This window comes from Faecalibacterium sp. I3-3-33, assembly GCF_023347295.1.
Taxonomy (GTDB): domain Bacteria; phylum Bacillota; class Clostridia; order Oscillospirales; family Ruminococcaceae; genus Faecalibacterium.
This window is the reverse complement of sequence record NZ_CP094469.1, coordinates 172,154-287,496: the sequence shown is the minus strand read 5'-3', so window position 1 is coordinate 287,496 and position 115,343 is coordinate 172,154. Positions and strand designations below refer to the sequence as shown.

The window sequence follows — 115,343 nt, the reverse complement described above, 5'->3', positions numbered from 1 at the left end:
AGCCGATGACCACCAGCTTGCCGCCCACGTCTGCGCTGCGGCTGCGCACTTCCCACTCGCCGGGCACATAGTCGAACTCCAGCCAGCCGTCTGCGCCGCCGTCCACGATGCCCTTGCTGCGCAGGATCATGCCGTAATTGCCGGTATCCAGCTCGGTGAGGGCGTGCTCCACCTCAGCCTTGGTGAACTTGCGGGCCGTCTCCACGCCCCAGCTGGTGAACACTTCATCGGCGTGGTGGTCGTGATGATGATGACCGCAGCAGCAATGACCGTCATGGTCGTGGTGATGCTCGTGCTCCTCGTGGTCATGGTCATGACCGCAGCCGCAGTGGTCGTCATGGTCGTGGTCATGCTCGTCATGGTCATGGTGATGATGCTCATGCTCGTGCTCGTCATCATCTTCATCATGATCGTGGTGGTGGCCGCAGCAGCAATGGTCATCGTGGTCATGCTCGTCGTGGTCGTGGTGATGATGCTCGTGCTCATCATCATCGTCGTCATCATCGTCATGGTCGTGATGATGGCCGCAGCTGCACACACCGTTCTCATCGTAGTGATGATGGTGATGCTCGTGCTCCTCGTCCTCGTCCTCGTGGGCGTGCTCTTCGTTTGCCTTGGCAGCCATGGCGATCAGCTCAGCCTTGAAGTCATCCTTGGTGGACATGGCCTTCAGGATCTGCTCACCGGTCAGGTGATCCCATGCGGTGGTCACGATGGTAGCGGTGGGGTTCTTTTCGCGCAGCATTGCCACGGCAGCGGCGATCTTTTCCTCGCTGGCGGTCTGGGTGCGGCTGAGCAGGATGCAGCTTGCGTGGCTGATCTGGTCATCGTAGAACTCGCCGAAGTTCTTCATATACATCTTGACCTTGTTCACATCGGCCACAGTGACAAAGCTGTTCAGCTGCACGTCCAGATGCTCGGCCACGCCCTCCACGGCGCGGGTCACATCGCTCAGCTTGCCCACGCCGGACGGCTCGATGACGATGCGGTCGGGGTGGTACTGCTCCACCACCTGCTGCAGAGCGGTGCGGAAATCGCCCACCAGAGAGCAGCAGATGCAGCCTGCGTTCAGCTCGTTGATCTGAATGCCGCTTTCCTTCAGAAAGCCGCCGTCAATGCCGATCTCGCCGAACTCGTTCTCGATCAGCACCACCTGCTGGCCCGCAAAGGCCTCGGTGATCAGCTTTTTGATCAGGGTCGTTTTACCGGCGCCAAGGAAGCCGGAGAAGATATCGATTTTAGTCATGTTCCAAATGCCTCTTTCTTTTTATCGCAATATTCGCAATTGTTAGCGCAAAGGGCCGCAGAGTGCTGACCCATAAAAATACTACATTTCTATTATAACAAGGCTGTCAATGGGAAACCGGCCTTTTTCAAGAAAAATTTGTAACTTTTTTTGCAAATTGACGGCGTTTTGGGGGGAGTTTTGCCCCCGCATTGCATTCTTCCCCGCAGAATGATACAATAGCAGCAGCAAACCATCGCCGCCGGACGTTTTTCCGGCAAACAACAGAAAGAGGGCTTTTGTTATGAGTATGAACACGGTTCCCAAGCGTCTGGCCGCGCTGCGTGCCGCTATGCAGGCAAACGGCGTGGACGTCTATCTGATCCCGGTGGGCGACCCGCATTCCAGCGAGTATCTGCCCGACCACTACACCTCCCTGACCTACTTCTCCGGCTTCCACGGTGAGAACTCCAACTTTGTGGTCACCATGACCGAGAGCGCCGTCTGGGCAGACGGCCGGTACTTTGTGCAGGCAGAGAAAGAGATCGCCGGTACCGAGATCCAGCTGATGCGCATGGGCGAGCCGGGCGTGCCCACCGCCGAGGAATACTGCGGCAAGGTGCTGCCCGAGGGCGGCACGCTGGGTCTGTGCGGCCTGACCGCCAACTGTGCACTGGTCAACAACCTGAAAAAGGCGCTGGAAGCAAAGCACGGCAGCATCAAGACCCTGTTCTTGGAGGACGAGCTGTGGGTGGAGGGCCGCCCTGCCCGCCCGGCTACCCCGGCATGGATCCTGCCCAAGGAGTACGCTGGCTTCTCCCCGGCAGAAAAGCTGGAGCAGCTGCGCGGCAAGCTGAAGGAGCTGGGCTGCACCGCCCAGCTGGTGGGCAAGCTGGATAATCTGGCTTGGCTTTTGAACCTGCGCGCCATGGATATCGAGTGCACCCCCTATGCCATGGCCTACTGCTACGTTACCCCGAGCCGCGCCGTGCTGTTCATCAATCAGGCACGGGTCACCCCGGAGGCCAAGGCAGAGCTGGAAGCCAACGGCGTGACGCTGGCCGACTACGACAGCATTCTGGACGTGATGGCTGCCGAGACCGAGCCCCAGACCGTGCTGGCGGAGAGCGCTACCGTGAACTACGCCGTGTATCAGGTGCTGGAAAACAACCCCGCCCTGACCGTGAAGGACGCCGCCGACCCGTTGCTGGCCATGAAGGGCGTAAAGAACGAGGTGGAGCTGGCACACCTGCGCGAGACCCATCTGCGGGACGCCGTTGCCATGGTGCGGTTCCAGATCGAACTGGAGAACCGTCTGGCTTCCGGCGAACAGCTGACCGAGCTGACCGTGGACGAGATCCTGCACAAGTACCGCAGCGCGGACGAGAAGTTCCTTGTGGAAAGCTTTGGCACCATTGCAGCCTACGGCGGCAACGCAGCCATGATGCACTACCACGCCACCCCGGAGGATCACGCCACCTTGCAGCGCAAGGGCTTTTTGCTGGTGGACAGCGGTGCTACCTACATGGACGGCACCACCGACATCACCCGCACCTACCCGCTGGGCGAGCTGACCGAGGACGAGCGGCTGTTCTACACCTGGACCTTGCAGTGCCACATCGACATTGCCAAGGCGGTCTGGCTGGATTACTGCGACTGCCACATGCTGGACACCATCGCCCGCGAGCCGCTGTGGCGTCACCTCATCAACTACCGCTGCGGCACCGGCCACAGCGTCAGCTTTGTGGGCAACGTCCATGAGGGCCCCCACGCTCTGAACGGCCGCAACACCACCCTGATGCGCCCGGGCATGATCGTCACCGACGAGCCCGGCGTGTACGAGGCCGGAGAGGTGGGCATCCGCATCGAGAACGAGATCGAGTGCTACCATAAGGCCGACAACCAGTACGGCACCTTCCTTGCCTTCCGTCCCATCACCTTTGTGCCCATTGCCACCTCTCCCATCGTGCCCGGCGTGCTGGACAAGGAGCAGGTCGCCTGGCTGAATGACTATCACCGCAAGGTGTTCGAGCAGCTGGCACCCCGCCTGACCGAGGACGAGCGCGCATGGCTGGCTGAGAAGTGCGCCGCCATCGGGTGCTGAAAAGTAGCTGCGCTTGTACGTTAAGGCGTAAACTATTATAAAAACCAAACGGTCTGGAGCCTGTATGGTACAGGGTTCAGGCCGTTTTTTGTAAAATATCTCTTTACGGCAGGACGCTCCTTGACATTATCGGTTTTATCCGATAAAATATAGATAGAAAGCTTCGATGTGAGGATGTAAAAATGCGGGAATACGATGTTGACTTCTTCATAAAGGAAAATGGCGATTGTCCGGTAAAAGAGTTTTTGCTCTCCCTTGACAAGAAGATGCGGGCAAAGCTTTTGGTAGAACTCGACCTGCTGGAAGAAAACGGTCCCCAGCTCAGAGAGCCCTATTCAAAGCATCTTGAGGACGGGATCTTTGAGCTCCGGGCGAAGCAGGGGTCGGACATCACACGCGTGCTGTACTTCTTTTTTGTAGGAAAGAAGATCGTCCTTACAAACGGATTCACAAAGAAAACCCAGAAAACACCCCGCGCTGAGATAGCGGCCGCGAAAAAATACCGCGCGGAATACATAGAGCGAAAGGAGAATCTCTCATGAGTGACTTTAGAAAATTCCTTGATGAACAGCTTGAGGACCCGGAGCTCAAGGCTGAATGGGATGCTTTGCAGCCGGAACGCGCACTGGTTCAGGCCATGATCGATGCACGCAAGCGCACCGGCCTGACGCAGCAGCAGCTGGCAGAAAAAACCGGCATCTCTCAATCCGACATCAGCAAATTCGAAACAGGCGGCGGCAATCCTTCCATCAAGACCTTGCAGCGTCTGGCGGCAGGCATGGGAATGATCCTTCAGGTTGAGTTCAAGCCTGCCACAGGCACCCACTGAGCTGCGGACACGTTCCGTTTTGACAGCATTTTTTGAAAATTGCGGTAGCTCGTCTACCCTGCAAAGGAAACCAAGCCATGATCTTTCACATTGCGATCTGCAGCCCGGACGGGGCGCTGCGCAGCAGGCTGGAACACCAGTGCATGGAGTTCTTCGCCCGGCGGGAGGACGCCTGCATCGTGGAGCAGCTGCAAAGCCCGGAGGCGCTTTTGCAGCAGGATGCCGCCGGGCTGCGGTATGAGTTGTACCTCATTGAACTCGCGGCGGTGGCCCGGCCCGAAGGCCTTGCGGCGGCGGCAGAGCTGCGCCGCCGGGGCCGCCGCGCGCCGCTGGCCTTTGTGGCGCGCACCCCGGCCCACGCATACAGCGCCTATCGGGTGGATGCCATGCAGTACCTGCTGCAGCCGGTGCACCAGACGGAAGTCTCTGCCCTGCTCAAGCGAGCGGTGGAGCCGGAATACGGCCCTACCCTTACCGTGACCACCGCCGACGGCGTGCGGGCGCTGGCCTATGCAGAGATCGAATATCTGGAATGCACCCATCATATCGTGCACTTCCACCTGACCACCGGGGAGGATGTGGCCTCCCTCTCGCTGCGGGTGCCTTTTTCCGCCGTGGCACAGCCGCTATTGGCGGACGGACGCTTTGTGCAGCCGCACCGCTCCTATGTGGTCAATCTGGAAGCAGTGCAGCTGCTGACACCCGGCGAGGTACGGATGCGCAGCGGGGCACGCATCCCCATCCCCCGCGGGCGGGAGACCGCCGTCCGGGAGGCTTTCTGCGCCCGATTGGGGTAAAAAGTAAAAAGCCGCTGCACATTCGTGCAGCGGCTTTTGTTTTACGGAAAATTATCACTTGGGCTGGTTTTTGCGTTTCAGCAGGGTCTGGACAGGGCCTGCGGGCGTGAAACGCTCCGACTGGGCAATGAGGGTGTGGTACAGCCGCAGCTGATTGCCACGGGCGATCCCCAGTTCGGTCAGCATCTGCTTGTAATGGGGGAACATCTGCAAGCGGCTGTTCACGATCTTGCCAAGATCCACATTGGTGTGCAGCAGGCTTTGGGGGTTCTGGATGTAGTAATAACCCGGGTCGGCAAGGGCGGTATAGGCCTTTGCCAGCCGGAAATACCGCACGTTGAACAGCTGATCCTCGTTGTAGATCTCGCGGGTGAACCAGAGCCCCGCGTTCATCAAAAGGCTGCGGCGGTACAGCTTGTTCCACAGCACGTTGAAATAGAAGGAGGAGGGCTTTTTCATGTATTCCTGCACAAACTCTTTCTGGCCATAGTTCCCGGCGGGCAGAAAGCTGTAAACGTTCACCTCCGGCTCGGCGGTGTCGGTCTGTACGCCCAGCTGCATCAGCAGCTTTTCGGTGCGCTGGCCGCTTTTGCTGGAATCCGGTGGGATCACCATCCAATAGGGTGCAATGACCAGATCGGCATAGTTCTTCTCGGCAGCTTCCACCATGCGGGCGGTAAAGGTGGGTTCAATATAATCATCGCTGTCCACGAACTGCAAATACTTGCCGTGGGCAGCGCGCATTCCGGCATTGCGGGTGAGGGGGATCCCCTCGTTCTCCTTGCTGATGACCACCACGCGGGGGTCTTTTGCCCGGAACTGCTCACAGATGGCAAGGCTGCCGTCCGGGGAGCCATCGTTCACCACGATGATCTCAAGGTTCTGGTAGCTCTGGCCGCAGATGCTTTCCAGACAGCGGGCAAGGGTCTTTTCCACGTTGTAAACGGGCACGATCACGCTGACGAGCGGGGTGTTCATGGGGTTCCTCCTTCACAGGCTTACTCCGTTCCGAGCTTCTGCTTTTTCTTGGCGGCAGCTTTTCGTCCGCTGCGCTCGGCGGCAAGCTCCGCTTCCTCGTCGCTGCCGGCAAAAAAGGCATACCAGTACTCTGCCGCGTCGCTCAATGCTTTCTGGATGCTGAGGGTGGGGCTTACGCTTTCCGCCAGCCCCAGCAGCGAGGCGTGCAGCTGGGTCTGCACCTCCTCGTAAAGGCCGAGTTTCGTGTAGAGATCCTTATAGTAATCTATCATTTGCAGACGGTTCTGCATGATGGTAGAAAGATTGATCTGGGTGTGGCAGATGCTCTGGGGGTTCTGGACATAGTAATAGCCCGGCTCTTCCAGCGAGACCACCCGCTCCACAAACTCCAGATACAGGATATTGAACTGCTGATCCTCGGCGTGGATCAGCTCGTTGGTAAACTCCAGCCCGTGGGCGTTCAATACGTCCCGGCGGTAGAGCTTGTTCCACACCACATTATAGAAAAAGGTCACGGGCTTTTCCATCAGGTGCAGCGCGTAGCTTTTCTGGTCGTAGACACCGGCGGGCAGAAAACCATACTCCCGGTACTCCACCTCCGGCTTTTTCCGGCGCAGCTTCTTTTTGGCGATGTCCTCCGGGTTGCTTGCCTTGGCCTTTTCCCGCTGCTGCTCCTTCTGGGTATCCCGGGGGATCTCCATCCAGTAGGGCGAGATGACCAATGTGGCATCATACTGCTCGGCGGCAGTCACCATACGCTGGGTGAAATCCGGGGCAAGGTGGTCATCGCTGTCCACGAACTGCAAATATTTGCCCTGTGCCAGCCGCATTCCCACATTGCGGGTGATGGAAAGGCCCTCGTTTTCCTTGTCCACCACCGTCACACGGGGGTCTTTTGCACAAAACTGATTGCAGATCGTAAGGCTGTCATCCGTAGAGCCATCGTTCAGCACGATGATCTCCAGCTCCTGATAGGTCTGGCCGCAAATACTTTCCAGACAGCGGGCAACACTATTCTGCGCATTATACACAGGCACGATAATGCTGACGAGCGGGTTTGTCATGACAGGGATCTCCTTTTGACGATAAGGTTTGGTTTTTTCGCTTCACCAAAGCACATCTTTGTAAAAAAGACGTAATTATTTATATTATCATACTCCTGTGGCACGCAAAATGCAAGAGGATGGGCGTTTTATCCATCCGGGCGCAGATAGTTTATACTTGCGCCCAGTCCAGCGCGTTCCAGTCCGGCAAGAACTGATCGCATACCCGGCGCAGGGCGGGAGCATCTGCGGCGCTGGTGGTGTCCTGAATGCCCACCAGATAGAAGCCGGCATCGTGGGCGGTCTGGGCGGCGTAAAGGGCATCCTCGCACACAGCGCACCCGGCGGGGTCTGTGCCGCCAAGGCGGTGCAGCGCCTCCATAAAGGGGGCGGGACTGCTTTTGCTCATGGTGCCCCGCGCCTCGATGTAAAAATCAAAGTATTCATCCACCCCAAGGCGGGTCAGCACGGTGCGGCACTGGCTGCTCCATGTGTTGGAGCACACGCACATCCGCGCGCCCTCGGCCCGCAGCCGGGCAAGGGTGTCCCGCACACCGGGCTTCAGCTCCACCTTCTCGTACAACTGGGCGATCACCTCGCGCATCACGTCCAGATAGCCGTTTCTGTCCAGCGGCAGCGCATATTCCCGGATGAGGTACTGTGCGCCGTCCTCCATGCCCATGGTCAGCAGGGTCTCGTGCAGGTCTGCCTTCGGGGTGCGGCCAAAGCGCGCCAGCAGTGCCTCCGGGGCACCCTCCCACACCACCACCATGCTGTCGGTCAGGGTGCCGTCCATATCAAAGATCCATTGTTTGCAGTGCATACTTTCCTCCTGTTGTGCGCCCCTCCGGGCTGCATCTATACTTATCTCCGGCTAGTATAGCACGAAACTTTCACAGGAAAAAGGCATGATCTCCGAAAATTCGGGAGAATTTTCCTTAAAAGTATGGTATAATTATAACAATCTTGGAAAATACCGGGAACGTGCACGGGAGGGCTTGATATGGAACGCAGAGAACCCACGCAAAAGGCGCTGGTGCTGGCAGGCGGCGGTGCGCGCGGCAGCTATCAGGTGGGCGTCTGGCGGGCTTTGATGGAGCTGGACTGGCACCCGCAGATCATTACCGGTACAAGCGTGGGCGGGCTGAACGGTGCCATGTTCGTGCTGGACCTGTACGAGACTGCCCGGGATATGTGGCTGACCATCCGCAGCCGGGATGTGATGGAGCTGCCGGAGGAAAACGCCGACTTTTCCGCACTGCATCAGTTTCTGCGCCGGGTGGTAAAGGAAGGCGGCATGGACGTGACCCCGCTGGAGGAGATCGTGGAGCGGGTGCTGGACGAGGACGCGCTGCGGGCAGCGCCCATCCGGTTCGGTATCGTGACGGTGGAGCAGCGCGGACTGCGTCCCCGGGAGCTGACGTTGGAGGATATCCCCGCCGGGCAGGTGCGGGACTACCTGATGGCTTCGGCGGCTTGCTTCCCCGCATTGCGGGCGCGGCAGATCGACGGGGTCAAGTTTCTGGACGGCGGGTACAGCGATAATATGCCCACCGGCCTTGCCAAGACCATGGGCGCAGAGGAGCTGGTCTGTGTAGATCTGGAGGGCGTGGGCATTACCCGCCCCAACCTGACCGGCCTGCCCACCACCATGATCCGTAGCTACTGGGAGTTGGGCGATATCCTCCACTTCGACCCCGACACCGCCAAGCGCAACATGGAGCTGGGCTATTACGACACCCTGCGCGCCTTTGGACGTATCCGGGGCTGTGCCTACGCGGTGGACAGCGGCACGGACAGCAGCGCCGATGCCGAAGCCTTCCGCGCAGCCTTTGACGCCGTGCAGAAGGAGGTACGGGAGAAGTACCCTGTCACCCTTACCGCCGATGCCGCTTTACTGCTGGCACGGATGAAGGACGCCCAGCTTGCCCCGCTGGAAGCCGCCGCCGAGGACGCCGGGGTAGACCCCACCCACTTTTATACCACCCGGACGCTGGCCGAGGCGTTTCTGGCGGCGTGCGACAAAGAGCGTATGGAAAGCTTTGCTCCGCTGTTTACGGGCAGCAGCACCGCCGGACAGGCGGCGCTGGCCGCTTTGCTGCCCAATACATTCTTACAGGCGCTGGTGTGGCGCACTTTGACCGCATCGGCTTTGCCGGAGGTGACAAAAGATGAAGGTTTATAAAGGCGTATCCGCTTCCCCCGGGCTGGTGCTGGGACAGGTGAGCCGACTGGAACATCATGTGGAGACCTTCAGCCACGGCCCTTTCAACCCGGAGCGGGAGCTGCGGCTGCTGGCAAACGCCGTGCACACGGCGCAGAACGAGCTGGACTCCATGGCGGAGCGCGCCGCCCCCACCGAGCAGGCCATCTTTTTGTTCCAGAGCATGATGCTGGACGACGAGGGCATGATGAACGAGGTGCGCTTTTGCATCAATGCGGGCATCAGCGCTTCGGCGGCGATGCATCAGGTGGGGCAGCGCTACGCCGACCAGCTGGCCAATATGAAGGACAACCCCTATATGCAGCTGCGCAGCGTGGATATTCTGGACGCCACCCGCCGGGTGATCAACATCCTGACCAACCGCCCCCGGGTGTGGCTGGCACTGGATCATCCGGTGATCCTTGCCGCCGACCGGCTGATGCCCACCGACCTGTTCAGCGTGCCCTCCGGCATGATCTTGGGCGTCATCACCGCCGAGGGCAGCGGCCAGAGCCATGCCGCCATCATTGCCCGGGCAATGAACATCCCGGGCATCGTGCAGGTGGGCAAGGATTTTCTGGACGACTGCGACGGACGCACCGTCATTCTGGACGCAACCAACGGCAACTGCATCCTTGACCCGGACGCCACAGCCCGCCAGCAGGCAGAAGCCAGCATCTGCCAGCTCCAGCGCGAGGACGCGGAGATGAAGCAGCTGCACAGCCTGCCGGACGAAACGCGGGACGGCGTACCCTTTGAACTGCTGGCCAACTGCTTCGGCCCGGAGGATATCGACACCGCCATGCAGTCCGGTGCAAAGGGCGTTGGGCTGCTGCGCAGCGGCTACATGATGCTGCCCGGGCGCATTCTGGACGAGCAGGAGCAGTATTTCTTCTATTGCTCCTGTCTGGCAGCCGCAAACGGCTGCCCGGTGACCGTGCGCACCTTCGACTTTGGCTCCGACCGCACCGTGGCCGATGCCAATCAGGGCCCGCAGTCCTCCAAGCTCGGCCTGCGCGGCATCCGCAACAGCCTGCGCCAGCCCCAGCAGTTCCAGACCCAGATCTGCGCCCTGCTGCGCGCAGCCGCCCGGGGGCCGCTGCGGGTGATGTTCCCCATGGTGACCGATGTAGAGGACTGGGACGCCGCCATGAACCTTGTGGAGCACTGCCGCCAGAGCCTGCGGGAGCGGGGCGTGCCCTTTAACGAAAATACCCCGTTCGGCGTGATGCTGAGCATCCCCGCCGCCTGCCTGACCGTGGAGGACTTTGTAGCCCACGGCTGCGATTTTCTGGTCATCGGCACCAACGACCTGACCCAGTACACCCACGCCGCCGACCGCGAGCTTGCCAGCGCGGAGCACTACTACCGCCCCGCCAGCCCGGCCATGAAAAAGCTGATCACCATGGTGATGGATGTCGCCAGCGCGCACCACGTCCCGGTGACCATCTGCGGCCTTGCCGTGGGCAACCCCGCCAACACGGCGCAGTACCTGCACCTTGGTCTGCGCAGCTTCTCGGTAAGCCCGCAGAATCTGCTCAAGGTAAAGCGAGCTCTGCTGGACACCGATGCCCACCCGGATGCAGGGAAAAATGCCTGAAAATGCTTTACAAAACGTAATATAACATAAAGTAATAAAAGGCTGCTGCACAACCCCCTGTGCAGCAGCCTTTCAATGTTTATTACTCCAGATTCCCCGTCAGGGTCATGACGGCGGAGAGCACCGCCAGCGGGGCGGTCTCGCACCGGAGGATGCGGGGGCCAAGACCTACCGTTTTCGCCCCGGCCTTGGCGGCCATTCCGGCCTCCTCGGCGGCAAAGCCGCCCTCGGCGCCGGTCACGATGGCAAGGCGCAGCTTCTGCCCGTCGGCGGGCTTTGCCTCCGCCAGCAGCTGACGCAGGGGTGCGCCGCCGCACTCGTAGCAGAACAGCACCAGATCGTACTGGTCAAAGCTGCGGCACACCGCCCCAAAGTTCGGCAGCGGCAGGGCTACGTCCGGCAGAACGCCCCGGCCGCACTGCTTGGCGGCTTCCAGCGCAATGCGGTTGTAGCGCTCGTTCTTCTGCTCCTCCTTTTTGGGTGCGGCCACGCAGTAGCGGCTGAAGAAGGGCACGATGTGGGCCGCGCCCAGCTCGACCCCGTGCTTGATGATCTGTTCCAGCTTGTCCTGCTTGGGGTAGCCCGCCAGCAGCGTCACCTCCACGGTGGGCTCGGCGGCGCTGGGATAGCCCGGTTCTACGGCAAAGTCTACCCTGTCCTCCCCAAAGCCGGTAATGGTGGCGGTGTACTCCACGGCGTTGCCGTCGCAGAGGATGACGGTATCTCCCGGCTTTGCCCGCATCACCCGGGCAAGGTGATGGGCGTCCGCACCCCGCAGGGTGGCGGTACCGTCGGCAATTTCAGTGGTAAAGTAGCGGTGCGGCATACTGTGCGCTCCTTCTTATAATATTTGAATCTCAGGCCTTTTTGCAGATGATGCACTCCCAGCCGCGCTTTTCCTTGACTTCCACGACGAACAGACCGGCTTTTTCCAGCCCAGCGATCACCTCGTCCTTGCGGCTGTCGATGATGCCGCTGGCAATAAAGGTTGCACCCTCGGCCATCAGGCCGGGTACGGCGGGGGCAAGGCTGAGGATAGCGTTTGCCACGATGTTGGCGGTGATGATATCATAGGTGCCGCTGGCCTTGTCGGACAGGTCGCCCACCAGCACGGTGAGCTTATCCTGCACGCCGTTCAGGGCGGCGTTCTCCCCGGCGGTACGCACCGCCACGGGGTCGATGTCCACACCCTCGGCGCTGGCAGTGCCCAGCTTGAGGGCGGCAATGGCAAGGATGCCGCTGCCGGTGCCGATATCCAACACCCGCTCGCCGCCGCGCACCTGCTCGTCCAGCGCTTCAAGGCAAAGGCTGGTGGTCTCGTGACCGCCGGTGCCGAAGGCAAGGCCGGGGTCAAGGATCAGCTTGACCCGGTCGGTGTCGTACTGCTGCCACGAGGGCACCACAGCCAGACGGCTGCCGATCTCCATGGGGTGGTAGTATTTGCGCCAGCCGTTCTGCCAGTCCTCCTGCTCCACACCCTCAGTCTCCACGGTGTAGGGGATGCCGGCGGCCTCCATGCGGGCGGCGATGAGCGCCAGCGTTTCCACCTGAGAAGCGCCCGGCTCCAGATACAGGTGGATGATCACGGTATCCCGGGGCTTGTCCAGCAGCTCCTGCTCGATCAGGTCCACATGAGCGATCTCAGCAACCTGCTGCTCGATGTCGCTGTAATCCTCGATGTAGATGCCGCCCTCGGCGATCAGGGTGGCAACGGCTTCGGCGTTTTCGGCATCAGCCTTGGCCACGGTCAGGCGGATATCGGTCCATTCCATAGTACAAGTCTCCTTTTTTATCCTGGGGTGCATCTGAAAAGTCGAAAATCTAGTCTATTTCTACAAGCACAGCCGGATTTTGCGTTAAACAGCCTTGAAATCCACAAAGGATTCCTGCGGCTATTTGCCTTAAATCCCGCTTGTGCTTGCGAAATATTCGTCGTTTTCTTTGTTTTCAGATACACCTTAGCCCTTCCGGCAGCGCCGGAGGGAAAAATTCTGTTACCTGTATAGTACCCGATTCTGCGCCAGGATGCAAGCCCCCCAGCAAAACCGGCGGCCGTTCTGCCGCCCGAAAGGGTGCACAGATTGACTTTCGGCAAAACATCCGTTATGCTATACTGGAAAAAACGTGATGCTGCGCAAAGCGGCATCGGAAAGGGTTCTTTATCGTATGTGTACCAAAACCTTCACATGGCGGCTGCTCACCGGCCCTGAGCTGACCAGAGTGTATCTGAACGAGATGCGCCGGGACTTTCCCGCCGGGGAGCTGAAGCCCCTGAGCATGATCCTGACCAGCGAAGCGGAGGGCACCGCCCACACATGGGGCGTGTTTGACGGCGACACGCTGGCGGCTTATCTTTTGATGGTGCGGCCGGAGGGCTGCCGGGTGAGCCAGCTGGATTATTTTGCTGTGGTGCCCGCCTACCGCGCCCACGGCATCGGGGCGCAGCTGCTGGCGCAGCTGCCCGCCCAAGAGGGCGACGCCGAAGCCATCCTCATCGAGGCCGAGATGCCGGAAAAGGCCGAGGACGCCGCCATGGCGGTGCGGCGGCTGGGCTTTTACGCCCGCTGTGGCGCGTGGGACACCCACTACACCGAGCATCTTTTTGACGCATGGTTCCGCATTCTGGTGCTGGACTGCCCGGGCTGCACCCCCCTTGCCCCGGAGGCCGTGGTGGAGGCGCTGGCCGACTGCTACCGCCGCACCATCAGCCCGACCCAGTGGCAAAAGCACGTTCAGTTCTTTGCCCCGGACGGCAGTGTGTGCGGGTAACAAAACCATCAAATGCGCAGGGCGCGGAGGAAGCTTCCATGAGTGAATTTTCACATCTGAAAAACAAGCTGCTGGCCGAGCAGGTGGAGGACCAGATCTACCATTATATTCTGGACGAAGCGCTGGAGCCGGGCGCAAAACTGCCCAACGAGTTTGCGCTGGGTGAAAAGTTCCGGGTGGGGCGCAGCACCATCCGCGAGGCGGTAAAGCTGCTGTCCAGCAAGGGCATCGTGGAGGTACGGCAAGGCTCCGGCACCTATGTGGTGACCACGGTCAAGGGCCTTTCCGACCCGCTGAATCTGCGCAGCGTGCAGGACAAGAACGCACTGGCCTTTGATCTGGTGAACGTCCGTCTGCTGCTGGAGCCGGGCATTGCGGAAATGGCGGCGCAGAACGCCACCCCGGAGGATATCGAGCGGCTGCGGCGGCTCTGCGAGCGGGTGGAGAGCAAGATCCATAGCGGCGAGCGTTACATTGAGGACGACATTGCCTTTCACACCTGCATTGCCGAGAGCAGTAAAAATCTGGTGGTGGGGCAGCTGATCCCGGTCATCGACACGGCGGTGATGATGTTCGTGAACGTCACCCACAAAAAGCTCATTGATGAGACCATCATGACCCACCGCATGATCACAGAAGCCATTGCCAACCACGACCCCCTCGGCGCAAAGGCTGCCATGGTGATGCACCTGAACTTCAACCGCAGCTACATCAAAAAGGTCTACGATGGCGAGGACCCGGATGACGGCACCATCGGCATGGCGGCGTATATCATGGATAAAAAAGAGGACTGAATCCTCTCCAGCTCCCCCGAAAGGGGGAGCTTTTTTCGTTATGATCAAAGGAAAGAATACTTTTGATGGGGAAAGCTAGCGGCAGTTCACCCCTTCCGTCTGCTCACTTCGTTCGCAGCCACCTTCCCCAAGGGGACGGCTTTTGGTGATGCCGGGAAAGTTTCTCGTTACCTTTGATACATTAGTGACAGGGCTAACGGCGTGCGCCCTCTCAGTCAAAGCCTACGGCTTTGCCAGCTCTCCCAAAGGGAGAGCCAAGAGCACGCCCAGAAGCTTCCTCGTTGTACCTAATACTTTAGTACCAAACTTTACGGCTTGGCTCTCCCTTCGGGAGAGCTGGCGCGGGAGCGCCTGAGAGGGCGTCCCCTTGGGGGAGCTGTCGCGCCGCAAGGCGCGACTGAGGGGGCTCTCCTCAAAGTCATCAGATGACTTTTTCTCTGCTTTTTTCTCAAAAGCCGCTTTTACGGCTGATTTTGGGCAAAATTCGCCCGGATTTGGGCAGTGTGCATGATGTATCCCAGAGTTTTTGCACAAATAGTAGGACATACCCGTGACAACTTGCAAAAAGACGTCTGCGGTTTTACAATTAAATCACAAAAGGTTCCGCAAAAAAAGGACGAAAGCAAGCAATATTTGGAGGCATGGATATGGAGTTGCGTTCACAGAACGTTCGCACGTTAGCACCCGAGAACGACCCGCTGAAGATGGGTATGGGCTGGAAGGTCGAGGATCTTTCCAAGCCCCAGATCATGGTGGAAAGCACCTTTGGCGACAGCCACCCCGGCAGCGCCCATCTGGATCAGTTCGTCAAGGAGGCCGTGCAGGCGGTCAACGATAACGGCGGCAAGGCTGCCCGCTATTTTGCCACCGATATGTGCGACGGCATCGCACAGGGCCATGACGGCATCAACTACTCTCTGCCCCACCGTGACGCCATCGTGAATCTGGTGGAAGCACAGGCCAACGCCAGCGTCTACGACGGCGGCGTGTTCATCGCCAGCTGCGACAAGTCCGTGCCCGCCATGCTGATGAGCATCGGCCGCTTGAAGGAGATGAGCGCCATCGTGGTCACCGGCGGCGTGATGGAAGCCCACACCCTGCCGAAAGAATATGTGGTCAGCGACCCTGCCTGCGCCATCAACGAGCTGCTAACGCTGGAGCAGATCGGCAAGTTTGACGCATGGGAAAAGACCGGCGTCATCCCCAACAGCCAGCTGGACTACTACAAGCACAACGCCTGCCCCAGCTGCGGTGCCTGCTCCTTTATGGGCACTGCCTCCACCATGCAGATCATGGCCGAAGCACTGGGCTTGATGCTGCCGGGCACCGCCCTGATGCCCGCCACCGCCCCGGAGCTGAAACAGGCCGCCTACGATGCCGGCAAGCAGCTGATGGAGCTGGTCAAGAAGGGCATCACCGCCAAGGATATCGTGACAAAGAAGAGCTTTGAGAACGCCATCATGGTGCACGCCGCCATCTCCGGCTCCACCAACGCCACCATGCACCTGCCCGCCATCGCCCACGAGTTCGGCATCGAGATCGACGCCGACACCTTTGACCGGATGCACCGGGGCGCACACTATTTGCTGAACATCCGCCCCTCCGGCGACTGGCCCGCACAGTACTTCTACTATGCAGGCGGCGTGCCCCGCGTGATGGAGGAGATCAAGTCCATGCTGCATCTGGACGTGCTGACCGTCACCGGCAAGACCCTGGGCGAGAATCTGGAGGAGCTGAAGAAGAACGGCTTCTACCAGCACTGCGATGCCATTCTGGCAGAAAAGACCGCCGGTTTTGCCCGCCCGGTCAGCCGCGAGGACATCATCCACAGCTTTGACAACGCCAAGGGTACCGACGGCAGCATCGCTATCCTGAAGGGCAATCTTGCCCCGGAGGGATGCGTCATCAAGCACACCGCCTGCCCCAAGAATATGTTCGAAGCCACCCTGCGCGCCAAGCCCTACGACAGCGAGGAGGAGTGCATCTCCGCTGTGCTGCACGGCGAGGTGAAGCCCGGTGACGCCATCTTTATCCGCTACGAGGGCCCGCGCGGCAGCGGTATGCCCGAGATGTTCTACACCGGCGAGGCCATCTGCGCCGACCCGAAGCTGGCTTCCAGCGTAGCGCTCATCACGGACGGACGCTTCTCCGGCGCAAGCCGCGGCCCGGTCATCGGCCATGTCAGCCCGGAGGCTGCGGTGGGCGGCCCCATCGCACTGGTGGAGCAGGATGACCTGATTCAGATCGACGTCCATAACCGCAAGCTGGCCATCGTGGGCGTGAAGGGCGAGCCCAAGACCCCCGAAGAAATGGACGCCATCCTCGCCGAGCGCCGCACCAACTGGAAGCCCAAGGCTCCCAAGTACACCAAGGGTCTGCTGAAGCTCTACTCTCAGCACGCCGTCAGCCCCATGAAGGGCGCATACATGGAGTAAACCACTCCACATAAATAACAAAAAGTAAACTGTCCGGTGCGTTTTTCCGGACGGCTTGGATAAGTGCAACCAAAAATCACGAAACGGAGGAATTTTCTATGACAGCAGTTGCAACGCCCGATGCGGCACGGCTGGTTTTTGCTGCCGTGGCAGGCCTGATCCTATTGCTCATTCTCATTATCAAGTTCAAGGTACACGCCATGATCTCCATCCTGATCGGTGCGGTTGGCATCGGCCTGATGGCCGGTATGCCCCTGTCCGACATCATCGGCTCGGTGAACGAGGGCATCGGCAACACCTTAAAGGGCATCGCCCTTCTGGTGGGTCTGGGCTCCATGTTCGGCGCCATTCTGGAGGAATCCGGCGGCGCGCAGACGCTGGCCGTGACCATGGTGCGGAAGTTCGGTGACGAAAAGGCCGCGTGGGCACTGGGCATCACGGGTCTGGTGGTGGCCATGCCGGTGTTCTTTGACGCAGGACTTATCATCCTCATCCCGCTGGCTTTCTCTCTGGCAAAGCGCACCAAGCGCTCTGTGCTGTACTACGTCATTCCCCTGCTGGCCGGTCTGGCGGTCGGCCACGCCTTCATCCCTCCCACGCCGGGTCCCGTGCTGGTGGCTACCATGCTGGGCGTTGACCTTGGCTGGGTCATCCTCATCGGCATCTTCTGCGGCATCTTTGCCATGATCGCCGCCGGTCCCATCTGGGGCGGCATCTGCGGCAAAAAGTACATGATCGAAGTCCCCGAGCACGTGGCACAGCAGGCAGACATTGACGAGAGCAAGCTGCCCAAGTTCGGCACCATCGTGGGCATCATCATGATCCCGCTGCTGCTCATCATCGCAAACTCCGTGGCAAAGGTGGTGCCCGCACTGGCCGGCATCCAGCCTGTTCTGGCCTTCCTCGGCGAGCCCTTCATGGCGCTGCTGCTGGCTACCATCGCTGCGATGTACCTGCTGGGCACCCGCCACGGCTATAACAACGCTCAGCTGGAAAAGATCATGACCAAGTCTCTGGAGCCCACCGGCATGATCCTGCTGGTCACTGCCTGCGGCGGCGTGCTGCGCTACATGCTGCAGAACTCCGGGCTGGGCGATGTCATCGGCAACGCCGTGGCAAACGCAAGCCTGCCGCTGGTGCTGGTAGCCTTCATCGTGGCTGCTCTGGTGCGTATCTCGGTGGGTTCCTCTACCGTGGCTATGACCATGGCAGCAGGCATCATCTCCGCCATGCCCGGCATCAGCGCGCTGAGCCCGCTGTACCTCGCCTGTGTCACCGCTGCCATTGCAGGCGGCTCCACCGTCTGCTCCCACTTCAACGACTCCGGCTTCTGGCTGGTGAAGAGCCTTGTGGGCATGGACGAAAAGACCACCCTCAAGACCTGGACCATCATGGAAACGCTGGTGGGCGGCGTGGGCTTCCTCGTGGCACTGGTTATTTCCTTCTTTGCCTGAGCGCCTGTCCGGGGCCTGCACCCCGGGATAAGCGTTGGGAGATCCTTATTCATTTACCTCATTACCTCCTTCAAAAACAGCCGCTCCGGGTGCGCCCGGAGCGGCTGTTTTTTGTGTCTGCGTGACCCGGTCACGGAAAAGCGGGCGGCGTATGGGGTATACTGATGGTGTCAGTAAAACACAACACCCATTCAGGAGGGAAAAAATATGGCAGTCATCAACATTACCAAGGAAAACTTTGCACAGGAAGTGCTCCACAGCGAAAAGCCCGTACTGCTGGACTTCTGGGCCAGCTGGTGCGGCCCCTGCCGGATGCTGAGCCCTGTGGTGGACGAGGTCGCCGAGGAGCGCACCGATGTGAAGGTGGGCAAGGTGAACGTGGACGAACAGCCGGACTTGGCGGCACAGTTTGGGGTGATGAGCATCCCCACCCTGCTGGTGTTCGAGCAGGGCAAGCTGGTGCGTCAGGCCGTGGGTGCCCGCCCCAAGGCCGGTGTGCTGGAACTGCTGGGCTAAATTATTGTTTTGAATGTGGTACAGCGGAACGCCTGCGGGCGTTCCGCTGTCTCTTTTTTACGGAAATGGTTGGCATCAATTCAAAAAAATCATCCACGCTTCTACAAATGGAATCACAAAACCAAAGCAAAAGAAAAACAGAAGATCCAGCACGACCTTCATCCATCTGGCAGAGCGTGTGCCGAAAGACATGGCATGGATGATGAAAAGATTGATCTCGCCACAGCGGCGATAATAGCCGGTCTGTTCAAAACTGTTCCAGATCTCCAACGATAAAAATTCAATGCCCGCACACAACGGGAAAATGACGAGAGAATGCATCCAGCCGTCTGCCCGAAAAGAACCATCGCCAAGACCATACCAGTGCACAGCAATAGTGCCGGGGCAAGCCAAAACGCCCCATAAGGCAAGCGCAATGCTCAGTCCAAGCAGGGCGGTGCGCACAGAATGCCAATCTACGGTGTGCTGTCGGCGCAGCATGGTAAAGAAATCTTCCAGCTGGATGGTCGGTACGGTATCGGCTTCTTCCGGGGCGCGGCAGTGCATAAGGTCGGCAAGGGTCAGCCCCAGAGCATCTGCCAGCGGTTCCAGTGTGTTGATATCCGGCAGACCGATGCCCCGTTCCCAGCGGCTGACAGCCTTGTCAGTAACGTGTAGCTGTTCCGCCAGTTCTGCCTGTGTCAGCCCCTGCGCTTTGCGCATCCGGCTCAGATAATTTCCAAAAGTTCTGGCGTCCATTTTATCAACTCCCTTGGAAAAAGCATAGCATAAGGCAGTGCAAAAGGCAATCGACGCTCTGTTTACCCGGACAAAAAGTGTTTGGATAGCTTGAATGCAAACAGCAAAGCGCCCGCCCTATGGTTCGAGCAGAACCACGGGGCGGGCGCTTATTTTATATGGAGTTCAGAAGAAAAATGCTTAGGTCAGCACTTACAGCTGGGGGCCTGCGGAGACCAGAGCCTTGCCGTGCTCGTTGCCCTCGTACTTAGCGAAGTTCTTCACGAAGCGGCCGGCCAGATCCTTTGCCTTCTCTTCCCACTGAGCGGCATCTGCGTAGGTGTCGCGGGGATCGAGGATGGCGGGGTCGACACCGGGCAGAGCGGTGGGGACCTCAAAGTCGAAGTAGGGGATCTTCTTGGTGGGAGCCTCGTTGATAGCACCGCTCAGGATAGCGTCGATGATGCCGCGGGTATCCTTGATGGAGATGCGCTTGCCGGTGCCGTTCCAGCCGGTGTTGACCAGATAAGCCTTTGCGCCGCTGGCCTTCATCTTCTTGACCAGCTCCTCAGCGTACTTGGTGGGGTGCAGCTCCAGGAAAGCCTGACCGAAGCAAGCGGAGAAGGTGGGGGTGGGCTCGGTGATGCCGCGCTCGGTGCCTGCCAGCTTTGCGGTAAAGCCGGACAGGAAGTAGTACTGGGTCTGCTCCGGGGTCAGGATGGAGACCGGGGGCAGAACGCCGAAGGCGTCAGCAGACAGGAAGATCACGTTCTTTGCTGCGGGAGCGGAAGAAACGGGACGCACGATGTTCTGGATGTGGTTGATGGGGTAGGACACACGGGTGTTCTCGGTGACAGACTTGTCAGCGAAGTCGATGTGACCCTCGGCATCCAGAGTGACGTTCTCCAGCAGAGCGTTGCGCTTGATGGCGTTGTAGATATCGGGCTCGGACTCCTTATCCAGGTTGATGACCTTAGCGTAGCAGCCGCCCTCGAAGTTGAACACGCCGTTGTCGTCCCAGCCGTGCTCGTCATCGCCGATCAGCAGACGCTTGGGATCGGTGGACAGGGTGGTCTTGCCGGTGCCGGACAGACCGAAGAAGATGGCGGTGTTCTCGCCGTTCTTGTCGGTGTTGGCAGAGCAGTGCATGGAAGCAATGCCCTTCAGCGGCAGGAAGTAGTTCATCATGGAGAACATACCCTTCTTCATCTCGCCGCCGTACCAGGTGTTGACGATGACCTGCTCCTTGCTGGTGATGTTGAACAGCACAGCAGTCTCGGAATTCAGGCCCAGCTCCTTGTAGTTCTCGACCTTAGCCTTGGAAGCGTTGTAAACAACGAAATCAGGCTCGAAGTTCTCCAGCTCCTCAGCGGTGGGACGGATGAACATATTGGTAACGAAGTGTGCCTGCCAGGCCACTTCCACGATGAAACGCACTGCCATGCGGGTATCCTTGTTGGCGCCGCAGAAAGCATCCACGACGTACAGGCGCTTGTTGGACAGCTCCTTCTGAGCGATCTCCTTGACAGCCTTCCAAGCCTCCTGAGAAGCGGGGTGGTTGTCGTTCTTGTACTCATCGCTGGTCCACCACACGGTGTCCTTGGAGTTCTCGTCCATCACGATGAACTTGTCCTTGGGAGAACGGCCGGTGTAGATACCGGTCATCACGTTCACAGCACCCAGCTCGCTGACATGACCCTTCTCGTAGCCTTCCAGCTCGGGCTTGGTCTCCTCGGCGAACAGCTGCTCGTAGGAGGGGTTGTGCACGACTTCAGTCGTGCCGGTGATGCCATACTTGGTAAGATCCAACTTTGCCATATTTGCGTACCTCTACTTTCGTTTGATCCTTACATAACTCTGTGTAGGAGATGCAGCGCCATTTATGGTACGGACACCGCATAAGGGGGAGACAGCACAGAACAATGCAGTGCAAATTCTCCTGTTTATCATTATACACAAAAGCTTTCCAAAAGCAATAAATGGAAGGTTCTGTTTGCAAAAAAGAAACAAATTTCATAAACAGGCTTTCCCACATTAAGTAATTTCACGAAGCCCGGCAGGGATGCAGACTGTGAAAAATAAGGCGGGACGGGGAAAAACCGACATTTTGATAAAAGTTTGACGAGCAGGGATACATGGAAAACAGGTCAGTTTTTGCCCCGATTTGCCGTCCACTTTGTTCCAATGTGCAATTTTTGCGTTGGTTCAAACGTTTTTCTGGCAAAAGGACTTTACTTGTGCTATACTTATTTTAAATAGAAACACTTTTCTGCCCGCTGCGGCGGCCTACATATAAAGGAACTGCCATGAAAACCATCTACATCCTGCTCACCCGCTCCGGCACGCTGCTGTCCAAACTGGTCTATGCCGCCACCGGTTCCAGCTATACCCACGCCTCCATGGCCTTTGATGCAGATCTGAGTTGCCTGTACAGCTCCACCCGCAAAAACGGCTACACCATGTTCCCGGCGGGCCCCAGCAAAGAATACCTGAACAAAGGCGTTTTCCGTCTGCGGGACGACGCCCCCTGTGCGCTGTACGCGCTGGAGGTGTCCGATGAGGCCTATTCCCACGCACTGTGCCGCGCCGAGGAGTTCATGCGTCACAGCGAGGAGTACAGCTTCAACACGCTGGGGCTGATCTTGTGCGGGCTGCATATCCGCTGGCAGCGCCGCCACCATTATTTCTGCTCCCAGTTCGTCAGCGAAGTGCTGGAACAAAGCGGTGCGCTGGCGCTGCCCAAGGACAGCACCCTGATGCACCCCAACGACTATACCCTGCTGCCCCAGCTGAAGTGCCTGTACAAGGGGCGCTTAGCCGACCTGCCCCAGCGCAAGGCGATGGATCTGGGCGAGACGCCCTCGATGGTCAGCATCTATACCGGACTGCTGGTGGAGCTGCTGCAGCGCCGGGCGCAAAGGTTTTTTGAGTGATTTTTCTGTATAAAACCGAAATTTCCGCTTTTTTGAGCGCTGCTCTTGCATTTTGCAGCCAATTGTGGTAATATTATTCGGCGGTATTGTTTTGCCGCAGAATATGCGCTCGTAGCTCAGCCGGTAGAGCATCTGACTTTTAATCAGAGGGCCAGGGATTCGAGTTCCCTCGAGCGCACCAAAATCCCACGAAGAATCGCAAGATTCCTCGTGGGATTTTCCATTTTCTGGGGCTCTGCACACTTTTGCACACTTTTTGCACACCGGCGGGAAAGCCGTGTTTTTCCTTGCATTGTCTGCATTCTGTGCATCGTGAGCCGAGCTTGTCGGGGCAAAGCCCCTCCATCTTGCTGGCGCAAGACCGTTCTGTCACTTAAAAGCTCCACCGGGGCTTTCATTGCTCCGCTCCACTGCGCAAACGCGAACTTTGCTCTGCAAATTGCTGTTTTAACGTTTCACTGCTTTCTTGCCTTGCGATCAAGAAAGCACTTCTGCTAAACACTCTACGTTGAAAATGCAATCATACACTGCTATAATAAAATTGTGGTATTATCACCAAAAATTCAAGATGCAAAGCGTTTGCGATTGGCAAACATTCAGGAGGAACGCATGGTAACAGGAGCCATTAAAAATAAGGTAGACAAAATCTGGACAGACATCTGGGCAGGCGGCATCACCAATCCGCTGACCGTCATTGAACAGCTGACCTATCTCATGTTCATCCGGTCGTTGGACGAGAAAGAGCTTGCCACCGAAGATTTTGAGAACATGGCGGGCGAAAAGATGGAGCACATCTTCCCGGCCAGCGAAGCAGGGCAGTCCATGCGGTGGAGCCGCTTCAAGGACAAGGACTCCCGCGAGATTTTCCTGACCATGCAGCAGCGGGTGTTCCCGGCCATCAAAAAGATGAAGTATGGCCGTCTGCCGGATTTCAACGAAAAAGGCGAACTGGTAGAGGTACTCAGCAAGCTGGAACAGGCACAGCAGGAGGCCGAAAAGCTGGGCAAGAGCTTGTCGGAAAAAGAAAAAGATGTTTTGCGGGCAGAGGATGAAAAGGAACAGAACACCGCCTTTGCGCGGTACATGGACGATGCCATGTTCCTGATCCCCACGCCGCAGGTGCTGCAAAAGATCATCACCGGGCTGGAGGATCTTTACACCCACGATATCGCCGACCTTGATATGCAGGGCGATCTGTACGAGTATATGCTGCTAAAACTGTCCTCGGCAGGGCAGAACGGCCAGTTCCGCACGCCCAAGCACATCCGCGACATGATGGTGGAGCTGGTGCAGCCCACGCCGGACGACTTTATCTGCGACCCCGCCTGCGGCACGGCGGGCTTTCTGGTGTCCAGCGAACAGTACCTCCGCGCACACTACGAGGACAGCATGACCCCGGAGCAGTGGCAGCATTTTGCCGGCCCGATGTTCACCGGCTTCGACATGGACCGCACCATGCTGCGCATTTCGGCCATGAACCTGATGCTCCACTCCATCACGAACCCGGAGATCGACTACAAGGACAGCGTGTCGAAGCAAAACTCCATTTGCAGTAAGTACACCATTTGCCTTGCGAACCCGCCGTTCAAGGGCACTGTGGATGCCGAGAGCATCAACGACGATCTGAAAGCCGTCACCAACACCAAAAAGACGGAGCTTCTGTTCCTTGCGCTCTTCCTGCGGATGCTCAAAACCGGCGGGCGCTGCGCCTGCATCGTGCCGGACGGCGTTTTGTTCGGTTCCAGCAAGGCGCACCAGAGCATCCGAAAAGAACTGATTGAAAACCATCAGCTGCGGGCGGTCATTTCCATGCCCTCCGGCGTGTTCAAGCCCTACGCAGGCGTGTCCACAGCGGTGCTGGTGTTTACCAAGACCGGCGCGGGCGGCACCGATAAGGTGTGGTTCTACGATATGAAAGCCGACGGCTTCTCGCTGGACGATAAGCGCACTGAGGTGAAGGATAACGACATCCCGGACATCATCGCCCGGTTCCACAACCTCGATGCGGAAGCCGACCGTAAGCGCACCGAGCAGAGCTTCTTTGTGTCCAAAGAAGAAATTGCCGCCAACGGGTACGATTTATCCATCAATAAGTACAAAGAGACCGAGTATGTGCCGGTGGAGTATCCTTCGACTACGGAAATTCTGGCCGACCTGCATGAGCTGGAAATGGAGATCACCAAGGGTTTGGCAGAGTTGGAGGAGATGGTGTGATGGCGAAGTTGGGAGATATTGCAACATACATAAATGGATATGCCTTCAAACCACAAGATTGGTCAGACGAAGGTATTCCAATTATTCGGATTCAGGACTTGACCGGAAATTCGTATCAGGCAAACCGTTATAATGGTGAATACGCATCCAAATATGAAGTAAACGATGGAGATGTTTTGATTTCATGGTCTGCCAGTCTTGGCGTATACATTTGGCATGGAGAAAAGGCAGTATTAAATCAGCATATTTTCAAGGTCGTTTTTGATAAAGAAAGAATCTCAAAAGATTTTTTCGTACATCAGGTAGGTTTGATTCTGGAAAACGCGGCATCCGATGCACATGGCGCAACAATGAAGCATTTGACCAAGCCCGTTTTTGACGCGTTGCCATTTTACTTGCCACCGTATGAAAAGCAGTGCGAAATTGCAGAAGTCCTTGATAAAGTAACGAGTTTGATTTCTCTCCGCAAGCAGCAGCTTGCTAAACTGGACGAGCTGGTAAAGGCACGGTTTGCAGAGATGTTTGGGGACCCTGTAAGCAATCCTCTTAATTGGCCAACTGCTGAGCTTGGAAAACGATGTGAAATAATAACTGGAAATACTCCATCTCGCGCAGAACCAGAAAATTATGGAACATTTATTGAATGGATAAAATCTGATAACATCAACACTCCTTCAACATTTCTTACCGAGGCTCAAGAGCGTTTATCAGAAATTGGCTTTCAAAAATGTCGCTTTGTTGAATCGGGAAGCTTGTTAATGACATGCATTGCAGGAAGTCTTAACTGCATTGGGAATGTTGCGGTAGCGAATCGAAGAGTTGCATTTAATCAACAAATCAATGCGATTACCCCAACTCATGATAATGTTCTATATCTTTATTGGCTTATGATTTTATCAAAACCTACTATTCATAGAACTATCAATATGGCGCTTAAGGGCATCTTGAGCAAAAGTCAGCTCTCTTCAATTAAATTTCCATTTCCGCCACTTTCCCTTCAAAATCAGTTTGCCGCCTTTGTGGAGCGTGTAGACCAGCAGAAGCAGACCGTACAGCAGAGCCTTGAAAAGCTGGAACTGATGAAAAAGGCGCTGATGCAGGAGTATTTTGGGTGATCAAATGAATGACTACGGAAAATTGGAAATCATTTACAAAGAAATCGATCGGCTAATTGAAATGAATGCAACTACAGCCACACAAGAATTTCAAGACTGGAAATTAAAAGCAGCGCGGTTCCTTTCACATTATTTTGGAATGCAAAGCATTGAAATGGAACAATTTAGAAAAACACAGTTTCATCCTATTTTTGATTATGATGATGAGAGCAAGTGTATAGAGTGCTGCAAAAAAGGGCTTGAAGCAACAAAGCGTGTATTTGAAACCTATTTAGATGATATTAGTACAGATATGTTAGACAAGGCAGAAAAATCAATGCAACAGAAGCTCAAAGAAATGCGGCAATGGCAGCATGAAGATATGCTATTAGCGAATATATCTCAAAGGACCTCAATGGCAAAAACGAAAGAATATAAAAAAGTGTTTATTGTTCACGGTCACGATAATGCACTAAAACAAGAAGTGGCCCGTATGGTTGAAAAACAAGGTCTTGAAGCGATCATTTTAAGTGAACAAGCTAACAGAGGCAAAACTATTATCGAGAAATTTGAAGAGCATTCAGATGTTGGTGCTGCTATTTGCTTGTTTACTGGTGATGACTATGGCAAGGCAAAAGATGCAACCAGTGAAAATTTACGAGCGCGACAGAATGTTGTGTTTGAAGCGGGATATTTTATGGGAAAGTTAGGACGCGGGAATGTTATTTTAATCGCAAGTCCTGATATTGAAATTCCGTCTGATTTGCAAGGTGTGGTATATACGAATAAGGATATGTGGCAAACGGATGTTTTGCGAGAATTAAAAGCAATCGGGTACAATGTAGATTTTAACAAACTTTTTGCTTGAAAAATGGGGGAGGAAATTTAATAAAATGAGTGTCGGTGAGATTGTTGATATTGTTTTAAGCATTCTCTCTTTTTTGTTGGCTGCAATTTCTGTTGTGACGGTTATCATAACATTGAAGCAGAATAAGAAAATGATTGAAAACAATTCGCTGCAATTAAAGGAGATGCAGGAAGAATACCGCTTGTCCATTCAACCGCTTCTTGAATTTCAGAATGCGGAATTCTGTTTGGATCGTCCGCGTTTTTTCTATTCACCTCCAGAGGATGAATACGATTTTTTGTCGAGATATCGTTTTAAAACGGAGCTGAAAAACATATCTCAGGTTCCGGCTATCTGTATTGATGTGACAGCAATATTATATGTTTTTAGAGACAATGACAGAAAAGCTTTAAAAACAATTACCCGCAGAATATCGGCGATTTCGGGAAATGATGAAAAAGCCGCAGTTGAAATTATATTTTCTGGGGATTCAATTCATCTTTTATATGAAGCACTCAGAGAAAATTCAACTAAATATCTTCCACAGATTACGGTGATGGCCACATATAAAAATGCGTGTGGCGGATGTTTTCTTTGCGAGAAAACATTTATACTTATGTTGTCAGAAGAGGACGAGGCGACGGCTCGTGCATGGCATACAGCAATGTCTAGTGAAAAGATTCGCGCAAAAGAAGTCATTCGGGAATTACAATTGACGCGCGAAACAGATGATACAAGGTGGGAATGTTTATTTGAAAGCGAAAAAAGTTCGTTTGATGAAGGACTTGGAAATCCAGAAGTGGCAGAATTAAACTTGAATTGCCGTGAAATCGCAGAAAAGTATAATTTCAAAGTGCTTTCAAAGGAAGAATATGAAAAATATAGCGAAGACCATCATTATGGTCATTTCATATACAAACAATCACATTGTCATGTGAAAAAGCAAATTGAAAATAAGGCCGCTATTTAATTTGAAAGGAGCCCTTCCCCATGTCAAACTTTGCCTTTTTAGCCACCCACCCCGAATATTCCCTCTTCGCCAATTCTGCCATCGAGGCCGAGAAAGTGTTCTCCACCTCCCCGGCGATGTGCGCGGTGGGATGCCGGAAGGCGTTGGAGCTGGCGGTGAAGTGGGTGTATGCGGCAGACAAGACCATCACGATGCCCTACAAGGACAACCTGCAATCCCTCCTGCATGAGCCGAGTTTCCGGTTCGCGGTGGACCGCAATGTGTGGAGCGTGCTGCCCAGCATCGTGAAGGCGGGCAATCTGGCAGTACATACGGGGCATAGTGTGTCGGCGGCGGATGCAGTGTTCAGCCTGCGGGGGCTGTTCGACTTCATCCAGTGGGTGGATTACTGCTACGGCACGGACTATGTGGAGCGCTCCTTTGAAGAAACAGCCATCCCCGGCGAAAAGGTAACGCTGGACGAAAAGAAGATCCGGGAACAGGAAAGTTTACTGTCCCAAAAGGATGCCGAACTGGAAGCCTTGCGCAAGCAGGTGGAGAGCCTTTCGACGGCGTACACAGCCAGCAAACAGCAGAACCAGCAGAGTCGCAGCTTCACCGCCGCCGACCTGACCGAGGCCGAGACGCGGCGGAAGATCATCGACATCGACCTCAAGGCCATGGGCTGGAAGTTTACCGGGGCGGACACCGATGTACGCACCGAGTACGAAGTGGACAACATGAACGGCGTGCTGGGGCAGAAGGGTTATGCAGACTATGTGCTGATGGGCAAGGACGGCTTGCCGCTGGCGGTCATTGAAGCCAAGCGCAGCACCAAAGACCCCAACATCGGGCGCAAGCAGGCTCAGCTTTATGCGGACTGTCTGGCGCAGAAGTTTGGCCGCCGTCCGATGCTGTTTACCACCAACGGCTACACCACCTATTTCTGGGATGAGCAGAGCGGCCCGCAGCGTGCCGTGAGCGGGGTGTTCTGCAAGGACGACTTGCAGAAGCTGATGAACCGCCGCACCGAGAAAAAGCCGCTGGACACCATTGAAATCGACGATAAGATCACCGACCGCTACTACCAGAAAAACGCCATCCGGGCGGTGTGCGCCCACATCGCGCAGGGCTTCCGGCGCAATCTGCTGGTCATGGCTACTGGCACGGGCAAGACCCGCACCGCATCCAGCCTGACCGATGTGCTGAGCCGGGGCGGTCATGTGACCAACATGCTCTTTCTGGCCGACCGCACCGCGCTGGTCAAGCAGGCAAAGGACGACTTCAAAAAGTATCTGCCCGACCAGTCGCTGTGCAACCTGTGCTCCTCCAAGGACGATAAGGCCGCGCGCATCGTGTTTTCCACCTATCCCACCATGCTCAACGCCATCGACAACGCCAAGACCAAGGACGGCGTGCCGCTGTTTTCGCCTGCGCATTTTGACCTTATCATCGTGGACGAGAGCCACCGCAGCATTTTCAAGAAATACCGCGCCATTTTTGATTATTTCGATGCGATTCTGGTGGGTCTGACCGCCACCCCGAAAACCGATGTAGACCGCAACACCTACGACTTTTTCGAGATGGAGCACGGCATCCCCACCTACGCCTACGATTACGATACGGCGGTCTACACCGACCATGTGCTGGTGCCTTACTACAACTACGAGGTCAAGACGAAATTCACAGAAGAGGGCATCCACTACGACCAGCTTTCACCGGAGGACAAGGCTCGCTACGAGGACGATTTTGCCGAGGACGACACCCTGCCAAGCTTCATCCCATCCGAAAAGCTGAATAAGTTCATCTTCAACGCCAACACCGTGGACACGGTGCTGCAAGACCTGATGGAACGGGGCATCCAGACGGCAGGCGGCGACCGCATCGGCAAGACCATCATCTTTGCCCAGAACAAGCGCCACGCGGAGTTTATCCGGGAGCGCTTTGGCAAGCTCTACCCGCAGCTGGAGACCCAGTACCCGGGATTCATCCAGCGGGTGGTCTGCGATGACGCCTATGCACAGTCCATCATTGACGACTTCAAACAGCCGGACAAGCCGCCTTTTATTGCGGTCTCGGTGGATATGATGGACACGGGCATTGATGTGCCGGAGTGTGTGAATCTGGTGTTCTTCAAAAAAGTGCGCAGCAAAACGAAGTTCTGGCAGATGATCGGCCGTGGTACACGGCTCTGCCCGTCCCTTGCCTGCGTGGATGCCATCGACGGCGAATATACGGGCAAACGGCGGTTTCTGATTTTCGACTACTGCGACAACTTTGAATTTTTCCGTCAGAAACCCAACGGCTACGAGAGTGCGGACACCAAAAGCCTGTCCGAAAGCATTTTCTGCAAGCAGGTGCGGATCGCCGCCGCGCTGCAGGATGGAGCCTATGCGGACGAAAAATACCAGAACTGGCGCAAGATCTTAACAGAGACCTGCCGTGCCGAAGTGGGAGCGTTGAACCCGGAGCTGGTATCCGTGCGGCTGCACCGACAGGCCGTGGAACACTATCAAAAGCCGGGAGCCTTTGTCAGCCTGACCGAAACGGACAAGGGTACTCTGATGAAAGAGGTGGCACCGCTCATCTCGCTGGACGACAAAGATGAAGCCGCCAAGCGGTTCGATAACTTTGTGTATGGCTTGCTGCTCTGTGAGCTGGAAGGTCTGCCGGGGCTGGGCCGCGCCCAGAAACAGCTGCGCAGCACAGCGGCATTGCTGGAAGGAAAGGCTACCATCCCGCAGGTGCAGGCAAAGCTGCCCCTCATCCGGGAGGTGCAGACAGACGAATTTTTGACCTCGCATGATCTGCTCCGCTTTGAGGAAATGCGGCAGGAGCTGCGGGAACTCATCAAGTTTCTGGTAGACGGTGTAGAAGGGCAAAAGCCTGTCTACACGGCCCTTGCCGACCCGGTACTGGAACAGACCGAGGGCAAAACGCTGGATTCCGGCTACGATTTCGGCGAGTACCGGGAACGTGTGAACCGCTACATCATGGAGCACCGCAGCGATACGCTGGCCATCCACAAGCTGACCCAGAACATTCCGCTTTCCCGGGGTGACTATACCGAGCTGGAACATATCTTTACCTGTGAGCTGGGCAGCAAAGAGGACTATGCACGGGAGTTTCGGGATACACCCTTTGGTCTACTGGTGCGTAAAGTGGCAAAGCTGGACCACGGTGCTGCCATGCAGGCATTTTCCAAGTTCATCAACGACGAATCGCTGAATGCAAAGCAGATCGCGTTCGTGCAGAAGGTCATTCATTACATCGAGCAGAACGGTTATGTGGAAAGCAAAGCGGTTCTGATGAAACCACCCTTTGACCAGCCCATTCTGTTTACCCACCTGTTTGATGGCAAAACAGGCAGTGAACTGATGGATACGATCAATTCGGTGAAAGAGAATGCCACCCATGTAACTGCATAAAGTGGTAGAATGTACTGATAAAAAACGGTATAATGGACAAGGAGCGGATAGACGGTTTCCGCAGCGCCTTTGCATCGGGGGAGACTTTGTTCTGGCAGGTCCCTGCTGCGGCAAGGGAGAGAATGGCGTTTTACAGTGAGAACCTTCCCCGCCTTTTTTTGAAAAAGTCACGGCGGTATTTGCGGTGTCCGACCACTATGCGCTGGAATTTATGCGATTTTTGCAGGGACAGGGCATCCGCGTCCCGGAGGATGTGCAGATCATTGGCTTTGATGATACACTGGCAAGCCGGTATTGCAGCCGTGGGACTGTGCAGTAACTTCACTCTTATTTTCTCCGTGATGTCCGGCGCAGTCGGCACGGTTGCCGGTATTCTGATCGCACAGTTTCTGGGCGCGGAGGAGCACACCGAGGCGTGGCGCAGTTTGGATGTAAGCCTTGTCTGCGGGGGTGTGTTGGCAGCACTGTTTCTGCTGACGGCAGGGGGCTTCCCGGCGCAGGTCTTGGGACTTTATACGGCAGATGACGCCATCCTCTGATCTTGATCGGCTTTGCGGTCTGCCTTCAAAAGGAAGCGGAACGCCCGCTCACCGTGGAGATTTGGACACGGTGGGCGGGCGTTTTATGTTTATTTTCCGAGTACAACGGAGAGCCTGATTTCCTTTTCCGTCTCGCTCAGGTCAAGAGCGCCGCCATCGGCGACGGTCACGTGCAGCTCATAGAGCGTACCGGCGGTAAGTTCCGTTACAGCCTTGCCGTCCTCGTCTGTGATCGACCACAGTGCAGGATCGACCTTTGCTAGCTTGCCGTCCACGCCATAGGCGTAGAGGGTCAGACCGGAGGTGCTGCCGGACAGGTTATTCATGCGGAAAGCTACCGTGGTGTTGGGATGTACGTTGCGGACGGTCACAGTGTTGCGCCAGCTTGCAACGGTGCCTTCGCCGCCGTCCTGCGCAAACTGTTCCTGCGAGAGGACATTTCTTGCTGCCTGATCAAGATCGACCTTGCGGTAGGGCATTTCGGGCAGATAAACGAAACGGTCCTGCAAACGAAGCAGTTCCAGATAGCCTGTCGGGCAGTAGAGCGCATTGCCGCTGTTGCCGGCATACATTCCAATGGCCATGTTGTTATAGCCGTACTTGTTGGAAACATCCATCGTGAAAACAGTCTCGCCAGTTTCAAAATCCAGAATGATGTACTGCCACATCCCGGTGGTCACATCCTGCACATAGCCGTAGATATAGCCCGTTGCGGTGGAAAGCTTCAGGATGGAGGTGTCGCTCAGGTCGTTCCGGCTCCAGATGCTCTTCATCTCGTAGCCGTTTGCGGTCTTTACGGTGTCCATGCGCTCGATGCCGGGGGCGATCATAACGTTGCCCTTCATGAGCCAGTTCTGGTCGTAAATATTGGCGTAGCTCTGGATGGAAGAGTCGTTGTTGGGGTCCGCCAGACCTGCATTGCCCGCGCCAAACCAGTTGCAGACGATGGTGCTGACGGTGCCATTGCCGTCGTCATAGACGATGGCAGAGTTCTCAACGGCTACCTGATAGCCCTCGGGCAGATCATCCAGCACCGGGGCGCTTGCCACGACCTCGCCGGTCTTCATATCGAGCGCAAGAAGGTTTACGATATCCTGATTGTCGGTGAACAGCACAAGGTTCGGTGTCAGCGTGGGCGAGCAGCCGCCGCCCCATGCAAGACCGCCGCCGGTGGTCTTATCGCCTTCGCCGCTCACCTTTGCACCCGCGCTCTCATAGGGCGTGCACCACACAACGTCTACGCCTTCTTCTGCACGCAGAAGATAGCAGTTCTGGTTGGTGAGGATCACCGCACCGTCCTTGGAGGCGGCGATGCCGTTCTCGGCACCCTCGCCGGGGGTCAGCTCGTAGACAAAGACAGCCTTTGAAAGGTCAGTCTGCTCGCCGTTCAGGATCGCATCAATGGCAGAACGGGCAATATAGCCGATGACGCCCTGCTGCTGGCGCTGCGGATAAATGCGGAAGCCACCCGTTGCAAACCAGAGGTTTCCGTCATAATCAAAGACCACGGACAAAAGATTCTGCGTCAGCTCTTTTCCAAGCGCGGCTTCGGCGGCAGCCTTGATATCAATGTCCAGCACCTTCTCAAATTCGGGCAGCACATTGCCGTTTTCATCTGTTGCACGGAGCATCAGCACATGGTTGTTGCTCGTGGGGCAGACGATGCGGTTGGACGCGTCCATGAAGGTATAGGAGCTCTGGATAACGTAACCGCCGCCGTCATGCTTCTTTGGCGAGAAATAGCCGAGCGTTTTTGTTTCTTCGGCGTTCAGGTCGCGGATGGCGATGCCGCCCAGCAGCGGCACAACGGCATGGCCGTAGCTGTCAAAATAGATAGCGGGAGAAGCATTTGCATTCGTTGTCTCATAGGAAACGTTGATCTCGGGATAGATCGCAAGCGGCAGGATCTCATCCGTTGAATCTGTGTTGTAGCCGTCGTGATGAATGTTTGCATCGCTCTTGGCCATGTAGGGGTTTTCCTCTACCTGCTTGGGGTTCAAGGCCTTCACAGGCAGTGCCGCAGAGGTCGTCTCCGCAGCAGAGGGCTGCACCACGGCGGACGGTGCAGAGGGCTGAGAAGCGGCGACACTGTCTGCGGGCGTCTGTGTACCGCCGCAGGCGGCCATGGAAAGGCACAATGCTGCGGTCAGCGACAAGCTCAACGCAGAGTGGATGATCTTTCTCTTTTTCATAAGTCGTTCTCCTTGTTGTGTTCGTTGCGGTCAGGTCGGCGCTGCTCTGCCGGATTTTTTTGATCCAGCCAGATGCAAAAACCCTGCCGCAAAGCGGCTTCGGTCACTGGCTCCAGCAGAAAGTAGTCTGCACGCAGCCGGAAGGCATGGAGCGAAAAATTCAGATCGCTGCACCAGATAACGCGTGTTTGGGGACAAAGCGCGCGCAGATGCTCTACTGCATTCAATCCATCCACCCCCGGCAGGGCGATCACGGCATTTGTCAGCGGCTCGCAGCGCGCGGCTTCAAAAAAGCTTTCCTGATCGTGGTAACAGTCCATTTGGGGAAATAAACAATGCTCGGCGCAGAACTGCAAGATCTGCTCTGCCCAAAAAGCTTCCTGCGCCCTGCTGTTTGTCAGCACGGCGATTCGATACACAGCGACCCTCCTTCCTTCTGCCGTTGTTGAGGTTCTCTGTCTCTAGTATACGGGCGGATACGGCTGTTTCAAGCTGTTTGGCACGAAAGCCCGGTTTCCGTCACGAAATCCCGGTTTCTGCTGCGACAGAACCGGGCAACTGTGCTATAATCAGGATGAAAGAGTTTATAAAGGAGGTTGGAAGCTATAACAATAGCTTCTTGGTACAGCATGAGATTTGCGATCGTCGATGACCTTGGTACGGAGCGCACGCTGCTGAAGGAGCGCTTGGCACGGCAGCTGCGCCAGCGCGGTACAGAAGCAGAGCTTTTAGAATTTGACAGCGGAGAAGCTTTTCTGGCGGCAGAAGAAGCGCAGCGCTTTACCGCCGCATTTTTGGATATTTACATGGATGGTTTAAGCGGCATGGACGCGGCAAAGGAACTTCGGAAAACAGACGCAGACTGCCTTCTGGTTTTTACCACCACCTCGACAGACCATGCACTCGAGGGGTTTCAGGTACGGGCATTTCATTATTTGGTCAAACCCTTTTCAGAGGCCGAGTTGTCCGGTCTGTTGGATGAAATGCTCGCAAAACTCCCCCGCCCGGAGCCGGTTTTGACGGTGAAGGTGGATGGCAGCGACATCCATTTGCGCTATCGTGATATCATATCCGCCGAGCATTTCGCCCACATCATCAATATCCGCACCACTGCCGGCAAAACGCTTGCCATGCGCCAGAGTTTCAAGGCGTTCACAGAGCCGCTCAAAAAGGACCCGCGCTTTTTTGTTTGTGGCCGCGGTACGATCATCAATATGGAGAATGCTGCCGATTTTCAGGATGCCGCCTTCTGTATGACGGACGGCAGCCAGGTCTATGTCAGTCAGGAGCTTTTGAAAGCCGCCCGACAGGCGTTTATGGAATTTCTGCTGCAAAGGGGGCGTGTGGGTTGAAGGATGTTCTGCGCCCGATCCTGGAGCTTACCGTTGTGTTTCCCGGCCTGTTGCTCGCGTATTTTCCGGTGCGCTCCTATCTGAAGCAGTCTTCCGCAAAGCTTGCGGTATGGGAGGTGCCGCTGCTGTTCGGGCTTTGCCTTGGCGGCGGGCTGTTTTGCTATCATTTCGGTCTCTCGACCGCATTCCCCTTGCTGCTCATAACGATTGTGACAATTTTCCTGTATCTCAAAACGCTGCGGCTCTCTCTCTGGAAATCCGGGACCATCGCGCTGGCGGTCTGCGCGGTATTTGCGTGCCTGAATAGCTTGTCCCGCGCCGTTGGTACAGCGATCACGATCCGGCTGCAGCTGCCGCCGGACAAGCCGTGGTTCTGTTTTAGCGCCTGCATTTTTTATAACGTGATCTGCTGGCTGACCGCTGCTGCAGCCTATTATCCCGCCACCCACGCAGTGCGCGCAATGGTGGAGGATGACAATTTTGCGCAGACGTGGTATGTGTTCTGGGTGCTTCCGATGGTGTTCATCCTGCTGAATCTTTTTATAACCCCGCGCTACCAGATAACGCTCCGGACAGGGCGGGTCTTGCAGGTCTACATCGTTATGAGCATCGCGCTTTTGTTTCTGATGTTCATGTTCAATGCGATCTTTCTGCTGATGGCAAACAGCCTTAACCGGAATGCGAGATTGCAGCAGGAAAACCAGTTTCTTTCCATGCAGCAGCAGCGCTATGAAAGCCTGAAAACCGCCATTGATGAAGCCCGGCAGGCGCGGCACGATATGCGCCATCAGCTGAATCAGATCTCCGCACTGGCCGAGGCAGGAGATCTGGATAACCTGAAGGCTTACCTTGCAAAAACGGTCTCCCGGATCCCGGATCTGGATATGAATTTCTGCGAAAACCGTGCAGCGGACAGTGTTGTCGGCTATTATTGTGCCCTTGCAAAGCGTGAGGGTGTTCCCTTTTGTGCCAAACTCGACTTACCACAGGTGCTTCCTGTGGACGAGATCGATCTGTGTCTGGTGCTGTCTAATCTTCTGGAAAACGCATTCGAAGCCAGCCTGCGCACCGCACCCGCCCGGCGCAAGATCGAGGTCACCGCGTATGTCCATGCCGAGCGGCTTCTTTTGGTCGAAGTGGAAAACGCATTTGACGGTGAAGTCAACGAAAAAAGCGGGCTCTTCCGCTCGTCCAAGCGAAAGGAAAACGGGATCGGCATCCAGTCTGTCCAGCATATTGCAGAAAAGACCGGCGGTGCAAGCACATTTACCCATCAGAATGGCGTTTTCTCTGCCAAGGTCATGCTTTGTGGAGAAAAGCAGCCGCCAGAGACCGCGGACAGCACCACGGAGTTGTACGGAAAGTGTGGAAAGTAATGCGGAAAGCGCAGAAACTTGCCATATAAAAAGTGGAAACTTCATTCCCCAAATGGCAACCTCCATGCTAAAAGTGGCAAGTGACATATAGAAAACGCCATTATACAGAACTGCCCACTCCCCTGAGAACTTCTCAGACGAGTGGGCATTCTTTTTCCCATATTTCCGACTTCCTCTTGCAGTCACGCATCCCGATGAGATGTTTCAAGTTTTTGAAAACCGTCAAACTGCCCAAAATACGCCCTTAAAAGTTTACTTGACGCAATTTTCAAATCAATATATAATTGGGTCAGAAACCAATTATAGAAAAGGATGATTCCCAATGGCGCGCAGATACGACAGCAAAGAAGCAAAACGGCGGATACTGACCGTCTGTGTCCGGCTTTTTCTGGAAAAAGGCTACACGAACACCAAGGTGGCAGAAATTTTAAAGGAAGCAGATGTTTCCGCCGGGTCGTTCCAGAATATTTTCCGCACCAAGGACGGCGTGCTGACCGAACTGATCGGCATGATGTTCAGCAGGCAGTTCGGCGCGGTAAGGCCGCTGGCGGCAAACGCCCCCTCGCCGGTGTACCTCTACGCGGTAGAAACGGCTTTGCAGCTGGCGCTGACCGAGTTGAGCGAGAATCTGCGGGATATCTATGTGGAGGCGTACACCTTCCCCGCCACGGCGGAGATCATCCACCGCAGCACCACGGCCGAGCTGCAGGCGGCGTTCAGCGCGTATCTGCCCGGGTGCGCCGAGTGCGACTTCTACGAGATGGAGCTGGGCACGGCTGGCATGATGCGCGGCTACATGGCACGGCGGTGCGACCCCTACTTTACGCTGGAGCGCAAAATACGGCGCTATCTGAGTATGAGCCTGAGTGCGCTGCAGGTCCCCGCACAGGAGCGCGAGCAGGTCATCGCTTTTGTGGCGGAGATCGATATGCTTGCCCAGGCGCGGAAGGTGGTAGATGCCGTGCTTGCATCGCTGTCCGTGCAGTTTGATCTGAAAGGATAACAAGGCTTGATGACAAGGAGGGAGTAACATGAAAAAATGGCTGATCCGGTGTTTGACGGTGCTGGCAATGGTGTGCCTGATACCGGGGATCGCGTTAAACGCTAAAGCAGTAGCTAATGCCTTCACGTACTGCATCCAATGTAAGGCTGATAAAACCTGTGATATCCTCGGATACGTATGGCAATCAAATGCTGATTCAATCTATCATAAGATCCGTATAAAATGCAGGACCTGCCGCACGGAGAACGAGATCATTTATAAACCGTTTTCGTATCATACCGGCGGCACCGAAACCCCCACCTGCACCACAGGCAAAATCTGTCGCTTATGCTGGTCGGAATATGGCATTCTCGGTCACGACTGGGACGCGTGGACGTCTAACGGCGACGGCACGCACACCCGCAGATGCAAGCGCAGCAACTGCGACGCAGTTGAGAATGAAAGCTGCAGCGGCGGCACCGGAACGTTCACCTGCACCACAGGCAAAACCTGTGAAAAATGCGGCGCGGAATACGGCATTCTTGGTCACGACTGGGGCGCGTGGACGTCTGACGGCGACGGCACGCACGGCACGCACACCCGCAGATGCACGCGCTGCGACAAAGAGGAGACCGAAAGCTGCAGCGGCGGCGCGACCTGCACCAGTCCGGGAGTGTGCGCCACTTGCGGAGGGAGTTACTACGGCGGTCACGACTGGGGCGAGTGGTCATCCGCCGGCAACGGCACGCACATCCGCAACTGCAAGAACTGCTACAAAGTTGATACTGCAAGCTGTACCGGTGGCACAGCGACCTGCACCGCCAAAGCGGTCTGTGAGGCGTGTGGTGGGGAATACGGCGAAAAAGACCCAAATAACCATGCTCTGGTGCATCCCTCTGCAAAAGCCCCCACCTGTACGGAAATCGGCTGGGACGCTTACGACCTCTGCGTCCGCTGCGGCTATACCACCCGCAAAGAGCTGCCCGCACTGAACCATGATTTGGTGCGTCACGTAGCGCAAGCCCCCACCTGCACAGAAAAGGGCTGGGCTTACGATACCTGCTCCCGCTGCGACTATACCACCTATGCGGAGCTGCCCGCACTGAACCATGATTATCAGGCTGTTACCGTAGAGCCTACCTGTGAAACAGACGGCTATACCATCTTTACTTGCTCCCGCTGCAAAGACAGCTACACCGCAGACCCGACCGATAAGCTGGGACACCAGTTCGGTGCATGGTCCCCGAACGGAACCGGCTCTCAGAGCGCCGATTGTCTGCGGCAGGGCTGTGCGCACACTGGCAGCACCGATTGCCGGAAGTTTACTTTCCGCACTGCGGAAGGCGAAACGCTGACCTTCTGCCCCGTGTGCGGGCAGGCAGAAAACGCTGCGCAGCTGGAAAAGATCGAAGCGGCAACGGCGTGGGCTGCCAGCGGCAGCCTTTCTGCGGAGGATGTGACCGCACGGACGAACGGGGAATACCTGAGTGTGGCATTTGAAACCGCAGGCAGTCTGACGCAGCCCACCGGTCGGGTAAGGCTTGCGCTGCCCGCCGGACTGCTGGAAGGCAAAACGCTTGTGCGCATTGCCCCGGACGGCACGCAGACCGAGCTGCCGTTTGAAACAGAGCACGGAAAGCTCATCTATACGCTGGATTTTGCAAACAGCGAGCTGCCCGTAATGCTCTTCCGGCTGGTACCCCAGACCGCCGCCCTCTGAACGCTTTTACAGCGGCACGAACGATAAACCACAAAAAGCCCGCCCACCGTGGTTTTCCACAGGTGGGCGGGCTTTTTCTATAAGGCAAACCGTCATTTGCGCTAAAAACGCGCAGTTCCGTTTTTTATCCAGCCTTATTTACACCACTTGGCAAATTCTTCATCCGTGCACTTGACGTAGTGGCTGCCCTCCAAATGGTGGCTGGTGCCCTTGGAATAGTCGATGCCGGAAGTGGCATAGTCATAAGTCTCAGCCACGCGGCGCTTTTCCACCACCGGGTTCGGCAGAGGGATGGCCGACAGCAGGCTCCGGGTGTAGGGGTGGATGGGGTGCTCGAAGATCTCCTCGGTGGTGCCGGTCTCCAGCAGGTGGCCCAGATGCAGCACACCGATACGGTCGGAGATGTACTTGACCATGGACAGGTCGTGGGCGATGAACAGATAGGCCGTGCCGGTCTCCTGCTGGATATCCTTCATCAGGTTGACCACCTGCGCCTGAATGGACACATCCAGTGCCGAGATGCACTCGTCCGCAATGATGAGCTTGGGGTTCATGATGAGGGCGCGGGCAATGCCTACGCGCTGGCGCTGACCGCCGGAGAACTGGTGGGGGTAGCGCTCGGCGTGCTCCGGGGCAAGGCCGACCTTGGCAAGGATCTTTTCCACCTTTTCGCGGCGCTCTGCCTGCGTTTTGCACAGATGGTGGATATCCAGACCCTCGCCGATGATGTCCTCCACCTTTTTGCGGGGGTTCAGGGACGCCATGGGGTCCTGAAAGATCATCTGCATCTGGGTGCGCAGGGTATTGTTCTGCGCATGGGTCAGGCGACCGCTGATATCCTGCCCGTCAAAGGTGATCTTGCCCGCAGTGGGGTCGTACAGGCGGATGATGCTGCGGCCGATGGTGGATTTGCCGGAGCCGGACTCGCCCACCAGACCATAGGTCTCGCCGGGGTAGATCTCAAAACTGACATCGTCCACCGCCTTGACCGTGAAATTCTTATTGACGCGGAAATACTGCTTCAGCCCTTCGACCTTCAGCAGCGGGGTCGTGCTCTGTGCTGCCATTTATTCCGCCTCCTCGATCTTTTTTGCTTCTGCTTTCATGCGGGCAATGCGCTCCTTGAGCTCCGGCGGCATCTCCACCTTGGGGGCCCGGGGGTCCAGCAGCCATGTTGCCGCATAGTGGGTATCGCTGATCTTGAACATGGGCGGGTCGATCTCGTCGTCAATGTTCAGCGCAAAGCGGTTGCGGGGTGCAAAGGCATCGCCGGGCTTCTCGTGCAGCAGATTCGGCGGCGAGCCGGGAATGGTATACAGACGGTCGTCGGCGGTGTCAAGGTCGGGCATAGCCGACAGCAGACCCCATGTGTAGGGGTGCTTGGGGTCGTAGAAGATCTCATCAATGGTACCGGTCTCCACGATCTTGCCGGCGTACATCACGTCCACATAGTCTGCCACCTTTGCCACAACGCCAAGGTCGTGGGTGATGTAGATGACCGAGATGCCGCGCTCCTTCTGGATACGGCGGATCAACTCCAGGATTTTTGCCTGAATGGTCACATCCAGCGCGGTGGTGGGCTCGTCACAGATCAGCAGGTCGGGGTCGCAGGAGAGCGCAATGGCAATGACCACGCGCTGACGCATACCGCCGGACAGCTGGTGCGGGTAGTTTTTCATCCGCTTTTCCGCATCGGTGATGCCCACCTCTTCCAGCAGCTCCAGCGCCTTTTTGTAGGCTTCTGCCTTGGGCATTTTGAAGTGCCAGAGCATACCCTCCATGATCTGCTTGCCGATGGTCATGGTGGGGTCAAGGCTGGTCATGGGGTCCTGAAACACCATGGCGATGCGCTTGCCGTTGATGTGGCGGCGGATCCACTTTTTATCCTTTTGCAGCAGGTCCACGGTCTCCGGGCTGCCGTCGGCGTGGTGGTAGCTGAACTGGATGCTGCCGCTGTTCACGGTGGCATTCTTAGCCAGAATGCCCATGGCGGCTTTCATGGTAACGGACTTGCCGGAACCGGACTCGCCCACCAGCGCGACCGTCTCGCCCTTGTACAGGTCGATGTTCACGCCGCGGATGGCGTGCACCGGGCCTGCGGTGGTCTTAAAGGTGATATCAAGGTCTCGCACCGACAAGACCTGTTCTTTTTTCGTTTCAGGCATGGGGTGTTCCTCCTTACATACTCTTCATCTTGGGGTCCAGCGCCTCGCGCAGGCCGTCCGCTACCAGATTGAAGCTGAGCATCAGCAGGCTCATGACCACAATGGGCGGGATGATCTGGTAGGGGTGGGTGGTGAAGCTGTTGTACAGCTCACTGATCAGAGAACCCAGCGAGCACTGCGGCACCGGGATGCCCAGACCCACAAAGGAGAGGAACGCCTCGGTGAAGATGGCGGTGGGGATGCTGAACATGACCTGCGTGATGATGGGTCCGATGATGTTGGGCAGCACTTCTTTAAAGATAATGAAGAAGCTGCCTGCACCCAGCGTGCGGGACGCCAGAACGAACTCCTGATCCTTCAACTTGAGCATCTCGGCACGGGCAATGCGGCTCATGCCCACCCACTCGGTCAGCATCAGGGCAAAGATGATGGTCACCATGCCGGGCTGCAATACCAGCAGCAGCAGCGTAACGATGACCAGCCGGGGGATACCGTTGGCCACTTCCAGAAAGCGCTGCATCACCATATCCACCCTGCCGCCAAAGTAGCCGGAGATCAGGCCGTAGCTCATGCCGATGAGCATATCAATGATGGCCGCCGCCACCGCGATGATCAGAGAGACGCGGGCGCCTTCCCATGTGCGGGTCCAGATATCGCGGCCGTACAGGTCGCTGCCGAACCAGTAGTAGACGTCCAGCTTGTCTTTTTCCTGATAGGCGTTGGTCACCTTGGTGCCGGTGGTGGTGCTCATCTTCTCGCTGCCGTCCAGAATGCCGAACTGCTCAATGCCCGGCACGCGGGGCGCAAAGTTTTTCTGGCTCAGATCCTGCCCGGAGTAGGTGTAGCTGTTCATGCCCGGGCCCAAAACGGCCAGCAACACGATGACCACAATGAGGACAAGCCCCAGCACGGCGCTCTTCTTATTGAAAAAGCGGATGAGCGCTTCCTTCCAGAAGTTCTGCGCCGCAAAGTTGGTATCCACGCTGATCTCGTCCTCGTTGTGCTTGAGGGCAAAATCCTTTTCTGCAAAGGTGTGCTCCGTGTACATTGCATCCACGGCACTGACAATGGCATCGGCGGTGGATTCGCCGCCCAGCCGGATCGCTTTTTCTGCCATTTAGTCGTCCCCCTTTGCCAAACGAATGCGCGGGTCGATGATGCCGTACAGCAGGTCAACGACCAGCATGATGCCAATGTACATGGCGCTGTAAATAAAGCTCAGACCAATGACCACGTTGTAATCGTTGGACTGGATGGCCGTCACCAGCAGGCTGCCCACGCCGGGGATGGCAAAGATCTTTTCCACCACCAGCGAGCCGGTCATCAGATCCACGATCAGCGGTGCCAGCACCGTGATGATGGGGATCAGGGCGTTGCGCAGCGCGTGGCGGAAGATCAGCGCCGGGCCGGAGATGCCCTTGCTCTCGGCCAGCAGCATATAATCGGAATCCAGCACCTCGATCATCTCACTGCGGGTAAAGCGGGCAATGGACGCCATGGTGAACATGGAAAGCGAAATACTGGGCAGCACGCTGGAGCCAAAGATATCCTTGGCGGAAAACAGCATGGGGAACCAGCGGAATTTGAAGCCGAAGGTGTAGCTCAGCGCCAGCGCGAACACATAGGACGGCACCGATACGCCGATGACCGAGATGATGGTGGCGATGGTGTCCACCACGGTATCCCGCTTCAAAGCGGCAAGGATGCCCAGCACCAGACCTACGATGGCACCCAGCGTGACCGCCATGCCGCCCACCTGAATGGAGATGGGCAGACGGGACTGGATGAGTTGGGAGATGGGCGTATTTTTGGAGATATTGTAGCTGACACCCAGATCGCCCCGGAGCATATTGCCCACATAGCGGAAGAACTGGATATAGATAGGCTGGTCAAGGCCGTACTTTGCATACAGGGCTGCACGCATATCCGGCGTCAGCTTTTCATCATTGAAGGGCGAACCGGGCATCAGCTGCATCAGGATGAACAGCACCAGCAGAATTGCCAGCAGCGTAAACAGCGAGGTCAGGATTCGCTTGAGCGTATATTTTTTCACGTCGGGTGGACCCCCTTTTTCCTTCCGGGATCTCGCGGTCAGTCGTTCGTCTGCCGCGGACAGGCACAATGCCAAAAAGGCGCACAGTGGCTCTTTGCGGGCCACTGTGCGGCCTTGTTCAGTGTGCTTTCAGTTTTACTCGCTCTTAGCGGCGTTCTTGTACACGCGGTTCAGTGCCACGGGGTGGAACGCTACGCCGGTAACGGCAGAGGAGACCATCTCGGCATTGCACTGGCCGTACAGGGGGAAGATGACTGCCTGCTCCAGAACGATCTGCTCTGCCTCGTACAGGGCAGCCCAGCGGCCCTCGGGGTCGGTGCACAGGTCACCGGTGGTGCACTCGTCAATGATGGCATCGTAGTCGGCATCGCTCCACAGACCGTAGTTGTTGGAGTTGCCGGTCACCCACATACCCAGATAGGTCATGGGGTCGGCGTAGTCGGGGCCCCAGCGGGTCAGGCCGATCTCAAAGTTGCCGTCCTGCATATCCTGCACGCGCTGCTTCTTGGGCTCCACGGTCAGATTCAGGGTAAAGCCTGCCAGCGTGGTCTCCAGCTGCTCCTTGACGACCTGTGCCACCTTCTGGGGTGCGTCGTCGGCATCCACCACCATGTTGAAGGTGAAGGAGTCCTTGCCCAGCTCGCTCTTAGCCTGCTCGTAGTATTCCTTGGCCTTGTCGGCGTCATAGGCGCAGAACTCTGCAAACTTGGTCTGGTCGGCGCTGAAGTCGCTGCCATCGGGGCCGGTGGCGAACTGCGGCGGAACGGCGGTGTAGCAGGGTGCAGAGCCGTCCTTCAGCACATCCCCGGTAATGGCGTCACGATCCAGTGCAAAGGTGATGGCCTTGCGCAGGTTCTCGTTAGCCAGATCCGGCACACCGCCGATGTTGGGGCTGATGTACCACAGGTAACCGGCACCCACGCTGGTAAACTCGGGATCATCCTTGACCTGATCCACCTGCTCGCCGTTCAGCAGGGTCATATCCAGAGCACCGGTCTGGTAGCTCATCAGTGCCTGCTGGCTGTCCTTGATGACCTGATAGGCCAGACTGTCCAGAGCGATCTTGTCGGCATCGTAGTAATCGGGGTTCTTTTCCAGCGTAAAGGCCGTTGCGGCGGGCTGGTAGTCGGTCAGCTTGAAGGCACCGTTGGACAGCACCGTGTCGGGGCTGGTGCCGAAGGTGTCCTTGCAGGTGTTGTAGAACGCCTCGTTGACCGGATAGAAAGTGGGGAAGTACATCAGGCTCAAAAAGTAGCTGACGGGAACGTTCAGCTGGACTTCCAGCGTCTTGTCGTCCACAGCAGTCACGCCCAGATCGGTGACGGGCTTCTCGCCTGCAATGATCTCGGCAGCGTTGACCACCTGACCGATATCCGACAGCATATAGGAATACTCGGAAGCGGTGGCGGGGTCCACAGCGCGCTGCCAGCCGAACACGAAGTCGGCAGCGGTAACAGCTTCGCCGTTGGTCCACTTGGCATCCCGCAGGTGGAAGGTGTAGGTCTTGCCGTCCTCGCTGATGTCATAGGTCTCGGCAATGGCGGGAACTGCTGCGCCGTCTGCATCCATCTGCATCAGACCGTCGGTGTAGTCTGCGATGACCTCAAAGGAGGTGCCGTCGGTGGCCACCTGCGGGTCCAGCGACTGGACCTCGGTCTCCAGCATGATATTCAGGGTGCCGCCCTGTGCAGTGCCAGCTGCAGAGGAGGCAGTGCCGGAGGCGGAAGAAGCCGCCACCGAGCTGGAAGAGCCGCCGCAGGCCGTCAGAGCCAGCGCAGCGGAGGTAACACCGGCAGCTGCCAGGAAGCTGCGGCGCGAAATACGACGATCGAATCTCATAGATGTTTCCCCTCTCTTTACTGCTTTAGTTTTATACTCTGCTAAAGCATCGCGTTCTAAAAATACACAAGGGATGTCTGTTCCTCCTTCCGGAACTATGCACTCCCTTGTGCTATGGCGGCATTATACCGCTCCTTTCCGCAAAAGAAAAGGGGTTTTGCAAAATTTGTCCGCGGGATGCGTTCATTTCTGCGGTTTGTCTAACGTAGCGCCTAAAAAATCCCCCGATTTTTGTACAATTTCAATCCATGAACGCATTTCACTTTTTAACAAATACACTTGAAAAATCGTGTTTTTTCTATTATATTTCTTTCTTTTGAGCGATTTAATTTATTTTATAAATAGAATTACGCACTTTTCTTTTTGATATAAAACGCAGGCCTTCATTTTGCCGTTGTCCTTGTGTGGAGGACAGCTATTGAGATAAAAAGAAGCCGCCGCACAGTGTTTTGTGCGGCGGCTTTAAAAATCGAATTCGTACTGCTGTAAAAAGCGCTTACTTGCCCAGCATCTCGTGGGCGGTCTTGCAGATGGTGGCAGCGTCCAGACCGTACTTCTTCAGCAGGTCCCATGCGGGGCCGGAGCAGCCGAACACGTCCTGCACGCCCACGCGGCGCACGGGGGTGGGCTGCTTCTCGCTCAGGACGGCGCAGACGGCTTCACCCAGACCGCCGATGACATTGTGCTCCTCGGCGGTGATGACCTTGCCGCACTCCTTTGCAGCCTTGAGGACGATCTCCTCGTCCAGGGGCTTGATGGTGTGGATGTTGATGACCCGGGCGTGGATGCCCTCGGCAGCCAGCTGCTCGGCAGCCATGCGTGCCTCGTTGACCATCAGACCGGTGGCGATGATGGCAATATCGTTGCCCTCGGTCAGCTGCTCGCCCTTGCCCAGCTCAAAGTGATAGTTGGCCTCATCGTGGAACACCGGCACAGCCAGACGGCCGAAGCGCAGGTAGACGGGGCCTTCCATGGCGTAGGCGGCGCGCACAGCGGCGCGTGCTTCGATATCATCGGCGGGGCAGATGACGGTCATGCCGGGGATGCTGCGCATCAGGGCAAAGTCCTCGCAGCACTGGTGGGAAGCGCCGTCTTCGCCCACGGAGATGCCGCCGTGGGTGGCGCCGATCTTCACGTTCAGGTGGGGGTAGCCCACAGAGTTGCGCACCTGCTCGAAGGCACGGCCGGCTGCGAACATGGCAAAGCTGGAAACAAAGGGCACATAGCCCATAGCGGCCAGACCTGCGGCCACGCCTACCATGTTGCCCTCGGCAATGCCGCAGTCAAAGTGACGGTCCGGGTATGCCTTCTGGAACATGCCGGTCTTGGTAGCGGCGGCCAGATCGGCGTCCAGCACCACCAGATCATCGTGGCCTTCCGCGGCCAGCTCCTTCAGGGTGTTGCCGTAGCTGTCGCGGGTCGCGATCTTTTTCACGTCTGCCATCTCAGTTCTCCTCCTGTTCCAGCGCGGCATAGGCGGCGTTCAGCTCGTTCATGGCCACCTGATACTCTTCATCGTTGGGGCCCTTGCCGTGCCATGCAACGGAATTGGTCATATAGGAAACGCCGGTGCCCTTGACCGTATCCAGAATGATGCAGGTGGGCTTTTCGCTCTCAGCGTGGAAAGCCTGCACGGCGCTCTCGATCTGGTCAAAGTCGTGGCCGTTGATGGTGACCACATTGAAGTTGAAGGCGCGGAGCTTATCCTCCAGCGGGGCGCTGTTCATAACAGTCTCAGTGGTGCCGTCGATCTGCAGATGGTTGCGGTCCAGCATCACGCACAGGTTAGAAAGGCCGTAGTGGGCGGCAAACATAAAGGCCTCCCAGCATTCGCCCTCTTCCACCTCGCCGTCGCCCAGAATGGCGTAAACGTTCACGGCAGAACCGGCGTGCTTTGCGCCCAGCGCCATGCCGCAGGCGGCAGAGATGCCCTGACCCAGACTGCCGGTGGACATATCCACGCCGGGCACGCTGTTCATGTTGGGGTGGCCCTGTAGGCGGCTGCCAATCTTGCGCAGGGTCTTGAGCTCTTCCACCGGGAAGAAGCCCCGCTCTGCCAGCGCTGCGTACAGCGCCGGGGCGGCATGGCCCTTGGACAGCACCAGACGGTCGCGGCTCGCCATCCTGGGCTGGGCAGGGTCTACGTTCAGTTCCTTAAAGTACAGATAAGACAGCACGTCTGCGATGCTCAGACTGCCGCCCGGATGACCACAGCCTGCACTGTGGGTCCCTTCGATCACGCCCATGCGGATGTGGCAGGCGTGCTTTTTCAGGGTAAGTTTTTCAGCATTTGTCATGATGGTCCTCCCGTATGAACCTCAGAATTCATGCGCTCAAAAAAGCCTCTCGTCAGCGCCCCGGCGTCAAGATTGCCGCAGCGCGCTTTTTTTCAATTTTATATTATCCATTCTGCGCAAAAAGGTCAAGCTTCTTCCAGCAAAATGTACAGCCCCGGGGAAATTTTTTTGCAAAAAGACCGATTTTTGTCTATTTTGCAGACGTTCTGCCCCGCTTGACAGGGGCAAAATGGTTTGTTATACTTTTGACCATCGTTCCGGCAGGAAGCCGGGCATGGGCGGGCAGCAGCCTGCCGCTTCCCCTGCAAGCAATATTTTTTTGGAACAGACGCCACGAAGGGGTCTGCCTTTGGCATGGAATGCCGGGGCAGGCTCCTTTTTATTTTGCGGCTGAAAAAGGAGGAACCCTTATGAAAACCAAAAGCACTCCCTCCGTGCGGCAGCTGGTGCTGGCCGCCCTGTTTTTAGCACTGGCCTTTGTGCTGCCCCTGCTCACCGGTCAGGTACCCAAGGTGGGCAATATGCTCTGCCCGATGCACTTCCCGGTGCTGCTGTGCGGCTTTGTGCTGGGCGGCCCGTGGGGGCTGGCTGTGGGCTTTGCCGCCCCGCTGCTGCGCTCGGTGCTGTTCGGCATGCCGCCCATGTTCCCGGTAGCCCTCTCCATGGCCTTTGAACTGGCTACCTACGGGCTGGTGTCCGGGCTGCTGTGGCGCAGGGCAAAGCACACTTTGCCCGCGCTCTACGCCGTGCTGCTGACTGCCATGGTGTCCGGGCGCATCGTGTGGGGCATCGTGCGCTTTGTGCTGGCCGGGCTGACCGGCGGCAGCTTCCCCTTCAGCGCTTTTTTGTCCGGGGCGCTGTTTACCGCCGTGCCGGGCATCGTGGCGCAGCTGGTGCTCATCCCGCTGCTGCTCACCGCGCTGCAGAAGGCCGGGTTTGCAGACTGACCCCCTGCGCGCGCCTTTTGTGCAAAAGAACAATACTTCAACCGGTTTTTAAGGCACTTTTTCCAAAAGAAACGGAAAACCGGAAAAATTGTGCCGTTTTGTGGCTTTCCGTCGGCAAATGTGATAAACTTGAACCAGATGCGGGCGTGTGCCGCTGTGCACGACCCACAAAGAGTAAATGAAGAAGAGAGGTCGTTTATCGTGAAGATCATTCGTACAAAGGACTACGCTGATATGTCCCGCAAGGCCGCAAACATCATTTCTGCGCAGGTCATCATGAAGCCCGACTGTGTGCTGGGTCTGGCTACCGGCGGCACCCCCGTTGGCACCTATGAGAAGCTGGTGGAGCGCTACAACGAGGGGGATCTGGATTTTTCTGAGGTCACCTCCGTCAATCTGGACGAGTACCGCGGCCTGCCCAAGGATCACCCGGAAAGCTACTGGAGCTTTATGCACCGCAACCTGTTCGACCATGTGAACATCGACCCCGCCCACATCAACCTGCCGGACGGCACCAACATGGATGCCGAGGCCGAGTGCAAGCGCTATGACGAGGTCATCCGCAGCGTGGGCGGTGTGGATCTGCAGCTGCTGGGCATCGGTCATGACGGTCACATCGGCTTCAACGAGCCCCACGATGCCTTTGATCTGGGCACCCACTGCGTGGATCTGACTCAGGAGACCATCGAGGCCAACAAGCGCTTCTTTGACGGCAACGTGGATCTGGTGCCCAAGCAGGCTTACACCATGGGCATCCGCACCATCATGCAGGCACGCAAGGTGCTGATGGTGGTCAACGGTGCCGGCAAGGCCGAGATCGTCAAGAAGGCTTTCTTCGGCCCCGTCACCCCCGAGGTGCCCGCAAGCATTTTGCAGATGCACCCGGACTTCATTCTGGTGGCTGACGAAGAGGCTCTGAGCCTGATCTAAGCATCCAAGTTTCTGAGCCGCTGCACGGCTGTCGCCGTGCAGCGGCTTTTTGCTGCCCTCTCTTTACATTCCGCCGAAAAAGCGGTATTCTTTTTCCAGAACAAACTTTCCCGGGAGGAGACCATGGATATCCGCCAGCTGCACTACTTTTTGACCCTGTGCGAAGAAATGAATTATACCCGCGCCGCACAGCGGCTGTTCCTGTCGCGGCAGGCGCTGCGCCAGAGCATCTCTGCGCTGGAGGCCGAAATGTGCGGGCCGCTGTTCATCAGTGCCCACCACAAGCTGGCGCTCACCGACCGGGGCATGAGCTTACAGCGCCATGCCGCCCCGGTAGTGGAGCAGTTCCAGCAGATGCAGGCTGCGCTGCGGGCAGAGATCCAGTCTGCCCAGCCGGTGCGCATCGGCATCAGCGTGGCGCTGGTGCCGGACTATCTGCCCGGGCTGGAGACCCAGCTGGACAAGTTCCGGCAGCAGTACCCCCATGTGGAGATGCGCTTCCGCCTGCTGGACAACGACGCCGTGGCCGATGGGGTAGAGCAGGGCGAGCTGGACGCGGGTCTGGTCATCGACCTTGGCTGTGCCGCGCCGGTGCTGGCGCGCACCACCCTGCGGGCGGACCCCGCCTGCCTGCTGGTGCCCCGGGGACATCCCTTCTGGGAAAAGGAGCGCATCCCGCTGGCAGAGCTGCGCGGGCAGCGGGTGCTGCTGCCCAGCCTGCGGCAGGATCTGTTCAGCCCGCTGTGGGCAGCCTGTGCCCGGGCGGGCTTTGCCCCCAACGCCGAGATCGGCCCCAGCTTTTATCAGGCCTACTATCTGGTGCAGGAGCAGCTGTGCACCTGCCTGACCCGCTACGAGCCCGGCGCGCGCCGGGAGCTGGACCGGGTGCGGGACGTGCTGCTGGAAGATATGCCCCCGCTGTGCGTCTCACTGGTGCAGCGGCGGGACACCAGCTCTGCCTACATCGACCTGCTGCGCAGCTACCTGTTAGAGGTTCTGGGCAGCACCGCCAGCCTGCCGCCCCGCCGGGGTCGCCCTGCAAAGCCCTTCTACACCGCGCCGGTGCTTTCCAGCGCCGCCGCAAAGGCTGCCCCGGAGCATCCCGCCCCGGGCACCCAGCTGCCCTTTGCGGGCGGCAACAACTTCCGGGAGCTGGGCGGCTACCATGCCGACGAGGGCAAGACCGTAAAGTGGGGGCAGATCTACCGGGGTTTCCCCACCGGGCGGCTGACCACCGAAGCTGACCGCGCCCGGCTGGACGGGCTGGGGCTGCGGCTCATCCTTGACCTGCGCAGCGGCGCAGAAGCCGCCAAGCTGCCGGACTATGTGCCGGACGGCGCACGGCTGGTGCAGATCTGCGGCCTGCGGGATGCCACCGGGCAGGAGATCGATTTTTCGCCAAACGACATCCAGCGGCTGGTGCAGAGCGCCCCCGCCGGGATGAGCCTCACCCAGCTGATGTACTGGCAGATGCTCACCGGCAACAAGGCGTTTAAAGAGCTGTTCCGGGCGCTGGAAGCCGGCGAGACGCCCATCCTGTTCCACTGCACGGCGGGCAAGGACCGTACCGGTGTCGCTGCCATGCTGATCTTACTGGCGCTGGGTGCTTCGGACGAGACCATCTGCGCGGATTATGCCCGCACCAACCTCTGCCGCGCCGCCGAGATCGAAAAGGCCATGGCTGACCATGCGGCGGAGATCGCCGCCGACCCGGCGCAGCGGATGCGCTGGCAGACCTCCGCCGGGGTAGACCCGGAGACTGCGCCCTTTGTGCTGCGCACCATCCGGCAGGACTACGGCAGCGCCGAGAACTATCTGGAAGCCGAATACGGCCTGACCCCCGCCCGCCTGATGCGGCTGCGGCGGATGTATCTGGAGTGAGACGATTTTGAATGGCCTCCGCGTGTGCTTTGGGCATTTTCAGCGGAAAAATAATTTTAAATTTTGGGGTTCAGAAACGCCTGCGGGCGTTTCTGAACCCCATTTTCATGGAAAGGGATCATAACCGAGAACGGCAGCTGCCGCGCTGGTTTCCTACGGAAAATTGATTTCCATGGTAAAAGTTGATTTCCTCTTGAAAAAAAGCCTGTTGTCCGATACACTGAATATAACGAATCTTTTAAGAAGGAATGAAACTGACCATGGCTGCAAAAACGCCTGCCCAGTGGAAAACACTGTTTGAAAACGAGCCCTTCCACTGCGAAAACTACTATACCGGTCCCCTTGGACCGGACTACACCCCCGGCGGCACCTGTCTGCGGCTGTGGGCACCCACTGCCGAGGCAGTCACCGTGACCTTATACCACAAGGGAGACGGCAGTGCCGTGCTGGGCACAAAGCCCCTTGTGCGCGGGGCGCAGGGGGTGTGGAGCGTCTGGCTGCCCGGGGAGCAGCACGGCCGCTATTACACCTTTGCCGTCACCGTGGACGGCATCACCCGCGAGACCGGCGACCCCTACGCCCGGGCGGCGGGGGTAAACGGCGTGCGCAGCATGATCGTAGACCTTGCCCGCACCGCGCCCTCCGGGTGGGAGCAGGATGTGCGCCCCAATATCCCCCCGGCACAGCGCGCCGTGTGGGAGGTGAGCGTGCGGGACTTCTCGCAGGATGCCGCCAGCGGGGTGCGCCCGGCGTGGCGGGGCAAATATATGGCCTTTACCCAGCAGGGCACTACCCTGCACGGCGATGGCATCCACCCCACCTGCCTGAACTACCTCAAGCGGTTGGGGGTAAAATACGTCCAGCTGATGCCCATTTTTGATTTTGGCAGCGTGGACGAGGCAAGGCCTTTGCTGCGGCAGTATAACTGGGGCTACGACCCCACCAACTTCAACGTGCCGGAGGGCAGCTACTCCACCGACCCCACCCGGGGCGAGGTGCGCATCCGGGAGTGCCGGGAGATGATCGCCGCGCTGCACGCGGCGGGCATCGGGGTGGTGATGGACGTGGTGTATAACCACACCTACCGCACCGAGAACCCCTTAAACAATACCGTGCCGTACTACTTTTTCCGGCAAAACCCGGACGGCAGCTTTTCCAACGGCAGCGGCTGCGGCAACGAGTTTGCCACCGAACGCCCCATGGCGCGGCGGTACCTCATCGACTCCATCCTCTACTGGGCGAAGGAGTACCACATTGACGGCTTCCGGTTCGACCTGATGGGCCTGTACGACGCCGAGAGCATCAACGCGGTGCGCACTGCGCTGGATGCCCTGCCCGGCGGGCGGGACATCCTGCTGTACGGTGAGCCGTGGCAGGGCGGTGCCAGCCAGCTGCACCGGTACGAGGCCAACAAGGCGAACCTTGCCATGCTCAACGAGCGGGTAGGCATCTTCTGTGACGACACCCGGGACGCCATCAAGGGCGGCTGCTTCGATGCCCGGGAGCCGGGCTATGTGGAGGGCAAGCCCGGCAGTTTCTGGGATATCGGCGCAGCGGTGGCGGCATGGTGCCGCAGCGACCGTCTGCCGCCCCACGCGCCCAGCCAGATCGTGAGCTATGTTTCCGCCCACGACAACTTTACCCTGTGGGACAAGCTGCTCTGCGTCCGCTACGAAAAGCCGGAGTTCACCGCCCGGGACACCGTGGCGCTGGCGCAGAACCGGCTGGCGGCGGGCATCTACCTGACCAGCTTCGGCCTGCCCTTCATGCAGGCAGGCGAGGAGTTCGCCCGCACCAAAAAGGGGGTAGGGAACAGCTACCGCTCCTCTCCCGCCCTGAACCGGCTGGACTGGAACCGCGCCGAGCAGTACCACGCCCTCGTGGACTACTACCGGGGGCTTCTGGCGCTGCGGGCAGCCTTTCCGCGGCTGGGCAGCACCGACCGTCACGCCCCGGAGGCTTTGCAGTTCTTTGCGCTGGAGCAGCCGCTGGTGGGCTGGACGCTGCCCGCCGTCTGGGGAGACGGCGCGGCATGGAGCGCTTTGTGTGTCTTTTATAACCCCACCGACACCACCCGCACCGTTGCCCTGCCTGCCGGGCAGTGGAAGCTGCTGAGCGATGGCACTTCTTCCAGCCTGTGGCGGGGGGCAAGCCGCGTTTTTACAAACAAAACCACCCTTGCGCCGTACAGCGCCACCATTTTGGGTGCGGTGTAAGACGATTTGAATGCGCGCCGCTTCTTCCGGGTTGCGGCACCCAGCATCCGCATCGTGCCTTGGGCGGCACTCGCGTCTTGCTGGCCGCTGCCCCAACAACTCCTCCCTGTTTCCGCCACTGGCGGCGGTCGTCGTCGTTGCAGCGGAAAAATTATTTGTGATTTGTAAATCGGGAAAATCTGCGGAGCTTGTCGGGGCAAAGCCCCTCCATCTGCTAACGCAGACCGCTCTGCCGCTTAAAAGCCCCACTGGGGCTTTCATTGCTACGCAAACGCGGATTTTCCCGATTTACTTTTTCACGGGAGGGGTCGTGGAGGGAAACGGCATATTTGCGATATGCAGTTTGCGGATGTTGCTTGTGCATTAAAAACGCAAACTGCTATAAATTTTCAGAGACCCCCATGGCATTTTCTCCAACTCCGGTATTGGTATTTTGATTATATCTACAAAGTTATTTGTTGCAAATACTATTCACCAAAAAGCATGATTGACAAATATAAATAGTCCTGCTATTTTTGATACAGTAAAAACATTTTACAGAAAAGAGGGGGTTCCCATGCAGAAGTCTTGATGTTTCCAATGCTAACACCCATTCTTTATGATCTTCTTATTCTGCAACGGAGGAAAAACAATGCGTAATTCTATGTTAAAGCGGGTCGTTGGTGCACTCCTGTGCACAGCAGTTTTGCTGGCATCGTTTTCCGTTTATGCTTTTGCCGCAAAAGAGCCGCAAAGCACAAACCGTTCCTCTGCCACGGTGTCCTTTGGCGTGCAGACCGCTCAGTTTATCGAATCCCGCACCGAGATCACTGCGGATGGCACACAGCAGCAGTATGGCACGCTGGCATTTTCCTTTGAAGTCGAAAACGCTTCTTTTGAAGCCCATCTGCCAATCATCCTGGAAAAGCTGCCGGATGGCAGTACGCAGTACGAAACCGCCGCGGATTGGTTCAGCGTACAGGCAAAGCCGAACCGCAACGCCACCCTTCTGGCCGCACAGCAGGAAGCGGTTCCCCATTGGTATGTGGAACATGCGCAATGTTCTGTTTATGAATCGACCACCGATCCTGCCCGTTTGATTCTGACCGTGCAGGGCGTGCTGCTGGACGAGAACTGGGATCGCGTGCCTTTCATCGGTTCCAGTGAGTATTACTTCTGAATCACTCCCCTGTTTTTGACATTCTCTTTTTTATATGCTTAAACCAAAACGAGAGCCGGCGGCTTACAGGCCACCGGCTCTCGCTTTCTTTATGCTATTTTCAGCTATTCTCTGCGCCCTTTTCGCCAAGGGTGACGGTAACGGTCTGCATCTGACCGCCGCGTGCGACGGTGATCTCGATGGTGTCACCGGCCTTGTGGTCCTGCATCAGGGTGCCAAGGTCGCTCTGGGTGGCAACCTCGCTGCCGTCTACGCTCACGATGCGGTCACCGGCCTGCAGGCCTGCCTTGTCGGCAGGGCCGCCCTTGACCACCTCCACGATGTAGACACCGTAGGCGTTCACGCCCAGCTGGGCGGCGGTCTGAGCGTCGGTCACGGCAAAGTAGCTGATGCCCAGATAGGGACGCCCGGTCACATAGCCGTTTTCCAGCAGCTCCTGCGCCACCTTCACAGCGTCATTTACCGGGATGGCGAAGCCCAAGCCCTCCGCGTCACTGGAAGAGGACTTTGCGTTGACGATGCCCACCAGCTCGCCGTTCATGTTGAACAGGCCGCCGCCGGAGTTGCCGGGGCTGACGGAGGCATCCATCTGGATCAGGGACATGGTGTTGACAGAGCTTGTGCTCTGAATGCTGACACTGCGGTTCAGGGCGCTGACGATGCCGCTGGTCACGGTGCCGCCCAGCTCACCCAAGGGGTTGCCCACGGCCATGACGCTCTCGCCCACCTTCAGATTGTCGCTGTCGCCCACGGTGGCGGGGGTCAGACCGGTAGCGTCCACCTTGACCACGGCGATATCACTGGTGGTATCCTCGCCCACCAGCGTAGCGGGGTAATCCTTGTCGCCGATGCTCACGGTGATGTTGGAAGCACCGCTCACCACATGGGCGCAGGTGAGGATATAGCCATCCGAGCTGATGATGACGCCGCTGCCCGCGCCGCTCTCCACCTGACTCTGGCCGTACCACGACCACTGGGAGTAGACCACCTGCTCGGTGGTGATGACCACCACGCTGGGGCTGACCATCTCGGCCACCTGTGCGGTGCTCAGGCCGGTGCCGCTGGTGGCGCTGATGGAATTGCCGGTGCTGTCGGTGCTGCTGTCAGAGCTGGCCGGGCGCTCCACCTGCTGGATGACCACCTTGCTGCCGCCGCCGTATTTTGCACCCACAAAGCCGCCCGCAAAGCCCATGGCTGCTGCCAGCACCAGCGCCACGGCGCTGCGTGCCAGCTTTTTGCCATTGAACTTTTTCTTGCGGCGGGGCTTTTCCGGCTGCGCCGGGGCGCTGTACTGCGGCTGCTCCGGCGGGGTGGGCGGCACGCTGCCGCCGTCTGCCGGGGCGGTATCGGCCGGACGCGCAGGCTGCGCTTCCGGCTCGTTATACTGGTTTGCCGTGTTCATGCCGCTGCTGCCCACGTTGGGGTAGCCGGTCTCGTTATTGGAAGCGGAATAATCGTATTCCCACTTGTTCTCGTTTTCCATGTTACTACATCCTTCCCTCAAAGGCCGGTCCGCAGGGACATCTGTTCCTTTGAACTGTCCCTATTGTAACTGTCAAATGTGAAAATCAATCGCTTGCGCCGTGAAGAATATGTGAAATACGGTCCTGTTTTTCTGCCCTTGACAGCCGCGTTTCTGCTTGCTATTGTAAGGGAAGAATATTGGCCCGTCAAGGAGGAGCTTTTTATGGAACTGCGCCGCACCGAACAGGGGTTTGCCCTGTATAAAGAAAAGGACCGCATCGGAGAGTGCATCCTCTCCCCCGCCCCAAAGGGCGCACAGCTTGCCGCCCTGTGCATCCTGCCCCGGTGGCGGCGCAAGGGCTACGGCTCCTACCTGTTAAAAGAAGTATTGCGCAGCTTTGGCGGCTATGACCGAGAAGCTGCCACGGTTTTTACCGCCCCGCTGCCGGAAAACGCCGCCGAGCTTGCCTTCTGGGGCAAATTCGGCTTTGCCGCCGAGGGCGGGCAGCTGGTGCGCCGCCGCACCCCGGACTTGACGGCGGTCAAGTTCGTGCAGGACTTTTTAGCCGCCCGGCTGGTGCACCCGCAGCTGTGCGTGGACGCCACCTGCGGCAACGGCGGCGACACCGCCTTTCTGTGCGGACTGACCGCCCCCGCCGGGCGGGTGCTGGCCTTTGATGTGCAGCCCGAAGCCATCCGCTCCACCCGCACCCGGCTGGAACAGGCAGGCGTACCCGCCGAACGGTACAGCCTTGTCTGCGGCAGCCACGCCGACTTACTACAGTATGTGCAGCCCGGCACTGCCGATGCAGTCATGTTCAACTTCGGCTGGCTACCGGGGGCAGACCATGGGGTGTTTTCCACCGCGCAGAGCAGCATCCCCGCATTGCAGGCGGCATTGCAGGCGGTGCGCCCCGGCGGCATCGTGAGCGCTATCCTGTACAGCGGGGCGGTCATCGGCTCGGACGAAAAACAGGCGGTGCTGCGTTTTCTGTGCGCACTTCCACTGAAAAGTTTCACCGTTCTGGTGTGTGATTTTGCCAATTGGGCCGAAACTGCCCCTCTGCCCTGCCTGATCCTGAAAAAATAACGAAAACCCTTGCATTATCACGCGTTTTCGTATAGAATAGGGTGCGTATGTGTAAAAATGCTTCTTCCGGCATCGTTGCGCGATGCCGGAAGAAGTTCTATCCATTTCAGGAGAAATATCATCTATGACAAATCGTGAAGAGATCGAACGCCGCAGGACGTTCGCCATCATCAGCCACCCCGACGCAGGTAAGACCACCCTTACCGAAAAGCTGCTGCTGTACGGTGGAGCCATCAATCAGGCTGGTTCCGTCAAGGGCAAGCAGAGCGCCAAGCACGCCGTGTCCGACTGGATGGACATTGAAAAGCAGCGTGGTATCTCGGTCACCTCTTCGGTGCTGCAGTTCAACTACGCCGGTAAATGTGTGAACATTCTGGACACCCCCGGCCATCAGGACTTCTCGGAGGATACCTACCGCACCCTGATGGCGGCAGACTCTGCCGTCATGGTCATCGACGCCGCAAAGGGCGTTGAGGCGCAGACCATCAAACTGTTCAAGGTTTGTACCCTGCGCCATATCCCCATTTTTACCTTCATCAACAAGATGGACCGCGAAGCCCGCGACCCCTTTGAGCTGATGGAGAACATCGAGGAAATTCTGGGCATCAAGACCTACCCCATGAACTGGCCCATCGGCTGCGGCAAGGAGTTCAAGGGCGTGTTTGACCGCAACGCGCGCAAGGTGCTGGCTTTTTCCAGCGACGGCCGCGCCAACGGCGTGAAGAAGGTCAGCGAGACCGAGGCCGAGCTGGGCGACCCCGCACTGGACGAGCTGCTGACCCCCTATCTGCACCAGCAGCTGGTGGACGAGATCGAGCTGCTGGACGGCGCTGCCGAGGAGTTTGATCTGGACAAGGTGCTGCGCGGCGAATTAAGCCCCGTGTTCTTCGGCTCTGCATTGACCAACTTCGGCGTGGAGCCCTTCCTTGAAAACTTCCTGCGGCTCACCTCCGCCCCGCTGGCCCGCGTGGACAGCCTGACCGGCGAGCCGGTGGACCCCTGCCGGGACGAGTTCTCCGCTTTCATCTTTAAAATTCAGGCCAACATGAACAAGGCCCACCGCGACCGCATTGCTTTTATGCGCATCTGCTCCGGCAAGTTCGAGCGCGGCATGGAAGCCTACCATGTGCAGGAGGGCAAGAACATCAAGCTGGCCACTGGCACCCAGCTGATGGCGCAGGACCGCGCCATCGTGGACGAGGCCTACGCAGGCGACATCATCGGCCTGTTTGACCCGGGCATCTTCTCCATCGGCGACACCCTGTGCACCGGCAAAAAGAAGGTCCAGTTCGCGGGCATCCCCACCTTCTCCCCGGAGCACTTTGCCCGCATTGAGCAGAAGGACACCATGAAGCGCAAGCAGTTCGTGAAGGGTATGGAGCAGATCGCGCAGGAAGGCGCCATCCAGATCTTCCGCGAAGTGGGCGGCGGCATGGAGGAAGTAGTGGTCGGCGTGGTCGGCGTGCTGCAGCTGGAAGTGCTGGAGTACCGTCTGAACACCGAGTACAACGTGGAAATTCGGATGCAGCAGCTGCCCTTTGAGCAGCTGCGCTGGGTGCAGAACGACCCCGACACCTACAATCTGCGGGATCTGGACCTGACCAGCGACACCAAGGCTGTGGAGGACATGAAGGGCAACCGTCTGCTGCTGTTCACCTCCGACTGGGCGGTGCGCTGGGCGGAGACCCACAACGAGAGCTTGCAGCTGAGCGAGTTCGGCAACATCTGATAAAAGAGCGCTGCGGAGTGCACCTGCGCTCCGCAGTTCTTTTTTATAGAATAAAAAACACAACAAAGTATGCCAGACATTGGAATGAGGGTTTCCATTGCGGGGAACACTGCTGGCATGGAGGGTAAAGTATATGCAGAATATCAATATTGGCAAAAGCGGTATTGCCGTGCCGTTTCTGGGCATGGGTACATGGGCCATCGGCGGCGGTGCATGGTGGGGCGATAACGACGACGCACTGTCCGTAAAGGCCATCCAGACTGCCGTGGAGCAGGGCATCCAGTGGATCGACACCGCGCCCATCTACGGGTTGTACCACAGCGAGGAAGTGGTGGGCGAAGCCATGAAGCACATCGACCGCGACAAGGTGGTGCTTTCCACCAAATGCGGCCTGGAGTGGCGGCACGAGTCTCCCATCCTGCACAAGGTAGTGGACGGGGTACAGGTGTACCGCGACCTCTCCGCCAAGAGCATCATCGAGGACGTGGAGGACAGCCTGCGCCGTCTGCACACCGACCATCTGGACGTGCTGTACACCCACTGGCAGAGCCCGGATTTCGGCGTGTATCCGCTGGAAGAGACCATGGAAGCCATGATGAAGCTGAAGGAGCAGGGCAAGATCCGCGCCATCGGTGCTTCCAACGTCACCTCCGATATCATCCGGGGCTACTGCAAGTACGGTCAGCTGGACGTCATTCAGGAAAAGTACAGCCTGCTGACCCGCCGCATTGAAAAGCAGCTGCTGCCCACCTGCAAGGAGCTGGGCGTTTCGGTGCAGGCTTACTCCCCGCTGGAGCAGGGTCTTCTGACCGGCAAGGTGACCATGGACACCACCTACCCGGAGGGCAGCACCCGCAACACGAACCCCTGCTTCCAGCCCACCCGCCGGGCACAGGCGCTGGAACTGCTGGCAAAGTGGAGCGACCTGACCGAGAAGTACGACTGCACCATGGCGCAGCTGGTCATCGCCCTGACCGCCCGCATGATCCCGGGGCTGCACGTTCTGTGCGGTGCCCGCAAGCCGGAGCAGGTACTGGACAACGCCGGTGCCATGCACATCAAGCTGGACGGCGCCGACGCCGTCCGCATGAAGTGGGACGTGGACGCGATCTCCTGAAGATAAACTGAACAACACCGGAGCATCTTCGGACGCTCCGGTGTTATTTTTTACTCTTATTCTCCCCTTGCCAGCGCTTGCAGCTTTTGCTTGTCCAGCACCTGCACACCGCCGCGGTACAGCCGCACCCAGCCCTCCTGCGCGAAGTATTTGAGCATCCGGCTCACTACCTCGCGGGCAGAGCCCATGTACTTTGCCATCTGGTCGTGGGTCATGCGGAGGTCCGCGCCGCCGGTCTTGGCAAGCTCGTCGGTCAGAAAGATCGCCAGCCGCCGGTCGGCGCTCATGAACAGAATCTGCTGCATCGTCCACATGGTATCGGAAAAGCGCTCTGCCGTCATCTGGTAGGCGTAGCAGCGCACATAGACGTTTTCCTGCATCAGCTGCCGGAAGATGCCCGCACTGATGCACAGCGCTTCGGTGTCCTCCTCCGCGTCGATGTAGAGGTCGATGTTCACCGCGTCCATCACGCAGGAGGCGGACAGGATGCACACCTCCCCGCCGAACAGGCGGTACAGCGTCACGTCCCTGCCGTCCTCGCTCAGCAGGTAACTGCGCAGCTGCCCGCTGCGCAGCAAAAGGATGCCCACGCAGCTTTCCAGCGGGCTGTGCACCCGGGTGCCCTTGGCGTAGTGCACCGGGCGGGTAAAGCGGCACAGCCGCTCCTGCTCTTCCGGGGTCAGATGCTCCCAAAACGGAAACGCACAGGCCAGACACTGGGCGTGCGGAGATGCTTCAGCCATGCCACTCACCCCTTTCGCAGCGCCTTGGCGGCTTCCGTGCCCGCCAGTGCGCCCTCATAGACAGCCTTTGCCACCTGCAACAGCCCGCCGGTGCAGTCTCCGGCGGCGTACAGGCCGGGCACGGTGGTCTGCATTTTGTCGTCCACCACGATGCGGCTGCCCTCTACGGCAGCGCCCAGCTTTCGGGCAAGTGCGGTACTGCCTGCCACGCCCAGCGCCACAAATACGCCGGATACCTCCCGCACCGTGCCGTCTGCCAGCTGCACGCCGGTGACGGTCTGCTCGCCCAGAATGGCTTCCACCTTTTGGGTGCAGACGGCTACCTCGGGCGGGAAGTCTGCGGTCAGGGCTGCGCCGTTCGTCAGCAGGGTGACGCTTTTCACCACCGGCAAAAGCGCCTGCACCTCATGCAGGGCGTACTCGCCGCTGCCCAGCACCGCCACATCCTTTTCACGGTAGAAAAAGGCGTCGCAGGCTGCGCACCAGCTTACGCCGTGGCCTTCCAGCCCGGTCAGCCCCGGGATGCGGGGCACAGCGCGGGAAGCACCGGTGGCAAGAATCACCGCGTCTGCCGGGTACGCGCCTGCCAGCGTTTCCACGGTCAAACGGTCGGTCCATGTCAGCCCCACGGCCTCGGTCTGCACAAACTGCACCCCCAGCCGCCGGGCATTCTCGATGCTGCGGCGTTCCAGCTCCGGCCCGGAGACCGGCTGGGCAAAGCCGTAATAGTTTTCGATCTTTTCGGCGCGCGCCAGCGCCCCGGAGCCCTTGGTCAGCACGGTGGTCTGCACCCCGGCGCGCACGGCGTACAGGGCAGCGGACACCCCCGCCGGGCCGGAACCTACGATAACGATGTTGGACATGGTGTTGCTCCTTTGCATGGTTCATTGCCCTTATTATACACCAAATCCGCACAGATTTCTGTGACCGGGTCGCAAAAACTTTTTGGGCGGCGGGCACTGTTCAAGCCCCGGGGAGTATGTTATACTGGTCTCACGTTGAAATTACTGCCACAGGGGGCTTTTGCTTTATGTCCAAACAACGTCTGCTTTTTATCACCACCGGCGGCACCATTGCCAGCGTGCGCACCCAGCAGGGGCTGAAGCCCGTGCTTAGCAGCGAGGAACTGCTTGCCCATCTGCCGGAGCTGAAGGAGCTGTGCTGCCCGGAAACGCTGGCGCTGTGCAGCATCGACAGTACCGACCTCGGGCAGGAGCACTGGCTGATGATGGCACGCGCCATTCAGGAAAACTACGCCTTGTACGATGGCTTTATCATCTGCCACGGCACGGATACGCTGGCCTACTCTGCGGCGGCGCTCTCTTATCTCATCCAGAACGCGGATAAGCCCATCATCCTTACCGGCGCGCAGCAGCCCATCTCCAACGAGATCACGGATGCCAAGAAAAACTTGCGGGACAGCGTGGTCTGCGCCATCGACCCGGGCAGCCGGGGCGTGATGGTAGTGTTTGGCGGGCACGTCATCGCGGGCACCCGCGCCAAAAAGAACAAGACCATCAGCTACGACGCCTTTGCCTCGGTCAACTTCCCGGAGCTGGCGCTGGTGCAGGGTGACCGGCTGGTGCGGTACATCCCCTCGCCGTGGCCCACCGGCCCGGTGGAGTTCAGCCGCACACTGGACAGCCGGGTGTTCCTGCTCAAGCTGACCCCGGGCATGTCCCCGGCGCTCATCCCGGAGATCTTCCGCCTGTACGACTGCGTCATCGTGGAAAGCTTCGGCGTGGGCGGCATCCCGCAGCAGCTGATGGACGCCTTTGCCGCCGGGCTGGGCGACTACGAGACTACCCACAAGGTACTTATCATGACCACGCAGGTCACCTACGAGGGCAGCGATGTGGGCGTGTACGAGGTGGGCAAGCGGGTGCGCAACCGCTTCCGCTTCTTGGAAGCCCACGATATGACCATCGAGGCCGTAGTGACCAAAAGTATGTGGCTGCTGGCGCAGAACTGCGAAAGCTTTGACCAGCTGCAGCAGCGGTTCTATCGTCAGGTGAACTTTGACACCTTCTACCACTGAGCCGCGCGGACGCGGGACGATCTTAAATGCGCTCCGCGTTGCTCTGCGCATCATCAGCGGAAAAGATATTTTTATTTGCAGCTCCGAAACGCCTGCGGGCGTTTCGGAGCTGCTTTTTTCACGGGAGGGGTCGTGGAGGGAAACGGCATTTATTCCTGAAAACGAAAAAGCAGCCAGACCGGGCGGTCTGGCTGCTTTTATAGTTTATAAAAATATTTTACTCTACCTCTTCATCCGCGAAGATCCACAGCACCTCGTTGATGTGGGAGCCGCTGCGGGAGTAGGGGGTCACACGGATGCAGAAGCTGCGGCCATCCGTCTTGCGGTAGCGGTGCTCCAGCAGGTTGTTGCTGAACACGGTGCTGCGCACAAGGCCGAAATCCAGCAGATCCGCAAAGCCGTCCCGGTTCTCCGGCGCTACCAGCGTGTCGCGGTAGTTGGTCAGCGCAGCCCGGAAAGAGCCGCCGCAGGTATCCAGAATAGACTGGAAGTAATCCGGCACAATGATAGGGCGCACGGTATCCTGCTGCAAGTCCACCACGATTACGGTCTTGTATTTGGGGGCAAGCACCTTCAAAAAGTGCTCCGCGTCCCGCTTTTCCTGCAGGGTGCGCTCCATCTTTTCGTTCAGGCCTTCCAGCTGGCGGGCGCGGCCGTTGTGCTCGTAGTAGGTCTGCCGGTCCTGCCGCATGGCAGCCTCGGCCTTGGCCACGGCTTCGTCCACATGGCGCAGGTCGGTGGTCTGCTGGATGCCTACGGAAATAGCGTAGTCCTTTTCCTTCAGGAAGGCGCGCATCCGGTCTGCAGTGCTCCACACGCTGTAAGGCGGCTCGTTGGGGGTCAGGATGACAAATTCATCACTGCCAATGCGGTACACCCGGCTGGTGGCAAAGAACTTGCGGGCGGCATTTGCCAAGCAGCACAGCAGGGTGTCACCGCTGCGGTGGCCCAGATGCTCGTTCACCTCGTGCATCCCTACCACATCAATGTAGGTGCACACCACGGACTCGTACCCGCTGTGGGGCAGCTCCCGCAGGTCGGCCTCGTACCGGCTGCGGTTGGCAAGGCCGGTCAGGGTGTCGTGGCTGTAAGAGAAGTCCAGCTCCTCGCTGAGCTGGTCGGCCTGTGCGTCGTTGCGCACCAGCACGGTCGCCCACGGGTTCTGGGCGCAGCAGCCACGGCAGGGCAGCACCTCTGTGGTGACCCAGATATACTGGCCGGACACGTTCTCGCGGTAGCGGTAGAACTCCGGCGCAGTGGCGTGGTACAGCACAGAGCGCAAGGCCTCCAGATCGGTCTGCTCCAAAAACAGGTCTGCGTCCTCCTCGTGCACGATCTTCTCGTTCACCAAGCGGTCGCAGTAGTTGACAAAATCCTCTTCTTTTTCCAGATCTGCACCCAGCAGGCGGGCATCCCGCTTGATCACCCGGTACGCACCGGTGGCAAGGTTCAGCAGCGAGATCTCCAGCACGTTGTCGGTAAAGATCTGGTAGGCCTGCAGCGCCAGCGCAGTCTTTTCGGTGCCCGGGTTCTCCACCCGGCGGTCGCGGCGCATCAGGTCGCGGCGCAGATCCCAGTAATCCTGATTGGTGGGCTGCGCCAGCAGTTTTTCGGCGTTTTCCACCGGCATGGGCTTGAAGAAGTAGTAGCCCTGCGAGTACAGGCAGTCTGCGGCTTGCAGCATGGACACCTGTTCCGGGGTCTCCACGCCCTCGGCGATGATGGGCAGATTCAGCCGGTGTGCCATATCCACCACCGACTCCACGATCTGCACGCCCTTGCTGCGGTTCTCCTGGTTCATGTCGATGAGCTTCATGTCCAGCTTGATGGCATCGACGTTGGTATCCTTGAGCATATTCAGCGAGGAATACCCGCTGCCGAAGTCGTCCATCATCACCGCAAAGCCCTTGCGGTGCAGCCCCTGAATGGCGCTTTCCACCATCTGGGTGTCCTCGGCCACCATGGTCTCGGTGATCTCAGCCAGAAGGAGCTTAGGCTCCAGCTTATATTTTTCCACCAGATCTGCAAAGATCTGCGGCACATCCAGATTCAGGATATCCTGCACCGAAACGTTCACCGATACCGGCACAAGGTTGCTGCCGCTCTCCTGCCACTTCTGCAAAGTCTGGCAGACGGATTCCCAGATGTACTGGTCCAGCCTTGTCACAAGGCCGGTGCGCTCCAGCAGCGGCATGAACTCGGCGGGAGGGACGCAGCCCCGGGTGGGGTGATTCCAGCGCACCAGCGCTTCCATGCCCACGATGGCGCGGGTGATGCTGTTGCACTTGGGCTGCAGGAAGAAGCAGAATTCGTGGTTGTCCAGTGCGCGCTCCAACTCGCCCAACAGCTGCTGCTGTTCTTTCAGTTCGTTGAGCATGGTGGGCTCAAAGCGGTGCAGATAGCCGCTGTCGGTCGTTACACCGGCGATCTGCGCGTAGTTGCACAGGGTGGCGGCATCCGCGCCGGGGTTTGCCTGCACGGGGCACACGCCCATTACCACAAAAAAGGTGACATCCTGTCTGCCGGCAGCCATGCAGGCCTGCAATGTAGCAAGCACGGCGGTCTGCTCGGCTTTTTCGTCCGGCAGGCACAGGAAAAAGTCATCATTTCCAAAATAGCCCACAGGATAGCCGGTCTGCTTGCTGTAACCCAGCAGACAGTTTGCCACAGTTTCCAGCAGAGCATCGCCTTTTTCGGTGCCGTAAAGCTCGTTATAAAGCTTGAAGTGCTGGATATCCACAGCGGCGACAGCCCATTCCGTTCCCTGATGCGCGGTCAGGAATGTATGCAGGGCCTGTAAAAATGCGTCCTTGCGGTCGATCCGCTCCAACGCAGCAGGTGCCGGTGCGGCGGCATCTGTTTTGGTCTTTCGTTCCTCTGACATGACGATTCCTCACAATTTGGATAGATTCAATGCGGATAAGCCGATTGCGGTCGGTTTGTATACTTTATAATCAGTATAACACGGTTTAAGCGGTTTTGAAATAGTTTTTTCACACTTTCTAACAACATTATTCGAGCAGAGCGCAACAAAAATGCCACACACGGCAGCGCCGGTGCGGCATTCGGGGTCATTGGGGTTTCTTGTTGTCGTCCTTGTTTTCCTGTTCGGCGCGGTGCAGCATCTCCCGCAATGTGGGCAGGCTGCGCAGCTTTTTGCCGTGCCGGAGCTTGGGGTAGGCACGCAGCATACGGCGCGGGCCAACGATGCGGGGCAGGCGCAGCAGCTGCGTCTGCATTTCCTCGCTGCGCTGCTGCAGCTCTGCGGCCAGCTGTTCCAATTGCAGCAGCTCGGCGGCGCGCTCGGCAGTGCCCTTGGCAGCAAGGCGGGCGGCGTTGGCAGCTTCGGCAGCGTTCAGGCGGGCGTCCTCGCTGGCGCGGCGGGCAGCTTCGCTGGCTTCGGCGGCCTTGGCGCGGATGGCAGCCAGCGTCTCACGGGCAGAGGGGCGCTTTCCGGCGGCATCCCGCGCCTCGGCGGCGGCAAGCTTGAATTGCAGCCGTCCCTCGTCCAGCTTCTGGTCGGCATTCAGGGTGGTGGTGCCCAGCAGCTGGGTCATGGCGTCGCTGACGGCGTGGATACTGTCGCCCAGCTGCTCCATGGTGTCCAGCGTATCGGCCAGCGCAGAGGCAGCAATGGCGGTAGCCACCACGTCTACTGCGTACACGGCGTACAGAAAGCACATGAGGATGACCCCCACAAAGGGCGGAATGAGCTTTACAAGGTCTGCCACCACCGGGTGCACGATGCGCATGACCACCAGCGTACCCACGCCCCACAGCAGGCAGAATTCCAGACAGATATAGCCCCCGATATTAAAGGGAAAATCGCTGTAATCCCACCAGCGGGTGTGGTAGATCTTATACAGCGCCCAGCCGCCCGCCAGTTCCAGCGCACTGGGCAGGATGACGCCGCCGAGATACAGCAGCAGGATGCTGTGCTGCAAGGGCGTAAGGGCAAACAGCACAATGACCATGCCAAAGCCGTAGATGGGGCAGACCGGGCCGTTGAGGAAGCCCCGGTTCACCAGCTGACCGGTGGTGGCGGCGGCATAGATGACCTCCAGACACCAGCCTATGCAGGAATAGATCAGGAAATAGGCCAGAATATGGTACAGCGAAAAGCCGCATACCACGGTATCGGTAAGAAAGCTTACCATAGGCACCTCCGTTCTTCAGTTCTGTTTGGATACGATCTTATATTCGTCCCCCGGCTCAAAAAAGGGACAGGCAGCGGTATTGCGGGCAAGATAGCGTGCCATCTCGTCCTCGTCCAGCGCAGCGCCCTGCGCACAGTAATAGCTGCCGTATTCGTCCTGAACATTATTCAGGCACAGCTCACAGGGGTCAGACATTTCCTTCGCCTTCCTGTGCGGCGGCTTCGGCGGCGGCAGCTTCCCGTGCCATCCGCTTGAGCACCTTGGGGTCTACCCAAGTCACGCTGTCGGCACCGGGCTTCTTGCGGGCAATGAGCGCCTTGATCTTGATGCCCATCTCGGTGAACATGCCTTCGTGCTCGGTGCGGATGTTCCACTCCGGCTCGTTCTCGTGCAAATCGTAGGTGATCCACTCGATGTCGTAGCCGGAAGCGGGGAAGTACTCCACGCTGTCCCGGAACAGATCATCGTCGTCGGTCTTGAAGTAGATCTCGCCGCCGTCCTTCAAAAACTCCCGGTAGGCGATGAGCTGGCGCGGGTAGGTAAGGCGGTGCTTGTGAGAGGAGTCGTTCTTGCTCCACGGGTTGCAGAAGTTGATGTAGATGCGGCTGACCTCGTCCTCCGGGGTGATGACGCCCTTGATGCGCTCGATATCGGTGCTCATGATCTTTACGTTGTCGATGGGGCGCCCCGCTGCCTGATAGGCGGCTTCGATCTTGCGCTTGGCAAGGATGAGCACCTTATCGGTGATGTCGATGCCCAGATAGTTATTTTCCGGGTGGGCGCAGGCCAGCTGGGAGATGAAGCCGCCCTTGCCGCAGCCCAGCTCCAGAATAAAGGGCTGCTCCGGGCGGGCATACTGGCCGTGCCACTTGCCGCCCCAGATCAGGGGCTCGTGCACATGGAAATCCGCGGCCATCAGTTCGTCGTGGGCATAGGGTTTGAAACGCATTCTCATAGTTTGTTGTTCTCCTTCAAAAATCTCTCCACCTGCTCCGGGGTGGCGGCGCAGCTGCCCTGACAGATGCCGGGCTTGCCGCCGCCGCGTCCGTTCAGGGCGGCGTTCAGTGCTTTGGTCAGGGCGCGCACATCGCCGTCCCGCCGGGCAAGGCAGTAGCCGGTGCCCTTTTCGGTGGGGGTCAGGGCGGCGCACAGGCCGGTGGTGGCTTCGGTCAGACGGACAGCCAGCCGGTGCAGCCCGTCCGGGTCCAGCCCCGGCAGGGTGCGGATGGCGTCCGCATCGGGCGCGGTCAGCTGCGCAAGGGCGTCAAACAGCTGGCTGCACAGTCCGAAATGTGTAAACTTGAGCGTGGTATACTCGTCGTATACCCGGTGCACCGCCACAGCGGTCTGGTCGGCCTTGGCAGAGAGCAGCGCGCCGATGTCCGCCTGCCGGGCGCGCATGGCCTGTGCCGCCGCCAGCGCACGGGCCCCGCACACCACGCTCAGCCGCACACCGCCCTTGTAGTTCTCGCTGGCAAGGATCTTGATCTGCCCCACCTGACCGGTGGTGCGGGTGTGAGTGCCGCAGCAGGCGCAGACGTCCGCACCCGGGATGGTCACGATGCGCACCTGCCCCTCGATCTCCTTTTTGGAGCGGTAGACAAGGGCGGCAAGCTCCTCCCGGGTGGGGTAGCTGATGAGCACCGGCACATCCTGCCACACGATGCGGTTGGCGGCAAGCTCGGCCTGCCGCAGCCCCTCGGGGCTGATGGGCACACTGGTGTCCATGCGCACGGCCTCGGTGCCCACATGGAAGCCCACATTCTCCGCCCCGAACATCTGGTGCAGGATGCCGGAGAGGATATGCTCGCCGGTGTGCTGCTGCATCTTATCGAACCGCCAGTCCCAGTCGATGCAGCCGGCAACAGCTGCGCCGGGCGCTGCGGCAGCGGGCAGGGCATCCACCGTATGCCAGATGACGCCCGCCTGCTCGTGGACGTCCTGCACCTGCAGCACCGTGCCGTCCGGCAGGGTCAGCGTGCCCCGGTCGGCGGGCTGACCGCCGCCCTCCGGGTAGAACACCGTGCCGTCCAGCGCAATGCGCCCGCCGCCGGTCTTTTCGTCCGGCTCTGCAGCAAGGATGACGCTTTCGCATTCGGTGCGGAAGGCGTCCTGCTCAAAATATTTTTCAGTGCGCTGCATCGCGCGAGTACCTCCTGTAGATAGAACGATTGACAATAGTGGAGCGCTCGCCCTCTCAGGCGCTCCCGCGCCAGCTCTCCCAAGGGGAGAGCCAAGGTCTAATGCTCATTGCTAAAGTTTTAAGTGCAATGAGAAAGCATCCGGCAGTGCTCTTGCCTCTCCCTTTGGGAGAGGTGGCATCGCGCAGCGATGACGGAGAGGGCGCACGCCGTAAAGCGCATCGCTAAAGTATTAGGTGCAAAGAGGAAGCTTCCGGCAGTGCTCTTGGCTCTCCCTTTGGGAGAGCTGTCACCGCAGGTGACTGAGAGGGCGCACGCCGTCAGCCATATTTTAAAGTATCAAGTGCAGTGAGAAACTTTGCCGCCATGCCAAAGGCGCCCCCTTGGGGGAGCTGCTGAGCGCAGCGAAGCTGAGGGGGTACCCCATAAAAACCAGTATACCACGATTTTTGCCTGTGGAAAATAGTTTACAGTTATGTTATGATAGGAAACAACGAATATTCCCGAAAATTGACAGCGAGGAAGGTAACGGATCATGCGTGAAAGTGGTATTCTGATGCCGGTATCCAGTCTGCCCGGCCCTTACGGGATCGGCTGCTTTGGCAAGGCGGCATTTCAATTTGTGGATTTCCTGTCTGCGGCAGGGCAGACGATCTGGCAGCTGCTGCCGCTCAGCCCCACCGGCTACGGCGACAGCCCCTACCAGAGCTGTTCTGCCTTTGCGGGCAACCCCTATTTTGTGGACTTGGAAGCGCTGGAAAAAGAGGGTCTGCTGACCGCCGCAGACCTCAAGGCGGAGAGCTGGGGCAAAGACCCGCTGGAAGTGGACTATGGCACTTTGTATGTCAGCCGCTTTGCAGTGCTGCGCAAGGCCTACGCCGCATGGCGCAGCCAGTGCGCCGGGCTGCACGGCTGCACCTACTACTACCCCGACGACTACTACGCCTTTACCCTTGCCAACGAGGACTGGCTGGAGGATTACGCCCTGTACATGGCGCTGAAGGTCGCCAACAAGATGAAGAACTGGGTGGAGTGGGACGCCCCCTACCGCCGCCGCGACAAGGCCGCGCTGGCTGCCTTTGCTGCCGCAAACGAAGAGGAGATCGGCTTCTGGAAGTTTGTGCAGTACAAGTTCAGCGTCCAGTGGCAGGCCGTCAAGGCCTATGCCAACGAAAAGGGCGTGCAGATCCTGGGCGATATCCCCATCTACGTTTCTGCCGACTCGGTGGACGCATGGGTGGGCGGCAAGCTGTTTGAGCTGGACGCCGACGGCCGCTTTGCCCGGGTGGCAGGCTGCCCGCCGGACTACTTCTCCGCAGACGGTCAGCTGTGGGGCAACCCCCTGTACGACTGGGCGTACCACAAAAAGACCGGCTACGCTTGGTGGATCCAGCGGGTGCGCCACGCGCTGGGCATCTACGACCTGCTGCGCATTGACCACTTCCGCGGCTTCGACACCTATTGGGCCATCCCGGCAGACAGTACCACCGCCCGCACCGGCAAGTGGGAGAACGGCCCCGGCATGGAGCTGTTCGATGCACTGGAAGCCGCACTGGGCAAGCTGCCCATCATTGCCGAGGATTTGGGCGAGCTGTTCCCCAGCGTGCGCAAGCTGCTGGCCGACAGTGGCTTCCCGGGCATGAAGGTGCTGCAATTCGCCTTTGGCGGCGGGGACAACGAGTATCTGCCCCATAACCACGTCAAGAACGGCGTGGTCTACCCCGGCACCCACGACAACACCACCCTGACCGACTGGTGGGAGAACGGCGCTTCCGAAAAGGAAAAGGCCACTGCTGCGGCCTATCTGCACCTGACCTCCTGCAAACCCACCGCCAAGGAGGTGGCAGCCGTCAAGACCGCCGCCGCGCGCACCGCCCTGCTGCGGGCTGCGCTGGGCTCGGTGGCCGACAGAGCCATCATTCCCATGTACGACTGGCTGGGTCTGGGTGCCGAGGCGCACCTGAACACCCCGGGCAAGCTGGGCGGCAACTGGGCATGGCGTGCCAAGGCCGGTTTTGACTCCAAAGCCCTTGCCGCACAGATCGAAGCCGAGTGCGCCGTGTACTGCCGCTGCAATGCAGATGCTCAAAACGTGAAATAATTAGCAATCTGACGAAATTGTAAAAACTGCCGTAAAAATTTGTGCGTTTTGCTGGAAAAATCTGTATTTCAATGGTATAATAGCCGTAAGTTCCCGGATTTGTGGGAAAATTGGAATTTCGCCCGTCGGAAGCGGCGGCGCGTACTGATGATGGGGAAATTACAGATGGACAGAGAATGGACAGAGCAGGATCTGCGCACCTTTGTCGAGGGCGCACAGACTGCGTTTGAAACGGTATTGCTGGACGAGCTGCCACAGGACACCGGCTGGCAGGACGAGGGCTTACAGGTGAGCTACGCCCTGTGCAACGGCCGGGTAAGCTGCGTGCTGCACCGCACGGTGCGGGCAGACGGCAAGCTGTGGCGGATCACCATGTCCGCCCCGCTGGCAGGCAATCTGCTGCCGGAAGAGCGCATGAGCGCCCGCGAGCGGGAGCTGTGCCGCGAGGATCTGAACCACGACTTCCTTTCCGGCGTGTACAACCGCCGCTATCTGGAGACCGTGATCGCCGCCGAGCTGGACCGCTGGGCTGCACAGGGGCGCAAGGCTGCTGTGGCGCTGATATCGCTGGATCACGGTGCACAGCTGCGGGACACCTACGGTCAGCCGGTGATGGATCAGCTGATCTGCTTTGTGGCAAACCAGTGGAAAAAGTATTTCGATATCCCGGGCAGTCAGATCGTCTGCCGCCTGACCGGCACCACCTTTGTGGTGGGCTGTCTGGACTTGGACGGCGGTCAGCTGGCCGAGCAGATGCGGAACATCTACGCCGGAATGCCCCACGAATGCATCACCTCCATGGGGATGATGAAGCGGGTGCCCTTTACCCTGAGTGTCGCAGTGGCAGGGCTGGACGAACTGGACGCCAGCACCAATTGCTGGCAGCGCCTGTACGCCATCTGTGACGAGCGGCTGCGCGGCATCCAGATCTCCGGCGGCAATAAGATCTGCTGAAAACAACCGTATAAAATCCCCCTTGGGGCACATACTAGGTGCCAAAGGGGGATTTTTTGTATGGAAAACCAGAAAAACGATAATCTGAACCTGCTGGAAGCGGTGGTGCAGAACACCGAGATGGGCAAGAACACCCTGGAGCAGATCTTACCCATGACCAGCGATGTGCAGTTCAAGGCCGAACTGCTGCGCCAGCGGAACATCTATCACCAGCTCAATCAGGAGGCGCACACCGCCATCGAAGCCTGCGGCGGCAGCGCACAGGGGCAGAGCACCATGGCAAAGCTGAACACGAAAATGGGCATCGGGCTCAAGACCCTTACGGACAAGTCCACCCGCAATCTGGCGGAGATGCTCACGCAGGGCAGCGGCATGGGGGTGGTGGACTGCGTAAAAAGCTGCAAAGACTACCCCAACGCCGCCCCGGGCGCAAAGCGCCTTGCCCAGCGGCTGCAGGATTTTGAAGAGGATAACCGCATCCAGCTGGAACGGTTTTTGTAAACGCTGTGCCGCTGCGCGGCAATGGCAGAACGATTTAAATGCGCTCCGCGTTCGCTTTGCGCATCAATAGCGGAAGAATTATTTATATTAGAGCAACGTCGGGCAGCCTGCGGGCTGCCCGACGCTGCATTTTCACGGAAGGGGTTAGACACGCTGCCGTTTCCCTTTACAGCTCCTTGCGTGAAAATGGGGTTCAGAAACGCCCGCAGGCGTTTCTGAACCCCGAAATTTAAAATATTCTTTCCGCTGAAAATGCCCAGAGCGCAGCGGAGGGCATTCTAAATCGTCCCGCCCTGCGAAGCACTTACTCCCACAGCTTCTCGGGGTACTGACCCTCGGCGGTCTTGCGGGCGATGGCATCCACCACCAAGGGCTTGTCCTCCCGATAGGTGACGCCGAACCACTTATCCGTACTGCGCAGCACCTGAATTTTTGCCTTGTTCTCCTCGATCAGCTCGGTCACCACCAGCGGCAGGAAGTACTCGCACTTCAGGGGGTTCACCGGCAGATTCTCGGTCAGCCAGCCCGCAAAGCGCTGCTCGGCCTCGTCCAGAAAGCTTTTGCCAAAGCCCCACAGGTTCATGCTCACGGGGGTGTCGCCGGGCAGGTCTACCCAGCTCTCGCCGCCGTCCTCGGTGTAGTGTGCGCCGCCATCGCAGGGCTCGATGCGGGTGCGCTCGGTCACGCTTTGCAGGGTGCCGTCCTCGTTTTTGATGCACACGCCGCGTGCCACGCTGCCGTTCTCGGACAGGGTGTTCTTCAGCAGGTAGCTGACCATGCAGTAGCGGTAAAAATCATCATCGGCGTGGGTGGACAGGTAATCGTACATCACCTGAAACGCCTCCGGGCCGTAGTAGTCGTCTGCATTGATGACCGCAAAGGGGCCGTCAATGAGGGGCTTTGCAGCCAGCACAGCATGGCAGGTGCCCCAAGGCTTTACGCGGCCTTCCGGGACGGCAAAGCCTGCGGGCAGCTCCTCCAGCTGCTGAAAAGCGTACTTCACGTCCATCGCCTTGGCCACGCGGTCGCCGATGGCCGCCTTGAAGGCGTCCTCGATCTCGTGCTTGATGACAAAGATCACCGTCTCAAAGCCGGCGCGGCGGGCATCGTAAAGGGAGTAGTCCATAATGACCTGTCCGTTGGGGCCTACCGGATCGATCTGCTTCATACCGCCGTAGCGGCTGCCCATGCCGGCTGCCATGACGACCAGTACCGGTTTATTCATCTGTATTTCCTCCTGTATCTGCCGGGGTTTCCGGCGTTGTAGCGTTCTGAGGCTATTATACACTGCTTCGCCGCCTGTGGCAAGGTGCAGAGGGGGAAGAACGATTTGGAATGCGCTCCGCGTCTTCCGGGTTGCGGCACCCAGCATCCGCATCGTGCCTTGGGCGGCACTCGCGTCTTGCTGGCCGCTGCCCCAACAACTCCTCCCTGTTTCCGCCACTGGCGGCGGTCGTCGTCGTTGCAGCGGAAAAATTATTTTAAATTTCGGGTTACAGAAACGCCTGCGGGCGTTTCTGTAACCCATTTTCACGGATGGGGTCGTGGAGGGAAACGGCATTTACATAAATTGCAACTTTTACTTGCCAAACTGTTGCCTTTTTCTGGGAAGTATTGTATACTTATCCCGTTCAGTGCAAGTATCGCTTGCCAAAATATCAGCACATTTGAAAAGAATCACTTGTCAATGCAGATGAGAAAGAGAGGACACCCCCTATGAACGAGGCCGTAACCAAGCGTTTTCTGCTTTACTTCCGCCTGATGCTGCTGGTCTGGATCCTGATTGCAAACGCCGTCATCCACCTGACCGGCATGAAGTACAGCTGGCTGATCTTCCTGAGTAACATCATGATGTTCACGCTGGAGGGCGATGTGAAGGATCGCCTTGTCACCGTGGAACTGGGCGGCCTTGTGGGTCTGGTGCTCACGGTCGTGGCACTGCTGGCTATCAGCGCCCTGACCCCTGTTCTGGGCGATTTCTTCGGCTTTATTCTGCCGCTGGCCGTGGTGCTGTTCATCCTCATCATCCTGCACCCTTACGCACCCAAGGTGCTGAACAACGTGGGCTTTGCCTACCTGACCGTGGCCTGCATCGATATCCCTGCACTGACCACCCATCTGCCGCAGTTCTTTATCACCTTCATCGTGGGCTCTGTGCTGTTCAACGGCGTGTGCGTGCTGCTGATGAAGCCCGCCAAGGCGCTGGCTGTGCGCAGCGTGGAGAAGCAGGGCGCATAAAAAAGTACATTTCTGCCGCTATCCCTTGATTTTTTTGTTCCGGCGTGCTACAATCAGCGTAGTTTCATCCTGTCCAAAACATTGATGCGGACAAACTGAAGCCCCGCTTTTCATGCCGCAGAGAGGGCTGCCCCGGGTTTCCGGGTGCTGCAAGCAGCCTGCCATGACCCCGGCTTCTACCACCGCAGAGTGCAGAGGCGAACCTCTGCCGGGTGTGCCCGTTACAGCACTGCGAGGGGCGCGTTTCCCCGCCGGGGAGCGCGCAATTCGGGTGGAACCGTGGAACGCAGACATTTGATCAGCGCTTCATCCCGTGAGTTTTACGGGGTGAAGCGCTTTTTATTTTTGTTCAAACCACATTGTCAAAGGAGAACCTACTATGAAGATCATCTACAAGGACGGTCATGTGGACGAGTGCCCGCAGGATCAGGAACTGCACGTTATCCGTCACACCGCTGCCCACATTATGGCACAGGCCATCAAGCGCCTGTATCCGCAGGCTGATTTTGCCTTCGGCCCCGCCACCGAGAACGGCTTCTACTACGATGTCGATCTGGGCGACCAGAAGCTGAGCGACGAGGATCTGGCCAACATCGAAAAAGAGATGCGCAAGATCGTCAAGGAGAACCTGCCCATCAAGCCCTTCATCCTGCCCCGTGCCGAGGCTGAAAAGCTGATGGAAGAGCGTCAGGAGCACTACAAGGTCGAGCACATGGCAGATCTGGCTGACGAGACCGAGTTCAGCTTCTTCCAGCAGGGCGAGTACGTGGATATGTGCATCGGACCCCACCTGACCTACACCAAGGCACTGAAGGCCTTTAAGATCACCCAGCAGTCCGGCGCATACTGGAAGAACGACAAGGAAAACAAGATGCTGACCCGTATCAACGGCGTGGCTTTCCGCAATCAGGAAGAGCTGGACGCATGGGAGAAGGAGCAGCAGGAGGCCCGCGAGCGCGATCACCGCAAGATCGGCAAGGAGATGGGCCTGTTCATGACCGATGATCTGGTGGGCCGCGGCCTGCCCATGTTCCTGCCCGCAGGCTACACCGTCTGGCAGGAGCTGGAGAACTATATCAAGGAGAAGGAGCGTGCACGCGGCTACCTGCACGTTATGACTCCCTGCATCGGCACTGTGAACCTGTATAAGACCTCCGGTCACTGGGATCACTACCGTGAGAACATGTTCCCCGCCATGGAGATGGAGGGCGAAAGCTATGTTCTGCGCCCGATGAACTGCCCCCACCACATGATGATCTACGCAAATCGTCCCCATTCTTACCGTGACCTGCCCATGCGCATCGGTGAGATCGCCCACGATTTCCGCTACGAGTCCTCCGGCACCCTGAAGGGCATCGAGCGCGGCCGTCACTTCTGCCAGAACGATGCCCACCTGTTCTGCACCCCGGAGCAGATCAAGAGCGAAGTGGCAGACGTGTGCAACCTGATCTTTGAGGTGTACAAGGACTTCAACATCACCGATTACCGCTGCGTGCTGAGCCTGCGCGACCCCGCCGACAAGAAGAAGTACCACGACGATGATGCCATGTGGAACCATGCAGAGCAGGCCCTGCGCGAAGTGCTGACCGAGCTGGGCATCCACTTCACCGAGGAGATCGGCGAGGCTGCCTTCTACGGCCCGAAGCTGGACGTGAACGTGAAGCCCGCCGTGGGTGCCGAGTACACCCTGTCCACCTGCCAGCTGGACTTCTGCCTGCCCGCAAAGTTCCACCTGACCTATGTGGACAAGGACGGCTCCGAAAAGACCCCCGTGGTGCTGCACCGCGCAATTCTGGGCTCTCTGGACCGCTTCATGGCCTACCTGATCGAGGAGACCAAGGGCAAGTTCCCCACCTGGCTGGCTCCCACGCAGGTCAAGGTGCTGCCCGTGTCCGAAAAGACGCTGGAGTACGCACAGGACGTGACCGAGAAGCTGGCTGATGCCGGTGTCCGCGTTGTGCTGGATGACGACAACCAGAAGATCGGCTACAAGATCCGTGCCGCACAGCAGGTGGACCGCGTGCCCTATATGCTGGTGCTGGGCGCCAAGGAAGCCGAGGCCGGCAATATCTCCGTGCGCGACCGCAAGGGCGAGACCACCGAGATGAGCCTTGAGGACTTCATCGCCAAGGTCACCACCGAGATCCGCACCCGCAGCCTGTAAGGTATAAATGATAAGTGCCCCGGAAACGCCTGTCGGCGTTTCCGGGGCACTTTTTTCACAGCAAAAGCCCCGCTCCCTTGTGCGCAGGAGCGGGGCTTTCGACTTACTGTAGACTCGAACAAAAAAGGAAAAGGAAAAAGGAGAACGATCTATCTGTCACGCCGGGCGGCGGGGACTGTGTCGGAGCAGCCGGGCTGCCGCCGCAGCGGGAACAGCGGAGAAGCTTGTGGAGGGTTACTCCACGTCCTGCAGCGCGGCGTAATCTTCCTCGCCGGTGCGGATCTTGACCACGCGGGTCACGTTGTAGACAAAGATCTTGCCATCGCCGATGTGGCCGGTGTACAGCGCCTTCTTGGCGGCTTCCACCACAGCGTCCACGCTGATGCGGGAGACGATGACTTCCACCTTGATCTTGGGCAGCAGGGTAGTATCCACCGGCACGCCACGGTACTTTTCAGGGGTGCCCTTCTGGATGCCGCAGCCCATGACCTGCGTTACGGTCATGCCGGTGACACCCAGATCATTCAGGGCGGTCTTGAGCTGATCGAACTTTGCCAGCTTTGCAATGATGGACACCTTATGCATACCGGTGTCGTAGACGCCATCGTGGATCACAGGCTCGCGCACCACCGGCACGGCAGCATCCACCTGCGTTGCCGAAGCCTTGGTGACATCGTCCTCGCCCAAATCGGTGTTCTCGTTGGGGGTCATGGCAGCGGAGTTTGCATCCGAGATGGCAAAGCCTGCATAAGCGGAAGCCAGACCGTGCTCGTGGATATCCAGACCGTCGATCTCCACCTCGGCGGGCACACGCAGACCAAGGGTCTTATCAATGATCTTGAAGATGATGAACATTACGATCACAACGTAGGCGTCCACGCAGACCAGACCCAGCAGCTGGGTGCCCAGCTGTGCCAGACCGCCGCCGTAGAACAGACCGGCGTGGGCGGTGTTGGAGCCGGTGGAGAACAGACCCACCGCAATGGTGCCCCAGACGCCGTTTGCAAAGTGGACGGAAACAGCACCTACGGGGTCGTCCACCTTGGCGATCTTATCAAAGAATTCCACGCTCAGCACCACAAGGAACCCGGCCACAAAGCCGATGAAGAAGGCGCCAAAGGGGGAGACAGTATCGCAGCCTGCGGTAATGGCCACAAGGCCAGCCAGAGAACCGTTCAGGGTCATGGAGACATCCGGCTTACCGTAGCGCAGCCAAGTGAAGATCATGGTCACGCAGGTAGCAACGGCTGCGGCAAGGTTGGTGTTGAAGCAGACCAGACCGGTCAGGGTCATAGTGGCATCGGTGGACAGGCTCAGGGAAGAGCCGCCGTTGAAGCCGAACCAGCAGAACCACAGGATGAACACGCCCAGAGCACCGGCGGTCAGGTTGTGACCGGGGATGGCGTGGGGGTTGCCGTCCTTATCGTACTTGCCAATACGGGGGCCAAGCATCCATGCGCCCAGCAGAGCGATGACGCCGCCCACGTTATGCACGGCTGCGGAGCCCGCAAAATCGTGGAAGCCCATGCTCTGCAGCCAGCCGCCGCCCCACATCCAGTGGCCGCAGATGGGGTACACCACCAGCGAGATGGCGGCGGAGTACACGCAGTAGGCCTTGAAGTTGGTGCGCTCGGCCATGGAGCCGGAGACGATGGTGGCTGCCGTGGCGCAGAACACAGTCTGGAACACGATGTACACCCACAGGGGGATATCCAGACCCAGATGGCTGTAATCGCCCTGAATGAAGGGATCGAAACCGCCGATCAGTGCGCCGGTGCCGCCGAACATCAGGCCGAAGCCGATGAGCCAGTAGCAGGGCGTGCCGATGCAGAAATCCATCATGTTTTTCATCAGGATGTTGCCGGTGTTCTTTGCCCGGGTAAAGCCAGCCTCGCACAAGGCGAATCCGGCCTGCATGAAGTACACTAGAAACGCTCCTACGAGCGTCCAGCAGGTGTTGACGGAGTTGAACATACTTTCCTACCTCCTACGGTCGTTTTTTTGCACAGGGAGCCCTCTATTCTCTCCGTGCGGCAGTATCCCCGAAAACACAAAAGGCGCTGACGGAATTGCTTCCGTCAGCGCCTTTGCTTTCGATGGCACGAGTATAGTCTCTTTGTGCAAACCTGTCAAGTATTCATCTCAAGGTTTTACGTTTTTCACAACACGGTGAAACTTTGCCCTGCTAAAGTTTGGCAAATCTTTTGCCTGTCAGCCGTTTTTGCCGTCCTTCGGGGAGCCGGACTTGTCCTTTTCCTTGGCGTTGGCCGGGCGGTGGCCGCCCTCCATCTCCCAGTGCAGCAGCATACTCATCAAAGCGCGCAGCGCAAAGGTAGCCGCCAGCGGCACCACCGACTCCAGATTTTGCAGCAGGAAGGTCTTGGCGATCTCTGCCGACATCAGAAATTCCAGCGCGGTGGTCAGGCCGCTGCTCATTTCATGGTGGAAGTCCCGGTGGTCGTTGAAGAAGGTGGCGCGGACATAGTAAAAAGTGGCCTTTGCCAGACTGGTGATGATGATGAACAGACCCACCACCTCGGCAAGACCGGCGATCATGGGCACTGCCGTTTCCAGAAAAGCATCCAGAAGGTGGGTGAGGTTCAGGTTGAACAGGGTCAGTCCTTGCATGATCTCCTCCGCAGCTTACAGCAGGGTCTTGACGTAGGCGGCCAGCTCCTCGTCCTTGCAGGAGGCGAAGAACAGCTCAGAGAACTTTGCACCGGCCACAGCGCCCTTCAGCAGCTCCTGATCGATGCTCTTCAGGCACTCGATGAGGGGCTTGAAGGTGGCAGCGCGCACGCCGTCCAGGATCTTCTTGTTGCGCTGCTCGGGCACAACGCGCTCCTTGGGGTAGCCCTGACCGTGGCCAAAGCCGAACAGCTTCTCGAAGCAGTACTCGAGGTTCAGCTCGCCGCCCCAGCCGAAGCCCTTGGCAAAGGGCATGGCAACGGCGTTGCCGTCGTTGACGTGGGCAAAGGTGTAGGCATCCACGGGGTCCTCCACATGGCCGCAGATGACGCCGGGGAAGCTGTTCAGTGCCAGCATGGCACCCTCGCCGGTGCCGCAGCCGGTAACGACGTAGTCCGCAGCGCCGCTGTTTAGCAGGATGGCAGCCAGAATGCCGCACTGCACATAGGTCAGCTGTGCAGCGTCATCGGCGGCGTACATGCCGTAGTTGACCACCTCATGACCCATGGGCTCCACCACCTTCTTCAGGGCGGCTTCAATAATGCCGTTCTTGGCGGCCTGACTGTTCTCGTTGATAAGTGCGATCTTCATAACAATGGTTCTCCTTCTTATTTTTCCCTGCGGTGCGCAGGTGTTATACAAAGTCCTCCCGCATGGGGGTAAAGAAATCCAGCATCACGCCGCCCTCCAGACAGACACAGCCGTGCATCACGCCGTTCTGCTTGAGCAGGGTGTCGCCGGGGCCTACCTCCCGGGTCTCGTCCCCGATGGTAAAGCGGTACCGCCCGGAGACGATATAGGTGATCTGGGTGTGGGGGTGGCAGTGCATGGCACCCACGCCGCCGGTCTCAAAGGTGTTTTCCACGCACATGGCGTCCTTGCTATACGCCAGCACGCGGCGCTGCACCCCGGGACCGCAGGGTTCCGGGGCAATTTCGGCATGAGGCACCCAAGGGATATCCTGATGTGTTTTTTCCATTATAGCATAACATCCTTTCCCGTACAAACAAAAGGGGACTGCCACACAACGCTGTGCGGCAGTCCCCGGGGTCAGAACTGCGGAGTGCCCTCAGCGCTTACTGGGGCTGCTTGCCGATGTAGGCCAGAATGCCGCCGTCCACATACAGGATCAGGCCGTTGACAAAGTCAGAAGCCTCAGATGCCAGGAACACAGCGGGTCCGCCCAGATCCTCGGCCTCGCCCCAGCGGCCTGCGGGGGTCTTGGCAACGATGAACTGGTCGAAGGGGTGACGGCTGCCGTCGGGCTGGATCTCGCGCAGAGGTGCGGTCTGCGGGGTAGCGATGTAGCCGGGTCCGATGCCGTTGCACTGGATGTTGTAAGCGCCGTACTCGGAAGCGATGTTCTTGGTCAGCATCTTCAGGCCGCCCTTTGCTGCTGCATAGGCAGAAACGGTCTCACGGCCCAGTTCGCTCATCATAGAGCAGATGTTGATGATCTTGCCGCCGCCCTGTGCGATCATATCGGGGATGATGGCCTTTGCCACGATGAAGGGAGCGTTCAGATCCACGTCGATGACCTGACGGAACTGAGCAGCGCTCATCTCGGTCATGGGGATGCGCTTGATGATACCGGCGTTGTTGACCAGAATGTTGATGTGGCCGACTTCCTCGGTGATCTTTGCCACCATAGCGTTGACGGCATCCTCATCGGTGACGTCGCAGACGTAACCGTGAGCCTTGATGCCGGCCTCTGCATAGGAAGCCAGACCCTTGTCCACCAGCTCCTGCTTGATATCATTGAACACGATGGTAGCGCCGTTGGCTGCCATAGCCTTTGCAATTGCCATGCCGATGCCGTAGGATGCGCCGGTGATCAGCGCCACCTTGCCGGTCAGGTCAAAAGATTTGGGAGTGCACTGTGCCATAATAAAGTCCTCCTGTCAAAAAACCATATTTTACACGGGGCAAAACTGCTCCGTGCTGCTTTGCAAAGCGCGTCGTATCCGGCCGTGCCGGAGTGCGCTCTTACTTGTATACCAGTCTAGCATCCTTTGCAGAAAGTGTCAAGGCACATTCTTGTGAAGTTTTGTTGTACTTTCTTTAGATTTTCGCTTTTCTGCTGAAAAAACAGCACGCAAAGCCGTCGTTTTTCAGTACAATGGTTTGTGCAGGCTGACGCACCTTGTCACGGTGCACAAGATATTCCGGCTTTCTTTGGGCTTGTTGACAAGTTTAGGCAACTTTTGTCTTTTACCCCAGCTTTTTCTTCTGCTGGCGTGCCACGATGGGCATCAGCAGGGGAATGGGCACAAGGCGCTGGGCGCTGGTGCACAGCCGCATGAAGGCGGAGGGCACAATGATGGTCTTGCGGTGCATCATGCCCAGCAGAGCCTCCTCTACACACAGCTCCGGCGTGATGCCCCGCAGGGCAAACACCACACCGGCGTGGTCGTTGAACTCGGTATCCACCGGGCCGGGGCAGAGGGCGCAGACGTAGACCGGGCTGTGCATCTCCCGCAGCTCCTCGGCCACGCCGCGGGTCATGCTGACCACATAGGCTTTGCTGGCGTAGTAGCCCGCCATATAGGGGCCGCCGGGCAGAAGCCCCGCAGAGGACGCCACATTCAGGATGGTGCCGCCGCCCTGCGCGTTCATCTTGCGCACCACGGCGCGGAACAGCCGCGCCATGGCGGCAACATTCACTTGGACCATCTCTTCCTCGCGGGCTTCCTCCGTTTCCAGAATGCTGCCGCAGACGCCGAAACCGGCATTGTTGATAAAGATGTCGATCTGCTCATCAGCCAGCACCTCGCACAGACGGCTGCACTCCTCGGCGCGGGAGAGGTCGGCGGTCTCGATGCGGCATTCCGTGCCGTGGGCTGCGTGCAGCTCCTCGGCAAGGGTCTGCAAACGGTCGGCGCGGCGGGCAGTCAGGATGAGCCGACAGCCCATGGCGGCGTACCGGCGGGCGAACTCCCGGCCGATGCCGGAACTTGCGCCGGTGATCCAGATGGTCTTTTGCATGGTGGTTCTCCTTTTTCTTATCGCCCCCAAAAACGGGGCTTTCTGTACTTGTTGCCCTTATTTTAGCATAGTTTGACCGCATTTTCTATGCAATTTTCGTAAACGATGCAAAAGAGAACCCGAAACGCCGCAGGCGTTTCGGGTTCTCTCATAAAACTTACTTCAGCAGGTTATCGTTCTCGAAGTAGTCGATGCGCATGGCCTTGCGCACCTCGTCCAGCGTGGCGGCAGCGGTCTTTTCGGCGTAGGCGCTGCCCTCCTTCAGGATCTCTACCACCTCGGGCAGGCGCTGCTCCCACTCCTTGCGGCGGGTGCGGATGGGCTCCAGTTCAGCCTGCATGACGCTGTTCAGGAACTTTTTCACCTTCATATCGCCCAGACCGCCGCGCTGATAGTGTGCCTTGACCTCGTCCAGATTCTGGTACTCCGGCCAGAACTCGGCAAAGTGCTCGGGGCGGCAGAAAGCGTCCAGATAGATGAACACCGGGTTGCCCTCCACCTTGCCGGGGTCCTGCACCCGCAGGTGGTTGGGGTCGGTAAACATGGACTTGACCTTCTTCTCGATATCCTCCGGCTCTTCGGACAGATAGATGCAGTTGCCAAGGCTCTTGCTCATCTTGGCCTTGCCGTCAATGCCGGGCAGACGCAGGCAGGCGGCGTTCTGGGGCAGAACGATCTGGGGCTCTACCAGCGTTTCGCCGTAGACGGAGTTGAACTTGTGGACGATCTCGCAGCACTGCTCGATCATGGGCTTCTGATCCTCACCGGCGGGCACGGTGGTAGCCTTGAAGGCGGTGATATCGGCAGCCTGACTGATGGGGTAGCAGAAGAAGCCCACCGGGATGCTGGCTTCAAAGTTGCGCATCTGGATCTCGCTCTTCACGGTGGGGTTGCGCTGCAGACGGCTGACGGTGACCAGATTCTGGTAGTAGAAGCTCAGCTCGGTCAGCTGGGGCACCATGGACTGGATGAAGATGTGCACCTTGTTGGGGTCCAGACCGCAGGCCAGATAGTCCAGTGCCACCTGCAGGATGTTCTGGCGCACCTTCTCCGGGTTATCGGCGTTATCGGTCAGCGCCTGCGCATCGGCGATCATGATAAAGATCTCGTCATATTCGCCGGTATTCTGCAGCCGCACCCGCTCCTTCAGAGAGCCGACATAATGGCCAACGTGCAGGCGGCCGGTGGGACGGTCGCCGGTCAGAATAACTTTTTTCATGATGTTCTCCTTTGTCAAGGGTTTGCCCCCCTCCGTCAATGCCTTGCGGCATTGCCAGCTCCCCCAAGGGGGCGCCTTTTCGGCCTTACTGCACCGTAAAGCCGCACGGCAGGAGGTTCCTTTAATCCTTTATAGTGTGTTAAGTATAGCCCCCCGGGGCGGTGCTGTCAACAAGACTGCCGGGAAAAAGAAAAAAGCGATGGAAATTTTCCATCGCTTTGCTGGCGCCTCTTGCCTGACTCGAACAGGCGACACCCTGATTAACAGTCAGGTGCTCTAACCGACTGAGCTAAAGAGGCATCTATATAAAACGGCGCGTGGCCGTTTTACTACTATAAAATGGTGACCCGTACCGGAATCGAACCGATGTTAAAGGCGTGAGAGGCCTCTGTCTTAACCGCTTGACCAACGGGCCATACGTCCATTTTGCATCAGGTGTTCGCACCCGACTTGGCTATTTTAGCACAGGAAAAGGCCTTTGTCAACAGCAAATTTCGATTTTATTTGAAAAAAGCAAAAATTTCCGCCGCCGCCCCAGAACGGCGGCAGACACTGCGCTGTTATAGTAGATTATAAAGGAACGATAAAATGGTGAAACCTAAGTTTGGATAGTTGACAATGTGGTAAAATGTGGTACTCTTAGGGTACAAAAAGCTTTTGAGGAGGGCTTATAGTATGGCTATGAAAATGGATCGTCGTGCATTTTTAAAGACTTCTGCTGCGGTGGCAGTGGCGGTATCCATGACCGGGCTGCTGGGCGGCTGCAGTGATGGTGCCATTGGCACAGATTTTGGCCTGTTCCAGGCAACGGCAGGCAAGGCTCTGGGTAAAACCAACGGCATCGACTTTGGTGGCACTGCTGGCACCGGATGGGAAGGCTACATCAGCGTCTGGGTGCGCATCAAGGATACCTCCGGCATCAAAAGGCCCCAGCCGATCCCTGCAAAGGGCTATTTCGCCCTGAAGATCAATGGACAGGTGGTCAAGAACTATACCGATGGCGATCTGCTGGAAAATGACGGTAAGATCAGTCTTGCGAAGGGCCAGATCAAAGAGGGTTGGATGAATTTCACGCTGAAAGAAGATCAGAAAGACCTGTACGAAGCTGTCGTAGCCAAGAAGGCCGATGTTACTTTTACGATCTCGAGCGCAAGCGTAACGGAAATCTACACGCTGGATTATGCGACCAGCACTTTTGTAAAGCAGACCGTCTGATACCGCAGAATAGCGTTTTCTAAGGGATACCCGATACAGGAGGTGCATTGCTATGATCGACCGCAGAACATTTCTCAAGCTCAGCGCCGGGGCACTGGTGCTGACCGCCGCAGGGGCTTTGACCGGCTGCGGGGATACCGTGATCGACAAGACCAGCGGTGTGGCGAAGATCGGTGATGTCACCTTTATCTGTGCAACACCGTTTCTGGGCGGCGGCGATAATTTTGCACTGACCTATTGCACAGAGTTCACTGTCCAGAACAACAGCGCTGAAAGGGTGGTCATCAAGCCGGAGGACATCACCTGCATCTTCCGCGAGTCAGATACAGAGGAAACGCTGTATTTCAAGCGGAACGAGCTGATCGCAGCGCCGGGACAGACGGTCGTCTACAATGGCTCGCAGAAGTTCTATCTGGAGACCAAGGAGCGCATCCCGGAAAAGAACAGTCCCGGCACCTATGAGCTGCGCGTGCGCTACAATGGCAAAACCGCTGTATTCCTCTATGGGAACAACGGCAAAAACGTAACGGGCCGCGTAGAGTAAAACCCAATACACCCCGCCGCCGGGCACTTCTGGAAACAGGAGTGCCCGGCGGCTTTTTTTGTTTTGCGCCGCGTTACCTGTTCTTTACATTGGGGCTGGCAACGTGCACAAAGTTTTACGCACTTTTTGCACGTCCATGGTCGCGGCAGGGGCGGCAAAGCGGTAGAATAAGGCCGTTCCCAAGGAAAACACAAAAAGACAGTGCCGGGCGGGCGCCCGGGTTTAAATGGAGGAAATTCTATCATGAAAAAGATCTCTCGTCGTTCGTTTCTGACCGTTTGCGGTGCAGCTGCTGTGGCTGCTGCCCTGACTGCCTGCGGCGGTTCTGCTTCTTCCGCATCCGGCACCGCTGCTTCTGCTTCCAGCACCGCTTCTTCCGCTGCCGGGCAGGCAGCCGGTACCCTGAGCGGCAATGTGGCTACCGGCGGTTCCACTTCCATGAAGAACGTCATCGCTGCCCTGACCGAGGGCTTTGCCGAGGTCGAGCCGGGCGTTACCGTCAGCTACGATCCCACCGGATCCGGCGCTGGCATCACCGGCGCTACCGACAAGACGCTGGACATCGGCCTGTCCTCCCGCGCCCTGAAGGACGACGAGAAGAACGCTGTGGACGGCACTGTCGTGGCGCTGGATGGTATCGCCATCGTTGTGAACAAGGACAGCAAGGTTGCCGACCTGTCCGTGGAGCAGCTCAAGAAGATGTTCACCGGCGAGATCACCAACTGGAAGGATGTCGGCGGCGATGACGGCGAGATCGTTCTGGTGGGCCGGGAGGCCGGTTCCGGCACCCGCGATGGCTTTGAGAGCATCGTGGACGTGAAGGACAGCTGCAAGTATGCACAGGAACTGACCGCTACCGGCGCTGTCATCAGCGCTGTGGAGGCAAACCCGCTGGCCATCGGCTACGCTTCTCTGTCCGCTGTGGGCGACACCGTTGCCATGGTCACCGTGGAGGGTGTGGCGTGCAGCGAGGACACCGTGAAGGACGGCAGCTATAAAATTCAGCGTCCCTTCGTGTTCGTCACCAACAAGAGCGCTGCCCTTTCTGAGCAGGCACAGGCCTTTGTGGACTTTGCCACCAGCAAGGACGCTGCCGACCTCATCCGCACCGCAGGCGCTGTGCCCGTGAACGAGTAAAAGGCGCTCAGGGTCAGCCCGGCTGGGAGTTCCCCCGCGAAATTCGGGGCTTCCAGCTCCCGCCCTATTGCCTGCGGCAACAGGGTCCCACCCTCGGATCATTCGCTGGTGAAACTCCCGGCCGAACTGACCCGGCAACAGGGATGGGACGATGATAAAATCAGCCCGCCGCGTCGGCCTGCCGTTTCTGCGAGCCGACGCGGCTTTTATAAAGGATTTCAGCTATGAACAAAAAATCCTATCTGCGCCGGGTACGCCTGCCCCGCACCCCCGCCGACTGGCTGGAAGCGGTGATGAATTTCATCTTCTTCCTGTGCGGAATGCTGGCGGTGTGCTGTGTGGTGCTCATCTCGGTGTACATGGTGGTCTCCGGCGTGCCGGCCATCCATAAAATTGGTCTGTTCAAGTTCCTGTTCGGCACCAAATGGGCGTCCACTGCGGCAGAGCCGCTGTTCGGCATCCTGCCCTTCATCCTGTCCAGCATCTACGGCACGCTGGGCGCTACCATCCTCGGCGTGCCTATCGGCCTGCTGACGGCAGTGTTCCTCTCCAAGGCTGCAGACCCAAAGCTGCGCACCGTGGTGGTCACCGCCATCGAGCTGCTGTCCGGCATCCCCAGCGTGGTGTTCGGCCTTTTGGGTATGCAGGTGCTGGTGCCCGCCGTGGCAAAAGCTTTCGGCAAGGCCTCCGGTGCCTGCCTGCTCAGCGCTATCGTGGTGCTTTCCATCATGATCTTACCCAGCATCGTGTCCGTGTCGGTGACGGCGCTCAACGCCGTGCCGCCGGAGTACGAGCAGGGCAGTCTGGCGCTGGGTGCTACCGACACCGAAACATGGTTCAAGATCAGCATTCCGGCGGCGAAAAGCGGCATTGCCGCAGGCGTTGTGCTGGGCATCGGCCGCGCCATCGGCGAGGCCATGGCTGTAATGATGGTGGCGGGCAACAGCCCCAATATGCCGGACAGCCTGTTCCGCAGCGTTACCCTGCTGACCACCGCCATTGCCAAGGAAATGAGCTACGCCGGCGGCCTGCAGCGGCAGGCACTGTTCAGCATCGCGCTGGTGCTGTTCGTGTTCATCATGCTCATCAACGTGGTGCTGAATGTGGTACTGAAGGGAGGAAACCGCGATGAATAACGGCTTTTCGCCCTCCCGCCGGGCATGGAACCGGGTAATGACCGTGCTGGTCTGGGCAAGCGCAGTGCTGGTGATGGTGCTGGTGGCCGGGATCATCGGCATGGTTCTGGTGCGGGGCATCCCCCACATCAGCTGGAAGTTCCTTTCCACCACCGCCAGTGTGCTGAAAAAGACGGACGGCATTCTGCCCGCCATCCTCAACACCCTGTATGTCATCCTGCTGACATTACTCATTGTATTGCCGCTGGGCGTGGGTGCGGCGGTCTACCTGACCGAATACGCCTCCAACCGGCGGCTCATCGAGGTCATCGAGTTCACCAACGAAACGCTGGCCGGTATCCCCAGCATCATTTACGGCTTGGTGGGTATGCTGGTATTCAGTCAGGCACTGGGCTTCCAGACCTGTCTTTTGTCCGGCAGCCTGACGCTGGTGGTGATGAACCTGCCCACCATCATCCGCACCACACAGGAATCCCTGAAAACCGTGCCGCAGGGCTACCGTGAGGGTGCTATGGGTCTGGGCGCGGGCAAGTGGCACATCATCCGCACCATCGTGCTGCCCTGCAGCATTGACGGCATCGTCACCGGCTGCATTCTGGCGGTAGGCCGCATCGTGGGCGAAAGCGCCGCGCTGCTGTTCACCGCCGGTGCGGCAGAGGTGATCGCCAAGAGCGTGTTCAAGGCCTACACCTCCAACGGTGCCACCCTGTCGGTGCTGCTGTACCTGCGCGCCTTTGAGGACGGCGATTTCGCCTCCGCATGGGGCATCGGCGCAGTGCTGCTGGTGCTGGTGCTGCTGATCAATCTGGCAGCACGTCTGGCGAAAACGAAACTGAAACAGAAGCAGTAAAAATAAAGAGGTACTCTATGGAAAACACGAATGTGCCGGTGATATCGGCAAAGGATCTGAACCTCTGGTACGGCGAATTCAAGGCGCTGAAAAGCATTTCGCTGGACGTGGGCGAGCGGGAGATCACCGCACTCATCGGCCCCTCCGGCTGCGGCAAATCCACCTTTTTAAAGACCCTGAACCGCATGAACGACCTTGTGCCGGGCGTGCGCATCGAGGGCGATGTACGGCTGAAGGGCGAGGATATCTTTGCCCGCGAGATGGAGCTGACCGACCTGCGCCGCCGTGTGGGCATGGTGTTCCAGAAGGCAAACCCCTTCCCCATGAGCATCTACGACAACATCACCTACGGCCCCAAGCTGCACGGCGTGCGCAATAAGGCCGAGCTGGACGAGCTGGTGGAAAGCTCGCTGCGGGGCGCAGCCCTGTGGGACGAGGTGAAGGATCGCCTGAAAAAGAGCGCTCTTGGCCTTTCCGGCGGGCAGCAGCAGCGTCTTTGCATCGCCCGGGCATTGGCGGTCAAGCCCGAGGTTCTGCTGATGGACGAGCCCACCAGCGCACTGGACCCCGGCTCTACCATGAAGGTGGAGGAGCTGATGAACGAGCTGAAAAAGAACTACACCGTGGTCATCGTCACCCACAATATGCAGCAGGCGGCCCGTATCAGCGACCGCACCGCCTTCTTCCTGCTGGGGGAGCTGGTGGAAGTTGGCCCCACGAACCAGATCTTCAGCACGCCCCGGGACAAGCGCACCGAGGACTACATCTCCGGCCGGTTCGGTTAATGCAGGGAGGAACAAAGCAATGAGCATTCGCAAACAATACGACAGCGATCTGGAAGCCCTCAAGACCGCGCTGGTGGAGATGGGGCAGAACGCCGCCGAGGCCGTGGAGAACGCGCTGGAAGCGCTGTGCACCGCCGACACCGCAGCCGCCCAGAAGATCGTGCAGGGGGATGACCGCATCAACAATATGGAGCGGGACATCGAGCACCGCTGCATGACCTTGCTGCTGCGCCAGCAGCCGGTGGCGGGCGATCTGCGCCACATTTCCACCGCCATGAAAGTTGTCACCGATATCGAGCGCATGGGCGACCACGCTTCGGATATCGCCGAGATCATCCCCCATCTGGTCACCGTGCGCAGGGAGGGCGACCCCGCCGTCAGTCAGGCCATTGCCATGGGACGCAAAGCCTACCAGATGATCTTAGACGCCATGGCTGCCCTGACCGCCGAGGACGAGGTGGCTGCCCGCCGCGTTATCGCCGCAGACGATGCCGTGGACTACGACTTCAACGCCATCAAGCACACGCTGGCACAGGAGATCGCCGCCGACCCCGCCAAGGTGGACGCCGCGCTGGATCTGCTCATGGTCATCAAGTATCTGGAGCGCATCGGCGACCACGCTGTGAACGTAGCCGAATGGGTGCAGTTCGTGCGCACCGGGCGCTATAAGGACGAAAGCATGTTCTGATACTCACTCTGCCCCTTTGGGCGCGTGTTTTCCTTATTTTCTTCTGGAAAAGGCTGTCTGCCAATTGGCGGGCAGCCTTTTTCGGTGGAGAATATCCGCCCTCTCAGTCACCTGCGGTGACAGCTCTCCCAAAGGGAGAGCCAAGAGCACCGCCGGAAGTTTCCTCGTTTCTCCTAACACTTTAGCAACGAACGTAATGGCTTGGCTCTCCCTTTGGGAGAGCTGGCGCAGGAGCGCCTGAGAGGGCGCACGCCGTCAGCCCTGTCACTAAAGTATCAAACGCAACAAGAAACTTTTTCGGCATCGCCAAAAGGCGCCCCCTTGGGGGAGCTGGCGCCGTAGGCGACTGAGGGGGTTCTTCCCCTACAACGAAAATTGACTAAAAAATTTTTATCTTTTCTGCAATGTTTGCGGCGGGTGATTCGTATTCAGGGTATAAGAGCCCTGAAAGGGCTCCGCAGTTATCGTGCGGCGGGTGGTCCGGCTTCCCCCAGTCCCCCGCCAGCCGCACCGTTACGGAGGACAGATACAATGATGGCAAAGCTTGAACGCTCCACGCAGCCCGCCCGCATGGAGGCCGTGAGCCGCGATGCACTGGTGCAGGCGGCGCTGCAGGAGATCACCCAAAATTATCGTGAGGCCAGCCTTTCCAACGTGGCAAGGGCTTATGGTGTTTCGCTGGCGTATGTCAGCGAGTGCGTGCGCGCCCAGACCGGGCGCACCTACAAGGAACTGCTGCAAAAGCACCGCATGGAGACCGCCGCGCGGCTGCTGCGCCGCAGCGACCTGAACATCCAGCAGATCATTGCGCAGGTGGGGTACGAGAACACCAGCTACTTCTACCGCCTGTTCCACGAGCGCTACGGCCTGAGCCCCCGGGAGTACCGGCTGGTGCGCACCGGCACCACCACCCGCCGCCCTACCGCATGAACCACCCCTTATTTTGCTGCCCCCGACCGCCGTGCTGCCGCCCCGCGCACGGCGGTCTGTTTTTGCCGCAAAATGGAGAAAAATCTGGTACTTTATGGAAAATTGTGTTATACTGAAATAAATGCACCCCGCGCGGCAGGGCGCGGGCAAGAGAGGATGAAAAGATATGTTTCGCGGAGCGGTAAGAGCAGATCTGCCACGGATTTTGGATATCTATGCCCGTGCGCGGGAATTCATGGCGAAAAACGGCAACCCCACCCAGTGGGGGGACAATTACCCCAGCCCGGAGCTGCTGGAGGAGGACATCGACACCAACCGGCTGTTCGTGTACATGATCAACGGCCGGATGCAGGCGGTGTTTGCCTTTATCCTTGGCGAGGACCCCACCTATAAGGTCATCGAGGACGGGCAGTGGCTCAACGACACGTTGCCCTACGGCACCCTGCACCGGCTGGCTTCGGCGGAGGAGAGCAAGGGTGTAGGCAAGGCGGTAGTGGAGTGGTGTCTGGAACACTGCGAGAGCCTGCGCGCCGACACCCACGCCGACAACAAGGTGATGCAGCATCTGCTGGAAAGCGAGGGCTTTACCCGCTGCGGCATCATCCATGTGGAGGACGGCACCCCGCGCATTGCCTACCAGCGAATGTCCCTGACCCAGAGCCAGCTGGGGTAAGGACGATTTAAAATGCCCTCCGCGCTGCTTTGGGCATCTTCAGCGGAAGAATATTTTTGATTTTGGGGTTCTGAAAAGCCTGCGGGCTTTTCAGAACCCCTTTTTCACGGGTGGGGGAATCTGGCATCGCGCAGCGATGACTGAGAGGGTTCTGTTCCTCGTCAAAACCGCAAAACTGTATTTTATGCAAGTACAGTTTTCAAGGCAATTTTGCAAAAGGTTACAAAAAACGTAACTTGAGGCGTCAAAATGCCTGAAAACACTTTCTCTTTTTTGCCGTATATGCTATAATGACAACTGTTCTCGTGCAAGAAACAGGAAAATGTACGCAATAGGCGCACAGTGTAAGAGGAGTGTTACGATATGAAAACCTTGAAAGCGGTTGTAGCAAAATACAACCAGACCAGCCTGATCCTGCGCATCCTGATCGGCCTGGCAGTCGGTTCGGTGCTGGCACTGGTAGTGCCGGGCGCAGGTTGGGTAGGCGAGCTGGGCAGCCTGTTCGTCGGTGCGCTGAAGGGCATTGCCCCGGTGCTGGTGTTCGTCATTGTGGCAAGCGCGCTGGCACAGGGTTCGTCCAAGCTGGACCGCCGCTTCGGCACCGTGATCTGGCTGTATATGCTCACCACCTTTCTGGCGGCAGCCATTGCAGCCATCACCAGCTTTATGTTCCCGGTCAAGGTGGTGCTGGCCGATGCAGCACAGTCTGACGTGATCCCGCAGGGCTTGGGCGAGGTGCTGAGCACCCTGCTGACCAACTTTGTGGCCAACCCCGTCAGCGCCCTGATGAACGGCAACTACATCGGCATTCTGTTCTGGGCCTGCATGTTCGGCATTGCCATGAAGAACATCGGCGCAGAGAGCACCAAGGTCTTTCTGGCAAACACCGCCGATGCCGTCTCCCAGATCGTGCGCTGGATCATCAATCTGGCACCCTTCGGCATCATGGGTCTGGTGTACACCAACGTTTCCGGCAACGGTCTGGCCATCTTTACCCAGTACGGCAAGCTGCTGGCGCTGCTGGTGGGCACCATGCTGTTCATGGCGCTGATCGTTTCCCCCTTTATCATGTTCGTTTACCTGCGCCGCAACCCGTACCCGCTGGTATTCCGCTGCCTGAAGGAGTCCGGTCTGACCGCCTTCTTCACCCGCAGCTCTGCCGCCAACATCCCTGTGAATATGTCCCTGTGTGAAAAGCTGGGTCTGGACAAGGATATGTACTCCGTGTCCATCCCGCTGGGCGCTACCATCAACATGGACGGTGCAGCCATCACCATCACCATCATGACGCTGGCAGCGGCTAATACGCTGGGCATTCAGGTGTCCCTGCCCGCCGCCATCGTGCTGAGCGCCATGAGCGCTCTGGGTGCCTGCGGCGCTTCCGGCGTGGCTGGCGGCTCCCTGCTGCTGATCCCTATGGCCTGCTCGCTGTTCGGCATCTCCAACGACATTGCCATGCAGATGGTGGGCGTGGGCTTCATCATCGGCGTGGTGCAGGACTCGGTGGAAACCGCCCTGAACTCTGCCGGTGACGTGGAATTTGCCGCCACCGCCGAGTATCACCAGTGGCTCAAGGAAGGCAAGCCCCTGCCGGCTTTCCTGAAGGGCTGATAACCTATAACATAAGCAAAGCAGCCGCTGCACTTTTGGTGCGGCGGCTGCTTTTTGCGTGGGACGATTTTGAATGCGCTCCGCGGGGGAAGTTTCTGCTTGCCGAGGGATGTTCTCTTTTGACACCAAAAGAGAACCAGAAAAGTGCGTGTTCTGCGGGGAAGGCTTCTGTTTGCCTTTAGCGGGCAAGGACGCTCCGCTGGGCCAGAGGTAGGGAGGGGTGTTCCGATTCCCCCCTCCCTACCTCTGGACTCCACCCACCCCGCAACGGGTCAAGGGCTGCACGCCCTTGACAATCCTAAAGAAGTGGGCTACACCGGAAAAAACTGAAGATTCACGCCTGTTCGGCGTGAAGATCTTTTAACCGTTTTTTCCGGCTCCGCCGATTTGTAGCCCCTCAGTCGCTGCGCGACAGCTCCCCCCGGGGGAGCAAACACGCCCGCAAGCTTTACGGTTTAACCGGAAACTTTACCGCCATGCCAAAGGCTCCCTCCCAGAGGGAGCTGGCAAAACCGTTAGGTTTTGACTGAGGGAGTTCGTTCCAAACCCCTCCCGTGAAAACAGGGGGAGCGGAACGTCCGCAGACGTTCCGCTCCCCGAAATTCAAATCATACTTCCGCTATTGATGTGCATAGCGAACGCGGCGCACATTTAAAATGGTTTTACCCAAACAGCACCACAGCGTAGCTTACACCTTTTTCTACCACGTAGGCAACGCCCAGTTTGGTCTTGCCCTTTGCGGCTTTGGTCATGGTGTCGGTCACACGACCGTCATTCGGCAGAACAAAGGTAATGTCCGAAGTGGTGTTGAAGTTCTGGCTGTTGGGGTCCGGCTGGATGGCAAAGCCCGGCGTAAAGTCATCTACGCCCATACCGCCGCCGATGCCCTTGCCAATGCCCATGCAGTCAAAGGCAGAGGCGTAGCGCGGATTCTCCATCTGTAGCAACGCTTTTGCATCATTGCCGATATTGTTCTCCCGGGAAAGCTCCGTCTTTTCTGCATTGACCTTGCAGGACACTGCGCTTTGGGCGACCCAGTAGGCAATATAGTAAGCCTTTTCGCTCAGTTCCTCATCGTAGGTCACGCCTTTAAAGCTCTCGCACAGTGCCTTTGCGCTTTCGGCGTCCGAGCGCTCGGGGCCCATCGGTTTGCCCACACTGGCATCACAGGCGGTGAATACGGTCAGTGCCATCAGGCCGACCAGCAGGCAGACCAGTAGTTTCTTCCAGTTTTTCATAAAACGATGCTCCTTTCCGTTCCGGGGTCGTTGCGGGTCTGCGTCCGGTGCGGACGCCGCTTTTTGCTTTCTTCTGCATCCATGATACCTTTTTTTAACAGGAAATGCAATCGTTTTGGCATAAAAAACAGGCTGCCGTGCAAAAAACACGGCAGCCTGCGGAAAAAGGCTTTATTTTGCGTACTCCACAGCGCGGCTCTCGCGGATGACGTTGACCTTGATCTGACCGGGGTAATCCAGCGTATCCTCGATCTTTTTGGCGATAGCGCGTGCCAGCAGGATGACCTGATCGTCGCTGATGACGTCGGGCTTGACCAGAATGCGCACTTCGCGGCCTGCCTGCACGGCAAAGGCCTGCTCCACGCCCTCGAAGCCGGAGGAGATCTCCTCCAGATTTTCAAGACGCTTGACGTAGCTTTCCACGTTCTCGCGGCGGGCACCCGGGCGGGCGGCGCTGATGGCGTCGGCAGCCTGAATGATGAAGGCCAGCGGGGTCTTGGGCTCCACGTCGCCGTGGTGTGCCTCAATAGCGTGGATGATCTGGGTGTTCTCCTTGTACTTGCGGCAGATGTCCACGCCGATCTGGACGTGGCTGCCCTCGATCTCGTGATCCAGTGCCTTGCCGATATCATGCAGCAGACCGGCGCGGCGTGCCATAGTGACGTTCACGCCCATCTCGCCTGCCAGCAGACCGGCCACCCAAGCCACTTCCATGCTGTGGGTCAGGGCGTTCTGGCCAAAGCTGGTGCGGTACTTCAGCCGGCCGATCAGCTTGATCAGGTCGGGGTGCAGGCCGTGGATGCCCAGCTCCATCACTGCGCGTTCGCCCTCGCGCTTCATCTGCAGTTCCAGATCGTGGCGGCACTTTTCCACCGTCTCCTCGATGCGGGCGGGGTGGATACGGCCATCGCCGATCAGGCGCTCCAGCGTCATGCGGGCCACCTCGCGGCGGGTCTGGTCGAAGGAGGACAGGGTAATGGCCTCCGGGGTATCGTCGATGATCAGATCCACGCCGGTAGCGGTCTCCAGTGCGCGGATGTTGCGGCCCTCGCGGCCGATGATGCGGCCCTTCATCTCATCGCTGGGCAGCGGCACCACGCTGACGGTGGTCTCGCTGCAATGGTCGGCGGCGCAGCGGCTGACGGCCTGTCCGATGAGGTTACGGGCGATGTTATCGCAGTTTTCCTTCAGGTCGGTCTCGTAGGCGGCAACGCGCACGGCCTTTTCGTGGGTCAGCTCCTCGTCCACCTTGTGCAGCAGCACCTCGCGGGCGTCCTCCTGGCTCAGGCCGGCCAGCGTTTCCAGACGCTCCATCTCCTTGGCGCGCAGAGCGTCGATCTCTGCCAGACGCTCCTCGGCCTCGGCAGCGCGCTTTTTCAGCTCTTCTTCCTTCTTTTCCAGAGCCTCGGTCTTGCGGTCCAGAGCCGTTTCCTTCTGGTCGATGCGGTTCTCCTGACGGCTGATCTCCGCACGGCGCTGCTTGATCTCCTTGTCGGCCTCTGCCTTCTGGGCATCGACCTCGGCTTTCAGACGGAAAGCCTCGTCCTTTGCTTCCAGAACCGCTTCCTTGCGCTTCTGGTCGGCGGTCTTGATCGCCTCGTTCACCAGCCGGGTAGCCTCGGCTTCGGCGCTGCCGATCTGGGCTTCAGCGGTCTTTTTACGGTTGTTGTAACCAATAAAATAGCCCGCAGCCACGCCGACAACAGCAACGATCAAGGCCACGATCACTCCGATCGCGGTCATTGCGTTCACTCTCCTTTGTTTCAATTCAATGCAAAATTAAAAGCAGGAGACGCTGCGCAGCAGGACACGGGCAATGATATAGAAAGAGCTTTCAATGCAAAAAGTGACACCAAAACCATACGCACCGCCCAAAACCGGCGGCACGGGCAAAAGCATACGGCTTTTCTCTCTACGGTTCCATTTTATATCAAACAGGCACACTTTGCCTGAAACGGGTACAGGGTCACACAGAAACCTGCGTACAGCGTCTTTGATTCCATACTACTAAATATAGTACGAAACATTTGCCCGCTTGTCAAGAGGAAAACCCTGCCCACAGAACATTTTGTGCAGAAAAACAAAAATAGAAGTGGGTCTTCCCAAACCAAAAGGGCTGCCCCGGGTAACGGAGCAGCCCTTCTGGCTTATGATGAGAAGAAGAAAATGAAGAAGATGGCTTATTATTTGGCGGCTTTTTCGCCCTCCGGGAAGATGATCTTATTCACAAAGAAGAAGATCACCATGGAGATGCCGCCGTTGAGCACGGTGGTGCCGATGTTGTAGATGAAGTCCGGCACCAGCAGACCAGCCACCGCCACCCAGATGCAGTTGATGGAGTTGACGATGCAGGTAATGACGCAGAAGGCCAGCACATACCAGCCGATCTGTTTTGCCAGATTGCCCTTGCTGCGGAACACAAAATTGCGCTGGATGGGGAAGTTGATGCACTCGCCGATGACCATGGCGATCATGTAGGCGCAGAAGTAGGGCAGACCGCCGTGGGCAGCATCATAGCCCAAAATGTTCCACTTGAAGGTCTCGCCGAACAGGGTGATATCAATGCCCGGCCAGCCGAAATCCACCACCGGCAGGCTTGCAAAGGCCTTGGGCAGAAATTGCAGCAGCAGGTACTTGAACACGGTGATGAGGTTGGACACGATGACGAACAGGCCGCCCTCGCGCACCCACTTGGCAGCGGCGGGGTGCTTTGCCGCGAAGTTATTCCAGAAATTCATAGCCTGCTTCCTTTCAGCTGTTTTTCAAGCGCTCTTCCATGCGGCTGTTCAGTACGAGGTTCTTCACGGCCTCCAAGATCACCCGCACAAGGCCGATGATCCAGAAGCCCTGCAGCTCCATCACGATGCCGTCCACCATGCCCATGCTGATACCGCCGTTGGTCATTTTGGCCAGCGCACGCAACGGCATATTGTACTGGAACAGGATGTTCAGGTCGGGCTTGCCTTTTTTGATGCTGCGGCGCAGCAGCGCGCCCAGCACGGCAGCCGCCAGCCAGCCGATGGGGCTGCGTCCGTGTCCCATCTCGCCCAGCGTCATGTTGCGGTCGATGTGCACTTTGTTCTCCGGGATAGCGTGCCCCAGCAGCGCTTCGAATTCATCATCCGGTACATTCTGGATATTGGCTGTGCAGTAATGACCCAGCTTTTTGCCCGCGTAGGGGTCGGGTGCGCCGGTGCCCGCCACCGTAACGGCGGCAGTCAAGCGAATATCGGCGCTGGAAGCGCCCACAAGCAGCTGATAGCTGCCGCCCTCCACCTCCCAGCGGTCGGTCTTGACATTCCAGTAGCGGAACGCCTTGTCGTCCAGCGGGATGGTGACGGTCTTGCTCTCTCCGGCTTCCAGCTGCACCTTGGTAAAGCCCTTCAGCTCCTTGACGGGGCGGAAGATCTTTGCATCCGGCTTTGCCACATACAGCTGCACCACCTCGGCACCTGCACAGCTGCCGGTGTTGGTGACAGTCAGGGTCACGCCCTTTTCGTCTGCTTTCAGGTCACTGTACGCAAAGTTGGTGTAGCTCAGGCCGTAGCCAAAGGGGAAGGCGGTGGGCACACCGGCGGTGTCGTAGTAGCGGTAGCCCACATACAGGCCCTCGCGGTACTCCACGGTGGGGCCATCGCCGCCGAAATGTTCCTTTGCGGGGGTGTCGGCGTAGCTGCGCGCCCAAGTCTCTGCCAGCTTGCCGCAGGGGTTCTGCGCGCCGGTGAGCACCTCGACCAGTGCGCCCGCACCGGCCTGACCGCCCAGACAGCCGTAGACCAGCGCCTTGCAGTCCTTGACCCAACCGCTTTCCAGCGAAGAGCCCGCACTCAGCAGCACCACCACGTTGGGGTTTGCCGCCGCCACAGCGGACAGCAGCTCCAGCTGGTTCTCTGCCAGCTTCATGTCGGCGCGGTCCATGCCCTCGCTCTCCTTGATCTCGTCCAGACCCATGCACAGCAGCACCACATCGGCGTTCTTTGCCAGCAGCACCGCCTCGGCTTTCAGTGCCTCGTCGGGCTTGCCCTGCCGGTCAAAGCCCTTGGCGTAGCCGACGCGGTTCAGCCCGCTTTCCGCAAGGCAGTCCAGAAAGGAATCCACCTTGATGGAGTTGACGGCGCTGGAACCTGCACCCTGATAGCGGGGGGTCTGGGCAAAGTCGCCGATGACCGCCACCTTCTCCCCCTTTGCAAGGGGCAGCAGGCTGTTTTCGTTCTTCAGCAGCACAATGCTCTGGGCAGCAGCCCGGCGTGCCAGTGCGTGGTGGGCGTCGGCATCGAACTTGCCGGGTGCGGCATCCACCGCCGCCTTGGTGGTGAACACCAGTTCCAGCAGCTCGTCCAGCCGGGCGTCCACGTCTGCCTCGGTGATCTTGCCGGTCTGCACCGCCTTCATCAGCTCCCGGACGGCGTCCCCGCCGGGGGCGGGCATTTCCAGCGTAGAGCCGTTCTTCACGCCAAGGGCGTGGTCGTTAGAGCCGCCCCAGTCGGTGACCACCGCGCCATCAAAGCCCCAGTCCCTGCGCAGGATGTCCATGAGCAGGTGGGCGTTCTCGTTGGCGTAGGTGCCGTTGATAAGGTTATAGGCAGACATGATGGTCTTGGGCTGTGCCTCTTTGACCACCATCTCGAAGCCGGTCAGGTAAATTTCCCGCAGGGTGCGCTCGTCCACGATGGAGTCCGAGGCCATGCGGCGCAGCTCCTGACTGTTCACGGCAAAGTGCTTGGGGCAGGCGGCAATGCCGTTTTTCTGGATGCCGCGGACGTAGGCCGCTGCCATCTTGCCGGAAAGGTAGGGGTCCTCCGAGAAATACTCGAAGTTGCGGCCGCACAGGGGGCTGCGCTTGATGTTCAGGCCGGGACCCAGCAGCACCGATACGCCCTGTGCTGCGGCCTCCTCGCCCATGGCTGCGCCCACAGCCTCGCCAAGCTCCGGGTCCCAGCTGTTGGCAACGGTGGCCGAGGTGGGGAAGCAGGTGGCGGGCACACTGGGGTTCAGGCCCAGATGGTCGGCAGCGCCCGCCTGCTTGCGCACGCCGTTGGGGCCGTCCGACAGGGTAATGGCCGGGATGCCCTTGCCCGGCAGCGCCCGGGTGGTGAACACCGTGCCGCCGCTCAGCAGGGCGCATTTTTGTTCCAGACTCAGGCTGTTGATGATATCTGTATGTTTCATGGCATTTTCCTCTTTGCCTTTTCAAATCCAGAAAAGGCCCGCTGTTTTTTACGCAGCGGGCCTTTGGTCTGGTTTCAGTTCAGGTGCTGCAAACGTTCAGAGCGTCTTACCTAGAATCAGGCGTTGACTTCCTCTTCCTTGCGCTTTGCATAGCCCTTTTTGACCACCAGAACTTCCAGTGCGATCAGAGCGGCTGCCAGTACAACGTCCACACCGATCATCACCTTTTCCCAACCGGGCATACCGGGGTTCAGGTTCTCAGGGTAGTAAGCACGGGAGTTTGCCACAGTGTACAGGATGTTCTTGCAGGCCTGACGTGCGGACACCAGAGCGGTAGCGCTGGTGGTATCGGTCAGGTGGTTGGTCTCGGTGTCGTAGTTGACCAGGCAGAAGTCGCCGCCGTTGCGGATCAGGCGGTCAGAATCCTGATAGCCGTAGACACCGTAGTAGTCGGTCAGCACCATGCCCACGAAGCCCCACTCGCCGCGCAGAACGTCGTTCAGCAGGGCAGAGCAGTTACCGGCGTAGGTGTTGCCGATGTAGTTGAAGGAGGACATAACGGCATGGCAGTCAGCTGCCTTGATGCACTGCTCGAAGGGCTTGAGGTAGATCTCGCGGATGGCCTGCTCGTTGGACCAGGTGCAGAGCATACCGCAGCGGTTGGTCTCCTGATCGTTCAGAGCAAAGTGCTTCATGAAGGCGTAGACGCCCTGCTCCTGAGAGCCCATGATGGCATTGGCAGCCATTGCGCCGGACAGCACGCCGTCCTCAGAGTAGTACTCGAAGTTACGGCCTGCGAAAGCGGAGCGGTGGATGTTCATAGCCGGTGCGTACCAGCCGGAAACGTCCATGTCGTCCGCCATCTTGCCGATGGAGGTGCCGAAGTCATGTGCCAGATCGGTGTTCCAGGTAGCTGCGATCATCACAGCGGAGGGGAAGCCGATGGAGCCCTGCTTAGTAAAGTTGTTGTTGATGGAGGCGGGGCCGTCGCAGTCGATGGCCTGCACCTTGCCGATGGAATCCACTGCCACGGACTGATAGCCGCCCAGAGCAATGAGCTTGTCCATATCGGCAACGGTCAGCTGATCGAGGAAGGCATCCCACTGGGCGTCGTTGTAATCCACGCCCACCATGTCCTTCAGCTTCAGGCCGTTCTTGGCACCGGTGGTGGGAGCCACGTCGTCGGCGTTGTTGAAGTCCTCGGGGTTCCAGTTGGAGTTGTTGTAGAAGGTTGCCTTAGCCTCTGCCGGCAGTTCGAAGTCTGCGGGAGCAGCGGTAGCCTCGGCGTAGTTGGCAAAGCCGTCGGCGCGGGACAGGTAGGTCACATTGCCCTCGGCAAAGTCGAACTTGTTGTCAGCCACCTCCACATCGCTCTCACGCTTGTTGGAAGCGTCGTAGACGATGTCGGAAGCCACATTGTAGACCTTGGAATCCAGAACGGTGTGGGAATCGGCGTTGATGCTGATGACGTAATCGCCCTTTTCCAGCACATAGCAGCCCTTGCCGTAGGTGTCGTAGGAGGCCATATCCTCGGCCTTGAAGGTAACGGTGACGTTCTCGGAAGCGCCGGGAGCCAGCTCAGAGGTCTTGGCAAAGCCGATCAGGTTTGCAGAAGCCTTCTCAATGCCGCCGTTGGTGTACGGAGGATTATAGTAGACCTCCACGACCTCCTTACCGGAGGCAGAACCGGTGTTGGTGACGGTGACATCCACGGTGATGGTGCCGTCCGCCTCGGTAACGCTGTTCAGGGTCTGGGTGAAGGTGGTGTAGCTCAGGCCGCGGCCGAAGGGATACACCACAGTCTTGTCGTAGTCGATGAGGCCCTCGGCGGCAGCAGTTTCGTAGAACTTGTAGCCGACATAGATGCCCTCAACATAGTTGACAAAGGCGGGGATGGTATCAGCACCAAAGGAATTGGCCTTGAACTCGTCCATGTTGGTGTAGTTGAAGTTGCCAAAGTTGTTCGCGGTGGGGGTCTGGGTCAGGTCGTACACAAAGGTATCAATGGTACGGCCGGAGGGGTTCACATCGCCGCAGAGGATGGAGCCCAGAGCGTTGAAGCCGCTCTGACCGGTGCCTGCGCACCAGACAACGCTCTTGATCTGGCTGTAATCCTTGACCCAGCCCAGCTCCATAGCGTTGGCGCCGTTGTAGACCACAACGACCTTATCAAAGTTCTTGCAGACCAGATCGATCATGTCCTTCTCGGTCTTGGACAGCTGCAGGTAGTGGTCGCCGGGCTCAAAATCGTTGTAGCTGTGGCCTGCGTCGTAGGTGACCTGAGACACATCGGTGGGCAGGTCAGCACCCTCGCCGCCCACGCGGGTGATGACTACCATGGCGGTATCAGAGAAAGCCTTGGCGTTGTTCATCATCTCGTCGGTGTACTGTGCGGCCTCCGGCTCCGGCAGGGTCCAGTCCTGAGAGAACATGCCCACCACCGGGCGGTCTGCACGGTAGGCGGTGTAGAAGTCGGAGAGCTCGGTGTTCAGCTCAAAGCCGGCATTCTTCAGGCCCTCCAGCAGGGTGACGGTGGGATAAGCATCGGACAGTGCACCGGAACCGGTGCCGCCGTAGCAGGGGTTGGTGGAAGCCCAGCCAAAGACGTTCAGCTTGCTGTTCTTTGCCATGGGCAGGGTGCCGTCGTTATCCAGCAGGACGATGCCCTCATCGGCAATGTCCTCGCACAGCTGGGTAGCGGATGCCACGTTCTCCTCGCTGACCTTGCCGCCGCCGGTGGCAAGGGTGACCATGGAGTACATGGGGCCGGTCAGGATCAGGTTCACGGTGATAGCCAGCGCCAGCACCATGCCCAGACCCGCCTGCCAGCGGATCAGATACTTTTTGGACTTGCTCTGCTTACGGCAGGCGATCATGACTGCGATCAGCAGAACTGCTACGACACCAAAGCCGATCAACTGCGATTTGATCGAGTTGAGAACCTTGATGACGTCATCCATATTGATGGACAACATAGTTTTCTCCTCCTTGTTTTGTCGAATCGGACAAAGGCAGAGGACGCCCCTGCCAGCTTGGCTATATGATACCAGAAGCTGACGAGGAATTTTCAATTTGTTCATAATCTGTCGTTTTGAACGCATAATTTGCAAAAGTTACAATAAGGTTTCAAATTTTATTGTGCTAATACACAAATATCGCCCCGTTGCATTTGTGCACCCTGCCAGACAACAAAAAACGGCAGGGGATACCTGCCGTAAAAATTCATTTGTTTTTTGACAGCGGAAATAAGATCCGCAGGATGCACCAGTTGTTTTCCCAGTGCAGCGTCATGCTGCCGCCGTGCTGCCCGACGGTGGTGCGGACGCTTTTCAGGTCCGACCCCTGCTGCGGCAGGCCGTCCGCATCCAGTGCGGGGGCGGCCTCTGTATAGTGCTCGAACCGCAGCATGGCAAAACCGCCCTGACTGTAAACCGCCACCTTGACCAGCCGCTTTTCGGGGTCCGGCTCGGCGCGGACGGCGGCAATGGCGTTGTCCAGCGCCACGCCCACGATGGTGCACAGCTCCCGGATGGTGAGAAAGCCCAGCATTCTGCCGTCCGCTACGCTGGTGATGGTAATGTTCTCCTGCTGACACTCCATGGTCTTGGCGGTAAGGATGGTGTCCAGCACCGGGTTGCCGGTCTTGTTCTCGGCCTCGTACTGGCGGATGTTCTGCTCCATGGCGGCAATGGCGGCGTTCTGCTTGGTCTGGTCCTGCTCCTCCCGGATGCGGGCAAGCTGGACTTTCAGTTCATGGTACCGCCGGTTGATGAGGTTGATGCCCTCCTTGCTGCGCTTGTACTGCTCGTACTGGCGGTGCAGCACCTCGTCCATGGCGGTAAGCTCGCTGTGCAAAGCGTTTTCCCGCAGCTGCTCGTGCTGCACGGTCAGGATCAACACGCCGGAAAAATCCACCAGTGTGCGGATGGAAAAGATGCTCATGTTGATATCGCTGCCCGGCAGAAAGCCCAGATTGCTCACCGCAAAGGCGGTCAGCGCCAACATGACCGCCGTCAGGGCAGCGCTGCCGCTGATCTGCAGATGCCCGGCAGGCTGGGGTCTGATGTGCAGCCAATAGCTCATCCCCCCGAACAGCGCCCCGTACACCAGCGCCAGCAGCAGCAAAGACAGCGGCTCCCACGGGCTGCGGGCGGGCCAGAGGGCGCAGTGCAGCTGCCATTCCACGCTGGCGGCAAGTTCTGCCAGAATGAACGCCCGGGCGCAGTGATACCCGGCTTCCAGCAGGGTGATGCTCCACACACCCCATAGATATAGGTAGGAAAACCCGATGGCCGCCGCCATGCAGGGGATCCAGAGCCCGCCGGGCACGTTGCCCGTCAGCCCCAGAAAGGCCGACAGCACCGCCGCCCACAGCAGGGTGACACCCACGGTAACTGCCTTGGAAAAGCGGGGTGCAAGCGCCGGTGTGACCAGCAGCACCGCCAGACACTCGGCAAGGGCGGTGTACAGCCGGGGGATATCCGGCAGCGCGGTCATGAGCCCTCACCTCCGATGTAATCGGTCAGTGCGGCAAGAAAGGCCTTGCGCTTGGGGCGGCTGACCTGCAGCTCGCAGGGGCCCACCTGTACGGTGCTCTGCCGCAGCTCCCGCACCTGTGCCAGATTGACAAGATAGCCGCTGTTGCATCGGGCAAAGGGGCAGTCTGCCAGCTTTTCCTCAAAGGCCTTGAGGGCACCGGGGGCAGAAAAATCGCCCTCATCGGTGTAAAAGTGCACCCGATGCCCCTCGCTTTCCAAATAATAAATGCTTGCAGTGTCCAGCCGCCGCAGCCCGCCCTCCACCGGCACGGTCAGGTAGCGCTTTGCCCGCTTTTCCAGCCGGGTAACGGCCTTGAGCAGCTGCTGCGAAAAGGCAAAGTAGGGCACCGGCTTCAGCACATAGTCCAGCGCTCCCACCGAGTAGCCCCGGATGGCATACTGCGCCATGTTGGTGATGAAGATCAGGATGACATCTGCATCCATCTGCCGGATGCGCTCTGCCGTGGCCATGCCGTCCAGATGCTTCATCTCCACATCCAGAAAAATAATATCGTAGACCGCGCGGTAATCCTCCAGAATGTCCACGCCGTCCGCAAAGACCGTTACCTCAAACTCTGTCCCGTACTGCCGGGTATACCGCCGGACATACTCCTGCAATACTCCCTGTACCTCCGCGTCATCCTCTACGATCGCCACCCGGATCATGACCGCACCTCCCTTACCACACCTTTGTGGAACTGTTACGGCTCTATTATAGCGCAATCACGCCGGGTTTGCCAAGGGGCACTCCGCAACAAAGGGCAGGGCAGCCCACAGGCTGCCCTGCCCTTTGTATTGAAGTTTCTTTCGGTTACGCCCAGTTCATCCGGCCGTAGCGGGTGGTCAGCTGGCAGATCTCTTTTTGGAGCTTCTTGGTCAGCTGGGTCTTTTTCAGCCGCCAGCGCCAGTTCTGCCCTACGGTGGAGGGCTTATTGATGCGGGCAGCGTTGTCCAGCCCCAGCCAGTCCTGCATAGGGATGATGCACTTTGCCGCTGCGCTGCGCAGGATCAGTGCGATCATGCTTTTATAAAGCTGCTCGTCCGGGGTGGCGTAGTCGTACAGGTAATCCCGCACCATGGCGCGCTCGGCGTCCGAGATGGTCTGGTACCAGGAGACCAGTGTCTCGTTGTCGTGGGTGCCGGTATACGCCACGCTGTTCACCGGGTAGTTGTGGGGCAGATAGTCGCTGGCGCTGCCAGTATCGCGGGAGTCAAAGGCAAATTCCAGCACCTTCATGCCGGGGAAACCGCTGTCCCGCACCAGCTGCCGCACGGTGTCGCTCATGTAGCCGAGATCCTCTGCGATGATCTCCCGCTTGCCCAGTGCCTGCTCCACCGCGCGGAACAGCTCGATGCCGGGGCCTTTTTCCCAGTGGCCATCCACGGCGGTCTCGCTGCCGTAGGGGATGGAGAAATACTCGTCGAAGCCGCGGAAGTGGTCGATGCGCACCACATCGTACAGCTCGAAGCAGTACCACAGCCGGGTGATCCACCACTGATAGCCGGTCGCGCGGTGTGCTTCCCAGCGATAAAGCGGGTTGCCCCAGAGCTGACCGGTGGGGGAGAAGCCATCCGGGGGAACGCCCGCCACTGCCGTGGGAACGTTGTCCTTGTCCAGCTGGAACAGGCCCGGGTTTGCCCAAGCGTCCGCAGAATCCAGCGCCACATAGATGGGGATATCACCGATGATCTGGATGCCCTTGCTGTTGGCGTAGGCTTTCAGTTTGCGCCACTGCTCCTCGAACTTGAACTGAAGATACTTGTGGTACTCCACCTCAAAGTACAGCTCCCGGCGGTAGTAGTCCATGGCGGGCTGCCAGCGCAGACGGATATCCTCTGCCCACTCGATCCACGGCTTGCCCTCAAAGCGGTCCTTTACCGCCATGAACAGGGCAAAATCGTCCAGCCACCACTTGTTTTTCTCGCAGAATGCCGCAAATGCTTCGTTGTGGCCGATGTCGCTGCGGGAGTACGCCAGCCGCAGCAGGCGGCCGCGCTCGGTATACAGGCGGCTGTAATCAATGTCGTCTGCCTTGCGGCCGAAGTTTGCCTTTTTGCACTCGGCGGCGGTCAGCACCCCTTCCTCCACCAGTGCGTCCAGACTGATGAAATAGGGGTTGCCCGCAAAGGCGGAAAAGCTCTGGTACGGGCTGTCGCCGTAGCTGGTCACACCCAGCGGTAAAATCTGCCAATAGGTCTGCCTGGCTTCCTTGAGCCAATCCACAAAGTCGTATGCTTCCTGCGAAAAGCAGCCGATGCCGTAAGGGGACGGCAGACTGCTGATGGGCAGCAAAATGCCTGCGCTTCTCTGCATCTTCTTTTACCTTCCTTTATAACTCGATCATAACACCGGCATGGTCAGACACCTGCGGCTCCTGCAGGCCGCCAAACACCACCCGGCTGCTCTTTACAGCCACCGCCTTGGAGCACCAGATCTGGTCGATGCGCTTTTTGGCCGCTGCATCCGGGGCATCCCGCCAGCCATCAATGGCTTCCACCACCGTGTAGCCTGCGTCCCGCTGCTGCGCCAAGCAGTAGGTATCCTGCCAGCCGCTGCGCCGGACAAGGTCGTAGCCCTCGCCCCGCACATCGGCTTCACTGTTGAAGTCGCCCAGCAGAAAGGCGGTCTTTTTTGCGCCCGCCGCCTTTGAAAGCTTTTCCCACTGGGGAGCGAAAGGTTCTACTTCGTCCTTCCACCAGCCCAGATGCACCGTATAATACCAGACGTCTCCTGCACAGACGCCCAGCGTGCGGCGGGTCTTCCAGTTGTTGTAATCGCTAGACTGGCTCAGTAGCAGGTTCTCGGCGGCGGTGATGGGTGCACGGCTGAACACCGCCATGCCCTCATCGTATTTGTCGTAGCCTATCTTTGCCGGGAGCCAGCTCCAATAATAGTGCACACCCCGTGCTTCCAGCATTTTTGCCACGGCTGCGGCGTGGTTGTCCGCTTTCAGCAGCACCATATTGCCGGGGCAGGGGTAGTACCCCGCCGGAGCCTCTGCCAGCAGCGGCGCAGCGGCGGTCTGGTTCACCTCCTGCAGGGCGAACACCTCCGGCTGCTCCTTTGCGATGAAGTCTACAAAAATCTCCCGCTTTGCCTCATACTCCGGGATGATAAGGCTGTGGGTATTCAATGTCAGCAGTTTCATAGTTTTTTACAGAATATCGTTGATGTCAGATTTCAAAACGTCTGCCTTGGGGCCGTACACGGCCTGAATGCCATCGCCCTTCACCAGCAGGCTCAGAGCACCCTCGGCCTTCCATGCGGCAAGGTCGGCCACCTTGGCGGGGTCCTTCACGGTAACGCGCAGACGGGTCATGCAGGCGTCCACCAGCACGATGTTCTCCCGGCCGCCCAGCAGGGCGATAATGCGCTCGGCCTGACCGTTATCAGCCTTTTTGTCGGCCTTCTTCTCGGTCTTTGCGGCGGCGGCAGAATCGTCCGCGTTGTCATCGGTGTAGTTGCCCAGACGACCCGGCGTTGCCAGCTGAAGCTTGCCGATCATAAAGTAGGCCACGAAGTAGCCGATAACAAAGAACGCGATCACGCAAATCACAAAGTTGATGATATCGCCGCCCAGACCCGCCTGCAGGGACATGGGGATGCGGGTGATGAACTCCAGATTGCCGAAGGAGTGCAGACGCAGATGGATGATGCCCGCCATGGCGAAGGCGCAGCCCTGCAGCAGTGCGTACACGATGTACAGCGGCATAGCGCAGAACATGAACATGAATTCCAGCGGCTCGGTGACGCCGGTCAGGAACACTGCCAGCGCGGTGGAGATGAACATGGACTTATAGTTTGCGCGCTTGTCGGCATCCACCCGACGGAACATAGCCAGTGCAATGCCCAGCAGCAGACCGGTGGCACCGATCATCTGGCCCACCTTGAAGCGGGCGGGGGTGACAGTAGCCAGCAGGTTGTTGTAAGCGGCCATATCGCCGGCCTTTTTGAAGTTGATGAGGTCGTTTGCCCATGCCAGCCACAGCGGGTCCTGACCAAACACCTGACTGCCTGCGTTGACGCCGGTAGCGATGGTGTAGGTGCCGCCGAAGGAGGTGTAGTTCATGGGGATGGTCAGCATGTGGTGCAGGCCGAAGGGCAGCAGCAGACGCTCCAGCGTACCATAGATGAACGGAGCCAGAATGGGAGAAGTCTCGGAAGAGTTGGCGATCCAGATGCCAAAGTTGTTAATGCCGGTCTGCACCACAGGCCAGAACAGCGCCAGCACCAGCGAGATGACCACCGAGTAGGCAATGACCACCATGGGCACGAAGCGCTTGCCGTTGAAGAAGGCCAGCGCATCCGGCAGCTTGCGGAAGTTGTAGTATTTATTGTAAGCCACGCCGCCAACAAAACCGGCGATGATACCCACGAACACACCCATGTTCAGCGCCGGTGCGCCCAGCACAGAGGTGAAGTAGCCGTTGACGGCGATCTCCTGCCCGAACAGGGTGTGGGTCACGGCGTTGGGGTCTGCCAGCATGGCGCTGGTGACGCCGAAGATGTTGCCGGTGATGACGTTGATGAGGGCGAACGCCAGCACGGCGGCAAAGGCACCGCCCGCACGCTCCTTTGCCCAGCTGCCGCCGATGGCAACGGCGAACAGGATGTGCAGGTTATTGATGACCGCCCAGCCGATATTCTCCATCGTGGTGCCGATGGTCATGACCGCTGCGATGTCGCCGCCGCCCATCTGCACCAGCTTGCCCAGACTGATCATCAGACCGGCAGCCGGCATGACGGCGATGACCGTCATCAGCACCTTGCCCAGCTTCTGTAAGAAGTCGAAGTTGATGAGCCCCTTTTTGCCCGGGGCCGCTTTTGTTGTTGCCATGATGTTCCTCCTTGTTCCTTTTTGCATCGTTTTGTGCAAACGTTGCGTTGCTTTTGCACTACTTTACGCAACAAGAATAATCCAACTCCGCAGTTTTTACAAGAGTTTTTTGGAGCGAAAATAATTTTTCTGTGTTTCGCACAAGCGAATGCACGCTTATTTGTGGAAATTGTCGAAGGTACGCAAGCTCAGTGTTGCACAGTTTACGCAATCCCGTGCGCAAACATTGACATTGCGTGCAAACGGCTTTACAATAGAACCACTATATCAGGGAGGAACAGACAATGGCAGTTACCATCAAAGATGTCGCAGCGGCAGCGGGGGTCTCGCCCTCCACGGTGTCCCGCACCTGCAAGGACAGCCCTTCCATCAGCCGGGAGACCAAGGAGCGGGTGCGCCGCATCATGGCACAGCTGGGCTACGAGCCGAATTTTGAGGCCGAACCGGTGGAGGCTTTTTCCAAGACCATCGGCATCATTCTGCCCTCCTCCCAGCGGGACGTCTACGAAAACGCCTTTCATCTGGAGATCATCCGCGGCATCGGGCAGTTCTGCAACCAGCGGCGGTATGTGAACACGGTCATCACCGGGCAGGACGATGCCGAGGTGCTGGACGCCATCCAGAGCATGGTGGCCAACGCACAGGCGGACGGCTTTATCCTGCTCTATTCCAAAAAGGACTGTCCGGTGGCGGCGTATCTGCGCAATGAAGGGCTGCTCCATGTCATTGTAGGCAAGGCGGCGCAGTCCGCGAACCAGACCATCTACATCGACAACGACAATGCCCTTGCCGGAGAGGAAGCCACCGATTACCTTTATGAGATGGGCCACCGCCGTATTGCGTATTTCGGGGTCAGCAACGCTATGCTGTTTTCCGCAGAGCGCAAGCGGGGCTATCAGATGTCCCTGCTCAAGCACGGCATCACCCCGCGCGAAGAGGACTGTGTGGAGGTCAACACCCTGAACGATGCCTACGAGGGGGCGTTGAAAGCTCTGCTCACCGCCCCGAATCACCCCACCGCCATGCTGGTCAGCGATGACATCCTTGCCGTGGTGCTGGAACAGTTCTGCGGCAAGCTGGGACTGCGCGTCCCGAAAGATTTGTCCATCGTATCCTTCAATAACTCGCTGTTCTCCCGCATCACCAGCCCGCAGCTGACCACCGTGGACGTCAACCCCTACCAGCTGGGCATGGAAGCCGCCAGCCAGACCATCAACCACATTGAGAACCCGAACCTTCTGGCAACAAAGATCATCGTGCCGCACAAGCTCATCCCGCGGGAGAGCTGCTGCCCGCCGCCGGAGGTCTGATCAAATATCCTCTTTTTCAGAGAAACCAAAGAGCCAAACCTTTTCCCGATTGGGGAAAGGCTCGGCTCTTCCGTCACAAAAAGACAACTTCCTGTCACAAAACCACTTTGGGAAAAGCGGCTGTCCATGGTAGAATAAAGAAAATACCATAATAAGGAGTTTTCTTTATGGCAGCTACTTCTCAAAAGCGCTCCGGCACCACCGACCTTACCGTGGGCAAGCCGCTGTTCCAGATCCTGCGGTTCGCCTTGCCGCTGGTGCTGGGCACCTTGTTCCAGCAGTTGTACAGCTTTGCGGACACCGTCATCGTAGGGCGGTGTCTGGGCACCGACGCGCTGGGCGCGGTGGGCACCACCTACTCCCTCAACTTTCTCATTCTGGGCTTTGTGCAGGGTGCCTGCGTGGGCTTTGGCATCCCGGCGGCAGAGACCTTTGGCGCAAAGGATAAGGACGGACTGCAAAAATACCTGCTGAACGGCGCACTGCTCTGTCTGGTACTGAGCGTGGTGTTCACCGTGTTTACCACCCTGATGGCAGGGCCGCTGCTCCGGCTCATCCATACGCCGGAGGAGCTGTACGCCGATGCCGTGCTCTACATCCGGCTCATTTTTCTGGGCATCCCGGCTACGGTGCTGTACAACTACGCCTCCAGCGTGCTGCGGGCACTGGGGGATTCCCGGCACCCCTTTTACTTCCTGCTGGTCGCCAGCGTGGTGAACATTCTGCTGGACTACCTCTTCATCGTGCCGCTGGGCATGGGGGTGGACGGTGCTGCCATTGCCACCGTGCTCAGCCAGCTGCTCAGCGGCGGGCTGTGCGCCTACTGGTTCTTTACCCGCACGGCAAAGCTGGAGGAGCTTTCCTTCCGGCAGCCGCGCACCCTGCTTTCGGCAGGGCACTGCAAGCGGCTGGCCTATATCGGCCTGCCCATGGGGTTTGAATACTCGGTCTCTGCCATCGGCGCAGTCATCATGCAGGACGCCATCAACCTGCTGGGCAGCACCGCTGTGGCAGCCCAGACAGCAGGCGAAAAGATCCGTCAGATGTTCACCCTGCCCATGGAGAGCGTAGGCATGGCCATGGCTACCTATGTGGGGCAAAACCACGGCGCCCGCCGCACCGACCGCATCCGGCAGGGCATCAAGGACGGCTGCATGGTGCAGCTGCTCTACTGCGCCGTGGCATGGGGCGTGATCTTTTTTATCAAGCCCTACGCGGTGGGGCTTGTGCTGGGCGATGCCGACCCCGCCGTCACAGCAGGTGCTATCCAGTACCTCAGCGTCATGAGTATGCTGTTTTGCTTCCACGGCCTGCTGATGATCTTCCGCAACACGTTGCAGGGGCTTGGTTACAGCGTGCTGGCCATCGTTTCCGGCGTGGGCGAGCTCATCGGCCGCAGCCTTGGCGGCGTGCTGGCGGTAAAGACCGGCCTTGGGTATCTGGGCATCTGCCTTTCCAACCCCTTTGCTTGGGGCTTGGCGATGTTCTACTGCCTGTTCATGGTCTGCCGCATCCTCCGGCGGGAGACGCAGACCGAAGCCTGAAACCTATAAAAAACACGAAGACCCGTGGGGAACTCCCCACGGGCCTTTGTGTTTCTGAAGAAGAATCAAAGAAGATTGGAAATAGCTTTTTAGTCCTCTGCCATACCGATCAGGTCAAACTTTTCGGTGGAGACAGTCACCGTAAAGTCCTTCTTGGCAGGCTTTGCGAACTTGACCCAGATGGTGCGGTCAGGCAGGTTGTAGTACCAGCCGGACTCTGCGGCCTCCCAGCCGTCGCGGACGATGTACTGGGGGAGCTGCTGTCCGTCCACGCTGGCCCAGAGCGCACCCTTTTTCTTGCTGACCAGCTTCAGGGTCATGCGCTCCACAGGGGAAGCGTAGCTGCCCTCGGTGGCAAAGCGGATGTCGGTGCGGTCGCCGGCCTTGACGGTGATGGTGGTCTTGGCGTAAACACCGTTTTTGTAGTCCTCGGTGTGGCCGTCGTCATCGTACAGCACAAAGCTGGTGTCGGTCTCGGCAGCCACCAGCAGGTCGATCTGGCGCATGGTGTCCTTGAGGATGTGCTTGACGTCCTCGGTGGTTACCACAACGGCAGAGCCGCGCAGGAACATGGGGATGCTTGCCAGCGTGACCGGAACCTCGATGGTCTGGCCGCCCTCGTATGCGCGCAGATTATCGTTCATATCGTACCAAGTGCAGCCTGCGGGCAGGTAGACGGTGCGGGTAGTTGCGCCCTTTTCCACCACGTTTGCCACCAGAATGCTCTTGCCGAACATAAAGGTCAGGTTCTTGTCGGTGTAGCACTTGGGGTCCTCCGGGAACTCCAGGAACAGCGGACGCCATGCCGGCATACCGTTCTGGTTGGACTCGTACATCAGGGAGTACAAAGTGGGCATCAGACGGTAGCGCAGCTGGTAAGCTGCACGGATGTAGGGCAGGTTCTCCTCGTACATCCACGGCTGGGTGACGGTGTTGTCGTTGTTGGCGGAGTTCAGGCAGAAGCGCGGCTGGAAGATGCCGTTCTGCAGCCAGCGGAGCAGCAGCTCTGCCTCGGGTGCAGGGCCGGCAAAGCCGCCGATATCGCAGCCCATGTTGGAGCAGCCGGACAGACCCATGCCCAGAATGGTGGCAATGTTGAACTTGACGGTGCGCCAGTCGGTCAGGTTATCGCCGCCCCACACCTGTGCGTAGCGCTGGATACCGGCGTAGCCTGCGCGGTTGATGATATAGGGGCGCTCGCCGGGGTACACATCTGCCAGCGCCTGCTTGGCGGTGTAGGCCATCAGGTTGGAGTGCAGGATCTTCAGCTCTGCCATGGTGCCCTTTTTGCCCTCAAAGTCGCACTGGGCATCGCGGTCCTCCACGCCGTCCATCTCGCAGTTGTCGTTCCAGACGGTCTTGGTGCCCTTTTTGAGGATGTTCTCTTCCAGCAGCTGCTTCCATGTGTTGCGGCCATTGGGGCCGGTGAAGTCGAAGAAGCGTCCCTCGCCGCCCCACCAGCGGCCGTAGTACGGAGCCTTGCCGTCCGGGGTCTTGATAAAGACATCGTTCTTTTCAAACAGGTCGATGTAGGGGTGGTGCTTCAGGATGCCGGGCTTCAGGTTGGGGATGACATTGATGCCCCGGGCGTTCATGTTCTCAAAGAACTTTTCCGGCTCCGGGAAGCGCTTGTAGTTCCAGTTGAACACATAGCGCAGGTTGTCCTTTTCGCCGCTGGAATAGCCGGAAGCCAGCCAGAAGTTGTCGATGAGGATGCCCTCTTTTTCGTGCTTGTCGATGACCTTGTAGATCTCCTCGTCGCAGTTCTTTTCCAGCTCGGCGTAGTACATGGTGGAGGCGCAGTAGCCCAGAGACTGCTTGGTGGGCAGGGCGCTGCGGCCGGTCAGCAGGGTGTACTCGTTCAGGATCTCGGGCAGGGTCTCACCGGCCAGCAGGAACAGGTCGATGTCGCCGCCGTCGGTCTGGTAGTAGCAGTAGCGCTCCCAGTAGCCGGACAGCTCCTCGCCAAGGTCGAACACGCAGTCGTAGGAGTTGTGGTAGAACAGACCGACAGGGCGCAGGTCGTGCTCATTTACCCGGATATAGAAGGGGATGTGCTTATACATGGGGTCGCCGGTCTCGGGGTCGTGGCCGATGGCATCCTTGGGGGACATCCGCAGGCGGCGTCCCTTTTTATCCAGATGGCCGGTCTTTTCGCCAAAGCCGTAGAAGTGGTCAAATTCCCGGTCCACCTTGGAGAAGTGGCTCAGACGGCCGATCTGATCCTTCTCAAAGGCGCGCTCCCGCAGATCCTGATAGATCAGCTTGCCGGACTTATCGAACAGTTCAAAGTGGAAAGGCTTTTTGAACAGCTTCAAAGTCAGGTGTGCGGTCTCAAAGGTCAGGGTCTTATCGTCCTCAGTGCAGGGGACGTCCAGCGCGGTGATGCGGGTGCGCTCGTCCTTGAGCAGGGTGTCCATCCGGTCCTCCCACGCGGTGGTCACCAGCGTGTAGGACTCCTCCTCCATGGGAGTGCCCTTGTCGAAGTGCACCCGGATGCGGATGATATCGTCTGTCATGAAAACCAGCTTCACATCGGCGGCATCGCCGTGGATGAGGTAGCCGTTTTCGGTCTTTTCAAAGGATTCAAAACTACGCAGCAGCATAAGAGGTTCCTCCGTGCAGTGTTACATACCGATCAGGTCGAACTGTTCAAACGAAACGGTCAGCTCGTGATCCTTGGCAGGGTTGGCGTACTTGACCTCCACAGCCTTTTTGCTCTGGCTGTAATACCAGCCCTCGGCAGCGGCGTCGAACTTGCGGCGGTTGAGGAAGTGCTCGATCTTGCGGCCATCCAGCGTGACCCAGAAGGGGCTCTTTTCCTTGGCGATCATCTCCACCTTGATGGTTTCCACGGTGTCCTTGTAGCTGCCCTCGGAGGCAAAGTTCATGGTCACCCGCTCGCCTGCGGTGGTGGTGATGGTGGTCTTGCGGTACACGCCGCTCTTGAAATCGTTGGTGATGCCGTCGTCATCGTACAGGGTCGTGGTGGTGGTGCCCTTGGGTGCCACGATGAGGTGCAGGGCGGTGGTGTGGTCGCCCTCCATGGTCATCAGCTGGTTGTCTGCCATGGCGATCACTGCGCCCTCGCGGACGAACATGGGGATGGTAGCCATGGTGACCGGCACTTCGATGGTCTGGCCGCCCTCGTAGCAGCGGAACTTATCGTTCCAGTCGTACCACTTGCAGCCTGCGGGCAGGTAGACGGTGCGGGTCTTGGCGCCCTCTTCC

The 115,343-nt window shown here is 58.4% G+C and carries 94 protein-coding genes and 3 tRNA genes (2 of these 97 running past the window's edge); 50 read left to right on the top strand and 47 right to left on the bottom strand.

The features are described from left to right. Positions 1–1,246, bottom strand: partial view of a GTP-binding protein gene (locus MTP39_RS01245; RefSeq protein WP_249241150.1) — the 5' portion only. Its footprint begins 44 nt before the window's first position; 1,246 of the gene's 1,290 nt are visible here — the first part of the coding sequence; it begins with the start codon at positions 1,244–1,246; the stop codon falls past the left edge of the window. A gap of 283 nt (positions 1,247–1,529) precedes the next feature. Between MTP39_RS01245 and MTP39_RS01240 the strand changes: the two genes are divergently transcribed. From MTP39_RS01240 to MTP39_RS01225, 4 genes are all read left to right on the top strand, one after another. Then, positions 1,530–3,329, top strand: coding sequence for an aminopeptidase P family N-terminal domain-containing protein (locus tag MTP39_RS01240; protein WP_249241149.1), 1,800 nt, complete (start codon positions 1,530–1,532; stop codon positions 3,327–3,329). 182 nt (positions 3,330–3,511) lie between these two features. Continuing rightward, on the top strand, positions 3,512–3,871 hold the full coding sequence (locus tag MTP39_RS01235) for a type II toxin-antitoxin system RelE/ParE family toxin (RefSeq protein WP_249241148.1): 360 nt from the start codon (positions 3,512–3,514) through the stop codon (positions 3,869–3,871). Beyond that, a complete protein-coding gene (locus tag MTP39_RS01230; RefSeq protein WP_249241147.1) occupies positions 3,868–4,158 on the top strand; it encodes a helix-turn-helix domain-containing protein in 291 nt (96 codons plus the stop codon). Before MTP39_RS01235 ends, MTP39_RS01230 begins: the two co-directional genes overlap by 4 nt. A 77-nt stretch (positions 4,159–4,235) precedes the next feature. Then, positions 4,236–4,955 (top strand): LytR/AlgR family response regulator transcription factor, encoded by a 720-nt coding sequence (locus MTP39_RS01225; protein WP_249241146.1) that lies wholly within the window; start codon positions 4,236–4,238, stop codon positions 4,953–4,955. A 54-nt stretch (positions 4,956–5,009) separates the two neighbouring features. On the opposite strand, the gene MTP39_RS01220 is transcribed toward MTP39_RS01225, so the two are convergent. The 3 genes from MTP39_RS01220 to MTP39_RS01210 form a co-directional block, all read right to left on the bottom strand. Next, positions 5,010–5,933: a glycosyltransferase family 2 protein gene (locus MTP39_RS01220; protein WP_249241145.1), complete on the bottom strand. Its 924-nt coding sequence runs from the start codon at positions 5,931–5,933 to the stop codon at positions 5,010–5,012. A gap of 20 nt (positions 5,934–5,953) precedes the next feature. Then, positions 5,954–6,997: a glycosyltransferase family 2 protein gene (locus tag MTP39_RS01215; RefSeq protein WP_249241144.1), complete on the bottom strand. Its 1,044-nt coding sequence runs from the start codon at positions 6,995–6,997 to the stop codon at positions 5,954–5,956. Positions 6,998–7,148: 151 nt separating this feature from the next. Beyond that, positions 7,149–7,799, bottom strand: a complete 651-nt coding sequence (locus tag MTP39_RS01210) for an HAD family hydrolase (RefSeq protein WP_249241143.1) — start codon at positions 7,797–7,799, stop codon at positions 7,149–7,151. A gap of 180 nt (positions 7,800–7,979) precedes the next feature. Here MTP39_RS01210 and MTP39_RS01205 point away from each other — a divergent pair, with 180 nt between their 5' ends. Further along, positions 7,980–9,161, top strand: coding sequence for a patatin-like phospholipase family protein (locus MTP39_RS01205; RefSeq protein ID WP_249241142.1), 1,182 nt, complete (start codon positions 7,980–7,982; stop codon positions 9,159–9,161). After that, a complete protein-coding gene (locus MTP39_RS01200; RefSeq protein ID WP_249241141.1) occupies positions 9,148–10,779 on the top strand; it encodes a phosphoenolpyruvate--protein phosphotransferase in 1,632 nt (543 codons plus the stop codon). The genes MTP39_RS01205 and MTP39_RS01200 overlap by 14 nt, the downstream gene beginning before the upstream one ends. A gap of 82 nt (positions 10,780–10,861) precedes the next feature. Here MTP39_RS01200 and MTP39_RS01195 read toward each other — a convergent pair whose 3' ends face one another. Together MTP39_RS01195 and prmA are read right to left on the bottom strand one after the other, a co-directional pair. After that, entirely contained in the window at positions 10,862–11,605 is a 744-nt protein-coding gene (locus tag MTP39_RS01195) for an RsmE family RNA methyltransferase (RefSeq protein ID WP_249241140.1), read from the bottom strand. 31 nt (positions 11,606–11,636) lie between these two features. Continuing rightward, positions 11,637–12,551: a 50S ribosomal protein L11 methyltransferase gene (gene prmA / locus MTP39_RS01190; RefSeq protein WP_249241139.1), complete on the bottom strand. Its 915-nt coding sequence runs from the start codon at positions 12,549–12,551 to the stop codon at positions 11,637–11,639. Between the two features lie 394 nt (positions 12,552–12,945). On the opposite strand from prmA, the gene MTP39_RS01185 reads away from it, so the two are divergent. The 5 genes from MTP39_RS01185 (at position 12,946) to trxA (ending at position 18,747) form a co-directional block, all read left to right on the top strand. Further along, complete coding sequence (locus tag MTP39_RS01185) at positions 12,946–13,548, top strand: GNAT family N-acetyltransferase (protein WP_249241138.1); 603 nt, start codon at positions 12,946–12,948, stop codon at positions 13,546–13,548. A gap of 38 nt (positions 13,549–13,586) precedes the next feature. Then, on the top strand, positions 13,587–14,342 hold the full coding sequence (locus MTP39_RS01180) for a FadR/GntR family transcriptional regulator (protein ID WP_249241137.1): 756 nt from the start codon (positions 13,587–13,589) through the stop codon (positions 14,340–14,342). Between the two features lie 653 nt (positions 14,343–14,995). Further along, on the top strand, positions 14,996–16,777 hold the full coding sequence (gene ilvD, locus MTP39_RS01175; RefSeq protein ID WP_442899430.1) for a dihydroxy-acid dehydratase: 1,782 nt from the start codon (positions 14,996–14,998) through the stop codon (positions 16,775–16,777). Positions 16,778–16,875: 98 nt separating this feature from the next. Then, entirely contained in the window at positions 16,876–18,231 is a 1,356-nt protein-coding gene (locus MTP39_RS01170) for a GntP family permease (protein ID WP_249241135.1), read from the top strand. Between the two features lie 207 nt (positions 18,232–18,438). After that, positions 18,439–18,747 carry a thioredoxin gene (gene trxA, locus MTP39_RS01165; RefSeq protein ID WP_005921611.1) on the top strand — a complete coding sequence of 103 codons (309 nt, stop codon included), beginning with the start codon at positions 18,439–18,441 and terminating at the stop codon, positions 18,745–18,747. A gap of 75 nt (positions 18,748–18,822) precedes the next feature. Here the strand turns inward: trxA and MTP39_RS01160 are convergent, their stop codons facing one another. After that, on the bottom strand, positions 18,823–19,485 hold the full coding sequence (locus MTP39_RS01160; RefSeq protein WP_249241134.1) for a helix-turn-helix domain-containing protein: 663 nt from the start codon (positions 19,483–19,485) through the stop codon (positions 18,823–18,825). A 192-nt stretch (positions 19,486–19,677) separates the two neighbouring features. After that, the gene (pckA, locus tag MTP39_RS01155; RefSeq protein WP_015537182.1) at positions 19,678–21,282 is read right to left on the bottom strand and encodes a phosphoenolpyruvate carboxykinase (ATP); all 1,605 of its coding nucleotides are present in this window, start codon (positions 21,280–21,282) and stop codon (positions 19,678–19,680) included. Between the two features lie 488 nt (positions 21,283–21,770). On the opposite strand from pckA, the gene MTP39_RS01150 reads away from it, so the two are divergent. The 9 genes from MTP39_RS01150 to MTP39_RS01110 all read left to right on the top strand — a co-directional run bounded on the left by MTP39_RS01150 (position 21,771) and on the right by MTP39_RS01110 (position 31,468). After that, the gene (locus MTP39_RS01150; RefSeq protein WP_249241133.1) at positions 21,771–22,397 is read left to right on the top strand and encodes a hypothetical protein; all 627 of its coding nucleotides are present in this window, start codon (positions 21,771–21,773) and stop codon (positions 22,395–22,397) included. 105 nt (positions 22,398–22,502) lie between these two features. Next, a tRNA-Lys gene (locus tag MTP39_RS01145) sits at positions 22,503–22,578 on the top strand. 428 nt (positions 22,579–23,006) lie between these two features. Then, on the top strand, positions 23,007–24,611 hold the full coding sequence (locus MTP39_RS01140) for a type I restriction-modification system subunit M (RefSeq protein WP_249241132.1): 1,605 nt from the start codon (positions 23,007–23,009) through the stop codon (positions 24,609–24,611). Beyond that, positions 24,611–25,726, top strand: a complete 1,116-nt coding sequence (locus MTP39_RS01135; protein ID WP_249241131.1) for a restriction endonuclease subunit S — start codon at positions 24,611–24,613, stop codon at positions 25,724–25,726. Before MTP39_RS01140 ends, MTP39_RS01135 begins: the two co-directional genes overlap by 1 nt. Before the next feature lie 4 nt (positions 25,727–25,730). Beyond that, positions 25,731–26,573 (top strand): TIR domain-containing protein, encoded by an 843-nt coding sequence (locus MTP39_RS01130; RefSeq protein ID WP_249241130.1) that lies wholly within the window; start codon positions 25,731–25,733, stop codon positions 26,571–26,573. A 25-nt stretch (positions 26,574–26,598) separates the two neighbouring features. Beyond that, positions 26,599–27,522: a hypothetical protein gene (locus MTP39_RS01125; RefSeq protein ID WP_249241129.1), complete on the top strand. Its 924-nt coding sequence runs from the start codon at positions 26,599–26,601 to the stop codon at positions 27,520–27,522. A gap of 20 nt (positions 27,523–27,542) precedes the next feature. After that, positions 27,543–30,929, top strand: a complete 3,387-nt coding sequence (locus MTP39_RS01120) for a DEAD/DEAH box helicase family protein (protein ID WP_249241128.1) — start codon at positions 27,543–27,545, stop codon at positions 30,927–30,929. Positions 30,930–31,113: 184 nt separating this feature from the next. Next, entirely contained in the window at positions 31,114–31,248 is a 135-nt protein-coding gene (locus MTP39_RS01115) for a substrate-binding domain-containing protein (protein WP_249241127.1), read from the top strand. Then, a complete protein-coding gene (locus tag MTP39_RS01110; protein WP_249242076.1) occupies positions 31,202–31,468 on the top strand; it encodes an MATE family efflux transporter in 267 nt (88 codons plus the stop codon). The genes MTP39_RS01115 and MTP39_RS01110 overlap by 47 nt, the downstream gene beginning before the upstream one ends. 89 nt (positions 31,469–31,557) lie before the next feature. On the opposite strand, the gene MTP39_RS01105 is transcribed toward MTP39_RS01110, so the two are convergent. Further along, the gene (locus MTP39_RS01105) at positions 31,558–33,660 is read right to left on the bottom strand and encodes a hypothetical protein (protein WP_249241126.1); all 2,103 of its coding nucleotides are present in this window, start codon (positions 33,658–33,660) and stop codon (positions 31,558–31,560) included. Continuing rightward, the gene (locus tag MTP39_RS01100; RefSeq protein WP_112148418.1) at positions 33,657–34,079 is read right to left on the bottom strand and encodes a response regulator; all 423 of its coding nucleotides are present in this window, start codon (positions 34,077–34,079) and stop codon (positions 33,657–33,659) included. Before MTP39_RS01100 ends, MTP39_RS01105 begins: the two co-directional genes overlap by 4 nt. 177 nt (positions 34,080–34,256) lie before the next feature. On the opposite strand from MTP39_RS01100, the gene MTP39_RS01095 reads away from it, so the two are divergent. The 4 genes from MTP39_RS01095 (at position 34,257) to MTP39_RS01080 (ending at position 39,090) form a co-directional block, all read left to right on the top strand. Next, positions 34,257–35,012, top strand: coding sequence for a LytR/AlgR family response regulator transcription factor (locus MTP39_RS01095; protein WP_442899407.1), 756 nt, complete (start codon positions 34,257–34,259; stop codon positions 35,010–35,012). Between the two features lie 35 nt (positions 35,013–35,047). Then, the gene (locus tag MTP39_RS01090) at positions 35,048–36,388 is read left to right on the top strand and encodes a GHKL domain-containing protein (protein ID WP_442899429.1); all 1,341 of its coding nucleotides are present in this window, start codon (positions 35,048–35,050) and stop codon (positions 36,386–36,388) included. A gap of 322 nt (positions 36,389–36,710) precedes the next feature. Further along, complete coding sequence (locus MTP39_RS01085) at positions 36,711–37,391, top strand: TetR/AcrR family transcriptional regulator (protein ID WP_249241125.1); 681 nt, start codon at positions 36,711–36,713, stop codon at positions 37,389–37,391. A 28-nt stretch (positions 37,392–37,419) separates the two neighbouring features. Further along, on the top strand, positions 37,420–39,090 hold the full coding sequence (locus tag MTP39_RS01080) for a hypothetical protein (protein WP_249241124.1): 1,671 nt from the start codon (positions 37,420–37,422) through the stop codon (positions 39,088–39,090). Positions 39,091–39,224: 134 nt separating this feature from the next. On the opposite strand, the gene MTP39_RS01075 is transcribed toward MTP39_RS01080, so the two are convergent. From MTP39_RS01075 to MTP39_RS01045, 7 genes are all read right to left on the bottom strand, one after another. Then, positions 39,225–40,157 (bottom strand): ABC transporter ATP-binding protein, encoded by a 933-nt coding sequence (locus tag MTP39_RS01075; RefSeq protein WP_249241123.1) that lies wholly within the window; start codon positions 40,155–40,157, stop codon positions 39,225–39,227. After that, complete coding sequence (locus MTP39_RS01070) at positions 40,158–41,255, bottom strand: ABC transporter ATP-binding protein (protein ID WP_249241122.1); 1,098 nt, start codon at positions 41,253–41,255, stop codon at positions 40,158–40,160. Between the two features lie 13 nt (positions 41,256–41,268). Continuing rightward, complete coding sequence (locus tag MTP39_RS01065) at positions 41,269–42,372, bottom strand: ABC transporter permease (protein WP_249241121.1); 1,104 nt, start codon at positions 42,370–42,372, stop codon at positions 41,269–41,271. After that, a complete protein-coding gene (locus tag MTP39_RS01060; RefSeq protein ID WP_112091309.1) occupies positions 42,373–43,308 on the bottom strand; it encodes an ABC transporter permease in 936 nt (311 codons plus the stop codon). Positions 43,309–43,443: 135 nt separating this feature from the next. Further along, positions 43,444–45,147: an ABC transporter substrate-binding protein gene (locus tag MTP39_RS01055; protein ID WP_249241120.1), complete on the bottom strand. Its 1,704-nt coding sequence runs from the start codon at positions 45,145–45,147 to the stop codon at positions 43,444–43,446. Positions 45,148–45,643: 496 nt separating this feature from the next. Continuing rightward, positions 45,644–46,591, bottom strand: a complete 948-nt coding sequence (locus tag MTP39_RS01050; RefSeq protein WP_249241119.1) for a transketolase family protein — start codon at positions 46,589–46,591, stop codon at positions 45,644–45,646. 1 nt (position 46,592) lies between these two features. After that, on the bottom strand, positions 46,593–47,444 hold the full coding sequence (locus MTP39_RS01045; RefSeq protein ID WP_249241118.1) for a transketolase: 852 nt from the start codon (positions 47,442–47,444) through the stop codon (positions 46,593–46,595). A gap of 410 nt (positions 47,445–47,854) precedes the next feature. Between MTP39_RS01045 and MTP39_RS01040 the strand changes: the two genes are divergently transcribed. From MTP39_RS01040 to MTP39_RS01020, 5 genes are all read left to right on the top strand, one after another. After that, complete coding sequence (locus MTP39_RS01040; RefSeq protein WP_249241117.1) at positions 47,855–48,391, top strand: ECF transporter S component; 537 nt, start codon at positions 47,855–47,857, stop codon at positions 48,389–48,391. A gap of 201 nt (positions 48,392–48,592) precedes the next feature. After that, positions 48,593–49,321, top strand: coding sequence for a glucosamine-6-phosphate deaminase (gene nagB / locus MTP39_RS01035; RefSeq protein ID WP_249241116.1), 729 nt, complete (start codon positions 48,593–48,595; stop codon positions 49,319–49,321). Positions 49,322–49,444: 123 nt separating this feature from the next. Next, on the top strand, positions 49,445–51,202 hold the full coding sequence (locus MTP39_RS01030; protein ID WP_249241115.1) for a tyrosine-protein phosphatase: 1,758 nt from the start codon (positions 49,445–49,447) through the stop codon (positions 51,200–51,202). Between the two features lie 248 nt (positions 51,203–51,450). Continuing rightward, positions 51,451–53,418 (top strand): type I pullulanase, encoded by a 1,968-nt coding sequence (pulA, locus tag MTP39_RS01025; RefSeq protein ID WP_249241114.1) that lies wholly within the window; start codon positions 51,451–51,453, stop codon positions 53,416–53,418. Positions 53,419–54,049: 631 nt separating this feature from the next. Continuing rightward, entirely contained in the window at positions 54,050–54,577 is a 528-nt protein-coding gene (locus tag MTP39_RS01020; protein WP_249241113.1) for a hypothetical protein, read from the top strand. A gap of 100 nt (positions 54,578–54,677) precedes the next feature. On the opposite strand, the gene MTP39_RS01015 is transcribed toward MTP39_RS01020, so the two are convergent. Beyond that, entirely contained in the window at positions 54,678–56,060 is a 1,383-nt protein-coding gene (locus MTP39_RS01015) for a S1C family serine protease (protein ID WP_249241112.1), read from the bottom strand. Between the two features lie 204 nt (positions 56,061–56,264). Here MTP39_RS01015 and MTP39_RS01010 point away from each other — a divergent pair, with 204 nt between their 5' ends. The 3 genes from MTP39_RS01010 (at position 56,265) to MTP39_RS01000 (ending at position 59,977) form a co-directional block, all read left to right on the top strand. Continuing rightward, complete coding sequence (locus MTP39_RS01010; protein ID WP_249241111.1) at positions 56,265–57,131, top strand: bifunctional GNAT family N-acetyltransferase/class I SAM-dependent methyltransferase; 867 nt, start codon at positions 56,265–56,267, stop codon at positions 57,129–57,131. Between the two features lie 124 nt (positions 57,132–57,255). After that, positions 57,256–58,860, top strand: coding sequence for a peptide chain release factor 3 (locus tag MTP39_RS01005; protein WP_006735394.1), 1,605 nt, complete (start codon positions 57,256–57,258; stop codon positions 58,858–58,860). 133 nt (positions 58,861–58,993) lie between these two features. Next, positions 58,994–59,977 (top strand): aldo/keto reductase, encoded by a 984-nt coding sequence (locus MTP39_RS01000; protein WP_249241110.1) that lies wholly within the window; start codon positions 58,994–58,996, stop codon positions 59,975–59,977. Positions 59,978–60,033: 56 nt separating this feature from the next. Here the strand turns inward: MTP39_RS01000 and MTP39_RS00995 are convergent, their stop codons facing one another. Further along, on the bottom strand, positions 60,034–60,720 hold the full coding sequence (locus tag MTP39_RS00995) for a Crp/Fnr family transcriptional regulator (protein WP_249241109.1): 687 nt from the start codon (positions 60,718–60,720) through the stop codon (positions 60,034–60,036). Positions 60,721–60,725: 5 nt separating this feature from the next. After that, a complete protein-coding gene (locus MTP39_RS00990; RefSeq protein ID WP_249241108.1) occupies positions 60,726–61,583 on the bottom strand; it encodes an NAD(P)/FAD-dependent oxidoreductase in 858 nt (285 codons plus the stop codon). A 167-nt stretch (positions 61,584–61,750) separates the two neighbouring features. On the opposite strand from MTP39_RS00990, the gene MTP39_RS00985 reads away from it, so the two are divergent. Next, positions 61,751–62,758 (top strand): asparaginase, encoded by a 1,008-nt coding sequence (locus MTP39_RS00985; RefSeq protein WP_055186189.1) that lies wholly within the window; start codon positions 61,751–61,753, stop codon positions 62,756–62,758. 217 nt (positions 62,759–62,975) lie between these two features. Here MTP39_RS00985 and MTP39_RS00980 read toward each other — a convergent pair whose 3' ends face one another. From MTP39_RS00980 to MTP39_RS00960, 5 genes are all read right to left on the bottom strand, one after another. After that, complete coding sequence (locus MTP39_RS00980) at positions 62,976–65,642, bottom strand: bifunctional diguanylate cyclase/phosphodiesterase (RefSeq protein WP_249241107.1); 2,667 nt, start codon at positions 65,640–65,642, stop codon at positions 62,976–62,978. A 187-nt stretch (positions 65,643–65,829) separates the two neighbouring features. Then, a complete protein-coding gene (locus MTP39_RS00975) occupies positions 65,830–66,915 on the bottom strand; it encodes a putative ABC transporter permease (protein ID WP_249241106.1) in 1,086 nt (361 codons plus the stop codon). A 15-nt stretch (positions 66,916–66,930) separates the two neighbouring features. Next, the gene (locus MTP39_RS00970) at positions 66,931–67,110 is read right to left on the bottom strand and encodes a DUF6472 family protein (RefSeq protein WP_249234970.1); all 180 of its coding nucleotides are present in this window, start codon (positions 67,108–67,110) and stop codon (positions 66,931–66,933) included. Next, positions 67,103–67,870 carry a tRNA (guanosine(46)-N7)-methyltransferase TrmB gene (gene trmB, locus MTP39_RS00965; RefSeq protein ID WP_055186195.1) on the bottom strand — a complete coding sequence of 256 codons (768 nt, stop codon included), beginning with the start codon at positions 67,868–67,870 and terminating at the stop codon, positions 67,103–67,105. The genes MTP39_RS00970 and trmB overlap by 8 nt, the downstream gene beginning before the upstream one ends. Then, positions 67,867–69,057: an alanyl-tRNA editing protein gene (locus MTP39_RS00960; RefSeq protein ID WP_249241105.1), complete on the bottom strand. Its 1,191-nt coding sequence runs from the start codon at positions 69,055–69,057 to the stop codon at positions 67,867–67,869. Before MTP39_RS00960 ends, trmB begins: the two co-directional genes overlap by 4 nt. Before the next feature lie 534 nt (positions 69,058–69,591). On the opposite strand from MTP39_RS00960, the gene malQ (MTP39_RS00955) reads away from it, so the two are divergent. The 3 genes from malQ (MTP39_RS00955) to MTP39_RS00945 all read left to right on the top strand — a co-directional run bounded on the left by malQ (MTP39_RS00955) (position 69,592) and on the right by MTP39_RS00945 (position 72,612). Next, positions 69,592–71,157 carry a 4-alpha-glucanotransferase gene (gene malQ, locus MTP39_RS00955; protein WP_249241104.1) on the top strand — a complete coding sequence of 522 codons (1,566 nt, stop codon included), beginning with the start codon at positions 69,592–69,594 and terminating at the stop codon, positions 71,155–71,157. 147 nt (positions 71,158–71,304) lie between these two features. After that, entirely contained in the window at positions 71,305–72,111 is an 807-nt protein-coding gene (locus MTP39_RS00950) for a GGDEF domain-containing protein (RefSeq protein WP_249241103.1), read from the top strand. Between the two features lie 60 nt (positions 72,112–72,171). Next, complete coding sequence (locus MTP39_RS00945; protein WP_097785222.1) at positions 72,172–72,612, top strand: hypothetical protein; 441 nt, start codon at positions 72,172–72,174, stop codon at positions 72,610–72,612. Between the two features lie 304 nt (positions 72,613–72,916). Here MTP39_RS00945 and MTP39_RS00940 read toward each other — a convergent pair whose 3' ends face one another. Beyond that, complete coding sequence (locus MTP39_RS00940; RefSeq protein WP_249241102.1) at positions 72,917–73,837, bottom strand: nucleotidyltransferase family protein; 921 nt, start codon at positions 73,835–73,837, stop codon at positions 72,917–72,919. Between the two features lie 491 nt (positions 73,838–74,328). Between MTP39_RS00940 and MTP39_RS00935 the strand changes: the two genes are divergently transcribed. Continuing rightward, complete coding sequence (locus tag MTP39_RS00935; protein ID WP_249241101.1) at positions 74,329–74,850, top strand: hypothetical protein; 522 nt, start codon at positions 74,329–74,331, stop codon at positions 74,848–74,850. Between the two features lie 379 nt (positions 74,851–75,229). Then, positions 75,230–77,014: a threonine--tRNA ligase gene (gene thrS / locus MTP39_RS00930; RefSeq protein ID WP_249241100.1), complete on the top strand. Its 1,785-nt coding sequence runs from the start codon at positions 75,230–75,232 to the stop codon at positions 77,012–77,014. 234 nt (positions 77,015–77,248) lie between these two features. Here the strand turns inward: thrS and MTP39_RS00925 are convergent, their stop codons facing one another. From MTP39_RS00925 to MTP39_RS00885, 9 genes are all read right to left on the bottom strand, one after another. Beyond that, positions 77,249–78,988: an ammonium transporter gene (locus MTP39_RS00925; RefSeq protein ID WP_249241099.1), complete on the bottom strand. Its 1,740-nt coding sequence runs from the start codon at positions 78,986–78,988 to the stop codon at positions 77,249–77,251. Between the two features lie 237 nt (positions 78,989–79,225). Next, the gene (locus MTP39_RS00920) at positions 79,226–79,642 is read right to left on the bottom strand and encodes a DUF1622 domain-containing protein (protein WP_015537140.1); all 417 of its coding nucleotides are present in this window, start codon (positions 79,640–79,642) and stop codon (positions 79,226–79,228) included. 15 nt (positions 79,643–79,657) lie between these two features. After that, positions 79,658–80,293, bottom strand: a complete 636-nt coding sequence (locus MTP39_RS00915) for an RpiB/LacA/LacB family sugar-phosphate isomerase (RefSeq protein WP_015537141.1) — start codon at positions 80,291–80,293, stop codon at positions 79,658–79,660. A gap of 43 nt (positions 80,294–80,336) precedes the next feature. Beyond that, positions 80,337–80,681: a cupin domain-containing protein gene (locus MTP39_RS00910; RefSeq protein WP_249241098.1), complete on the bottom strand. Its 345-nt coding sequence runs from the start codon at positions 80,679–80,681 to the stop codon at positions 80,337–80,339. 97 nt (positions 80,682–80,778) lie between these two features. Continuing rightward, positions 80,779–81,588, bottom strand: a complete 810-nt coding sequence (locus MTP39_RS00905; RefSeq protein WP_006735344.1) for a gluconate 5-dehydrogenase — start codon at positions 81,586–81,588, stop codon at positions 80,779–80,781. A 325-nt stretch (positions 81,589–81,913) separates the two neighbouring features. Continuing rightward, positions 81,914–82,687: an SDR family NAD(P)-dependent oxidoreductase gene (locus MTP39_RS00900; protein ID WP_249241097.1), complete on the bottom strand. Its 774-nt coding sequence runs from the start codon at positions 82,685–82,687 to the stop codon at positions 81,914–81,916. A gap of 157 nt (positions 82,688–82,844) precedes the next feature. Continuing rightward, positions 82,845–83,906 (bottom strand): tryptophan--tRNA ligase, encoded by a 1,062-nt coding sequence (trpS, locus tag MTP39_RS00895; protein ID WP_112091359.1) that lies wholly within the window; start codon positions 83,904–83,906, stop codon positions 82,845–82,847. Positions 83,907–84,128: 222 nt separating this feature from the next. Then, a tRNA-Asn gene (locus tag MTP39_RS00890) sits at positions 84,129–84,205 on the bottom strand. A 41-nt stretch (positions 84,206–84,246) separates the two neighbouring features. Next, positions 84,247–84,321 (bottom strand) — tRNA-Glu (locus MTP39_RS00885). Between the two features lie 260 nt (positions 84,322–84,581). Here MTP39_RS00885 and MTP39_RS00880 point away from each other — a divergent pair. The 10 genes from MTP39_RS00880 (at position 84,582) to sstT (ending at position 93,475) form a co-directional block, all read left to right on the top strand. Beyond that, entirely contained in the window at positions 84,582–85,121 is a 540-nt protein-coding gene (locus MTP39_RS00880; RefSeq protein WP_249241096.1) for a twin-arginine translocation signal domain-containing protein, read from the top strand. A gap of 52 nt (positions 85,122–85,173) precedes the next feature. Then, positions 85,174–85,665, top strand: a complete 492-nt coding sequence (locus MTP39_RS00875) for a twin-arginine translocation signal domain-containing protein (protein ID WP_249241095.1) — start codon at positions 85,174–85,176, stop codon at positions 85,663–85,665. A 243-nt stretch (positions 85,666–85,908) separates the two neighbouring features. Continuing rightward, positions 85,909–86,802 (top strand): phosphate ABC transporter substrate-binding protein, encoded by an 894-nt coding sequence (locus tag MTP39_RS00870; protein ID WP_249241094.1) that lies wholly within the window; start codon positions 85,909–85,911, stop codon positions 86,800–86,802. A 224-nt stretch (positions 86,803–87,026) separates the two neighbouring features. Continuing rightward, a complete protein-coding gene (gene pstC / locus MTP39_RS00865; RefSeq protein WP_249241093.1) occupies positions 87,027–87,938 on the top strand; it encodes a phosphate ABC transporter permease subunit PstC in 912 nt (303 codons plus the stop codon). Further along, entirely contained in the window at positions 87,931–88,788 is an 858-nt protein-coding gene (gene pstA, locus MTP39_RS00860) for a phosphate ABC transporter permease PstA (protein WP_249241092.1), read from the top strand. Before pstC ends, pstA begins: the two co-directional genes overlap by 8 nt. A gap of 17 nt (positions 88,789–88,805) precedes the next feature. Next, a complete protein-coding gene (gene pstB, locus MTP39_RS00855; RefSeq protein WP_249241091.1) occupies positions 88,806–89,573 on the top strand; it encodes a phosphate ABC transporter ATP-binding protein PstB in 768 nt (255 codons plus the stop codon). Between the two features lie 19 nt (positions 89,574–89,592). Beyond that, positions 89,593–90,261, top strand: coding sequence for a phosphate signaling complex protein PhoU (gene phoU / locus MTP39_RS00850; protein ID WP_249241090.1), 669 nt, complete (start codon positions 89,593–89,595; stop codon positions 90,259–90,261). A 531-nt stretch (positions 90,262–90,792) separates the two neighbouring features. Further along, positions 90,793–91,191 carry a helix-turn-helix transcriptional regulator gene (locus MTP39_RS00845; protein WP_249241089.1) on the top strand — a complete coding sequence of 133 codons (399 nt, stop codon included), beginning with the start codon at positions 90,793–90,795 and terminating at the stop codon, positions 91,189–91,191. A 166-nt stretch (positions 91,192–91,357) separates the two neighbouring features. Continuing rightward, positions 91,358–91,864, top strand: a complete 507-nt coding sequence (locus MTP39_RS00840; protein WP_249241088.1) for a GNAT family N-acetyltransferase — start codon at positions 91,358–91,360, stop codon at positions 91,862–91,864. A gap of 372 nt (positions 91,865–92,236) precedes the next feature. Then, on the top strand, positions 92,237–93,475 hold the full coding sequence (gene sstT, locus MTP39_RS00835; protein WP_249242074.1) for a serine/threonine transporter SstT: 1,239 nt from the start codon (positions 92,237–92,239) through the stop codon (positions 93,473–93,475). A 662-nt stretch (positions 93,476–94,137) separates the two neighbouring features. Here sstT and MTP39_RS00830 read toward each other — a convergent pair. The 10 genes from MTP39_RS00830 to MTP39_RS00785 form a co-directional block, all read right to left on the bottom strand. Next, a complete protein-coding gene (locus MTP39_RS00830; RefSeq protein WP_249241087.1) occupies positions 94,138–94,713 on the bottom strand; it encodes a hypothetical protein in 576 nt (191 codons plus the stop codon). A gap of 171 nt (positions 94,714–94,884) precedes the next feature. Further along, the gene (gene rny, locus MTP39_RS00825; RefSeq protein WP_097785208.1) at positions 94,885–96,456 is read right to left on the bottom strand and encodes a ribonuclease Y; all 1,572 of its coding nucleotides are present in this window, start codon (positions 96,454–96,456) and stop codon (positions 94,885–94,887) included. 440 nt (positions 96,457–96,896) lie between these two features. Continuing rightward, a complete protein-coding gene (locus MTP39_RS00820; protein WP_006735322.1) occupies positions 96,897–97,451 on the bottom strand; it encodes a GtrA family protein in 555 nt (184 codons plus the stop codon). 13 nt (positions 97,452–97,464) lie between these two features. Beyond that, on the bottom strand, positions 97,465–99,882 hold the full coding sequence (locus tag MTP39_RS00815; protein ID WP_249241086.1) for a glycoside hydrolase family 3 C-terminal domain-containing protein: 2,418 nt from the start codon (positions 99,880–99,882) through the stop codon (positions 97,465–97,467). 116 nt (positions 99,883–99,998) lie between these two features. Beyond that, positions 99,999–102,857, bottom strand: coding sequence for a glycoside hydrolase family 3 N-terminal domain-containing protein (locus MTP39_RS00810; RefSeq protein WP_249241085.1), 2,859 nt, complete (start codon positions 102,855–102,857; stop codon positions 99,999–100,001). A 247-nt stretch (positions 102,858–103,104) separates the two neighbouring features. Further along, on the bottom strand, positions 103,105–104,379 hold the full coding sequence (locus tag MTP39_RS00805) for a GHKL domain-containing protein (RefSeq protein ID WP_249241084.1): 1,275 nt from the start codon (positions 104,377–104,379) through the stop codon (positions 103,105–103,107). Further along, entirely contained in the window at positions 104,376–105,086 is a 711-nt protein-coding gene (locus MTP39_RS00800; protein WP_249241083.1) for a LytR/AlgR family response regulator transcription factor, read from the bottom strand. Before MTP39_RS00800 ends, MTP39_RS00805 begins: the two co-directional genes overlap by 4 nt. 145 nt (positions 105,087–105,231) lie before the next feature. Further along, on the bottom strand, positions 105,232–106,734 hold the full coding sequence (malQ, locus tag MTP39_RS00795) for a 4-alpha-glucanotransferase (RefSeq protein ID WP_249241082.1): 1,503 nt from the start codon (positions 106,732–106,734) through the stop codon (positions 105,232–105,234). Between the two features lie 16 nt (positions 106,735–106,750). Continuing rightward, positions 106,751–107,569 carry an endonuclease/exonuclease/phosphatase family protein gene (locus MTP39_RS00790; protein WP_249241081.1) on the bottom strand — a complete coding sequence of 273 codons (819 nt, stop codon included), beginning with the start codon at positions 107,567–107,569 and terminating at the stop codon, positions 106,751–106,753. A gap of 6 nt (positions 107,570–107,575) precedes the next feature. Continuing rightward, the gene (locus MTP39_RS00785) at positions 107,576–109,258 is read right to left on the bottom strand and encodes a PTS transporter subunit IIBC (RefSeq protein WP_442899406.1); all 1,683 of its coding nucleotides are present in this window, start codon (positions 109,256–109,258) and stop codon (positions 107,576–107,578) included. A gap of 284 nt (positions 109,259–109,542) precedes the next feature. Between MTP39_RS00785 and MTP39_RS00780 the strand changes: the two genes are divergently transcribed. Together MTP39_RS00780 and MTP39_RS00775 are read left to right on the top strand one after the other, a co-directional pair. Further along, positions 109,543–110,568, top strand: a complete 1,026-nt coding sequence (locus tag MTP39_RS00780) for a LacI family DNA-binding transcriptional regulator (RefSeq protein WP_249241079.1) — start codon at positions 109,543–109,545, stop codon at positions 110,566–110,568. 167 nt (positions 110,569–110,735) lie between these two features. Continuing rightward, on the top strand, positions 110,736–112,112 hold the full coding sequence (locus tag MTP39_RS00775) for an MATE family efflux transporter (protein WP_249241078.1): 1,377 nt from the start codon (positions 110,736–110,738) through the stop codon (positions 112,110–112,112). 89 nt (positions 112,113–112,201) lie between these two features. Here MTP39_RS00775 and MTP39_RS00770 read toward each other — a convergent pair whose 3' ends face one another. Both MTP39_RS00770 and MTP39_RS00765 read right to left on the bottom strand, forming a co-directional pair. Beyond that, on the bottom strand, positions 112,202–114,718 hold the full coding sequence (locus tag MTP39_RS00770; protein ID WP_249241077.1) for a glycoside hydrolase family 31 protein: 2,517 nt from the start codon (positions 114,716–114,718) through the stop codon (positions 112,202–112,204). Between the two features lie 21 nt (positions 114,719–114,739). Beyond that, positions 114,740–115,343, bottom strand: the 3' end of a protein-coding gene (locus tag MTP39_RS00765) for a glycoside hydrolase family 31 protein (RefSeq protein ID WP_249241076.1). It continues 1,892 nt past the right edge of the window; the window shows 604 of its 2,496 coding nt (coding positions 1,893–2,496); the start codon falls outside the window, past its right edge; it ends in the stop codon at positions 114,740–114,742.

Excerpts from the sequence above, each read along its gene's own strand:
- MTP39_RS01240 (WP_249241149.1), top strand. The coding sequence starts at position 1,530 with ATGAGTATGAACACGGTTCCCAAGCGTCTGGCCGCGCTGCGTGCCGCT.
- MTP39_RS00810 (WP_249241085.1), bottom strand. The coding sequence starts at position 102,857 with ATGTTGTCCATCAATATGGATGACGTCATCAAGGTTCTCAACTCGATC.
- MTP39_RS00870 (WP_249241094.1), top strand. The coding sequence starts at position 85,909 with ATGAAAAAGATCTCTCGTCGTTCGTTTCTGACCGTTTGCGGTGCAGCT.
- MTP39_RS01085 (WP_249241125.1), top strand. The coding sequence starts at position 36,711 with ATGGCGCGCAGATACGACAGCAAAGAAGCAAAACGGCGGATACTGACC.
- MTP39_RS00775 (WP_249241078.1), top strand. The coding sequence starts at position 110,736 with ATGGCAGCTACTTCTCAAAAGCGCTCCGGCACCACCGACCTTACCGTG.
- prmA (WP_249241139.1), bottom strand. The coding sequence starts at position 12,551 with ATGGAATGGACCGATATCCGCCTGACCGTGGCCAAGGCTGATGCCGAA.
- MTP39_RS00880 (WP_249241096.1), top strand. The coding sequence starts at position 84,582 with ATGGCTATGAAAATGGATCGTCGTGCATTTTTAAAGACTTCTGCTGCG.
- MTP39_RS00970 (WP_249234970.1), bottom strand. The coding sequence starts at position 67,110 with ATGTCTGACCCCTGTGAGCTGTGCCTGAATAATGTTCAGGACGAATAC.
- MTP39_RS00815 (WP_249241086.1), bottom strand. The coding sequence starts at position 99,882 with ATGAAACATACAGATATCATCAACAGCCTGAGTCTGGAACAAAAATGC.
- MTP39_RS01045 (WP_249241118.1), bottom strand. The coding sequence starts at position 47,444 with ATGACAAATGCTGAAAAACTTACCCTGAAAAAGCACGCCTGCCACATC.
- MTP39_RS01205 (WP_249241142.1), top strand. The coding sequence starts at position 7,980 with ATGGAACGCAGAGAACCCACGCAAAAGGCGCTGGTGCTGGCAGGCGGC.
- trxA (WP_005921611.1), top strand. The coding sequence starts at position 18,439 with ATGGCAGTCATCAACATTACCAAGGAAAACTTTGCACAGGAAGTGCTC.
- MTP39_RS01225 (WP_249241146.1), top strand. The coding sequence starts at position 4,236 with ATGATCTTTCACATTGCGATCTGCAGCCCGGACGGGGCGCTGCGCAGC.
- malQ (WP_249241082.1), bottom strand. The coding sequence starts at position 106,734 with ATGCAGAGAAGCGCAGGCATTTTGCTGCCCATCAGCAGTCTGCCGTCC.
- pulA (WP_249241114.1), top strand. The coding sequence starts at position 51,451 with ATGAAACTGACCATGGCTGCAAAAACGCCTGCCCAGTGGAAAACACTG.
- MTP39_RS01120 (WP_249241128.1), top strand. The coding sequence starts at position 27,543 with ATGTCAAACTTTGCCTTTTTAGCCACCCACCCCGAATATTCCCTCTTC.
- MTP39_RS00905 (WP_006735344.1), bottom strand. The coding sequence starts at position 81,588 with ATGGCACAGTGCACTCCCAAATCTTTTGACCTGACCGGCAAGGTGGCG.
- MTP39_RS01080 (WP_249241124.1), top strand. The coding sequence starts at position 37,420 with ATGAAAAAATGGCTGATCCGGTGTTTGACGGTGCTGGCAATGGTGTGC.
- MTP39_RS00820 (WP_006735322.1), bottom strand. The coding sequence starts at position 97,451 with ATGAATTTCTGGAATAACTTCGCGGCAAAGCACCCCGCCGCTGCCAAG.
- thrS (WP_249241100.1), top strand. The coding sequence starts at position 75,230 with ATGAAGATCATCTACAAGGACGGTCATGTGGACGAGTGCCCGCAGGAT.
- MTP39_RS01210 (WP_249241143.1), bottom strand. The coding sequence starts at position 7,799 with ATGCACTGCAAACAATGGATCTTTGATATGGACGGCACCCTGACCGAC.
- malQ (WP_249241104.1), top strand. The coding sequence starts at position 69,592 with ATGCGTGAAAGTGGTATTCTGATGCCGGTATCCAGTCTGCCCGGCCCT.
- MTP39_RS01185 (WP_249241138.1), top strand. The coding sequence starts at position 12,946 with ATGTGTACCAAAACCTTCACATGGCGGCTGCTCACCGGCCCTGAGCTG.
- phoU (WP_249241090.1), top strand. The coding sequence starts at position 89,593 with ATGAGCATTCGCAAACAATACGACAGCGATCTGGAAGCCCTCAAGACC.
- MTP39_RS01135 (WP_249241131.1), top strand. The coding sequence starts at position 24,611 with ATGGCGAAGTTGGGAGATATTGCAACATACATAAATGGATATGCCTTC.
- MTP39_RS00805 (WP_249241084.1), bottom strand. The coding sequence starts at position 104,379 with ATGACCGCGCTGCCGGATATCCCCCGGCTGTACACCGCCCTTGCCGAG.
- MTP39_RS01000 (WP_249241110.1), top strand. The coding sequence starts at position 58,994 with ATGCAGAATATCAATATTGGCAAAAGCGGTATTGCCGTGCCGTTTCTG.
- MTP39_RS01130 (WP_249241130.1), top strand. The coding sequence starts at position 25,731 with ATGAATGACTACGGAAAATTGGAAATCATTTACAAAGAAATCGATCGG.
- MTP39_RS00960 (WP_249241105.1), bottom strand. The coding sequence starts at position 69,057 with ATGCAGCGCACTGAAAAATATTTTGAGCAGGACGCCTTCCGCACCGAA.
- MTP39_RS00940 (WP_249241102.1), bottom strand. The coding sequence starts at position 73,837 with ATGAATAAACCGGTACTGGTCGTCATGGCAGCCGGCATGGGCAGCCGC.
- MTP39_RS01170 (WP_249241135.1), top strand. The coding sequence starts at position 16,876 with ATGACAGCAGTTGCAACGCCCGATGCGGCACGGCTGGTTTTTGCTGCC.
- MTP39_RS00975 (WP_249241106.1), bottom strand. The coding sequence starts at position 66,915 with ATGGTAAGCTTTCTTACCGATACCGTGGTATGCGGCTTTTCGCTGTAC.
- MTP39_RS00920 (WP_015537140.1), bottom strand. The coding sequence starts at position 79,642 with ATGCAAGGACTGACCCTGTTCAACCTGAACCTCACCCACCTTCTGGAT.
- MTP39_RS01065 (WP_249241121.1), bottom strand. The coding sequence starts at position 42,372 with ATGGCAGAAAAAGCGATCCGGCTGGGCGGCGAATCCACCGCCGATGCC.
- MTP39_RS00900 (WP_249241097.1), bottom strand. The coding sequence starts at position 82,687 with ATGCAAAAGACCATCTGGATCACCGGCGCAAGTTCCGGCATCGGCCGG.
- MTP39_RS00875 (WP_249241095.1), top strand. The coding sequence starts at position 85,174 with ATGATCGACCGCAGAACATTTCTCAAGCTCAGCGCCGGGGCACTGGTG.
- MTP39_RS00950 (WP_249241103.1), top strand. The coding sequence starts at position 71,305 with ATGATGGGGAAATTACAGATGGACAGAGAATGGACAGAGCAGGATCTG.
- MTP39_RS01110 (WP_249242076.1), top strand. The coding sequence starts at position 31,202 with ATGATACACTGGCAAGCCGGTATTGCAGCCGTGGGACTGTGCAGTAAC.
- MTP39_RS00915 (WP_015537141.1), bottom strand. The coding sequence starts at position 80,293 with ATGAAGATCGCACTTATCAACGAGAACAGTCAGGCCGCCAAGAACGGC.
- MTP39_RS01005 (WP_006735394.1), top strand. The coding sequence starts at position 57,256 with ATGACAAATCGTGAAGAGATCGAACGCCGCAGGACGTTCGCCATCATC.
- MTP39_RS01055 (WP_249241120.1), bottom strand. The coding sequence starts at position 45,147 with ATGAGATTCGATCGTCGTATTTCGCGCCGCAGCTTCCTGGCAGCTGCC.
- MTP39_RS01230 (WP_249241147.1), top strand. The coding sequence starts at position 3,868 with ATGAGTGACTTTAGAAAATTCCTTGATGAACAGCTTGAGGACCCGGAG.
- MTP39_RS01125 (WP_249241129.1), top strand. The coding sequence starts at position 26,599 with ATGAGTGTCGGTGAGATTGTTGATATTGTTTTAAGCATTCTCTCTTTT.
- MTP39_RS01200 (WP_249241141.1), top strand. The coding sequence starts at position 9,148 with ATGAAGGTTTATAAAGGCGTATCCGCTTCCCCCGGGCTGGTGCTGGGA.
- MTP39_RS00840 (WP_249241088.1), top strand. The coding sequence starts at position 91,358 with ATGTTTCGCGGAGCGGTAAGAGCAGATCTGCCACGGATTTTGGATATC.
- pckA (WP_015537182.1), bottom strand. The coding sequence starts at position 21,282 with ATGGCAAAGTTGGATCTTACCAAGTATGGCATCACCGGCACGACTGAA.
- MTP39_RS01015 (WP_249241112.1), bottom strand. The coding sequence starts at position 56,060 with ATGGAAAACGAGAACAAGTGGGAATACGATTATTCCGCTTCCAATAAC.
- MTP39_RS01105 (WP_249241126.1), bottom strand. The coding sequence starts at position 33,660 with ATGAAAAAGAGAAAGATCATCCACTCTGCGTTGAGCTTGTCGCTGACC.
- trmB (WP_055186195.1), bottom strand. The coding sequence starts at position 67,870 with ATGAGAATGCGTTTCAAACCCTATGCCCACGACGAACTGATGGCCGCG.
- MTP39_RS01195 (WP_249241140.1), bottom strand. The coding sequence starts at position 11,605 with ATGCCGCACCGCTACTTTACCACTGAAATTGCCGACGGTACCGCCACC.
- MTP39_RS01070 (WP_249241122.1), bottom strand. The coding sequence starts at position 41,255 with ATGCCTGAAACGAAAAAAGAACAGGTCTTGTCGGTGCGAGACCTTGAT.
- MTP39_RS01235 (WP_249241148.1), top strand. The coding sequence starts at position 3,512 with ATGCGGGAATACGATGTTGACTTCTTCATAAAGGAAAATGGCGATTGT.
- MTP39_RS00990 (WP_249241108.1), bottom strand. The coding sequence starts at position 61,583 with ATGTCCAACATCGTTATCGTAGGTTCCGGCCCGGCGGGGGTGTCCGCT.
- MTP39_RS01220 (WP_249241145.1), bottom strand. The coding sequence starts at position 5,933 with ATGAACACCCCGCTCGTCAGCGTGATCGTGCCCGTTTACAACGTGGAA.
- MTP39_RS00995 (WP_249241109.1), bottom strand. The coding sequence starts at position 60,720 with ATGGCTGAAGCATCTCCGCACGCCCAGTGTCTGGCCTGTGCGTTTCCG.
- MTP39_RS00935 (WP_249241101.1), top strand. The coding sequence starts at position 74,329 with ATGAACGAGGCCGTAACCAAGCGTTTTCTGCTTTACTTCCGCCTGATG.
- MTP39_RS00910 (WP_249241098.1), bottom strand. The coding sequence starts at position 80,681 with ATGGAAAAAACACATCAGGATATCCCTTGGGTGCCTCATGCCGAAATT.
- trpS (WP_112091359.1), bottom strand. The coding sequence starts at position 83,906 with ATGAAAAAAGTTATTCTGACCGGCGACCGTCCCACCGGCCGCCTGCAC.
- MTP39_RS00985 (WP_055186189.1), top strand. The coding sequence starts at position 61,751 with ATGTCCAAACAACGTCTGCTTTTTATCACCACCGGCGGCACCATTGCC.
- MTP39_RS01010 (WP_249241111.1), top strand. The coding sequence starts at position 56,265 with ATGGAACTGCGCCGCACCGAACAGGGGTTTGCCCTGTATAAAGAAAAG.
- MTP39_RS00790 (WP_249241081.1), bottom strand. The coding sequence starts at position 107,569 with ATGAAACTGCTGACATTGAATACCCACAGCCTTATCATCCCGGAGTAT.
- MTP39_RS01075 (WP_249241123.1), bottom strand. The coding sequence starts at position 40,157 with ATGGCAGCACAGAGCACGACCCCGCTGCTGAAGGTCGAAGGGCTGAAG.
- MTP39_RS01030 (WP_249241115.1), top strand. The coding sequence starts at position 49,445 with ATGGATATCCGCCAGCTGCACTACTTTTTGACCCTGTGCGAAGAAATG.
- pstB (WP_249241091.1), top strand. The coding sequence starts at position 88,806 with ATGGAAAACACGAATGTGCCGGTGATATCGGCAAAGGATCTGAACCTC.
- MTP39_RS00980 (WP_249241107.1), bottom strand. The coding sequence starts at position 65,642 with ATGTCAGAGGAACGAAAGACCAAAACAGATGCCGCCGCACCGGCACCT.
- MTP39_RS00830 (WP_249241087.1), bottom strand. The coding sequence starts at position 94,713 with ATGAAAAACTGGAAGAAACTACTGGTCTGCCTGCTGGTCGGCCTGATG.
- MTP39_RS00925 (WP_249241099.1), bottom strand. The coding sequence starts at position 78,988 with ATGTTCAACTCCGTCAACACCTGCTGGACGCTCGTAGGAGCGTTTCTA.
- rny (WP_097785208.1), bottom strand. The coding sequence starts at position 96,456 with ATGACCGCGATCGGAGTGATCGTGGCCTTGATCGTTGCTGTTGTCGGC.
- MTP39_RS01215 (WP_249241144.1), bottom strand. The coding sequence starts at position 6,997 with ATGACAAACCCGCTCGTCAGCATTATCGTGCCTGTGTATAATGCGCAG.
- MTP39_RS00780 (WP_249241079.1), top strand. The coding sequence starts at position 109,543 with ATGGCAGTTACCATCAAAGATGTCGCAGCGGCAGCGGGGGTCTCGCCC.
- MTP39_RS00945 (WP_097785222.1), top strand. The coding sequence starts at position 72,172 with ATGGAAAACCAGAAAAACGATAATCTGAACCTGCTGGAAGCGGTGGTG.
- MTP39_RS01040 (WP_249241117.1), top strand. The coding sequence starts at position 47,855 with ATGAAAACCAAAAGCACTCCCTCCGTGCGGCAGCTGGTGCTGGCCGCC.
- MTP39_RS00785 (WP_442899406.1), bottom strand. The coding sequence starts at position 109,258 with ATGGCAACAACAAAAGCGGCCCCGGGCAAAAAGGGGCTCATCAACTTC.
- MTP39_RS00770 (WP_249241077.1), bottom strand. The coding sequence starts at position 114,718 with ATGCTGCTGCGTAGTTTTGAATCCTTTGAAAAGACCGAAAACGGCTAC.
- MTP39_RS01160 (WP_249241134.1), bottom strand. The coding sequence starts at position 19,485 with ATGGACGCCAGAACTTTTGGAAATTATCTGAGCCGGATGCGCAAAGCG.
- pstA (WP_249241092.1), top strand. The coding sequence starts at position 87,931 with ATGAATAACGGCTTTTCGCCCTCCCGCCGGGCATGGAACCGGGTAATG.
- MTP39_RS00800 (WP_249241083.1), bottom strand. The coding sequence starts at position 105,086 with ATGATCCGGGTGGCGATCGTAGAGGATGACGCGGAGGTACAGGGAGTA.
- MTP39_RS00845 (WP_249241089.1), top strand. The coding sequence starts at position 90,793 with ATGATGGCAAAGCTTGAACGCTCCACGCAGCCCGCCCGCATGGAGGCC.
- MTP39_RS01020 (WP_249241113.1), top strand. The coding sequence starts at position 54,050 with ATGCGTAATTCTATGTTAAAGCGGGTCGTTGGTGCACTCCTGTGCACA.
- MTP39_RS01180 (WP_249241137.1), top strand. The coding sequence starts at position 13,587 with ATGAGTGAATTTTCACATCTGAAAAACAAGCTGCTGGCCGAGCAGGTG.
- MTP39_RS01150 (WP_249241133.1), top strand. The coding sequence starts at position 21,771 with ATGAAAACCATCTACATCCTGCTCACCCGCTCCGGCACGCTGCTGTCC.
- MTP39_RS01140 (WP_249241132.1), top strand. The coding sequence starts at position 23,007 with ATGGTAACAGGAGCCATTAAAAATAAGGTAGACAAAATCTGGACAGAC.
- pstC (WP_249241093.1), top strand. The coding sequence starts at position 87,027 with ATGAACAAAAAATCCTATCTGCGCCGGGTACGCCTGCCCCGCACCCCC.
- MTP39_RS01050 (WP_249241119.1), bottom strand. The coding sequence starts at position 46,591 with ATGGCAGACGTGAAAAAGATCGCGACCCGCGACAGCTACGGCAACACC.